The following is a 115343-nucleotide window of genomic DNA, read 5'->3' as shown; positions in this document are numbered from 1 at the left end:
CGGTCTGGACATCTATGAGACCTTTTCAGTCGCGCAGGAGGCAGCGGAATACGTTCGAACTCGGCGCAAGCCAGCCTTCCTGCATCTGAAAACTGTTCGTCTCTATGGTCATGCCGGGGCGGATGTGCCGACCACTTACATGCCGAAGTCTGAGGTCGAGGCGGATGAGGCAAACGATCCCTTGTTGCACTCTGTGCGTCTGCTGGATCAGGCAGGGGCGTTGACGTCGGAGCAAGCTCTGAAAATCTATCAGGACACCTGTGATCGCACAGACCGGATCGCCGCCGAGGCCGCCACACGCCCCCATCTGGCCAATGCGTCCGAAGTGATGGCCAGCCTGATCCCGCCCAAACGCACCTGCAAGCCCACCAACGGCCCCAGCGCCGAGGCGCGTGCCAAGGCGTTTGGCAGCGATATGCGCGCGATGGAGGACCCTCAGCCTATGAGCCGCCTGATCAACTGGGCGCTCACTGATCTGATGCTGGAACACGGTGAGATCGTGTGTATGGGCGAAGACGTGGGTCGCAAGGGCGGCGTATATGGTGTGACGCAGAAACTGCAGCAACGCTTTGGTCAGGATCGCGTGATCGACACTTTGCTGGACGAGCAGTCCATTCTGGGGCTGGCGATTGGAATGGGGCATAACGGGTTTGTCCCGATCCCTGAAGTCCAGTTCCTTGCCTATCTGCACAATGCCGAGGATCAGATCCGGGGTGAGGCCGCGACACTGCCGTTCTTCTCGAACGGGCAGTTCACCAACCCAATGGTCCTGCGGATTGCGGGGCTTGGGTATCAAAAAGGGTTCGGCGGGCATTTCCACAATGACAACTCGCTGGCTGTTCTGCGCGACATTCCCGGCGTGATCATCGCCTGCCCCTCGACCGGGGCGGACGCGGCGCAGATGCTGCGCGAATGCGTGAGGTTGGCGCGGGAAGAGCAGAGGGTGATTGTTTTCCTGGAACCCATCGCCCTGTACCCGATGCGCGATCTGCACGAGGCGCAGGATGCGGGCTGGATGACCACCTATCCCTCGACAGATCAGCGGATTGGGCTTGGCGAGGTTGGCGTGCATGGGGACGGCACCGATCTGGCCATCGTCACCTATGGCAACGGTCACTATCTATCGAAACAGGCCCTGCCCGAGTTGGAGGCCGCCGGGGTAAAGACGCGCATCATCGACATGCGCTGGCTGGCTCCCTTACCGGTCGAAGCGCTGCGCGAGGCGACCAAACCTTGCGCGAATGTCCTGATCGTTGACGAATGTCGGCGCACCGGCAGCCAGTCAGAGGCGTTGATGACTTTCTTTGTTGAAGAGACACCGACTACTCCGATCGCGCGCGTCGCGGCCGAGGATTGTTTCATCGCAACCGGCCCGGCCTATGCGGCCCCATTGCCGTCGAAAGACGGGATTGTCGCGGCTGCGTTGAAACTGACCGGAGGCCGCTTATGACCCGTACAGCCGTCGCTATCTGCCCGGGGCGGGGAACCTATAACAAGCCCGAGCTTGGTTATCTTCATCGCCATCACGCGCACCGTATGGACCTGTTCCAGAGTTTCGACGCCATTCGCGCTGAGGCTGGGCAGGAGGCTGTCACCGCCTTGGATGGAGCCGCGCGATTTACGGTGTCCAAGTACTCGAAGGGCGACGTTGCCTCACCCCTGATCTACGCGGCGTCCTTGGCAGATGCGCAAGCGCTGGCCAAGGATATCGAGGTTGTCGCGGTCACCGGCAACTCAATGGGCTGGTACATTGCTCTGGCCGCGGCTGGCGCGCTGTCCGCTGAAAACGGGTTCCGCGTTGTGAACACGATGGGCACGCTGATGCAGGACCATCTGATCGGTGGTCAATTGGTGTACCCCTTTGTCGGTGACGATTGGGCGAATGATGTGGCCCGCAAAGCCGAACTGCTGGCGGATGTTGCGCGTATCAACGCGATCGAGGGTCACGACCTGGCTCTGTCCATCGATCTGGGTGGGATGTTGGTGTTGGCTGGCAATGAAAAAGGGCTTGAGGCGTTTGAGGCGTCGCAGCCCGCCGTGCAGGATCGATTTCCGATGCGGCTGGCGAACCACGCGGCGTTTCACACGTCCTTACAGGCTCCGGTCGCCGCCGAGGGGCGGGCGCGGCTGGGCGCAGAGTTGTTTGGACAGCCGAAACACCCTCTGATCGATGGTCGCGGCAAGATCTGGTGGCCCGGGGCGACGGATACCAAGGCGCTCTGGGGCTATACTCTTGGCCACCAAGTGACCCAGCCCTATGACTTCACCCGCGCAATCCAGACCGCTGCGCATGAGTTTGCGCCTGATTTATTCATCGTGACCGGACCCGGCGCGACTTTGGGGGGCGCGGTGGCACAATCGCTGGTTTTGGCGGATTGGCATGGGATGGGCGACAAGGCAGCATTCCATGCGAAACAGGATGGAAAACCATTCCTGATCGCAATGGGGCGCGAGGATCAAAGGGCGCTTGCAACTGGCTGACGCTGCCCCGATGATCCGCGCAATTTCAAGGAGTCTTGTGTGAGCGACCACGACCAGTCCCTCTGGCTGAACACATGCCGCGAGCATGTCGAACCGAGCGCTGCGGCCGGTGACCTAACCGTCGACTTGGCGGTGATTGGCGGCGGCTATACAGGATGTTCGGCAGCTTTGTGGGCGGCGCAGTCCGGGGCTTCGGTGTGTTTGCTTGAGGCGGAAGAGATCGGGCACGGCGGTTCCGGGCGAAACGTCGGGTTGGCCAATGCGGGTCTGTGGTTGCCGCCCGCCGAAATCCGCGCACATCTGGGGGATGCCGCCGGAGATCGCCTGATTGATCTGTTGGCTGCGGCCCCGGCTGAGGTGTTCGACCTCATCGACCGGCACGCGATCGACTGCGAACCTGTGCGCAACGGCACCCTTCATTGCGCACATTCGGCTGCTGGCTTTCGCGATCTGGAGGCCCGGCACGCCCAACTGACCTCTGCCGGAGCGCCCGTTGAGCTGCTGACAGCGGAACAAGCCGGTCGACGCACCGGTAGCGAAGCCTTTCACGGTGCCCTATTTGATCCGCGCGCGGGAACGATTCAGCCTCTGGCTTACGTATGTGGTCTTGCGCGCGCGGCAGCAGAAGCGGGGGCGTTGATCCTCACGCAAAACCCGGTGCGGTCGATGCAACATGAAGATGGCGTTTGGCTGCTGACGACCGCAAAGGGCACGGTGCGGGCAAGGTCGGTGATACAAGCCACCAACGCGTATCATCGTGACTTGGCGGCCTCTGCCCCGGCCTACGTGCCGGTCTACTATTTTCAGTACGCCACCGCTCCGCTGTCGGACAACTTGCGCGCCAGCGTCTTGCCGGGGGGCGAGGGGTGTTGGGATACGGGCCTGATCATGACTTCGTTCCGAATGGACCAAGAGGGGCGGTTTATCATTGGTGCCATGGGGGACCTGGATCAGGCAGGCGGGGCGTTTCACAAAAGCTGGGTCCGACGCAAACTGGCGCAGCTTTATCCTCAGTTGGCCGATCAGAAGTTGATCGAAGGGTGGCATGGGCGCATCGCCATGACCTCGGATCATATCCCAAAAATCACACAGATTGGTCCCAATGCCCTGTCTGTTCACGGCTATTCAGGGCGCGGGATCGGACCGGGCACGGTTTTCGGTCGCCTTGCCGCCGAAAGTCTGTTGCAGAGTGATCCGAGCCTGTTGCCGGTTCCTGCAATCCGGGACTACCGGGAAAACTGGAAGGGCCTGCGCCGCGCGTATTTCGAAACCGGCGCGGCGCTGACCCATTTTGTCAAAGCGCGGTTCTGAGGTCAGACCGCGCGGGTGATGCCGCCATCGACGCGGATATTCTGCCCTGTGATATAGCCGCCGCCTTCTGACGCCAGCATGGCCACGACTGAGGCGATCTCGTCATAGCTGCGCCCGTACCGACCCAACGGGATGCGCGATCGGAATTCCTCTTTCTCGGGCAGGCTGTCGATGAAGCCGGGCAAGACGTTGTTCATGCGGATGTTGTCCGCTGCGTATTTGTCCGAGAACAGCTTGGTAAAGGCGGCCAGACCTGCTCGGAACACGCCCGAGGTGGGGAACACCGGATCGGGCTCGAACGCGGCAAAGGTCGAGATGTTGATGATCGACCCGCCGCCTTGCGCCTGCATGATCGGGGTCACCAACCGTGTCGGTCGGACGGCGTTCAAAAAGTAGACGTCCATCCCGGTGTGCCAGTCCTCATCCGTCAGTTCCAGCACCGGAGCACGTGGTCCGTGGCCCGCCGAGTTGACCAGCACATCAACGCGCCCCCAATGGCTCATCGCTGCGTCAACCAGTTTTTGCAGATCGTCCGTTGACTGGTTCGACCCGGTGACGCCCACGCCGCCCAACTCGTGCGCCAGAGCCTCGCCCTTGCCAGACGATGACAGGATGCCAACCTTGAACCCATCTGCGGCCAGTCTCCGGGCGGAATCCGCGCCCATCCCGCTGCCACCTGCCGTAATCAGCGCCACTTTGGTCATGTGAAGTCTCCATGTTTTGGTGAATCCAAGATGCGCTTTGGGCGTTCGTTTGACCAATCAGTTCTACTGGTCATATGCTGTAGAAAAACTACAGGGTGATTTGATGACGGCTCTTCCACCGCTGAACGCGTTGCGCGCGTTCGAAGCTGCGGCACGGCATCTGAATTTTCGGTTGGCGGCCGAGGAATTGAGCGTCACACAGGGGGCCGTCGCCCAGCAGGTGCGCGGGCTTGAGGCGCGGTTGGGAATGCCGCTTTTTGACCGCCTGCCGCGTGGCCTTGCGCTGACCGAGGCAGGGCGGCGGTTTCATGCCCCTTTGCGCAAGGCGTTCCGCCTGATCGAAGGTGCCGTCGAAGACCTGTCAGGCGATCGTCAAATCACCATCTCCGTAACACCCAGTTTTGCCTCGAAATGGTTGGTGCCCCGTCTGTCGGGTTTTACCAAAAGCCACCCCGAGATCGCCGTTCAGGTCGATGCGCGCGAGCGTTTGGCGGATTTCCAAAGCGACGGCGTGGATATCGCCGTGCGGCAAGGAAGGGGCCCGTTCGGGTCGGGGCTGACCGCGGTGCCGCTGTTTTCGACCGGATTTGTCCCGGTCTGCAGCCCTGAAACCGCGGCTCGCATCACCCGGCCTGCTGATTTGGCGCAGCACATACTTCTAAACGACACGCATGGGCTGTGGCCTTTGTTTCTGCAGAGGGCAGGCGTTGTGGGTAAGCCAAAGATGATGAGCTTCAGCCAAAGCAGCCTCGCCATCGACGCGGCTGTGTCGGGGCAGGGTGTAGCTTTGGCGAACGAGCCTTTGGTTTCCGCCTTGTTGGAGGCGGGGCAACTGGTGCGGCCGATCCCCGACGAATTGGTCGAGGATCTGGGGTTTTACATCGTCGCGCCCAAACAGCCGCGTCAGCCGGAGCTGGTGGCGCTGATGAAGAACTGGCTGCTGTCGCAGGCTTGAGGCCGCGCAACGTGTTACGCGGTCACTGGAAAACTTACCTAACCTTAGGAATGGAATTGCCGCCTGCAACGCGTTAGGTGACTTTTAGGCAAACGGAGGTGCGCGATGGGGATCCGCTTTTTCTCGGACAAGAACCGGCCGGTCCATATGGGCCCTTATCCGCTGGAGCGGTTGGCGCGGCAAGGCGACATGCCGGATTTGTCGGGGGTGCGGCCGATGCCCAAACTCAGCTTTCACCGACCCGAACAGCCGGAAAGCATCGTTAACGCGATGGGTGAGTTTCAGGCAATGATGGACACTATTCGCGACGGGTTTGTGAACCCGGTGCTGTCCGAGATTCCGGCCGACCCGGCAGAGCGGGCGAACCACCTTAAGGCCTTTGGCTATTTCAACGACGCGTCGATGATGGGCTGCGGGCCATTGCCCGCTGCGGCGATGCTGTCCGAGCCCCGGCGCAACCCAGATATCGAACGTCTGGCGCACGCGCTGAAGACGCGGCAGACCAAGACGCTGGCGTCCGGTATTGACCTGATCATGGCCGATCTGAAGGACAGCATGGAGGCCGCACCTAGGCCGATGACGTCACATCGCCATGCCATTGTCTTCCTGTATGAACATAACCGAGACCCGGCGCTGGATGAGCCCGGCGCGGAGTGGATCATGGATGCGCAGGATCACCGGGCCTGCCTGCTGGCCACCGAAAATGCGGTGGTGATTGCGAATTACATCCGGCTTTTAGGGTTTGATGCCCGTGCGCATACGGCCATGTCATCCGAGGTTGACCTGGGCAAGCTGGCTGTGGCGGCGGGGTTGGCCTCGGATGAGGGGGGCGATGTTGTCGTGCCGTGGCTGGGGAAGCGTTTCGGTTTGGCGGCGGTCACAACCGAGATGGAGATCGCGCATGACCAGCCTTTGCAACCCATGGCACAACAGCCGTGGTTTCGAACGCAGGGCCCTGCGTGGTGGTTGGGCAAAGGCTTTGCCAAGAATGCCCTGAACCGCGATCCTTATGCCAAGCGTCGCTATGCCGATGGGGCGCATCCGTTCGAACGGCTCAAGCGCGTCACCGACCCGACCACCTATATCGACGAAGAGAATGTGGCCCGCGTTCCCAAACGCGCGGATATGTTCGCGCGTGCGCAGTTTGGCGACATGGGCAAATCGCTGCAAGACGCTGCGAAGGGTGGGCACTACGTCCGCAAATCCGCGCCAAGCTTCGCGCAACGTCGTTTGCTTGGCGCTTTTGTTCTGTTGCAAGACGGGGCCAGCGCGGGCAATCCGCGCCAGACAGATGCTGCGCGGAACGCGGCGAATATCAAGGCCGCGTCTTACTTTCTTGGCGTCGATGCTGTGGGCCTGAGCCGGTGCCCGGAATGGGCGTGGTATTCCCACGATGCGACCGGAGAAGAGATCAATCCACCCCATGATCAGGCCATCAGCATGATCATCGACCAGGGCTATGAGACGATGGAGGGCGCAAGTGGGGACGACTGGATCAGCGTCGCTCAATCCATGCGCGCCTACCTTCGGTTTTCCCTGCTGGGCGGCGTAATCGCGCAGCAGATACGGAACCTAGGCTATAAGGCGCGGGCGCACACTGTGATGGATGGCGAGGTGCTGCAACCACCCCTTTTGTTGCTGTCAGGATTGGGCGAAGTCAGTCGCATTGGTGAGGTCATCCTGAACCCCTATCTCGGCCCACGCCTGAAATCCGGTGCGGTCACAACTGATATGCCGATTGAGCACGACAAGCCGATTGATTTTGGCCTGCAAACGTTCTGCGAAAGTTGCAACAAATGCGCGCGCGAATGCCCTTCCGGTGCGATCACTGCCGGGCCTAAGCTGATGTTCAACGGCTATGAAATCTGGAAATCCGACAGCCAGAAATGCGCGACATATCGGGTCACCACCCCGGGCGGTGCGATGTGCGGACGATGCATGAAAACCTGTCCGTGGAACCTCGAAGGGATCTTCAAGGAACGCCCTTTCCGTTGGGCGGCAATGAACATTCCGCAAGCGGCCCCTGCGCTGGCCAAACTGGATGATGCTGTGGGCAATGGTGGCCTGAACGACACCAAGAAGTGGTGGTGGGACATCGAGCTGCAGCCGGACGGTGCCTATTATCCCAGCCGGCATCCTTTGAACCGGCGCGATCTGCAAGCCGATCTGGATTTGAAATACGAAGACCAAACGCTGGCCGTTTATCCCGCCTATCTGGCCCCGCATCCGTGGCCCTATCCCTTTGCAATGGACCGCGAGGCCGGGATTGAAGCCTATGACGCGATGGTCACTGCGGACGAATACAAGGCCCGTAAGGCGGCTGGGGATATGTCCGTCATCCATCGCTACACCATCGCAGGCGACGCGCCTGTGATGCGCGTTGCTTTGACCAAGGTCGACAAAATGACTGCAGATGTGACCAAGTACGAGTTTTCTGCGCTCAATGGCGCGCCGTTGCCGGACTGGACGGCCGGGGCGCATCTGGACGTACTGGTCGCGCCCGAGTTCCTGCGGCAATACTCCATGTCTGGCGATCCCTCTGATAGTTCTGTTTATCAGATCGGTGTCCTGCGCGAGGATGAAGGGCGCGGCGGGTCAGCTTTGCTGCATCGAATCTTTAATGAGGGGCGCAAGGTCTTCATTTCGAAGCCGATCAACCATTTCGAACTGGACGAGCGCGCGACAAAGACCTTCCTGATGGGTGGCGGGATCGGCATCACGCCGATGATCGCCTTTGCACACCGGTTGCACAGTTTAGGCAAACCGTTTGCGCTGCACTATTCCGCCAGCACACGGGACAGCGCCGGGTATCTGGATGATCTGGCTGCAATGCCTTGGGCAGATTGCGTGCACTACCATTTCTCGGACGAGGGCACGCGCGCTGATCTGGATGGGATACTGGCAGGCTACCAGAATGGGTGGCATGTTTATACCTGTGGGCCGGATCGCTATATGGACGGCGTAATTCAAGCGGCAGAAAGGCAGGGATTCCCCGAAGAGGCGCGGCACCTTGAGTATTTCTCGGTTCCCGAACAGCCTGAATACGAGAACCACCCATTCACTCTGAGGCTGGCCAAAACTGGCCGGGAACTGACCGTGCCAGCAGACAAAGACGCGGCGCAGGTGCTGAACGAAGCCGGGATCCATGTGGACGTAAAGTGCGCAGATGGCATCTGCGGCGTCTGTAAATGTGCCGTTGTTTCCGGCGAGGTCGAGCATCGCGATTTCGTTCTGTCGAACGCGCAGCGCAAGGGGGCGATCATCCTGTGCCAAAGCCGCGCTGCCGAACCCGATGGGGTGATCGAACTCGACCTTTGATCCGAAGTCTGAAAACGACTTCGTGAAACATCAAAATTGGTCGTTCCGACCATGGACGCCGGGTGAAGGCTGGACTAACGTCCACTCCGAACCCCAGTGAACCCTGATCAACAGGTGCGAGGTACTTTCATGGATTATCACAGCCCCGCCAGTTTCGCCGAGGCGTCGGCCCTGGCTGCAAATGCAACGGGCATCACACGTTTTCTGGCAGGCGGCACGGATGTTCTGGTGCAGCTGCGCTCGGAACTGGTGACGCCGGATACGCTGATCGACATCAAGAAAATCGAGGGTGTCAGTGACATCACCCGTAACGGTGATGGCAGCTGGACACTGGGCGTCGCTGCCACCGGTGCCGAGATGAGCGAGCATGCCGAACTGGGTCGCGACTGGCCCGGTGTGGTTGAGGCGATGGACCTGATCGGCTCGACTCAGGTACAGGGTCGCGCGACTCTGACCGGCAACCTGTGCAATGGCTCGCCGGCGGCGGATTCGGTTCCGGCAATGATTGCCGCAGGTGTAACCGTTACCGTGACCGGACCAGAGGGTACCCGTGAGGTGGCAGTCGAAGACATCCCCACCGGCCCCGGCAAAACGTCGCTGGGCAAGGGTGAGGTGATCTCGGCCGTCAACATCCCCGCACGTGGTGAGAATGGTGGCGACGCGTATCTGCGCTTTATCCCGCGCACCGAGATGGACATTGCCGTGGTCGGCGTGGGTGTCAGCCTGCGTCTGGACGGAGACACCGTCACCGAAGCGCGCGTGTCCCTGGGCGCCGTGGCCCCAACCGTCCTGCTGGTCGAAGACTGCGCCAAGGCCATTATCGGCAGCACTTTGGATGAGGCCGCGCTGGATGCGCTGGCCGCGGCGGCATCTGCCGCTTGCAACCCGATCGACGACAAACGCGGCACGATCGCATTTCGCACCGAGGTCGCTGGCGTTCTGGCCAAGCGTGCCGCGAAAATTGCCTATACCCGTGCCAAGGGAGAAGACGTATGAGCAAGCTCCACGTATCCACCACAGTAAATGGTGACGCGGTCGAATATCTGTGCGACCCGCGCGAAACCCTGTTGGACTGTCTGCGCGACAAGCTGAACCTGACCGGCGCGAAAGAGGGCTGTGGCACCGGCGACTGTGGCGCGTGCTCGGTCTCGGTTGACGGCCGTTTGGTCTGCTCTTGCCTCATGCTGGGCGTTGAGGCGGATGGCAAAAGCATCGAAACCGTCGAAGGTATTGCGGACGGTGACGTTCTGCATCCGTTGCAGAAGAAGTTCATCGAACATGCCGCGCTTCAGTGCGGCATCTGCACTCCGGGCATTCTGGTGGCGGCCAAGTCGCTGCTGGAGAAAAACCCCAACCCGACCGAAGAGGAAACCCGGTATTGGCTGGCAGGTAACCTCTGCCGCTGCACGGGTTATGACAAGATCATTCGTGCCGTGATGGAAACGGCGGAAGAGCTGCGGGAGGCTTCGTAATGGCACTCGACGATCGTAAATCGGAATTCACTTTTGTAGGTACGCGCCCGGACCGTCCCGATGGTCTGGACAAGGTCACGGGCCGCGCCAAGTTTGGGGCAGACATGTCAGCCCCCGGCATGCTGCACGGTGCTGTGCTGCGCTCACCCCACGCACACGCGCGGATCGTTAAGATCGACACCTCGAAAGCCGAAGCGCACAAAGACGTCAAAGCCGTCGTCACCCGCGCGGATTTCTCGGATCAGGTCGAATTCAAACCGGGTCTTGAAGGCGAGTTCTGGAACGTTCTGGAAAACGTCATGGCAGGTGAAAAGGCTCTGTACGACGGTCACGCAGTCGCTGCTGTGGCGGCCACGTCTGCGTTGGCAGCCCGCGACGCGCTGAAGCTGATCGAGGTGGAATACGAAGTGCTGCCGCATGTTACCGATGTGGACAAGGCGATGGCCTCGGACGCTCCGGTCATTCGCGAAGGCGCGGCGGATTACTCCGTGCCCGAAGGTCTGCACCCGAACGTCGTCCGCTATCACGAAAGTGGTCACGGAGATGTTGAGGCCGGTTTTGCCGAGGCGGATCTGGTCATCGAAGACAGCTTTGTCACCGAAGCAACCCACCAGGGTTATATCGAACCGCACGCCTGCCTGGGCATGCTGGGCAATGATGGCAAGGGTGAACTGTGGTGCACCACGCAAGGTCACTGGATCGCGCAGAAAACCTGCGCCGCACTTTTGGGTATTGAAACCTCGCAACTGCGTGTGACAGCGTCCGAAATCGGCGGTGGGTTCGGTGGCAAGACCACTGTGTTTATTGAGCCCGTCGCACTGGCGCTGAGCCGCAAGGCCAATCGCCCGGTTAAAATCGTGATGTCCCGGTCCGAGGTGTTTCGTGCCACGGGTCCGACTGCGTCGGCTTCGATGGACATCAAAATCGGAATGAAAAAGGACGGCACCATCTCGGCCGCCCAAGGCGTGTTCCGCTTGCAGGGTGGGGCCTTCCCCGGCGCGCCGGGCGACATGACCGCAATGTGCGCCTTTGCACCCTACAACCTGACCAACGTTAAGCAGATCGGCTATGATGTTATGGCCAACCGCCCGAAACAGGCCGCGTACCGCGCGCCGGGCGCACCGATGGGTGCCTTTGCTGTTGAGTCTGTGATTGACGAGCTGTGCAAAAAGCTGGGCCTTGATCCGGTCGACGTGCGCCTTAAGAACGCCGCGCATGAGGGCACCAAGGCCAGCTATGGCCCGCGCTATGAGCGGATTGGCCTGGTCGAAACGCTGGAGGCCGCCAAGGCGCATCCGCATTACTCGGCCCCGCTGAAACCGGGGCAGGGGCGCGGTATCTCTTGCGGGTTCTGGTTCAACCACGGCGGTGAGACATCGGTATCGTTGTCTTTGTCTGAGGACGGCTCGGCGCAGTTGATGGTGGGTACACCGGATATCGGCGGTTCGCGCGCGTCAATGGCGTTGATGGCGGCCGAGGTTCTGGGTATTCCCTACGAGAACATCCGCGTAACCATCGCGGATACCGCGACGCTTGGGTACAACGACGTCAGCCACGGCTCGCGTGTGACCTATGCGTCCGGTCTGGCCACGATCAAGGCGGCCAAGCACGCGGTCGAAAAACTGTGTGAACGTGCTGCGGCCAAGTGGGGCATCCCGGTGGATGCGGTGAAATGGGAAAATGGTTGCGCAGTGCCTTCGGGGCCCAACGCAGGGGATTTCGATCCAATGCCGCTGGGCGATATCACGGCTGATATGGGGTCGACCGGCGGCCCGATCTCGGGGCATTTTGAGGCGACGCCAGAAGGCGCGGGCGTGTCCTTTGGCACTCACATCGTCGATGCTGAGGTCGATCCCGAAACCGGCAAGACCAGCATCACCCGCTACACGGTCATTCAGGACGCCGGGAAGGCGATTCACCCGACCTATGTGGAAGGCCAGTATCAGGGTGGAGCTGCGCAAGGCATCGGCTGGGCACTGAACGAGGAATACATCTATGGCGACGATGGTCGCCTGCAGAACTCGATCTTCCTCGACTACCGCATCCCGGTCGCAAGTGACCTGCCGATGATCGACACGGTGATCGTCGAGGTTCCCAACCCCGGTCACCCGTTCGGTGTGCGTGGTGTGGGCGAGACGGGCATCGTGCCACCCCTTGCTGCCATCGCCAACGCGGTGTCGCATGCAGCAGGCGTCCGGATGCGGCAGCTACCGATGTCACCGCCGCGTATTCTGGCCGCGCTCAAGGACAATGGTTGAGGTTCACCTCTGGTCCGGCCTCCGGTCTTTGACCGGGGGCCAACAGGTGGTTGAGGTCGAGGCCAAAACCACCGGTGATCTGTTGCGCGCCCTTGTGCATGCGCACCCGCAGTTACAAGGCCCGATAGATGCGGGCGTGTCGATTGCGATTGATGGCCGTGTCATCGCGACCGGCCTGACAGAACCGATCCCGGAAGGCAGCGAAGTCTACCTGATGCAGCGCCTGAGAGGCGGTTAGCTTTTAGGCGACCAAGGCGCCCGCCCGACCATGCGGTCGGCTTCGGCGGTGATGTCGTTCATGTGGTCCTCGAGGCTTTGGCGTAGGTCTTCGAACTGTTCGTCAGTCGCCTTGCGCGGGACGGTTTCCGTCCATTCCCGGCACAGGAAAACGCCTTCGTTCCGCCATGGACGCGGCATCAGCAGGCGGTCCCAGGTCCCGGCCTCGCGCCCGTGCTTGGCCGAGTAGGTGATCCCGAAAACCCGCTTGCCGGATGTTCGCGCCCAGACCAGCGGTACGGTCGACGACACGCGTTCCGGCCCGCGCGGACCATCTGCGGCGATCCCGATCGAGATCCCTTGCTTCATTTTTCCCAGCACTTCACGTGACAAGGCGACGTGACGCTTGTGGCTGGACATCGCGATCGTATCCATACCGAACAGCTTTTGAACGCGGCCCACCATGCTGCCCGCACGAGCCGACGAGGTGATTGAACAAATGCGCCCTTTGTCCAGAGGATAGAAATATGGCGACTGCGCCAAACGCTGATGCCACAGAACAACAATAACTGGTTCGCCCTGTTCGGCCAGCTGGTCCAGTTCCTCGTACCCGATGCGCTGCCAGCGCGTGTTGCGATTGACCAATCGGATGTAGCTGGCAATGCGCCGCGCCGCCCAGTTCAGCAGGCTTTCGCTGTTGGCAATCTTCTTGCGGATACTCACGGATCGGGTCCCTTATTCTGGCCAAACCGTGTCTTATAGTACTCAACGTAGTGCGCAACTTGTTTGTGGAGCGGAATAGTGGGTGGGAATATGAAAAAGCCTCTTGAGTCCGCCGCGCGGCTGGCATATCTGAGGCGCACCTTAGGGGTATAGCTCAGTTGGTAGAGCGACGGTCTCCAAAACCGTAGGTCGCGGGTTCGAACCCTGCTGCCCCTGCCATTCCTCGAAAACGGAATACGATTAAACCCTTGTCGATGTCTGTCTATTGTGAGGGTGCACAGCTATTGAATGTTCCATAAGCACTCATCCGGCCTAAAGGGTTAAGCGTGCGGGGAATCCTGACAGTTCGACCGCATACGCTGTGTCTGTTGGAGGGTTAACCCAGCAGGAACACGGCGTTTTTACTTGATTTATCAGATTTGTGTCAAAATACTGGCAAAAGTTTGACGACGTAGTTGTGTCGAGTGAAAGGTGTTTTGGGATGGCGTATGGCGAAGATTCTGAAATGACAGAAGATCAAAAGAAGTGGGCTGAATGGACGATGCAGCCTAAGAAGCGTAAGCTGAAACCGACCGACTTTTTGTCCGCCATAGTCATTGCGGCATCTGTTGTTGTGGTAACAGGTGTCCATCACTATCTGACCTTCTAACTGCTTATGAAATAAAGAAACTTGAGCGATACCCGCCTTGCATGGCGGGTTTTGCATTTGTCGAGGCAGGCAATCGCATTGTGCCCGCACACTCGTTCTGCCCGCGCCCTTCAGTTCACGGATCAATCCCGGTTTCCTACGCTCGTGGAATGGCATATGGTCCTGCCCACAACGGACAGGCGGAAGAGGGTTCATGTCGCGCTTTGATGGTTATTTCCTGCGGCAACTGCTGATTCTGTTCGGCTTTTTCACACTTGTTTTGGTGGGTGTCTTCTGGATCACCCGGTCGGTCAGCCTGTTTGATCGCGTGATCAGCGGCGGGCAATCCGCGATGGTGTTTCTGGAATTCACCGCTCTGACTTTGCCGACCCTGATCCGGACTGTGATGCCGATGGCTGTGTTCGCCGCAGCTGTGTATGCCACCAATCGGCTCAGCCGCGAAAGCGAGATGACGGTGATGTTGGCGACAGGTTCCAGCCCCTGGAGACTGGCGCGCGCCGTATTCGTGTTTGGTATTCTGACCGGCCTGATGATGGCGGCCATAAGCGTTTTCCTACGCCCCGCATCGGTCGAGCAGTTGGAACAGCGCCAGGCCGAAGTTGCCGGAGATGTGACCGCGCAGCTGCTAAACGAGGGCGAGTTCTTGCACCCCACGCAAGGCGTAACGGTTTACATCGGAGAGATTGCCCTGGACGGTACGCTGTCTGAGGTATTCGTGTCCGACCGGCGCGACGAAACGAACCCAGTCAGCTACTCCAGTAAAACGGCTTACCTGGTCAATAATGGCACCGGCATTCACCTGGTGATGGTAGACGGCATTGCGCTGCGTTTGAATCAACAGGGCAGAACCTTGTCCTCAACGCTGTTTCAAGATGCCTCGTACGACATATCCGACTTGACGAATTCGGATACGATGGCCCGCCGCAGCCTCGAAGCGATCCCGACCATAGCGCTTTTGGAAGACCGGGAAACGATCATGGAGAATGAGTTCTACACCGAAGGGGAGTTGATCGACGAGCTGCATCAGCGGTTTTCGTGGATTGCTATCTGTATCGCTGTGGCAATGGCCGGGTTTTCGACTTTGATGCTGGGCAGTTTCTCGCGGTTCGGTCTTTGGCCGCAGATTTTTGGGGCTTTCGTGATCCTTGTCCTGCTTGAGGGGGTTCGGGGCTTTGTTTCGCCCGTTGTAATTGACGACCCAAATCTATGGTTTTTGTTGTACCTGCCGGCGATCATCGGGATTGTGATTTCCTGCCTGTTTCTGCTGATTGCTGGACGGCCTTTGCTTCGTAGCCGCCGCGGGGCGAACGGGACACTATCTCAGGCCTGATCCGTACCGCGCAGATCGCTGAGGCTGGCGACCACGTCGCCGAACGCGTCGCTGTCCCGTCGCGTCACGAGGTAAAGCGGCAGCATCAGGTCCAGCGCACCGGCCACAGGTCTGAGTTGGCCCGACTCTACATGGTCCTGAATGACGTATTCGGGGAAATACCCGGTTCCACCTCGCCTTAGCACATAGCGCAACCCCATCATGCAGTTGCCCAGAAAGACCGTCTGTGCAGATGCTTTGCGCGCGGCAGATCGCACGTGGTCCTGATAGACCTCACCCAGTTCCAGATTGACGAAGACCGGATCATTTCCGGCCTCAGGCGTCTCAACCAACAGCAGGCGTTCCGGGGCGAGCTCTTGATGCAAAACCCGCGGATCGGACGGTTTCTCATGTGTCAGGGCCGCGTCCAGCACATGGGTTGCCACTGCTTCGACCATGTTCAGGTCGTGATCGTAGTTCAGAGTCAGCAGCAACTGTCCGTGGCGCTGTTCGTAGCTTACGGCCAGATCGACCAGCAGTGGATCCCAAATGCTCAACTGGGCACCCAGGCGCAATGCGACCCGGTTTTGTGTCTGCCCTGGCAGATCGCGTGAGGCAAAAGACCAGAGCGACATCATCTGTTCCGCATATGGGCGAAATTGACGACCGAACTCGGTCAGGTTGGTACCGCCCGCGCCGCGTGTGAAAAGTGCCTTACCTGTTTCCTCTTCAATCAGACGGATGCGGGCACTGACCGCAGTCTGTGTCACGTTCAATTTGCGCGCGGCGGCGTGAAACCCGCCGGTTTCCGCAACACACAAAAATGTCTCAAGAGCTTTGAACTGCATGTTGAAAACAATTTTTGATCGAAATGATAAAATCAATTCATTTTTTTGAGTGGTGGTTTTTTATCTATATTGACCTCAGCAGATCAGCGCGAGGAACGACCATGCTGGACAAAAGCCACAAACCGACCTGGACCAGTTTTGAAGAGGCGACCAAAGCCGATTGGGATGCCGTCATGGAATACGAAGAGGCGTATAACGCCGCTCTGCCAGACCGTATTCTGGACGCTATTCGGTCGCTGGACGAAGACTGGACGCCATACCCTGTAAACCGCTACCAGCACAGCCTGCAGGCGGCGACGCGGGCTTATGAGGATGGTGCGGACGAAGAGATCGTCGTTGCCGCCCTGATCCACGACACAGGTGATATTCTGTCCCCCTACAACCATGGCGAGCTGTCAGCGGCGATGATGAAGCCCTATGTCAGCGAAAAGACCTATTGGATTTTGAAGTACCATTGTGTGTTTCAGGGCTATTACTACAATCACCACCTGGGCGGTGATCGCAACGCCCGCGACAAGTACCGCGACAGCCCCTATTGGGAGGACTGCCGCTATTTCTGCCATGAATACGATCAAAAGGCGTTCGACCCGGATTACCCGACCAAACCGCTGGAGTTCTTTGAGCCGATGCTACGCCGGGTTCTCAACAAAGGCGAGGGACACATGGAGCTGAACGAAACGTCCGAAGGTTAACAAGCCGCCATCAGTCGATAAACGATCTGGGCGGCGGTAAAGTCCCAGGCGGCATTCCCGTCAGGGGCAAGTTCGACCACGTCAAAGCCGACACACTTGCGATGCTGAAGCGCATGCTCAACCAGCCGTAGCGCCTGATAATACCCAAGCCCGCCGGGAACGGGCGTCCCCGTCGCAGGCATCTGGGACGGGTCCAGGCCGTCAACGTCAAAGCTGACATAGACCAGTTCGGGGAAATCCGAGGGCAGGTCGACGGCGTGGATATTGCCGGTGACAAGTTCCTCGGCGTCCACGTGGAAAACGTGGTTTTTCAGGCGGCTTTTGGCCTCTTCGGTCGAAAAGGCGCGCACTCCGAACTGGGCCAGCCGGATGCCTTCCTCGGCCAGCAGGTGCATGACCGACGCGTGCGAATGCGTCTCGCCCTGATAGGCATTGCGCAGGTCGGCGTGTGCGTCGATTTGAACGATGCCAATGGGTTGGTTCACCGCGCGAGCGACACCCATCACGGCGCCGTAGCTCAGCGAATGCTCTCCACCCAAAGTGACTGGCACCCTGCCTGCGCGCACGGCGGCCTCGGTGCGTTGCGCGAGGCGCTCCATCACCTCGGGCAGAGGCCCGGCGCAATCCAGCGGCTGTTCGGTGAAGATGCCCTCGACGCAAGGCTCGGCGTGGCCGGTGATGCGTTCCAGTTCATTGCTGGCCTCGATGATGGCTGCGGGGCCTTTGGCCGTACCCGAACCGTATGAGACCGTGCGTTCCAGCGGTACAGGGATCACACGGAACCGGGCGTCTTCGGTACGCTCGGACGCGGTCAGTTCACTGTCTAGGAAAATGCTCATGAGAGGCGGTCCTTAAAGTCGTCATAACCGAACTGTTTGATGATTTTCAGCTCGTCCGTTTCGCTGTTCCAAAGGGCGATTGTGGGCAGAGGCACACCGTTGAACGTGTTGGTTTTGACCATCGAATAGTGTGCCTGATCGAGGAAGGCAAAGCGCTGGCCGATGTCAAGCGGTTGGTCCCATGTGTAGTCCCCGATCACGTCGCCCGCCAGACAGGACGGGCCGCCGAGACGGTAGGTGTGGCCCGCGTCGGCCTCATCCATCAGGGCGGGGCGGTAGGGGGCTTCGATTACGTCAGGCATGTGGCAGGTGGCCGATATATCGGTGATTGCGAGATTCATGCCGTTGGTGGGCAGGTCGAGGATTTCTCCGACCAGAATGCCAGCGTCCAGCGCGACGGCCTCGCCGGGTTCGAGGTAGACTTCGACGTTGTAAGTCGTTCGGATTGCCTTGATGAATTCGACCAGCCCCGCGCGGTCATAGTCATCGCGGGTGATATGGTGTCCGCCGCCGAAGTTCAGCCAGTTGAGCTGTTTCAGGAACGGCTTGAGCGTCGGTTCGACGGCGTCCCAAGTGCGCTGCAGCGGTTCGAATCCCTGTTCGCAGAGCGTATGCATGTGCAGGCCATCAACACCATTCATGGCCTCGGCAGTCAGTTGGCTGACCGGCGTGCCAAGGCGCGAGCAGGGCGCGCAGGGGTCGTATTTTGGGATCTCGCCTTCGGAATGCTCCGGGTTGATGCGCAGGCCGACCTGCACGTTGGCAACATGGGCCTTTGCCAGAAACCGATCCTTTTGCGCGGGTGAGTTGAAGATGACGTGATCAGAGAGCGACAGGATTTCGTCGATATCGGCATCCTTGTAGCCGGCGCAGAAGGTTGCGACCTCGCCGCCGTATTCTTCGCGTCCCAGTCGGGCTTCGTAAATGCCAGATGCGCAGGTGCCGCCGAGGTGCTGACGCACAAGCGGGGCCAGCGAGAACATCGAGAACGCCTTGAGCGCGCTGAGGATATGTGCACCTGAACGGGTCCTGATATCGGCGAGGATGGTCAGGTTGCGTTCGACGGCTTTTTCATCGACCACGAAGCAAGGTGTGGGGACGCGGGCGAGGTCGAATTTGCGGAAGGCGCCTGCGTCGCCAGCTTGTGTCGTCATCATGTCGGACATGTCCGGCGTCTCCTGAATTGGAGAGGCCGGGGGCTCTGCCCCCGGACCCCCGGGATATTTTTAGCCAGATGAAGCTAACGCGGATTAGAAATCGACCGGGCCGTCGAGTTCGTGGACCTGCCATGGGAGGCCGTGTTCATTGAGCATGTCCATGAAGTCATCCGGGTCGAGCTGTTCCATGTTCCAGACACCAGGTTCGGTCCAGTTGCCTTTGAGAACCTGTGCTGCGCCGATCATGGCGGGCACACCGGTGGTGTAACTGACGGCCTGGCTGCCAACCTCGCGGTAGCATTCTTCGTGGTCGCAGATGTTGTAGATATAGTAGGTTTTTTCGCCCGAGCCGTCCTTGGCCTGACCTGTCGCAATGTCGCCGATGCAGGCCTTGCCCTTGGTTTCCGCGCCCAGGTCACCGGGATCGGGCAGCAGGGTTTTCAGGAACTGGATCGGGATGATTTCCTTTCCGTCATGCATCACCGGGTCGATGCGGGTCATGCCGACATTTTCCAGTACTTTAGCATGGGTGATATAGGCGTCGCCGAAGGTCATCCAGAAGCGGGCGCGCTCGATCTCGGGGAAGTGGGTGCTGAGCGACTCGAGCTCCTCGTGATACATCAGGTACATGTTCTTGGGGCCGATGGCGGGGAAGTCGAACTCGACCTTGTGGGTCATAGCCGGGGAGTGTTTCCACTCGCCACCTTCCCAGTGGCGCACTTCGGCCAGCACTTCGCGCAGGTTAATCTCGGGGTTGAAGTTGGTGGCGAACTCCTGATCGTTGCTGCCGCCGTTGGCGTCCAGCACGTCGATCTGGCGGATCGTATCCAGCTTGTGTTTCTTCAGCCATTTCGCGAAGACGGATGTCACACCCGGATCAAAGCCCGAGCCGAGGATGGCTGTCAGGCCCGCCTCTTTGAAGCGTTCCTGATAGGCCCATTGCCAGTGGTATTCGAACTTGGCCTCATCCTCGGGTTCATAGTTCGCGGTGTCGAGGTAGTGGATGCCGGCCTCTAGGCAGGCGTCCATCAGGACCAGATCCTGATAGGGCAGGGCGAGGTTTATGAGGATTTCAGCCCCTGTTTCCTTGATCAGTTTGACCGTGTCTTCGACCTTGTAGGCGTCCAGTTCAGCGGTCGCGATGTCAACGCCCACACGGTCTTTTACGGCAGCTGCGATGGCGTCGCATTTGGCTTTGGTGCGGCTGGCCAGAGTGATTTCGGTGAAGATGTCCGAATTCATCGCCATCTTGTGCACGGCTGCGTGGGATACGCCGCCAGCGCCGACAACCAGTGTTTTTCCCATGGGGTCGTCTCCTTTTTATTCGTAATATGTATAGCCGTTGATCGAGTCGCGGTAAGCGCTCATCAGGGTTTTCCGGTCCTTGGCTTTCAGAGTACCGGTCGAGATCGCCTCGTCCACCATTTTGCGGAACGCGGCGACGCAGTCCTGCGGGTCAAACTCGACATAGGACAGGACCTGACTGATCGTGTCGCCCTCTTGTTCGTGCAACAGGTCAAAGCCGCCATCAGCACGCAGATCGATGGTGACGACGTTGGTGTCTCCGAACAGGTTATGCAGATCGCCCAGTGTTTCCTGATAGGCACCGACAAAAAAGACTCCCATGAAGTACTCGTCCTGTTCGGGCAGCGAATGCACGGGCAGGCTGGGCGAAACGCCATCCGCCAGAATGAAGCGGTCGATCTTACCGTCGCTATCGCAGGTGATATCGCTTAGCACCGCGCGGCGGTCTGGCGTTTCGTTCAGGCCTTGTAGTGGCACGATCGGGTGCAGTTGATCGATCGCCCAGACGTCGGGCAGGGATTGGAACAGCGAGAAATTGCAGTGGTAGATATCGGCCACTTTTTCAAGCTGATCGTCTACATCGGTTTCCAGATCATCGCTGGCGGCCAGCGCCTTGAGGCGGGCCATGAGCGACAGGTAGATGCGTTCAGCGCGGGCCATCTGGCGCAGGTCGACATAGCCACGGCGGAACAGGGCGCGCAGCTCGTTGCGGTAGAAGGTGGCGTCGTTCCAGCATTCCTGCAGACGATCTTTGCTAAGGTAGCCATGCACGGCGGCCAGATCGGCGACCATGTGGTGATCGTCCGGTTCGACCTCGGGGCCGTTCGGCGCGTCGTACAAAGTGCTCTCCAGCACGTTGAACACCAGCAACGACGACGTCGCCACGACCGCACGCCCGCTTTCAGTGACCAGCGTGGGGTGGTCGATCTCGGCCTCATCCATCGCGTAGGCGACGGTCTCAACCACATTGGCGCAGTATTCCTCGACCGTGTAGTTGATCGAGTTCTCGGCGGCCTTCTTCTCACCGGTGTAATCCACACCCATACCGCCGCCGAGGTCCAGGTGGGTCAGCGGCACGCCCTCGCGCGTCAGTTCAGTGTAGTAGCGACAGGCCTCGCCCACCGCCCGGCGCACGTCGTTGACGTCCTGCACCTGAGAGCCCAGATGCGAGTGCTGCAGCTTGAGGCAATGCAAAAGACCAGCCTCTTTCAGCTTGTCCACCGTCGCCACCAACTGATCGGTGTTCATGCCAAAGGCCGAGCGGTCGCCCGAGCTTTCTTCCCATTTACCGCTGATCTGGTTGGTCAGTTTGACCCGCACGCCGATCAGAGGTTCGATGCCAAGCTCGTTGTGAACCTCGATCACCGTGTCGGCCTCTTTCGGGCTTTCCAGAACGATGACGGTGTTGAACCCGATTTTACGGGACAGGATGGCCAATTGGATGAACTCGGCATCCTTAACGCCATTGCAGACGATCAGCGCTTCAGGCGCCAGTCTGTGCGCCAACGCCACGACCAATTCCGGCTTGGACCCGGCTTCGAGGCCATAGTTGTACTTCTTGCCGAACTCGACGATCCGGTCGACCACTTGTGCTTGCTGGTTCACCTTGATCGGGAAGACACCGCGATAGGGGCCTTTGTACCCCACGCGCGCAATTGCATCGCGAAAGCTCTCGTTCAGATGCGCGATCTCATGTTCCAGATATGACGACACGCGCAGCACCATCGGGGCCTTGATGCCCCGGTCGTCCAGATCGCTGAGAATGCCGGGTAGGCTGATCGCGTCGGCCTCGGGCGCCATGGGATTGCGCAGACCGATCTCGCCCCGCTCCGTCACCTCAATAAGGCCTTTGCCCCATTTCTCAACCCCGTAGATGGAATGCGGTGCGTCGGGCGTGTGTTTCAATCAAGTCTATCCTTCACGAGAGGGTGCCAGTTTCGCGCCCGCCAATACGGCAGCTATATGATTCTTCCAAGTGTAATCTATGTGACGGGAAATGGGGAATTCAGGCTGCGGCACGAATTGGAACAAGGTGGTTGTCCCATTGGCAAACCGAGCGGACTGCGATCTTGGCCCCGGTGGCCGTCAGTCGCCCAACAACGCCGGTGCCTGTTGTGAACACAAAGCCGTTTGGCCCCGTTCCAAGGCCGCAAACGTCATCCAGCGGGAACGCCCCGACAAGCTGGCCATCTGATACACGGAATTGATGCAACGCGTTGCCGCGCGGGCAAGTGATGGCGACGGTATCGCCGGCATCAGAGAATGCGATGCTCCCTGCGTAACCCTGCAGCATGATTTGATCTGCCTCGGGCGCGCTGAGAAGTTTAGGCGCATCACCCCGCCGATGCAGGCCCAGCAGGGGTGGGTGTTGGGACGTGTCGCCCTGCCACTGCATGGCGAACCCGACCAGTCCGTCGGCGCGCACCGCCAGATGACGGATCGAGTTCTTGTGCAAGGCCCGCGGCAGTGCGACCTGCTCTAACACTTCGCCTGACTGATCCAGATAGGTCAGGCGAGGTTGCATGATGGGCAGGTTCAGCTTGGCCCGGCCGGTGTCGGGATGGGTTTCGATCCCGCCATTTGCCACGACCAGCGTCCGGTCATCAGGCATCAGACGCATATCATGCGGTCCAACTCCGCCGGAGGAGAACTCGGTGATCCGCCTGTAGCTGTCGGTATCCCACACGCCAATCACGCCTTGACCAGCTTCATAGTCGTTTTCTGTGGTGAACAGCCGTGTGCCATCGGTTGAGAACACGCCATGGCCATAGAAATGGCGGCCTTGCGGAGCTTCCAGCTGCGCGGTCTGAGTACCGGTTGCACAGTCGATGATGATCGCAAACGTCCCTGGGCGGCGCGCAAAGGCCACGGCCTGTGCGCGATGAGGATGCGCTGCGGCGGCATGGCCCCGCGCGGGCAATGGCAACGAGAACAGGATGTCGCCGCTCGGGTCCAGTCCAGCCAGACGGTATGACCCGTCCGGGAACAACGCAGCGGCCAGGTAATCCGGCGCGCCCACCGCCGACCAACCGCGCATTGGCGCAAGGCTGGCTGCGGCCAACCCCGCAAGGAAGTGTCGGCGGCTGGTCATCGCTTAGTCCCCGTCCAATGAGTTGAACCCGGCGTTGATGCCCAGTGTTGGTCCAAGCTCGGCCGAGGCGATGGCGCGAATGTCGTTTATGGACTGTTGCAACGCTTCGATGCGGAAACGTCCTTGCGCTGTTGCTACGCCTTCAAAGGCCGGGTCGTCCAACGACTGCGCCCGCCCAATGGCTGCCGCAAAGGCACCATCCAGATCAGCCGCAATGTCAGGATGATCCGCAGACAAACGCGCGGCAAGGTCGCGCAGAGCTGTCAGGGACAACGCCACATGGCGCAGCGATCGCTCGGACCGCCGTGCCTCGGCCCGTTTCGGGCGCGGGCGGTCAAAGGTGCCCATTGGGCGGCCAAGTCGGGTTTCCGCCGTGAACTCAAGGCCCGTGATCAGGGCCTTGTATAGCTCTTGCATGGCTTCGTTTTCGGATCGGTACGGGCTGGTTTCGCCAGGAGATGTCAGGTTCGCAGCATAGACTTCCCAATCTGCATTGATCGCGCTTGCGTTGAGGTTGATGTCCTTGGCCATCGCCTGGATCAGTGCGCAACGGTAGTCTTCGCTGCCCAGTTGGGAAAACTGCGGGTCATAAAGCATTTGCTCCAATGCGAAGAATCCACGCCCTGCTACGGATGTTTCGGCAAAAGCCGCAGATGATTGGATTGCAGCGTCTTCGGCGGAAATAAGACTTGTAAGCGCTTTGGGCGTAAACCCTTTGGTGTCCGGCCAGAACGCCAAGGCAAATGCGCGGTCATCGACCTCGGACGGCCCAAAGCGCAGATGGCTGATAGAAATCCAGTCATCAAAGGCCGTGTGATAAGCCGCTCGAAGCGCAGCCGACATGGGGTCACAATTCGTCTGCGCTGCAGTCGCCAAGGTCTGGGTAGCCTCTGCCAAAGCGGCATAGCCGGGCAGGATATGGGCGTTAACCGTGTCGGTCAGGATGGGCAGGCGGTCTTGGGCAAATGCGCCAACGGGCAAGGTCAGGGATAGGGCAAGGACAATGGCACGCATCAATCAAAGGCTTTCCAAGAAACGGATCAGGGCATTACGGTCTGGCTTTGGCATAGCCACAACGGCGTCGCGAGCGGTTTGAGCCTCGCCCCCATGCCAGAGGATCGCTTCAAGCAGATTGCGCGCGCGTCCGTCATGCAGGAACTGGGTGTGGCCCGACACCTGCTCGGTCAAACCGATCCCCCAGAGCGGTGGCGTGCGCCACTCGCGCCCGGTGGCGCGGGCTTCGGGGCGGTTGTCGGCAAGACCTTCGCCCATGTCATGCAACAGCAGGTCGGTGTATGGCCAGATCAGCTGAAAACTGTGCTCGGGCCGGTCCTCCATACGGTGGGTTACGAAGGACGGTGTGTGGCATGATGCGCAGCCGGTGTCGTGAAACACCTGCTTTCCGCGCAAGACCTGCGGGTCATCGACATCTCGTCGGGCTGGAACGCCCAGATTCTGGCTGTAGAACGCAACAAGGTCCATCCCGATCTGGTCAATCTCGAAGACCCGGTCATCCCCATCACCGTGCGGGGCGTTGACGCATTCGACCTGCGCCGGGGTACAGTCCCCATGAGCCGCAGGGTAGAGGGGGCTTGAGATGCCAATATCTCCGGCAAACGCCGCCGCCGATTGCTCCATCACGGTCGGCATGCCTGCCTTGTGGCCGAACCGTCCCATCATCGGCGCGCCATACTCGATGGCCCATACGATATTGGGACGGCCTGAAATACCGTCACCGTCCTCATCTTCGGGGTCTGCGTTCGCAAGCAGGTCCTGCACCGGGATCGCCTCAAGCAAACCCAGCCCAATCATCTGTGGTGCGACACGCGGACTTAGCATCGCGTCGGGATGCAGTGGGCCATAGCCCAGATCGGCGGCCCGATAGGTCGGACGCCTTAGCGTGACCGTTTCGCCATCGGACAGAGTGACCGGAACATCCTCGTAGGTAATGTCCAACCGGTATTCGGCGGCATGACCGGGCAGAGCCAAGTCTTGCATCTGACCGCCGTAGTTTGGATCGGGCTGGGTCGCGATATAGTCCTCGATCTCGGCGTAATCGTCGCCACCGGGGATCGAGACCCGCAGGAACATGGAAATGGCGTTGTCGTCGGGGCCATTCGGCGTGTGGCCGCGCCCGTCCTTGATGTGGCAGCGTTGGCACGAACGCGCATTATACAGTGGGCCCAAACCGTCTGACGCCAGTGTCGAGGACGGAGAAGAGACCCAGATTTTCTTGAACAGGCCATTACCAACCCTGAAATCCAGCTCTTGTTCGAAGCTCAGATTGCCTGACGGCTGCGAAAACGCATCGGCGTCTATGCGCGCGCGAACGGTGGCGGCCCCGGCTGGCAGGTCTTCGAATGGTTGCGGCACGCTGAAATCCGTCGGCGCTGCGGTCACCCGCGCAATCCTGAACAGTTCGTCTTCGGTTCTGGGAAGGGTATTGAGGTGCAGATCCTGCAGCTCGGCCGACAGGGATTGGGTGGCCGCAAGGGCGGCCACCGGCAATAGGGCAAGTTTACTCGCCTTCGTCCATTTTCGATGCGTTGAGTTGCGCATAATTGGCTTCGCCAATCCTTTCGTACAGGTCGAGCTGCGTTTCGAGGAAATCGATATGACTTTCCTCATCGCGCAGCAATCCTTCGAACAGCGACATAGAGACGTAGTCGCCTGCCTCACGGCAATAGTCGCGCGCTTCGGCATAAAGAGCGCGGGCGTCCAACTCCGCCGCCAAGTCACATTCCAGCGTTTCCTTGGGGTTCTGGCCGATCCTCAGCGGGTCGAGTTTCTGAAGGTTGGGGTGGCCTTCCAGAAAGATGATGCGCTCGATCAGTTTATCCGCGTGCTCCATCTCTTCGATGGATTCTTCGCGGCTTTTCTTGGCCATGTGCCCAAGGCCCCAATCTTCCTGGAGGCGGTAGTGCAACCAGTACTGGCTGACAGCCGTTAATTCATGCCGCAGAGATTTGTTGAGGTATTCTATGACTTTGGGATCGCCCTTCATCTGCATTCTCCTGTGATACTCCGGTGCGCAATGCACGAAGCTGCATGGGGACTTTCAGATTATCGCTTGCGCGCATTGTGTCTAGGAAAAGGGGCATGCATCCGCCGCAATCCGCTGATTTTCCGAGCGCATGGTAGATTTTGCCGGGCGTGATCACTGTGTCCGGGTCGGCCGTGCGCATCCAATCAATGGCGGCACGGATGTCGTTTTCCGAGATGTTCGTGCAGTGGCATACGATCATGGCTGTCAGGCTTTCTCGTCCGGTCAAGGGTAAGAGGCGGCGCTTGAGCGCCGCCTCTGTGCTGGTGGTTTTAGTGGAAAACCGCGTTGGGGTTATCGAGGCTGTCCGAGCCTTCGAATTCGATCTGGTCCAGTTCCAAGGCGGTTACAATCCGTTCGATCGTTTTAGTCTGATCAACAAGGCCGTTCACACCGCCCATGATCAGAGCTTCGCCACCTTCGTTGCCGCGTTCCAGCATCTGGTCATAGGCAAACCCAGCTTCTGCAGTCGATTTGATCTGGCCCAGAGCCCGCATCGTGTTGGCCAGTTTGGCCTTCATCTCGGCATCCAGCGACGGGTCCGTTGCGATCACGAGGTCGGACAGCGACGCGCCGCCAACCGGGGTGCCGTCGGTACGAGTGTAGTGACCCAGATAGACGTTCTCGATCCCGAGGCCGTCATAGTAGTGGCTATTGTGGGTGTTGTCCGAGAAGCAATCATGCTCTTCCTCGGGGTCGTTCAGCATCAGGCCAAGGCGCATACGCTCACCCGCCTGCTCGCCATAGGACAGCGAACCCATGCCGGTCAGAATCGCGCTGACACCCGCAGATTCGTTCGCATTCAGTTCGGCGCGAGCCGCACCGCCTTGCTTCCATTGGTCTGCCATCCATTCCAGATCGCTGACCAATAGGTCGGTCGCGGCGCTCAGGTACTGGGCGCGACGGTCACAATTGCCGCCGGTGCAGTCATCACCTTGAACGAAATCAGTATAGGGACGGTTACCTGCGCCAGCACCGTGGCCGTTCAGATCCTGACCCCACAGCAGGAATTCGATGGCATGATAGCCGGTGGCAACGTTGGCCTCGATCCCATCTGCCTCGTGCAGCGTTTCGCCCAGCAACTCGGGGGTGATTGTGCTGGCGTCGATGGTTTTGCCGGACAGTTCGAATGTCGGGTTGGCGATGACGTTCAGCGCGGCAAACTCGTTCTCACCGGTCGGGCCGCCATAAGAGGCGTCAACATAGTCGATCAGACCCTCGTCCAGTGGCCAGGCGTTCACTTTGCCTTCCCAGTCGTCCACGATCGCGTTGCCGAACCGGTAAACCTCGGTTTGTTGATACGGGACGCGGGCAGCAACCCAGGCAGCGCGCGCTGCGTTCAGGGTCGCGTCCGACGGATCAGAGATCAGGGCGTTCACAGCCGCTTGCAGCGATTTGGCCGCGATCAGGCTGTCGTCATATTTGGCTTCGGCGATATTCGCGTAGGTGTTCAGAACATCAGCTTTCGAGGGGGCATCAGCTGCGACAGCGGTGGTCGCGAAGCCTAGGGCCAATACGCTGGTGACGGTAAAAAATCTGGTCATTGGGGGACGCTTTCCAGTCAGTAAAATTCCAAAACGCCGCGCTTGCGACGCATTTACGGTAAAACTGAGTGAATTAGTAAGTTAAGTCAACCTGAGTTTTATAGTCGGAATTAAATGACGCAGTTTCATTGACTCTATCCCCTAAATTAGTGAGTCCAAGCAGCTGTGGCCGCGATTGCGCGGCATTTGAATCAGACTAGAATAAAATCTGTGATTCCTTGGTCGATGGTGTTTTGTTCATGAAATGCACAGCGGTTGCTTTGATCCTGACCCCGGCGGTTGCACTGACGCAGGTGCAAAGCCCTTCGCATGAGCATGGCACAGGTCATTTGGACATCGCATTTTCGGATGAAGTCTTTTCCTTGTCACTTGCAGTTCCTGCCGCCGATATCGTTGGGTTTGAAGGGGCCGCCGACACCGACGAAGATCGCGCGCTGGTCGCGGTGGCGATTTCGGATTTATCAAAACCTTTGGGTCTGTTCGTGCCGCCTGAAGAAGCTGGTTGTTTCACGGCCTCTGCGAATGTCACCTTGACTGGCGAGGGGTTGGGGCAGGACACGGCCGACACTTCTGCCGAGCAACACAGCGAATTTTTGGCAGACTACGTTATTCAGTGTCAGGATATGGCTGCATTGGCGAATATTCGTTTCGCCTATTTCGATCGTTTTGAAAACGCTCAGAAACTGGTGGTTCAGGTGTCTCGATCAGGTAAGAATCTCGCTTATGATGTCACGCCGAGCCAGCCGGATCTTACCCTTTAAATAGGGCTTCATACGAACGCCCCAAATCACACCTTGCTAAGCATCCAGTCGCGCACCAGTTTCGCGTTATCGACCAACGGTTTGTAATCGGACCAGACCAGATAGAACCCAGAACCGGTCTCCCAGCTCCAATCCTCCAGCGCCGTTAACAGCCCGCGCTCGGCAAGTGGGGTTGTAAGGTGGCTCCAACCAAGCGCGTAACCTTCACCCGCCAGAGTTGCCTGAAGCACGAGCGCGTAATCGTTCAACCTAAGCCCGGACACGGGCGGCTTTTGTGTGACGCCAAATGCTTCGAACCAGTGGACCCAACCAGGGCGTTCGCGGGTTGGTTCCTCAAGGTGAATCAGTCGGTGTTGAAGCAGGTCTTCGACGCTGCTTGGCCGTCCGCGCGTCTCAATCTCAACGGGGCTGGCAACGGGACACAGCACTTCGTTTGCGATCAGTGCCGCGTTGCACCCTTCCCACGTTCCTTTGCCACGGCGAATGGCCAGACTGATGTTTTCTGCGACAATATCGGGTTCTCGGTCGCTGGATTGCAGCCTGAGGTCGATATCTGGGAACGTTTGGTGAAACTCCTGCAGTTTCGGCATCATCCAAAAGAAGTTGAATGCAGATGAGGCGTTCAGCGTCACATGATCGTTTTTGGTAAACTGGCGCACGGCGTTGACCGAATTGAGAATCTGATCGAATGAACGCGAAACATCCGAGTACAGCTTGGACCCGGCCGAGGTCAGAACGATTTTCCGGTGCTCGCGATGGAATAGCTGCACGCCAAGCGCGGTCTCCAGTTGCTTGATCGCCGCACTGACAGCTGGTTGTTTCACATTCATTTCATCCGCTGCACGCGTGATCGATTGCAGCCGCGCGGCGGCCTCAAAATATACCAGATGCTTTGAGGATGAGACTGTTTTCCAGAGCTGATGCATAATTTGTGTTTATCCAAAACATCACCTTTTTCAACCGTCACGAACGCATTTCAACAGGCTAGTGTTCTGGCCAAATGAATCGAGGAGTCACCCATGGCCAGACGCGCCCGCGCCTCGCGCGACCGCCAAAACGCCCCGACCGGAGCCCCGGCGTCGCCGTACATCCAGCGGCGCCTGAGCTATTTCAACCCGTTGAACGAAGAGGATCTGGAGCGCCTCGAAGCGCAGGTTGACTGGATCATCCAGGACGTTGGCATCGCATTCCGCGACGACCCCGAAGCGCTTGAGCTTTGGCGGCGTGAAGGCGCGCGGATCGAAGGCGACATCGTTCGCGCCGACGCAACCTGGGTTCGTGATCTGTGCGCGAAGGCCCCGAAAAAGTTCACCCAACTGGCCCGCAACCCAGAGCGATCGGTTGTGATCGGTGACGGCAACCAAGTGTTTGCACCGGTCTACGGTCCACCCTTTGTGCGCGACCTTGAAGGCGGGCGGCGCTATGGCGACATGGATGCGTTCCAGAAACTGGTCAAACTGACCTATCTGCATCCCAATCTGCATCACGGCGGTTTCGTCACGTGCGAACCCTGCGACGTCCCGGTCAGCAAGCGGCATCTGGACATGATGTTCGCGCACATCACGCTCAGCGACAAACCCCATCTCGGCGCGATCACTGAAATGAGCCGGGCCCAGGACAGTGTCGATATGGCCGAAATCATCTTTGGCGCGGATGTCATGGACCAGAACTGCGTCATCATGGGCAACGTCAACACCAATTCACCCCTTCTGGTGGATCGCGTGGTGACCGAGGCAGCGCGGGTCTATTCCACCCGAGGGCAAGGCATGATCGTGGTGCCCTTCATCCTGTCCGGGGCCATGGGTCCGGTCAGCACGGCCGCCAGCGTCGCGCAAGCCATGGCCGAGGCGATGATGGTGTGCGCCTACGTCCAACTGCTGCGCCCCGGCGCGCCTTTTGTGCTGGGCAACTTCCTGTCGTCTATGTCGCTGAAATCCGGCGCGCCCACATTCGGTATGCCCGAGCCTGTGATGTCGAACTATGCGATCGGACAACTGGCGCGTCGCGCGGGCCTGCCGTTGCGCTGCGGCGGATCGCTGACCGCCTCGAAAATCGAAGACGCACAAGCTGCATACGAATCCGCGGACTCGATGCATTCGACCATGCTGGCGGGGGCCAACTTTGTGCTGCATTCTGCGGGCTGGCTCGAAGGTGGCCTGTGCACGGGGTTCGAAAAGCTGATCGTGGATGCGGACCGGCTGGGGTCTTACCAAAAGGTTCTAAGCCAGGGATTGGACACCAGCGAAGATGCCTTTGCCCGCGATGCCTATGGTGAGGTCGAGGCAGGCGGTCACTTCCTCGGCTGCGGCCACACAATGCGAAATTACCAGACTGCGTTCTACGAGCCGAAACTCAGCGACAGCGAGAATGTCGAAAGCTGGGAGGAAGGCGGGTCCAAGGACATGCGCCGCCGCGCCTACGAGCGCTGGAACACGATGCTGAACGAATATCAACCCCCTGCAATGGATGAGGCCAAGAAAGAAGAACTGTCAGCCTATGTCGCGCGGCGAAAAGAAGAAATCCCGGACGCCTGGTACTGACAAGGTGATCCCTTCATCTGGCCAAAAATATCCTCGGGGGTGAATTGGGCCGCAGGCTCAAGAGGGGGCAGACAGCCCCCTTTCCCCAAACCTCACACACATGACACAGGACATTCCCATGCCTGAAATTCAAAAAGACGAAAGCACCGGCGGCAAACAGCTTCCCTCACATGCCAAAGTCGTCGTGATCGGCGGCGGAGTCGTTGGCTGCTCTATCCTGTTCCACTTGGCCAAGTTCGGCTGGAAAGACGTGGTCTTGCTGGAACGGGATGAGCTGACCTCCGGCTCCTCCTGGCACGCGGCGGGTCAAATCCATACGATCAGCTCGGATCCCAACATCTCGCGCCTGCAAAGCTATACGATTGATCTGTATAAAGAGATCGAAGAAACCTCGGGTCATTCCGTCGGCCTGCACATCACTGGTGGCTTCTATCTGGCTTCGACCAAGGACTGGTACGACTACCTCAAACGCGAACGGTCCAAGGCCCGCTACATGGGCTTGCATCAGGAATTCATCAGCCCGAAAGAGGTGGCCGAGCGTCACCCGCTGATCGACCCCAAACACTATCACGCAGCGCTCTGGGATGATCAGGACGGCGATTTGGACCCTTCGGGTGCGACCTACGCCTTTGCCAAATCGGCCAAGGTACACGGGGCGCAATATTTCACCCATTGCGGTGTGACCGGGATGAGCCAGCGACCTGACGGCAGCTGGGACCTGACGACGCCCAAAGGGCAGATCAATGCCGAGTATGTGGTGAATTGTGGTGGCCTCTGGGCGCGCGAGGTGGGGCATATGTCGGGTGTTCACCTGCCGGTGCAACCGATGGAGCATCACTACCTGATCACAGAAAAGATCGACGCGGTTGCCAATCACGGCACGCGTCTGCCCGCCGGGATCGATTATGAGGCAAACATCTATTTCCGTCAGGAACGTCAGGGCATGCTTCTGGGCACCTACGAACCCAAGGGCACGCCTTGGAAGGTCGACGGCACGCCGTGGGATTTTGGACATGAGCTGCTGCAACCTGATCTGGACCGCGTCGCCGATCGGTTAGAAATGTCGTTCGAGCGCATTCCGGCGATCGGCGAGGCCGGGATCAAGGACATCATCAACGGGCCATTTACCTTCGGGCCGGACGGCAACCCGATGATCGGCCCAGTTCCGGGCATAAAGAACTATTGGGTCGCCGTGGGTGTCATGGCTGGCTTCTGCCAGGGTGGTGGCGTGGGCCTGACCATGGCCGAATGGATGATCGACGGCGAACCCTCGATTGATGTCTGGGCCATGGATGTTGCGCGCTTTGGAGAGTTTGCGACCCCGGATTGGGGTACGATCAAATCGACTGAGAACTACGAACGCCGGTTTGTGATGACCTTCCCGAACGAGACATTGCCCAAGGGGCGCATGCAGAAAACGACCGCGCTTTACGACCGTCTTGTCGCCAAGGGCGCTGTGATGGGGCAGGGGTTCGGCCTTGAAAACGCGCTGTGGTTTGCGGACGGGCCGGAAGACGCGCATGAAACTCCGACGTTCGAACGCAACCGCAGCCACGATTACGTGGCGCGCGAGGTCAAAGCCGTGCAAGAGGCCGTCGGCGGCATTGAAATCGCAAACTTTGCCAAGCATGAATTCAAAGGCGCAGGCGCGCGTGACTACCTGAACAAAACGCTGGCTGGCTATGTCCCAAAACCCGGTCGTTTGACACTGACCCCGATGCTGACCGAAAAGGGTCGCCTGTATGGTGACCTCACAGTTGCGTGCCTGGCGGATGATCACTTCATGCTGTTCGGCTCGGGCGCGATGCAGGACGCGCATCGCCGCTGGTTCGAAAAGGACCTGTCTGAGGATGTGAGCTATGCCAACGTCTCGGATGGTTGGCACGGGATCGCGCTGTCCGGTCCGAAATCGCGCGAGTTGCTGGCCCGTATCACCCGCGAGGATGTCAGCGCAGACGCGCTGAAGTTCCGTGACCTGCGCCAGACATTTGTTGGTGGGGTACCCGTCATCCTGAACCGCATCTCGTTCTCGGGCGAGTTGGGTTTTGAGATCTACTGCCGCCCGCAATACCTGCTGCGTCTGGCCGAAACGATCGAAGCGGCCGGTGCAGATCTGGGTTATCGCTGGTACGGTGCCCGTGCGTTGATGTCGTTGCGCCTTGAGAAAGGCTGGGGCGTCTGGACCACTGATTTCCGCCCTGATTTCAACGCGGTCGAATCCGGGATGGATGCCTTCATCAATTGGAAAAAGGACTTTGTCGGCAAGGACGCGACGCTGGCCATCAAAGCAGAGGGTGTCGCCCGCAAGCTGGTGACAATGACAATCGACGTGGACGGCATAGACGTCTCGAACGATGAGGCGATCCTGAAGGATGGCGAGGCCGTCGGCTATGTGTCCTCTGGTGGCTACGCGCACCGTGTTGGTAAGTCGATGGCGATGGGATACGTGTCCACAGACAGCGCAACTCCAGGCACTGAGCTTCAGGTCGAGATTTTGGGTGATCTGTATGATGCCGAAGTGTTGGGCGCACCGATCTACGACGCCAACGGGGCAAACATGCGAGCGTGAAACTCGCAAGCAACGGCTGCCAGCAGCCAAGGATCAATCCATTTCTCGCCCACCTGAGACAGGTGGGCGAGTTGCGTTCAGCGTCGCTCAACCGGCCGTCAAAGCCTGCCCGTCTTCATCGAAGAAGTGCAGCTTGTCGGTGGGAAAATGCAGACCAATCTGAGTGCCTGGCGTCAGATCAGTATCTCCGTTCAGACGGACTGTGACCTTGTCGTCGCCGCCACAATCCACAATCAGGAAAGTGTCTGCACCCAGATACTCGATCACCTCAATGACGCCATCAGTCTGACCGTCGCCTGCGGCACCGACCTGAATGTGCTCGGGGCGGATGCCAAGCTTGGTGGCGGCCCCGGACCGAGAAAACGGGCCGCTGCGACCGTGCTCCAGACGGAAACTGTCACCCTCGGTGGTGCAGGGCAGAATGTTCATCTTCGGGCTGCCGATGAACTGGGCCACGAACAGGTTAGCAGGCCGTTCGTACAGTTCGCGCGGCGTACCGACCTGAGCGATCTTGCCGTACTCCAAAACCACGATCCGGTCGGCCAATGTCATCGCCTCGACCTGGTCGTGCGTCACGTAAATCATCGTACGCTTGAGGCTTTGGTGCAGCTTGGCAATCTCATACCGCATCTCGACCCGCAGGGCGGCGTCGAGGTTGGAAAGCGGCTCGTCAAACAGGAACGCGGTGGGGTCACGGACGATGGATCGGCCGATGGCTACCCGTTGCCGTTGACCACCAGACAGGTCTTTGGGTCTGCGTTCCAGGAACGGTCCCAGCTTGAGAACTTCGGCCGCCCGGTTGACCTGTTCGGCGATGTCCGCCTTGGGAACACCGGCCACCTTCAAAGAAAACCCCATATTCTCGGCAACGGTCAGGTGCGGATACAGCGCATAGGACTGGAACACCATGGTCAGGCCGCGCTTGGAGGGTGGGTGATCGGTGACATCGCTGTCATTGATCAGCAGCGACCCCCGTGAGATATCCTCGAGCCCGCCGATCATGCGCAACAGGGTGGATTTACCGCATCCCGATGGGCCGACGAAGACGATGAACTCACCTTCTTCGATCTTGAGGTCCACGCCCTTGATGACCTGGGCCGAGCCGAACCATTTTTCGACTGATTTAAGTTCGATGCTACCCATCAGGCCCTCCCTGCCCAGTGAAGCCAGACAGCGGCTGTCCAGGTGAATGCCTTACCCCCTGCAGGGCTGCCGGTCTTGGGGTCGAAATACTCTGCAAAGCCGAAGCCCGAGATCAGGTCGGCAGTCTTTTTCCGCAGCTCTTCCGCTTGTTGCGCATGCCCCAAATCGGCCAGTCCGAACCCGATCATCATGTTCATGAAGGCCCAGGTCGGACCCCGCCAATAACGGCGCGCGTCGAATTTCGGCATTTCCGGATCATAGCTTGGAACGGGGTAGGGTACGGTTGCCAGCGTGGTTTTCAACCGTTCCAGCATCTTGTCCGACTCGATACCCGCATACCAGCACAGGTAGGACGCGTTCGATACGCTGTCGGCCATCTCGCCGGTGTGTGCGTCGCGCGCGTCAAAACTGCGCAGCCCTTCGTTCCAAAGCGAGCGAGCGCCGGTTTCCAGTTTTTCGATGTCAGCGCTTAGGCCTTCAGCTTCCAAGCCCAGCTGTTCGCTGATCGCCAGCAAGTCTCGCGCGGCGCGCAGCGACGTGAATGTCATCGTTGGGTCGGCGACGCGAAACGGGTTCAAGGACAGCAAGGCTTGCTGATCCCACCCGGCCTCGCGTCCGATCTGGACCAGCTTGATGTATCGGTCGTAGTCGAACTTTGTGGGTCTGTCGTCGCTATTCACATGGCTGGTGTCGCGGCGTTTGTACTCGCCCACATCCGAGGCATCCATGCGCGCCATGGGATTGTCCCAGTCAGGCGCGTTATCACGGCCCGCTTCCCAGGGGTGGGTCGTGCAAACGGCCCCGAATTCATCCAAACGCCATTTCATGATCCAGCGGTGCCAAGCCAGCAGCTTGGGGAACAGCGCCCTCATCCGCGAGTCTCCGAACGCGGTGTCCTGTTCCCAGATTTTGCGGGTCATCGTGGCCGCGATGGGGGGCTGGATAATTCCCGATGAGGGGATCGGACCGTTGCAGCCCCAGACATCGGGGCCGGGGAAATACCCCTCGTCTTGCTGATGGAACAGGATATGCGGCACCATACCGTCATCCCATTGTCCGGTGAACAAAGTCTCGATCTCAGTCCAGGCGCGGTCGAGGTCGAACTGGGCGAAACCAAGCGCGGCAATCGCGCTGTCCCAGTTCCACTGGTATGGGTACAGCCCTTCGGTCGGGATGGTGTAGCCGCCGCGATCATTTGCAATCAGGATATTGCGCGCCTCGCGGCCTGGGTTCGTAAGTTGGTTCATCTGAGTCATCCTTTGACAGACCCCGCTGTGAGGCCTTTGGTCATGAAACGTTCAAGCCCCAGGAACAACGCCATGATCGGAACGGTGGCGATCACCGCACCGGCCATCAGGTGCTGACGGGGAATTTCTGAGGAGTTCAGCATCGTGACCCCTCGGGTAAGAGTGAATTTCGACGGGTCGTCCAGCAGCATGAAGGCCAGCAGGAATTCGTTCCAGGCGATCATGAAGACATAAAGCGAGACCGAGGCCAGCGCGGGCAGGCTAAGCGGCAGGGTGATCTTCCAGATCACCGCCAGACGGGACAACCCGTCCATCAGCCCGGCCTCTTCCACTTCGGTGGGCAGGCCCCGGAAGTAGCCCTGCAGCATGTACAACGCGACGGGGATCGTGGTGACCGGATAGATCATCACGATACCGAGGATCGAGTTGCGCAGGCCCGTTACCGAGAACGCGATGTAGATCGGCAGCGCCAGAACGATCATCGGCACCATGTAAATCAGCAGGATCGAGCGCGAGAACGCCTTTTGCCCCTGAAACCGGAACCGAGCCACTGCGTAGGCACCGGGGACGCTGAACAGCAGCGTGATGAACACCGTCAGGACCGAGACATAGAAGGACGTCCACAGATAGGTGCCGAAATTGAAGTCGCGGAACAGCTCGGTGTAGCTGCGGAACAGGGCCGTGCCCTGGCTCAGGTCGACCGAGAAATCCAACGGGTTCTGCAGTAGCGCCTGCTGGGATTTCAGGCTGGTCATGACCATCACGTAGAAGGGGATGACTACGATCGCCGTGAAAAAGATGTAGCCGAAACCGGTGCAGAACCGGATCACCGCGTCCTCGTATTCGTGGCGGGTAAGCTCGCCGAACGGGGTTTCTTTCAGGATAGCCGCCATCGACAGATGCATCACCACGGCAATCGCGATGACCGTGACCAGCACAGCCTGCAAAGACGTGTCAGAGCCGATCAACACGGGACCAAATCCGGTCAGGCCGGACAGGCCCAACAGGGCCGAGATGCCCAGCCGCGCCGGTGCACGTTGCTCTGGGAACCGGACGTAGACGAGACCTGCCAATGCGCCCCAGATCAGGCTCAGCAGGACCTGCGGCCGGAATGCGTCACCGGTTGAAAATGACATGGTGATGGCCGCGGTGGTTGCGATCACCACCATCCACAAAGCGCCCAGAACCGGGCCGGTTATATATCCTTTGCGCATCACAGACCCTCCTCGCGGCTGATGAAGCGGAAGAAGACGAAGCTGAAGGCGATCAGGCACATCAGGATGACGACGGCGACGGCCGCACCTGCACCGATGTTCGAGATTGCAAAGGCCTGTTCATAGACATTCACGGTCAGCGTGCGCGTGCCCGCGTTGCCGCCGGTCAGCAGGAAGATGTCGTCGAACTTGTTGAACGTCCAGATAAAGCGCAGCAGGAACAGCACCGACAGGATGCCCAGCAATTGCGGTATGCTCAGCAGCCAGAACTTCTGGAACGGCGAGGCCCCGTCCATATCCGCCGCCTCGTACATGCTGCTATCGATGGATTGCATTCGCGCCAGAATGAACAGGAAAGACAGAGGGAAATACCGCCAGATTTCAAACACGGTGACCATGATCAGCGCCAGAGGGCGCTCGCCGAAGAAGTTGATCGGCTCACTGCTCAGGCCCATCTGTACAAGCAATGCGTTGGCGGAGCCCGAGAAGGGATCGAACAGCGTTACCCAAGTAAACGCTACGGCGATCACGGGGGCCACGTAAGGAAACAGGTAGAGGCCGCGAATAATTCCCTGCCCCCTGAAACTTTTGTTCAGAAGCAGCGCGGCGAACAAGCCCATGACCAGCGCGCCGATCGTGCCGAAGACTGTGTAAAACAGCGTGACCCAGAGAACGCCCCAGAACTCATCCCCGTCAAACACGCGGGCATAGTTTTCAAGGCTGAACTCAAAGTTGGTCAGAACGCTGGACCCGCTGCCGGTCACACGCGGTTCGGACCCTTCCACTGCATCTTCGAATGCGTCTGGGTCGCCGTCGACAGTTACGGGAACCCGTATGCGCTCGCGTTGACCGCCTTCCAAAGTCCCGAAGTCGCAGAACAGCTCTTGCCCGTCCAGCACACAGGGCTCGATGATCTCACCGGCGGTGACGCCGTCCGGCAGGACATCGGTCAGTGTCACGCCGTCAACGGCGATTTCCTGGCTGGAGTTGCGCAGGCGGTATTCGATCCGCAGATCGTCGCCAGATCCTCGCAAGCTCTCACGTACAACCGGGGCCGGCGGGCGCAGGTCGGACAGGGTGAAGGGTTTGAAGCTGATCCAGAAGATCGCCAACAGGGGCAAGATCACAACCAGCGACACGCTTATGATGGTCGGAGCCAGCAGCGTCCAGGCCAGACGCGCTTCGCGTTTGGCTAACGCCCCAGTTCCGGTCGGTGGGGAGGCCGAAGTCATGGGATACCTCGAGGGGTTGGGTGCAGCGGCGCGACCGCCGCTGCAGATGCCAGTAAGAGGTGGCGTTACTCGACTTTGGCGAGCTCGTCGTTCATCGCCGCAACGGCTGCGGCTGCGTCAATCTCATCGTCGATATACTGACGGACGACACGGTTGATCGCCTGGCTGTTGATCATTTTCGATGCCAGCGCGAGCTGACCTTCGGCCACGCCCCAACGCTGCGCCACATCCAGGCCGCCGACGATCTCGTCGATCATCGCCTGTTCGTAAAGCTCACCCAAGGGGGCTTTGCGATCCACGCCTACAGGCAGTTCAGCCCAAGCTTCGGAAAAAGCTACTGGGTTGTCTGCGTTGCCGCGACGCACAGGGAACTTGCCCTCGGGTGCGATCGCCAGCGTCTGTGTATACCCGTCATCCATGGCGAATTTCACGAATTCCATCGCCGCATCGGTGTCCGCGTCGTTGGTGATGCCAAAGTAACGGACGTCGCCCCAAGCCGCACCATCAGGGTTCGACGGGCCGGACAGTTTGGTGACGATGCCGGTTTTGCTGGCCAGATCGCGCGAGGTCGGGTCGTCATTGATGGTTGGCGGGGCGCTGTCGCGCAGACCGGCCAGTTCGTCCAGAATGAAGGGCGACCAGATGATCATCGCGGCTTTGCCGTCGAAGTACAGCTCGCGCGATTGCTTCCAGAACAGCTCACCCGGAGGAGATGCCTTGGAGATCGCTTTGTAGAAATCCAAAACCTCGGTGGTCTTGGCTTCGTCCAACGGCTGGAACCCGTCTGGGCCAACGGGAGAGACGCCATTTGCAAGGAAGACATGTTCCAGCACCTGGCTCATGAAGTTTTCGTCAACCTTGGTGGCCGAGACAAAGCCATACATCTCCGGCGGGTTGTGCAGCGCTTCAAGCGCGGCCTGAATGCTGGCAAAGCTGTCAGGTGCTTCCAGTCCGGCTTCGTCGAACAGGTCCTTGCGATAAACTACCATCTGGGTCCAGCCATCGACTGGAACCGAGGCCGTTTCACCATTGAATGCCGCCATACCCAACGCGCCAGGCGCGAATGTATCGGCCCCCAGTTCTTCGATCACCTCAGTTGCGGCTTCGGTGTCCAGGATACCGGCTTCGGCCCAGGGCAAGGCATATTGCAGCGGGTGGTAAACCACATCCGGCAGGTCACCAGCAGCAAAAGCTGCGGTGGCACGGGTGCCCAGATCTGTTTCTGTAACCGGGATCACCTCGACCGTGGTGCCGGTTTCGGCTTTGAACTGGTCGGCCATCTCTTGCTGCTTTGCCAGACGCTCGGGCTGTTCCTCGGTCGTCCAGAACCGGATTGTGTCCGCTTGCGCAGACACAGCGGCCAAGACAAGCGCCAGCGATGTGCCCAGCATCAAACGCGATGCTTTAGGTGTGAGTTTCATAGTCGGTTTCCTCCCCGGTTATGATCGTTGGATTGGTTGATTTTTCGCGTCAGTGCCTCGGGTGTCAGCCGCGGCGGCCCGTCGGATTCGCGCGCGATCAGCACGGCATCGCTTAGTTCGCGCAGGGTTGCGGGTTCTTCGCCTCGGGTCTGACGGATCAGCAGTGTGGCCAGGCGCTCTCCTGCGCGTCGCGAATCCACGCTGAATGTTGTTAGGCCTGGATTGACATATTGGCATTCGGGAATGCCGTCGTATCCCACGATAGACACATCGTGCCCGATCTCCAAACCCAGCTCGGCGCAGACGGGATAGCATCCTAAGGCCGCCAGGTCCGTGGCACAGACAATTGCCGTTGGTGGGTTGGGCAATTGCATCAAGGCCTGGGCTTCGGCCGCGCCTTCCTCGCGTGTTCGCGCGCCGTCGCGCACCAGATCCGGGTCCATCGTCAGACCTGCAGCCTGCAGCCCCTGCAAGTACCCATCGCGGCGCAGGCGGCTATAGTTGAACTTGGGATCGCTGCCGATATACGCGATGCGGTGGTGCCCAAAATGGGCAAGGCGCGTAACGGCATTGTGGGTCGCCGCCTCGCCCGAGATATCAAACCACGAGATATCGTCCTGTGGATCCGTTTCGCCGTATCCAGTGCGGCCATAAAGGATGAAGGGAACTTTCAATTCTCGCAGATAGTGGATGCGTGCATCGTCGACCTCAGTCCGGGGCAGGATGAACCCGTCTGCCTTGCGCTCTTCGACCAATCGCCCAAGTACGTCCAGCATGTCCTTTTCGGATTTTGCGGTCGAGATTGTCATTGTCCAGTCAGAGGCGCTTGCGGCCTCGCAGGCACCCGCCAGGAAGTCCTGAAGGAACGGGTTGTTCCGGTCCGGTTCCCAGCTGTTGATGACCATCGCAATCGCGCGGACCCGGCCGGTTCGGATGGCCTGCGCATGGCTGAGAGGGCGATACCCCATCTTTCGCGCGGTCGCTTCGACCCGTTTTCTGGTGGTGTCCGAAATGTCCGAATACCCGTTTAGCGCGCGCGAAACAGTGCTTTTAGAAAGCCCAAGAATATCCGCAAGCTGATCCAACTTAACGCGCCCCGAAACCGGGGGTTGCCGAAGCGGCGATTGTCGCTTTTGCGGTCTTGGATTCGTCATCATGTAATATTTGTTTGTTCCGAAACCGGTTTCGGCAATGAAAAATTTTAGAAATTTGCGGCACCTGTCAGCCGTCTTGCTCAAATTGTCAGCAAAATTTGGATATTGTTAACGCAAATGCGTAAAGGCCCATGCCCTGACCACAAGCTTCTTTGGTCCCAATGACCTGCAGGCGTTGTTTCAGTCCGCCCTTACGGGAGGATGCGACGACGCAACTGATTTACGCTACGCACTGGCAAACGCAAGTAACCGGCGGTTGAACTCCTCGGCGCGTTCAATGTTGACCAGATGGCCGGTGGCGGGAAAACGGTGCCATCTGACATTGGGAAGTGTTTCTTGCAAAAAGGCGTTCGTTTCCGCGACCAAGTAGTAATCGTCGTCTCCGGTCACCAGCATAACTGGTTTTTCAAACGCCTTAAGCCGCGCTGTGTCATCAAACAGCGAGCGCCGGTTCCAGTGTAAGGTCGACAGGACATGCGTTGCACCTTCGGCTGATTGCCCACGCAGATTGCTGGCATAAACTGCCCATCCCTCAGGGTCGTTCTTTATGAAAGACTGATAAGCCGGGTCATCTTCAAGAACTTCAACCGCGCCATCTCCGCCGCGCTCCTCGCGCAACCGGATTTCGTGCCCGACCCAGTTGCTGCGATAGCTCGCTTGTTCGGCCTGATCGCGCGGGCCCGAGCTGTTGCCCACCAAGGTCAGGCTTGCGACCCGGTCCGGATAGTTCAATGAAAAATCCAAGCTGGTGAAGCTGCCCATTGAAGCGCCTACAAAGTGCGCGGTCTCAAGACCAAGATGGTCTATCAATACCAGAAGATCGTCCGTGGACTGGCGCTGCCCGTATTGATCGCGATCCGAAGGAACTGCCGAGGGCAGAAAACCGCGTGCGCAGTAGGAAATACAGCGAAAGGATTGCGACAGAACCGGAATTTGGCGATGCCAGCTGCGGTAATCGCCGCCGAATTCGTGCACGAAAACAATCGGCTCACCTGTCCCTGTTTCCTCGTAAAACAGCGTGATGCCGTCGGCGGTCTGGAATTCGGCCATTTGATGTCCTGTCGGGGTCGCAAGAGGTTGTCGTTAGCGGGTCAAGGCTGCGATGGCCTGAGCGTCATAGCCAAGTTCGGCCAGAACCTCTCGGGTATGTTGGCCAAGCTCTGGTGCGGCGCTTTCCCGGTGGGTGCGGTCGGCGATTGGGTTGCGGGCAAATCGCATGTCGCGACCGTTTGCATTTACCGTCGAAAACGCGGCGTATTCATCGGAAATGGGGTTTTCCGCGATGGTCTGGATGTTTTCCACCATCGAGCAGGGAATGGCATTGTCGATCAGTATCTGAATCCAGTGGGCTGCCGTGTGTTGTTTCAAATGCGCGCCCAGCACTTCGTCCAGTGCGTCACGATTGGCCAGCCGCGCCTCGTCACCCTGAAACCGTGGGTCATCCAATAGCTCTTTATACCCGATGGCCTCGCAGAACCGCGGCCAGTCTTTGTCGCTGCCCAGACCGATGACAATATCCCGGTCTGCCGTTGGGTAGGGCTCGAAGGGTGTCATGGACGGGTGGCGCGAGCCGATTGGCCCCGGCACGATCCCTGCATTCAGGTAGCGGGCAAAGGCGTTTTCCAGACACACCCACTGACAGGCCAGCATGGACACGTCCAGATGGCTGGTCTCGGCCACCCCTTTGGCGTCGCGTTCGTACAGGCGCTGAAGAATGCCGATTGTGGTGAACAAAGCGGCCGAGATGTCGCCGACCGAAAACCCGACGCGCGTCGGCTGACCGTCCAACTCACCATTGATGCTCATCATACCGCTCATGGCCTGCACTACGATGTCATAGGCGGGACGGTGCGAAAGGCTGCCCGTCTGGCCAAACCCGCTGATTGAGGCAGAGACGAGGCGCGGGTTGATCCGTTTCAGATCGGTATCGCTGCATCCAAGCCGGTCGCGCACACCCGGGCGCATGTTCTCGACGAATACGTCTGCCGTTGCCAGCAGTTTATGCAGTGCCTCTTTTCCTTGATCGGTTTTAAGGTCCAGCCTGACCGAGCGCTTGTTTCTGTTCAGAGAGGCAAAATAGAGGCTGATGTCGTCTTCAAACGGCGGCGTGGTGCGGGCGAGATCTCCAGCCGGGTTTTCCACTTTGATGACGTCGGCACCCATACTAGCCAACAGCCAGGTGCAGAAGGGGCCGGACAAGACAGACGTCATGTCGACGACGCGGATACCTTTCATCGTTCATTCCTTCCCAGCATGGCTTTCAGCGCTTTCAGATGCACCCCGCTGGCTTCCAGCGCGGTTGCGCACAAGTCAAGACACGCTGCCTCAAGCGCGTCGTTTTCAACTAAGTAGTCTGCCAGACCCCATGCGAAGGCATCCTGTGCACTGATCGTGTTGCCTCCCAACAGGATTGCAGCGGCGCGTCCCGGACCGACAAGCCCTTGCAGCCGGTCCACGTCATACTGGCCGGGCATCACGTTGTTCTTGAGCACCGGATAAGAAAACCGGGATTGGGGGACGCAAAACCGGATATCGCATCCCAAGGCCAACGTCAGTCCGCCCCCCATACACGGTCCATTGATCGCGGCCAGAGTCATCACCGGAATCGCGTGCAGCGCCTGCGCCATTTCCTGCCAGAGGTCCGGGCCGTCCGTTTCTGCATAAAGCGTGTTCAGGTCCGCGCCCGCACAAAACACGCGCTCGCCCGCGCCGGTTATTATTACGGCGCGCAGTTGGTCACTATGGGCAGCGTCCTGAAAAATACCGCTCAGAGCGACCAGCATCTCAGGCGTCAGCGAGTTTGCCTTTTGGGGTCGGTTGATGGTGACCGTAAGGCAGGTACCTTCTGTTTTGGTCAGGATCAGATCATCATCACTCATGACCGATACTCCGCCGCCGTCCGGTCAAGCATCCGGATCAACGCAGGCCACTGGACGCCGCCATGCGGTCCGTTTGCCGGGGATCCCCAATCGTGCAAGGCGCTCATCGTATCTTCGGTTATTCGGATCGGGTTGTCGGTGGCGGCAAGGATGTCGACCTGAATTTTACACGCCATCTCAAGGTAATAATGGTAGATGAACGCTTCGGCCGCCGTGCGTCCGACCACAAGCAAGCCGTGGTTTTGGAGCAGCATCGCGAAGTTGTCGCCCAAGTCGCGGGCCAGAAGCCCGCCTTCATCCTCGACTGCGGTAGAATCCTGATACGGATGGCTCGACAGAGTGCCCAACACAAACCCCGCATGCTGGGACAGCGGCAACAATCCATTGGGCATCGCGGAAACAGCGACACCTGCACGGGTATGGCTGTGGATGACGTAGTTCACGTCAGGCCGCGCGGAAAGGATGCCGGAATGGATGATATGCCCAGCCAGGTTGACGATCTTGCCGCTGCCCGGCCTGTCATCCACCGCGCGTCCTTCTAAAGACATACGCGTCAGGTTCGAGGCCGTGATTTCGTCAAACATTAAGTCGTGCGAGTTCAACAGATAATGGTCAGGATCATCTGGCAGACGCGCTGATATATGGGTCGAGGTGAGATCAGTCCAGCCGTAGTGATGGGCAAGACGATAAAGCGCGGCCAGGTCCTGACGGATCACGTCACTCATCCTGCCTCTCCCAACGCATCACGATAGAGATTGTGGAAATGGCGCAGACCTACCTCGCTCATCGCGCCGCATCCGTCACCGATAACATACGGTCCGGGCTCGAATGCGCGGCTTTGCATCCCTTTCTGGATCTTCGATACGACGACCTCATCCTCGGCCCCCGTGGTTTCCTTGTGTTTGTGCATCAGGGCGATCACATCCTGGTCCGCGATATCACCGCTCGAGAACCAGCGATAACGATAGATCGTCTTGTTCCAGGCAACAGGCAGGAACTGTCGGATGGTGAAATATCCTCCGGGATAGCAGCACATCGAGACATTGGGAAAGATCCAGTAGGCACCGTAGTCATCCGCGCGCGGGCTGGACGTCAGGTCGTAATCATATTGCCTTTCGTTCTTCGTTTGCGCCTTTCCATCATGCCAGATGGTCTTGCCGTGCGGAACGGTGGTGTACCCGTCCATCTCAAGAACGCCATGCGTCAGCGAGCTCGCGTGTACTGTGGGGCAGTGGTAGCATTCATTGTAATTCTCGACCGAGAGCTTCCAGTTGCTGTCATGTGCAATCTCGGTCTCGCAAACAAACTTCAGTTGGGTCGGGTCGGGGTGAAAGCTCAGCAGGTTTTGCCGGTAGTCTTCCAGATCGGGGGCCATAGCGCTGGCGTTCTCATCCATATTGACAAAGACAAAGCCACAGAATTCCTCGACCTTGATCTTGCGCAAGTTGATCTGATCGCAGGTCAGCCCGTCGCTTTTGACCGAGCCCGGCGCGCGCCGCAACCGCCCGTTAATCTCGTAAGTCCATGCATGATAGGGGCAAACCAGTACTCTTCTGCCTTTGCCGGTTCCCTCGACCAGCGGGTGACCGCGGTGGCGGCAGATGTTGTAAAACGCATTGATGCCGCCATCCGGCTCGCGAATGACAAAGATATCCTCGTCAACGATTGTGAACGTTTTGAAGTCGCCCGGGTCGGCAATTTCGGACACGTGGCACACGCATTGCCAAGTGCGAAAGAAGATCTTTTCCTTGTCGACCTCGAACCAATCCGGCTGGGTGTAGTACTGGGCCTGCAAAGGTGTATCACGTGGCATCGGTTCCCCCACAAGGTCGCGTTTTGGTTGCTGCCAAGCGTTAGTCTGCCTTGCTCTGATGGTTATGCATAGGTTAAGAATTTTCGAGCCTAGGGTAATTTGAAGTTAGCCTATTGATGACCGACCACATGCATCCACCACCGCTTGGGGCGGTCCGTGTTTTTGCTGTTGCAGCCCGTTTGGGAAACTTCAAGCGTGCCGCGGCTGAGCTGGGCGTGACGCCGACGGCCGTCAGTTCACAGGTGAAGTCGCTAGAAGCCCATCTGGGATGTGCGCTGTTCGATCGAAATGCCCAATCGGTGACGTTGAATGAAGCCGGACACCAATTCGCGGAAGCCTGCGAAACAATCTTCGCGCGGCTGGACAAGGCGGTGCAGGACGTGCGCCAGACCGCCAATCGAACGTCGATCACGGTTGGGGTTGGCGCGCTCATCGGCTCGCAATGGTTATCGAGGCGGCTGTTCAGCTTTTGGCAAAGGTTTCCAGAGACCGGGTTGCACCTGCAATACAGCCCCGGCGGAGTGGAATTTTCGGACGGTTCGACCGATATGATGCTGGCTTGGGGCGACGGTCGTTGGCCCGGTTTGGTATCCGAAGGGCTGCTTCGGTTCCGAACCTCTCCGGTCATTGCTCGGACTATGTTGGCGGGCAAGTCGTCTCTGGCCGATCCCGCAGACCTGTTAAACCTACCGCTGCTGCATTGGAAAGATCAGTTCGACTGGCTGGAATGGTTCGAGGCACATGGCGTCGATACCGGTGGCCATCTTCCTGGAGTCGTCATTGACGATTCCAGTGTTTTGCTCCGAGCAGTGATGTCGGGGCAGGGCGCTTCACTTGGGCTGTTGCCGTTGATTGAGGGTGAATTGCAGTCAGGGCAATTGATACAGCCATTTTCAGACGACTTCACCCCGTCAAGGTCGTACCATCTTGTCTATCCGAAAGGTGCCTTGGATCATCCGCAGCTGAAGGCTTTCAGGGATTGGATCGTAGAAGAGGCTGGCCTGCCACGTTGAATCGCCGCCCATTTACCTGAGGTACGAACTGGTCGGCATGTTTCCAAAGATCGCTGAGGCATGCACTTATGCAGACGAATGCCGGCGCAGGGATTTTTGTCTGTAAGGCTGGGATTTTGGTAGCGGAGGAGGGACTTGAACCCCCGACACGCGGATTATGATTCCGCTGCTCTAACCAACTGAGCTACTCCGCCATGAGTGAGAGGCGATTTAAGCGAGGGGCCCGAGAGGGTCAAGGGGGAAAACACCCGCAAAGCAGGATTATTTTCATCCTTCGCTCAGACCGTCTTGGTCGCGGAATTGGGGGTGGTTCCTGCGTGCTCGGCCATTCTGCGGATAAAGGCGGCGCATGCGTCCGGTGCGGTGATGGGGATCATATGTCCCAAGCCCTCGATTTTTTCGTTGCTCAGCCCGAACCTGGTCATCGGGTCACCATTTGCAGATGGGGACAGGATCGCGTCTTGCGCGCCATACAGGATACCTCCGGGCACAGAGAGGTCGCCATAGCGTGAAACCTGCGCTGCGATGCTGGCATCCACTCCGACAACGTCCTGTGATGCTGTGATGAAGGCTGAAGGACGCAGGCCCAAGGCTCCGCCTGCGCGGTCCAGAAAATCTTTGGGCGGTTGTTCCGGGTCAAATACAGCGCTCAGCGCGTGTGGGGCGGTTTTGGCTGAAATTGGCACCGCAATCGTGTTGCCAATAAAGCCACGCAGCCATTCGGTGCGGATTTCAAGCGGTTTGAACACCTGCGGAGTCTCAGGCAGTTTTTGGGTCAAAGGTGCCAGCAGTGCGAGCGCCTTTGTCTTTTCCGGGTCATCCAGCGCCATGGCCAAGGATACCGCCCCGCCAAGAGAATGGCCGACCAGAACGGCATTGGTGATGCCTTTGGTATCCAGAAACTCCTGAATCATGCGTGCCTGTTCGGGCAGTTGACCCAAATCGGCGGTATCTCGTGTGGAATAGCCGCAACCGGGCCGGTCCACCGCAATAACGTGGTAGTCGTCAGCCAATAGATCCATGATAGCATAGGTGAAATGCTGCAACTGTCCCGCAAGCCCGTGGATCATGACAATGGACTGCTTGGACGGATCACCCTTTTCAACATAGTGGATACGACCGCCCTGGACGGGCACGATCTGGCCAAGTTGCGGGACGCGCTCTAGCCCTTGTTTGGTCAGTCTTCGGGTCCACAGGTTCATACCGACAAAGAACCCGGCGACCAGCAGGACGATAACGAGGAATGTGGTCATTTCATCTAGCTCCGCCTGAGGGTGGGACCGGAAGATAGTGTTCCAACCCTGATTGCGCCATACGCTTTTCATACTCGGAAACGGTGCCGGGCCAAAGCGTCGTGTTTCGTCCTTGCGCGTCCTGGTACCACGATGTGCACCCGCCTACCTGCCATACGCTGTTCAGGTGTCGGTCCTTCATTTCTTTCTCAAAGGCTGCTTGTTTCTTCGGCTTTGGCGTTATGGCTTGCACCCCGTCTCGCTGCATCTGATCCAGAACCCGGCCGATATGGCGCACTTGCGCCTCGATCATCAGAACGACCGAGTTGTGGCCAAGCCCGGTATGCGGCCCAAGCAAGATGAAGAAGTTCGGAAAACCCGCAATGGCAGTGCCCAGATGCGCCTGCATCCCTTCCGACCATGCCTGCCTCAAGGTCAGGTCGTTCGCACCGGTGATATCCAGATGTTCAATCATGTCGGTGACGTGAAAGCCGGTACCCCAAACCAAGACGTCTGCCTGCGTAAGGGCGCCATCGGTCGAGACGATCTCATCGCCCTCAATCGACGTGACACTCTGCGGGACCAGAGTCACATTGTCCCGCGCCAACGCTGGGTACCAGTCGTTCGAGCTGAGGATGCGTTTGCAGCCGATCTGGTAGTCTGGGGTAAGGTGTTCGCGCAGTTCCGGGTCGGCGATCGCGTTTTCCAGCGATCGCCGCCACATCTTCATGGCAAACCGAACCATCCTTGGCTCGCCTCGGAAAACGCGATGGCGAAACTCGAACGTCATGTAGATCAGTTTGCGGCGTATCCGGGGCAGCAGCGGTAGACGACGATAGAGGCGGCGCATCCAGGGCGCGATGGGGCCATCTGGGCGGGGTAGGACATAAGGGGCACTGCGTTGAAAAATGGTGACATGGGCGGCGGTTTTGGCGATCTCTGGCACAAATTGGACCGCGGACGCGCCAGTCCCGACGACGGCGACCCGTTTGCCTGATAAAGGAACGGAATGGTCCCATTCGGCGGAGTGGAAGCGCGGCCCCGGAAAGGTGTCAGCACCCGGAATGTCCGGAATGCTGGGCACGTGCAGGGCTCCAATGGCCGAGATCAGAAATCGCGCAGACCAGCGTTGACCATCCTCTGTGTCGACTTGCCAGCGGTCACCATCCCAGTGGGCGGATTTCAGTTTCTGGCCAAAATGGCAAAGGTCATAGAGGCCTTCGTCTTGACAGATCTTTTGAAGATAGGACTGAATCTCCGCGCCTCCGGCATAGGCGCGGCTCCAATCCGGGTTCAGATGCGTGGCCATGGAATAGAGGTGCGAAGGGATATCGCAGGCGACGCCGGGATAGGTGTTTTCGCGCCATGTCCCACCGATATCATCTGCTTTTTCGAGGATCGCGATGTCGCTGATGCCGCGTTTGCGCGCCTCGATTGCCATTGTCAGCCCGGAAAAGCCCGCGCCGACGATCAGCATATCCGTATGATGCTCCATGCGCCCGCCCCTCCCAAAACGACCGTTGGTATGGGCCAGACTATAGGTGCGGAGGGTGGTGTGAACAGCCTCTCGTAAGGTCAGGTGCTGTTCACGGTTCTATCAGCCGCGCAGGATTTCCCCCTTGGGATCAAAGGGTGGTTCGTGCAGGATGGTCGCTTTGTGTGGCCGCCCAAGGACCATCACCTCGACCGTATCGCCGGGTTTGGCTCCGGCCACATAGCCAAGCGCCAGCGACATGCCGACCGAATAGCCATAAGCGCCTGAGGTCACGCGACCAATCCCGTGGCCATCCTTGAAGATCGGCTCGCCACCAGTCGCATCAGCGTTTGAAGCAGCGGTGTCGCTTTCGTCCAAATGCAAAAGGACAAGCTGTTCGCGGGCCGGGTTGGTCAGGACTGCTTCGGCGGCTTCTTTGTTCAGGAAATCTTTGCCGAACTTGCACAAGCGATCCAATCCAACCTCATGCGGCCAGTATTCGGGGCTGTATTCGCGGCTCCACGAACCGTAACCTTTTTCGACGCGCAGGGACATCAACGCCCGGCTGCCCACCGGACCGGCGCCGAATTCGCGACCCGCTTGGATCAAAGCGTCATAGAGGCGGGCCTGATCCTCGGTCGCGCAGTGTACCTCCCAGCCCAGATCACCTGTGAACGAGACCCGAAGGGCCAGCGCCTTGATCCCGGCAAGTTCGATTTTGGCCGAGCGCATAAACGGGAAGTCCTCGGTGGCAAGCGAAATATTGGTCAGGCGCTGCAGAATGTCCCTCGATTTAGGGCCAGCGATGTTGAACCCGCACATAGCTTCGGTACGGCTTTCAAACGTCGTACCTTCGGGCAGGGGAACCTGTTTGAAGAACCGCTTGTGATAACGCTCGGCCATACCCGAGCCGATGATCCAGAATTCGTCCTCGGCCACACGGGTCCCAGTAAAGTCCCCGGCGATGCCTCCGCGTTTCGAGATCAGAGGTGTCAGGCAGGATCGCCCAACCGTCTTGGGCATGGTGTTGGCGAATACGGCGTTCAGCCATTCTTCGGCCTGCGGACCCTTGCAGACGTATTTCGCGAAGTTTGAGATGTCGATGATACCCGCACGTTCGCGCAGCATGCGGCATTCCTCACCAACCGGTCCCCACCAATTCTGGCGCGTGAAACCGTTGGTGTCGGTGGCATCCGGCGCATCCGCGAACCACAACGGGTGCTCCCATCCTGCGTTCAGGCCGAATACGGCACCCATCGCGGCCTGCGTCTGGTAAATCGGGCGCGTGCGCGCGGGGCGTCCTGCGCTGCGTTCTTCGTTGGGGAAGTGGATGGCGAACCGGTGGGCATACTGATCCTGCACACGGGCCATGGTGAATTCCTTGGTCGCCCAACTGTCGAAGCGGGCCATGTCCCACGCGAACATGTCGTATTGCGTCTCACCTTCGATGATCCACTGCGCCGCCATCAGGCCCATGCCGCCGGATTGCGAGAAACCGGGGATGATACCGTTGCAGCAGAAATACCCGTCGACCTCGGGCACTGGGCCCATCAGAACGTTGCTGTCCGGTGACCAGATCATCGGCCCGTTGATCACGCGCTTAATCCCGGCCTCACCCACGGCGGGCAGGCGTTCGATAGCGTTCATCATATTCTCTTCGATCCGTTCCAGATCGTCGGGAAACAGATCATGGGCGAAGTCCAGAGGCGTTCCTTCTTCGGCCCAGAACTTCATACCCTTCTCATAGGCCCCAACCAGCAGGCCCTGACCTTCCTGGCGCAGGTAATACTCGCCATCACGGTCACTGACCGAGGGCAGGCGGGTGCCGTGTGCTGCGACATCGGCCATGGTTTCGGTCACGAAATACTGGTGCTCGGTCGGTTGCAGGGGCAGTTCAATCCCCGCCAGCTTGGCCACTTCACGCCCCCAAAGGCCTGCGGCGTTCACGACCCAAGGGGTGTGGATGTCACCCTTTGGCGTTCGAACGATCCATGTGCCGTCCTCTTGCTGGTCGGTCGCGGTGACCGGGGTAAACCGATAGATCTCGGCCCCGCGTTGCCGCGCGCCCACCGCATAGGCATTGGTCACGCCCGAAGGGTCCACATTGCCACCGTCGGGTTCGTACATCACGCAGCGGATGCCATCATAGTTGACCAGTGGGTTCAGACGCTGCGCCTCTTCGATGCTGACCTCATAGAAGTTCATGCCATAGAGCTTGGCCTTGGCGGCCTGCAGCTTCAGCTGATGCTCACGCTCTTCCGTCTGGGCCAGATACAGTGATCCGGGTTGGAACACGCCACAGCTTTGGCCCGTTTCGGCCTCAAGCTCTTTGTACAGGTTCATCGTATAGTGCTGGATGCGGCTGATATTAGTGCTGTCATGCAGCCCATGGATGTTCGCCGCTGCGTGCCAGGTCGAGCCTGACGTCAGCTCATCCCGCTCCAGCAGCACCACATCCGACCATCCCAGTTTGGTCAAATGATAGAGGATCGAGCACCCGATCACTCCGCCGCCAATCACCACCGCCTGTGCCTTCGTTTTCATGAGCCTGCCGTATCAAAGTTGGTCCCGCGGCCATGTGCCCTTATCGTGGCGTCACCGACAACGGACATAAATTTCATGTTGGGTTGAGCAGTTTTAACCCGAGGCTAAACTCAGAATTCCAGCTTGTGCGCCCGCCCATGGGCGACCAACCGCTGGTTCAGCGTGTCCGCCTCTAGTGCGCCGGATTCCAGTGCGAAAACAAAGGCATGCGTTAGATAGAAGCAGGCCGCGTCGATATCCTGCGCGGCCTCACGTTCGTCCGCGGCCATGGTGTAAAAACGGATCAGGTCGGCACGGTCGTTTCGATCATGCGCGTCCAATAGAAGGCGATCCAGTTCCTGTTTGTCCATGGGAGTCCCCTTGCATCGAGCATCCGGCCCGTCATTGCATGACAGGCCGGTCCAAAAGGGTTACTCCGCGCGGCCGTTTTCGATCTGCGTCGCGACCCAATGGTGGAAGTTGTGCGTCGGTCCGTCCATCGCGGGCGAGAATCGTCCGCCGTCAAACAACATCCCGTGCCGACCCTTCTGCATGCCTTCGACCACAAAGACGTCTTCTTCGAACACCGTTTTCCACAGCTGAGCGTTTGACGCGCGCAGCCCGTCGTGCTGCGGCGTGTCTTCCACGCTCTTTGCGTAGTAGAGCTCAATGTGTTCCACGGTGTTTTCCTGATCGACAGGTTCCAGCACAATTGCAAAGGCATGGTCCCGCTGAACACCCAGCAGAACGTTCGGGTAAACCGCGATGTATTCCGCGCCTTCGTTCCACTTGTCGCTGAGCCCGTCAAAATCCTCGAATGTCGCGCCGTCCTGGTCCGTCAGCTGGCGATAGACCAGCGTACCCTGACCAGAGTAATGGCCTCGCGCTTCGATGTTGTAGTGATCTTCCAGTCGGGAATAGCTGTTCAGGCCGGGATGCACCCAAGGCAGGTGGTAGCTTTCGCAATAGTTTTCGACGGCCAGTTTCCAGTTGGTTTTGACCTCAAGCTTGAACGAAGATGTCTCGCCGCCATGGAAAACAGGCTTTTCAAACTCTTTCCAGCGCTCCAGCAAGGCACCGTGAACCTCTTCGAATTCGGGTGCGTTGCCGTCGACATTCACAAAGATCACGTCGCGCCAGACATACGAACGCACGCGTATAAGGCCCAGGTCTTCCCGTTTGACGTCCTCATGCTTGTTCTGACCGGGGCCACCCACATGCGGGGTTGCGCGTAGTTCGCCTTTCAGGCTGTAGCACCAGCTGTGATAGGGGCAACGGATCGCGCCGCCGATCTTGCGCGGCGTGTCTACCAGAATCATTCCGCGGTGACGGCAGGTGTTTTGGAAAACCCCGACTTCACCGTCCTTGTCGCGAACGATCAGCAGAGGCATGCCCAGAAAGTCGACAGGTTTGGCATCACCTTCTTCGGGAACGTCCTTGCCAAACCCGATCCCGGACCAGTTGGCATAAAGCACAGACCGCTTTTCTTCGTCGAAAACCGCCGGGTCGATATAGTGTTCATTCGGCAGGCCGTTTGCAACGTTTACATCGGCCAGAACGGAAGACAGCGCGCTATGCTTGTTCATCGGGCTCTCCTGAGGTTTTGCTGGATGCGTCTTGTTCCTTTTGGCGGATCGTATCTGATCGCCTCAATATCAGAAAAGCTCATCAGTGGGTGACCTCACCTAAACCGAACCTTCTTGAACCTCCTGTATGATCCAGTCTTTCAGGGCGCGGGCGCTGTCGGACAGTTCGTCATCGGGGCGACCTACCAGATAGAACTGGTTAGGGGCAGCCAGTTGGTGAGAGCCGATCGGTACCAGTTTGCCCGATTGCAGCATCGGTTGAATCAGTCGCTGCCACCCCAACGCCAGACCCGCGCCTTTGCGGGCAAGCTGCAAGGCAACCGAATAGCTGTTGACGCGGGATTCAACCGGAACCGTACCATTGAACCCAAGCTGCTGGAACCAGTCGGGCCAGGTCGTCCAGCTGCGGTCCTCGGAATCCAGATGGATCAGCCGCTCACGCGTCAGATCGTCAAGATCGGCATCCGCCAGTCGGTCGGCCAGCTCTGGGCTGCCGACCGGGACAAGATGGTCGCGAAACAGTGGTGTGTGCGACAGATTGGGATCGCTATCTCTACCGTAGCGAATGAAAAAGTCGACGTCCGGACGATCCCGGAAAGGGCGGTCCTGCGACAGCTGATCGACGTTGACCTCGGGCATTTCGCGCCAGAACCGAATGACGGCCGGTGAGAGCCAGAGTGCCGCCACGGCTGTGGTCGATCCCACGGTCACCTTTCCCGCCGTGGACCGGTCGCGGATCAGGCTGAGTGTCTTGGAAATACGCCCAAAGGACGTAGACAGTGCCTCGTACAGCGCTTTGCCGTCCTCGGTCAGGTCAACGCCACGATGCTTGCGTTGAAACAGAGGCGTATCAAGATCGCCTTCAAGCGCTTTGATCTGGTGGCTGACTGCGCCCGGTGTAACGGACAACTCTACGGCAGCGTTCTTAAAGCTCAGATGGCGGGCCGCGGCCTCAAAAGCGGATAGGGTCGTCAGAGGCGGCAGGTTATAGTGACGTCTGGACATTTCGGCAGATGGATCGTTTTCGGCTTTGGTTTAGTTTTGTTAAACTTAGTTTTATTTTTTTTGAAGGTGAAAGCCAGAGCTGGCCGCGAGATTTGATGTTTTTTTGCTTTATGTTTGCCATCGATGTCGTATTTTGCGTCAATTCGTCGGTTCTGGCCGAATTTAGTCTTGCCCGCCACTATAGTCGTTTTTAGCAACAAATATTGCGTTTGACAGGATATCTGGGTGAAAACGCCCGACGCCGCAAGGTGGTTCTGCCAAAACCGACGCACCAACTGGCCGCCGGGACAGGCCGAAAGGGAAAGTTATGGAGGTGCGGAACGTATCCCCGGTTGGTTTGAGTTTGTATCGCCTGAGAATTTCTTGCGTTGAATTCACTGCAACTCAGAATGGGCCGGACCATCGCACTTTGCGACAGCAAGGGCGCAACTTAAGGCAATAGGAATACAGACTTTAGGGCCATTGACGATGGATTGGTCGTCTTCACCCGGATTGAACGGGTGGGCTTCAGGGTCACCGAGATAACTACAATAAGAACGCGACACCACGGAGGAGAAATATGTCGATACCCGAACCTTTTACGGACGTTGAAATAGAAACGGCCGATGGCGGTTTCTATGAAAACTACAGCGTCCCAATCGCTTTGATCAGCAAGGGCATCATGGTGGGCCTCGTGCTCTGGGCGCTGGTCTTTCCGGCAAACGCTACCAGCACGCTGGGCACGCTAAATGGCAAGCTGCTTGAAGTCTTCAACAGCTTCTACGTTATAATTGTCGGTTTGTTTTTCTTCTTCCTCGCTATTGTCGCCATCATCCCTGCCACAGGTAGGCGGATCATGGGGACGCCGGGTGAAAAGCCCGAGTTTTCCAACTTCTCTTGGTTCTCGATGATGTTTGGCGCTGGTCTGGGTGTTGGTCTGATGGTCTTTGCTACGGCTGAACCGCTGGGCCTTTGGGGGTCGAACCCTGTGGTTGTTTCCGGCGCGGTTGAAGGCAACACGCCTGAGGCTCTGCAATCGGGTTATCGCTTCACCTTCCTTCACTACGGCTTCCACGCATGGGCAATCTATGTCGTGACCGGCCTTTCGCTGGCTTACTACGCCTACACGCGCGGCATGCCGCTGACGATCCGTTCCGCACTGACTCCGCTGTTCGGTCGCCTGATGAACGGATTCCTCGGCCATGTTGTTGACGTGCTCGGCGTTGTCGCAACGATCCTGGGCGTTTCGGTAACCATCGGTTACGGTGTCAGCCAGTTCATCGACGGTGTTTACGCGATCACAGGGATGGGCTGGGTTATGGACCTGGGCGGCGAAGTTCCAACCCCCAGCAAGGTGGGTCTGATTGCCGGTCTGGTCGTCATCATGAGCTTGTCGATCATCTCGGCTGTGTCTGGTGTTGGCCGGGGCGTTAAGTACCTGTCGAACTTGAACCTTGTGTTGTCGATCATCCTGCTGGGGACATTTGTTGTCTTTGGCTCGTTCGTCTTTGCCATGACAACCTATGGTACGGCGATGGTCGACTATATCCTGCACTTCCTGTCGCTGAGCTTTAGTGCCTATGGCCCGCTCTCAGCCGAAGCATTCGCTGCGGCTCTTCCGGCTGAAGCACAAGCCCATGCCGAAGCCCTGATGGGTGGCGCAACCAACGCTTGGGGCAGCTTTGACGGCTTCAAGAGTGGTTTGGAAGGCGCGGCTGCAGAACTGGACGAGGCCACTCTGGCTGCGGCATACGCTGCGGGTGAGCAGGGGCGTCAATTCGGATGGCAGGCAGGTTGGACCACGTTCTACTGGGCCTGGTGGATCGCCTTCTCGCCGTTCGTGGGTCTGTTCCTGGCGCGCATCTCGAAGGGCCGCACCGTGCGTGAGTTCATTCTGGGTTGTGTGTTCGCGCCAGCGCTGGTGTGCTTTGCTTGGATGACCATCCTGGGCGGCACGGCGATTGATCTGGAACTCGCAGGCGCGGCTGAAGGTGCGATCATTGGCGCGTCGAACACCAACAAGCTGTTCGTCACGCTGTCTTACATGATCGACGGTGGGCTGCTGTCCATGCTGAACATCATGTGCGTGATCCTGATCATGACCTTCCTGGTCACGTCGGCGGACTCGGGCATTCTGGTGATGAACACGATCATGTCGGGTGGCAGCCAGGAAACCGGTATCAAACACCGCATTATCTGGGGTGTGATCCTGACCGCGGTGATCGGCACGCTGATTCTGGCCGCCGGGGACAGTAATCCGTTGGATGCGTTGCGAAATGCGATGATCATCGGCGCGCTGCCCTTTACCATGGTGATGGGTCTGATGTGCGTGTCGCTGGCCAAGGCGCTGTACCGCGACAACCAGCGCGACAAGCTGGCAGCGGATACACAGGCTGCTGAATAAACTCAGGGTTCCAAAAAACCCACGCGCCGTCCCGTTTGGGGCGGCGTTTTTCGTTCCGGGCCGGTGTCGCTTCTTGCAAGCAGACATCGCAATCAGTGAGGTGCGACGGCGCCGAATCCTACAGTCTGAGTACAAGATTGGAGGATTGCCCCGTGAACATTCGCACCACGACACGCGCAGGTGGACGCTCTGCCCGCAGAGCTATGCGCACCGCCCCGAACTTTGAAATGCTGCCCGGCCTGACGCGCGGTATCCCTCTGTGCGAGGTGATGGACGGCGCGCAGGTTGAACGCATCGACAATGCCTCGATGGATATTCTCGAGAATGTCGGTGTTCAGTTTCGCGACCCGATCGCGCTGGAAGATTGGAAGAAGGTCGGCGCCAAGGTCGAAGGTGAGTTGGTTTACCTCGACCGCGGACTGGTGCGCGAGCTGATCGCCACCATTCCCAGCGATTTTACCTATCACGCGCGGGATCCGAAAAAGAACGTGCGGCTGGGTGGAAAGCACTCGATCTTTGTGCCTATGACGGGTGCGCCGTTCCTGCGCGATCTTGACGACGTCCGCCGCAACCCAACGCTGGAAGATCTGGCGATGTTCCACAAGCTCAGCCACATGATGCCCGCGCTGCACAGCTCGGCGCATCACATTGTTGAGCCCTACGACCACCCGATCAGCCAGCGACACCTGCGGATTACCTATTCGTCGATGAAGCATTCGGACAAGACGTTCATGGGGATGACCACTTCGCCGAAGAACGCCGAAGACGTCATGGAAATGTGCGCGATCCTGTTTGGCGAGGAATTCCTAGAGGAGCACCCGGTCACCACCGGCAACTGCAACGGCAACTCGCCGTTGGTGTGGGACGAAACCATGCTGGGCGCAATGCGCGCGTTCTGCCGCCGCAAGCAACCGGTATTGTGCTCTCCCTTCGTGCTGGGCGGCGCGAATACGCCCGCATCCGTTCCGGCAACCGTTGCCCAGCTGAATGCCGAGGCGTTGAGCGCGCTGGCCTACACGCAGGTGATCCGCAAGGGTGCGCCTGCGATCTACGGTCACTACCTGTCGACCGTTTCCATGAAGTCCGGCGCGCCGATGGCGGGAACGCCCGAGATCAGCCTGATGAACTTCATGATCGGTCAGATGGCGCGGCACTACGATGTGCCGTGGCGCACATCGAACACTTTGGGCGGGGCCAAGACATTTGACGCACAGGCCGGATACGAATCCGCGACGACGTTGCAGGCGGTTGTTCATGCTGGTGCCAACTACATCTGGCATAGCGCGGGCTGGAACGAAGCCGGGATGCACTGTTCTGTCGCCAAGTTCATCGTCGATGCTGAACAGTGCGCTATGGCTTATCGCATGGCCGAAGGCCCCAAGTGGCAAGATTTCGACCAAGCGATTGCGGCAGTGCCCGATGTCGGACCCGGAGGGCATTATCTGGGCCACCCCCATACGCAGGACAACTTCCAAAACGCCTTTTTCATGCCCGAACTGTTCGACAACAACTCGATCGAGCAATGGCAGGCTGAGGGCAGTGTCGAAATCACCGAACGCGCGCTCAACCGCGCCCGCACGTTGTTGGCCGAGTATCAAGAACCCAAGCTGGATGAGGCCAAAAACGAAGCTTTGTTGGACTACATCGCCCGGCGCGAACGCGAAATACCGGCGGCCGATGAGCTGAACCAAAGCTACTAAGGTCATTTTCCCCGAAACTCACCCGCCCGGACCATTGGGCGGGTTTTTTCCTTTCAAGAACGCCACGGAATTCAAACATTGAAAATCGCCGAAATTCACGTCTATAGCCACGATCTGCCGGTCAAGAACGGCCCCTACACGATGGCCAACGCCGAAGTCTGGGCGCTGGATACAACGCTGGTCAAATTGGTTGCTGACAATGGCCTGATCGGTTGGGGCGAGACCTGCCCGGTCGGCCCCACTTATGCCGAGGCGCACGCGGCCGGAGCCCGCGCCGCTTTGGCATTGATGGCTGAGGATTTGGTCGGTGCCGAAGTCTCTGTGCTTGGTTTGCATCGTCGGATGGATAGCCTGCTGAACGGGCACAACTATGCCAAAGCGGCCATCGACATCGCCGCGCATGATCTGCTTGGCAAGAATTTTGGGATCAGCGTTTCTAAACTAATGGGCGGTGCTGCGGTGGACAAAGTGCCGTCTTATTATGCAACCGGGGTGGGTGCCCCGGACGACATCGCGCGTCTGGCGGCGGACAAGCTGGCCGAAGGTTATCAGCGTCTGCAGATCAAGGTCGGGGGTCGGCCGGTCGAGTTGGACATCGAAACCATTCGCAAAGTCTGGGAGGTGATCCGGGGATCCGGTATGCGCCTGGCTGTCGATGGAAACCGTGGTTGGACAACCCGCGATGCCTTGCGCGTCAGTCGCGAATGCCCGGAAATTCCCTTTGTGATGGAACAACCCTGTAACACCATCGAAGACATGCAGAAAATCCGCCCGCAGGTGAGCCACCCGATTTACATGGACGAAAACAGTACCAGTCTGAACACGGTTGTAACGGCAGCGGGCACCGGTCTTGTGGACGGGTTCGGTATGAAAGTGACCCGGATCGGAGGTCTGCAGCCCATGCGCGCGTTCAGGGATGTTTGTGAGGCGCGCAATCTGCCCCATACATGCGATGACAGCTGGGGCGGGGATATCATCGCAGCCGCTTGCACGCACATTGGTGCGACCGTCAGGCCTGATCTGCTGGAAGGTGTGTGGCTGGCAGCGCCCTATATCGACGGCCACTATGACCCCGAAAATGGAATCCGCATTGAGGCCGGTCATATCAACGTGCCAACGGGCCCGGGTCTGGGCGTTGTGCCGGACGAAACCCGCTTTGGCGGGCCTGTAGCATCGTTCTGAGGGGAGCAGTTTATGGAATTCGAAGGAAAATCCGCTTTGGTCACTGGGGCCGCGGGCGGGATCGGGGCCTCTCTGGTGCAGCGCCTGCGCGCCGCCGGGGCGCGCGTTGCTGTTGCCGACCGTACGGTTGAAGGGATTGACGCCGAGGCGCATTTGCCCGGCGATCTGCTGGACCCGAGTTACGCCGATACTCTGCCACAAAAGGCTGCGGATGCGCTGGGCGGGCTGGACATCGTGGTCAACAATGCCGGCGTTATCACGCGCGGTGCGGTCACCGAGACCTTGGATCAGGATTGGTCTTTGTCGCTTGGCGTTAACGTCGAAGCTCCGTTTCGGGTCTGTCGCGCCGCGATCCCGATCATGGCCGCGAATGGCGGCGGTGCGATCGTGAACACTGCCTCCTGCTGGGGGCTGCGTCCCGGTCCGAACCATGCGGTCTATTGCATGACCAAGGCAGCCATCGCCTCGCTGACCCAGTGCATGGGGATGGATCACGCCCATCAGGGCATCCGGATCAACGCGGTCTGTCCGAATGAGGTTAACACACCGATGTTGCGCTCGGGCTTTGCCAAACGCGGGTTCGACCCGGACAGCGCTGTGGCCGAACTGGGGCAGACCGTCCCGCTGGGCCGCATCGCCGAGCCCGAGGACATCGCCGACGTGATCCTGTTTCTGGCCTCGGACGCCGCGCGCTATATGTGCGGTGCGTTGGTCGAAGTGAACGGAGGCAAACCGGTATCATGACCCGATTTGAAGGCAAGACCGCCCTCGTCACCGGAGGGCGCAGCGGCATTGGTCGGTCCATTGCCGAACGGTTGCGGCACGACGGGGCGCGGGTGTTCACCGCACAGCGTGGGGATGACCCTGAGTTTGAAGGGATCGAGGCGGATTTCAGAGATCCTGACAGCCCGGCAGACGTGGTTGCGCAAGTCATCGACCGGGCAGGGCGTCTGGATGTCCTGATCAACAATGCGGGGATGATGCAGGAAGCGCTGGTTGAAGAGATGTCGCTTGAGGATTGGCATCGCAATCTGTCGGTCAACCTGACGGCCCCGTTTCTGCTGATCAAGGCGGCGTTGCCTCACCTTCGGAGGACACGAGGCAGCATCGTCAATATCGGTTCTATCGAAGGTTTGGGCAGTAATCCCGGCCACGCCGCCTATTGTGCAAGCAAGGCGGGCCTGCATGGCCTGACGCGCGCCGTGGCCGTGGATCACGGGGCCGAGGGCGTTCGATGCAACGCCGTGGCACCCGGCTGGATCGACACCGAACTGAACATGGATTTCATTGAAACGCAGCCAGACCCCGACGCTTTTCGCCGGGACATCGGCCGCATTCATCCCTTGGCCCGGACTGGTCGTCCCGAAGAGGTCGCGGCCATGGTCGCTTTCCTAGCATCGGACGAGGCCAGCTTTGTCACTGGTCAGGTCTATACGGTGGATGGGGGGCGAATGAGTAAGCTCAGCCTGCCCTGACGGGCAGGTTCACTCTTTCCCAGATCGCCACTCTTTCCAGATCAGATAGCTGTTTGCACCCAATGACGCGAAGGGTTCCGGTGGAAGGCGCGGGGGCATGGGCTGGGCCAGGAAATGATCCGCGATGTCGGATCCGCCCTGCGTGACCAGCTCGGCAACTCCCATGCCCTGCAACGTGCCACGAGCGATTCCCAGGCCGTTCTGGCAACAGGCCGAGAAGACACCGGTATCAAGCTCGCCAAACGCCGCCGATCCGTTTCGGCTGAGGCAGAGCATCCCGGCCCAGCGGTGCTCCATCTTGACGTCCGGCAAATGCGGAAAGCGTTCACGGAACTTACGGTCATGCACCCAGCCAGCGTTGCGCAGGCGCATGGAGCTGGTCTCAATCGTCGGGTGGAAGGTCGAACATGTGCGGACAAGAATCCGGTCGCCGTAACTGCCCGAGATGCGCCGGACCGAGGTCCCCATTGGGTCGGCGGGCGTGACAGACCAGCGGGGCTGACCGCCCAGCGTTTTGATCTGTTCTTTCGTCAAACGCTCCGTGATCGACGCGTACAGGCAGATGTGCATCAATCGCCGTTCGTAAAACCCAAAGCTTTCCAGATGGCCGTTATTGGCCAGAATAATCCGACCCGTTGAAATCTGCGCCTCGGGTGTTTTGACCAGCCATCCCGCCCCTTGTTTTTCGAACCCGGTTACAGGTGAGTTTTCGAACAGATTGACCTGCGTCGAAAGATTTAAGGACAAGGCCCGAATATAACCAGCGGGCTGGATCATCACCGTACCGGGCGCATAAAGACCGGATGTGTAATGTGGGCTGCCCGTGATCTCTTGCATCTGTTGGCGGTCATACAGCGTGCAGGGTTCGCCGAGCCGCTCCAGATGAGCGGCGAATTCCTGGTTGTGCCGATCTCCGGCCCGCGTGGCGGCTGCGTTGAATTTGCCGCAAGGATCGAATATTTCCTGCGGCAGATCGCAGTCCTGCCCGACTTGCGTCGCAAAACTGATGGCACGCCGGTTCAACGCGATTGTTGCCCGATCTGCCTCTAGCCCATCGCCTGCATAATTGTCCGATGCCAGATCATGCGGCAGGTCGATCATGAAGCCCGAATTGCGCCCGGCAGAGCCATCGGCAAAACGCCCGGCCTCTAACAGAACGACCTTCAGCGTTGGATCAATCTGGTGCAGCCGCCGCGCGGCAGTCAGGCCCGCAAACCCTCCGCCGACAATAGTGATGTCCGCCGACAGGTTCCGGTCCAACTGCGGCAACGGAGTCTGTGGCGGCAGAATGGCGTTCCATCCTGCCGGTCCTGTTTGCCTTGGCAGCCGTTTTGCGGTGTAGGCCGTCAATCGACCGCCTCATCCGCATCATCGGCCAGATCGATCCAGATGGTCTTGAGTTGGGTATACTGGTCGTGGGCGTGGACCGAGTTGTCCCGACCCCCAAAACCCGACTGTTTGTAGCCGCCGAAGGGGGTGGTGATGTCGCCCTCGCCAAAGCTGTTGACCGTCACGGTGCCCGCCCGGATCGCCCGCGCGCCGCGGATGGCGCGTTTGGCGTTGGCGGTGAAGATCGAAGCGCACAAGCCGTACTCGGTGTCGTTGGCGATCTTGATGGCTTCGTCAAAGCCCGAAACTTCGATCACTGACAGGACTGGCCCGAAGATCTCTTCCCGGGCCAAGGTCGAGTCGTTTCCGGGAACTTCGACCACAGTCGCCTCGACAAAGCCTTTGTCAGCTTTGCCGCCGATCACCACGTTCTCGGCCTGATCCAGATAACCGCAGACCTTGTTGTAGTGGCCTTCGCTCACCAACGCGCCCATGCGGGTTTCCGGGTCCAACGGGTCGCCGATGTTCCACTGTTTGGCGTGATGGGCGATGCGCTCCAGCAATTCCGCCTTCACATCCTTGTGCACGATCAGACGGGACGAAGCTGAGCAGTTCTCGCCCATGTTCCAGAACGCGCCGTTGACGATATGCGCGGCGACGCGGTCGAGGTTCTCGGCATCATCCATCACGATGGCGGGGTTCTTGCCGCCCATCTCAAGCACGACCTCTTTGGCGTTGCTTTCGGCGGAGTAGGTCAGGAACCGCTTGCCCGTTACGGTCGAGCCGGTGAAGGAAACCATGTCGATATCCATGTGCCGCCCGATGGGCTCGCCCACCTCGGCCCCGCCGCCGGGGACGATGTTCAGCACGCCGCGAGGCAGACCGGCCTCCATTGCCAGCTCAGCCAGACGCAGAGCGGTCAGTGTGGTTTCTGCAGCCGGTTTCACGACGACCGAACAGCCCGCGGCCAAAGCAGGTCCGATCTTCCATGCCAGCATCAGCAGAGGGAAGTTCCACGGCAGCACCAGCCCGACAACACCGATCGGCTCGCGCACCACCATTGCGATATGGTCGTCGCTGGCGGGCGAGACCTGATCATAGATCTTGTCGATCGCCTCGGCATGCCATTTCAGACAGTGGATTGTCTCGGGCACGTCCACGGTTTCACAGTCGAAGATGGTTTTGCCGCTGTCGATGCTTTCCATCACCGCCAGTTCGCGGGCGTTGCGTGTCATCAGCTTGCACAGCCGGATCAGCACGTCCTTGCGGTCAGACGGGTGCAATTTCGACCAGCGGCCATCGTCAAACGCCTCGCGCGCCTTTTCGACGGCAAAGTCCACATCCGCAGCGCCACAGGCCGCGATGTCAGCCAGTTTTTCGCCAGTTGCGGGGTTCACCGTCTCGAAGGTTTCGCCAGAGATCGCCGGGCGGTATGCGCCATCAATGAAGGCACTTGTGGGCAGGGTCAGGCCCGCGGCGATGGATTTGTATTCGTCTTGTGTCAGCAATTCCATTGCTCAGCCCTCCGCCATGATGTCAGCGATTGTCTTTTTCAGCACGCGCGTCACCTGTTCCAACGCGCGCTTGTCGTCCTTGTTCAGACCTTTCAGCGGCGGCCGCATCGCACCCGCTTCGATCCCGTTCATGGTGACGCCGTGTTTAATGGTCTGGATGAACTTGCCACCCTGTTCCAGAACCCGCATCAACGGCATCATCGCGGACATGATCCGGCGGCCCTTAGCGAAATTCCCTTCGATCACGCAGGCCTGATACAGCGCCACGTGTTCCGCAGGCAGGAAGTTCGACCCACCGCACACCCAGAATGGCGCGCCCCAGGCAAAGAACTCCAGCGCCTGATCATCCATGCCGCAGCCCAGCTGGATATGCGGGTAATCGCGGGCCAGCAGATGCACCCGGTTGATATCACCAGAGCTTTCCTTGATGCCGCAGAAGTTCCGGCTGCGACCGACGCGGTCAAGGAATTCCTCACCCATCATAGTGCCGGTGCGGTGCGGATAGTTATACAGCATCACCGGCAGGTCGGCGGCCTTGTCAATGGCCAGCGCGTTCAGGGCGTTTTCCCGGTCGGTTGGCACCGAATACGGCGGGCTGGCAAGCAGGATCGCGTCGGCGCCAATCTCACGTGCGCCTGAGGCCAGCGCAATCGAATCCGGCGTCAGCATCGCTCCGGTTCCGACAACCAAGGGCAATCGACCTTTCAGTTGTTTATGCGTGAACTTCGCCAGTTCCAGCCGTTCCTCGACGGTTTGGGCATAGTTCTCGCCAGTCGATCCACCCGAGATAAGCCCGTGCACACCGTTGTCGATCAAGAATTCGATCACTTCGGACAGGGCGTCCCAGTTCACGCTGCCATCGTCGTGATAGGGCGTGACCACAGGGGTATAGATCCCCTCAAACTTGAAAATCGGGTTCATTCCGTCCTCATGCAGGTTTCGAAAGGGGCGGGATGCCCATCGGGACATCCAGCGCGTCAGGCATCACGAACAGCTCGATCTGATCGCGTGACAGGTTCCAGTGATCCTCGGCCAGCTGCGCAGCCGCCGCCTCATCGCCCGCCTCGATGGCGGCGATGATGGCGTCGTGCTGGTTGCTTGCTTCGGACAGGTTTTCAGTCATCTTCGCCGTCTGGGGGCGGTAGAACGTCATCCCGATCCGGGCATGGTCAATCAGCAGCCGGTTGAACGATGGCAGCAGGTAAACATTGCCCGACATCTCTCCGGTCACATCGTGAAAGCGGTTGTTGGCAAGGGCACGATCTTCGGCGGACCCGGATCGCAATGCAGCCTTGAAGGCCTGTTGCGCTTCTTTGAGGGCATCAATCTGCGGTCGGGTCGCGTTCTGGGCCGCTAACCGCAGGATCGCGCCGTAAATCATCGGCGCGGCCAGAAAGAAGTCGCGCAGCGTGGTGTATGACATTTCCGACACCCGGGCGCTGCGGTTGGTGCGCAGGTCCAAATACCCCTCACCGGCCAATTGCCTGAAAACCTCTCGCAGCGGGGTGCGGGACAGGCCGAAAGCGTCCGAAAGATGTGCTTCGTCCAGATCCGTTCCGGGCTGCAGGCGCAGGGTCAGGATCGAGACCTTCAGGTGCTCTGTCAGTTCAGCTTTCCGAGATTTTGCGTCGTCTTTCATCCGTTCCTCCAACGGCTGCGCGAATCGTGATCGTCATTTCGTGCACTCTCTGTATTCTATAAAAATACAACTTGTATACAGAAAAAAATCGTGCAGCATAGGCCGTCGACCACGCCAAGCTGAATCGGACGCCCATGCGCCAGCCCCGCCACATCACTTTCATCCTGATCGAGGAATTCTCGCACCTCGCTTTTTCCTGTGCGGTGGAACCGTTGCGCATCGCAAACCTCGTGAGCGGCGAGGATCTTTATGAGTGGTCGTTTTTGTCCGAACATGGCGAACGGGCTGTGTGTTCGAATGGATCGGTGACTTTGGTGCACGGCGGCTTGGACGCGGTGCCGAAATCCGATCAGCTGTTCGTTCTATCGGGCATCCATATGCGCAAACATGTCTCGCGCCCTTTGTTGGCGATGTTGCGACGTGAACGGGCACGAGGAACAGCCATTGGGGCACTTTGCTCGGGGGCATGGTTGCTGGCCGAGGCCGGATTTCTGGACGAAATGCAGGCTGCCATTCACTGGGAATATCACGATGCCTTTATGGAGGCGTTTCCCGAGGTGAATCTGGTGCGCAGCGTTTTTGTGGCGGATGAAAAGCACATCACTGCTTCGGGTGGGACAGCTACAGCCGACCTGATGCTGCATTTGATCGAAAAGGACCATGGCGAGGAGTTGTCCGTCGCAGTAGCAGATCAGATGGTCTACAACGCGGTGCGCAACGCCACTGCCAAACAACGGGTTTCGCTGCAATCGCGTAACGGTATGCGTAATGTGCATCTCGCCAAGGCGATCCATATTATGCAGGATTGCATCGAAGCGCCCGTGTCCCCGTCGCAGATTGCCGAAGAGCTTGGAATCTCGACGCGGCAGTTAGAGCGTTTGTTTGGCAAGTACCTCAACACGTCGCCCAAAAAGTATTTTATGGAATTGCGGCTTGAGCGCGCGCAGAAACTGTTACTTCAAACCGAAGCCTCGGTGACCGAAGTCGCCATGGCCTGTGGGTTCGAGAATCCGGGGCACTTTTCGCGCGTTTACCGGTCGAGTTTCGGCGTGACGCCGCACGCGCAAAAAAACAAAATTGACTGAGAAATTAAGACGGGGGGAGCGTCTCTGCCGTAAGGCGAGCCTGGCCGGGCAGGCGCTCACCCCCTGGTCCTGCTTCGTACCCCCTCGTTAAAACTGTACTGGTAAACTGGATAGCAGGATTGAGTATTCATAGATGCCGAAGTTGGCATAAGTTTTGCAAGATCGTGTCAGATATGTGTGCGATTTGGCTAAAACCTTAATGTTCGCCGTATTTCTCCTGTTGACCGAAAGGCCTAAAACAGGCCAATTTAACAGGTGAATTTGTCTGGACATAGTTTTGATTTGGCCACAAAAATTTTTGGATTGGGAGAATCTGGCGAAAAATCCCATTCAAGCCAAGGCATCAGACCTCATATCTTCATCATCTGATTTCGATGGAGGACCGCATGCATCTGGAACACGGTAAATCCGAAAGCCGCCCCGCCAACGGTGCCGTTGCGATCGCAAACCGCGAACGCCAGATTTGTGATGCTTCCAACGCTGCAAAGTCCGCTTTCGCCGTACTGACCTCAGCTGCAGGGTTTTCGCCAGAGATGGCAGAGACGCAGCATCGCGTATATCAGATATTCCGCTGGTACTTTTTGTCGGCATATTGCTCGCGCATGCTGACTGATGCGGCCCATCGTTTGGAACACCACACCTTGCAGGTTTCAATGGATGTGCACAGTGCTGTTCGCATGTCCTTGTCCGAAGCCGAGTTGGAAGCCGCAATGGTCTTGGTGCAGGATGACGCAACGACGATGGCAGCGGCACGGGCCAACAAAATCGGCTGCCGCGGGCATTCCGCGGGTTGGACCGCGGCAACCTTGCAGCAACGAGGGCGCGAGGTTCCCGCCGAGATCAAAAAAGCGCTTTCCGGTGCGCTGTCGGCATCCGTTCGTTTGAACTGACCCACTGCGCCAACAAATGACGAAGGTCAGGCGCTTGGCGAACGCACCATCGGTATATCATAGCGACGTTCAGACAGCCATTTGGGCAGTCGGATCAGCCACTCGAAACGCGTGCCCGTTAAAATCCGACAAAACGCGATTCCAAACACCACCGCCACGATGACGCAGATAGGGATGACTAACAGAGGCTCGGTCACGCCGACAATCTTCGTAAGGATAATCCGCGTCCCTGCAACCGGCAGGAAATGCGTCAGATAGATGTACAGGCTGTAGCTGCCGACCACGACCAGCCAGTGGGCGCGGCCCGCGTTCGATACAAGAACAATGGCTCCGATGATTGCCGCAGCAGACAGTGCGGACAGCGAGAAGAACACTATGGGTATCTTCTGCAGGTCCCAACTGGCGGCCAGAACAGCCAGCACGCCAAAGCCCGCGGCGCATAAGGCCACCACCAGGGGCCGGGCAGTTGAGGCGCGGCTTCTGATCCATTCCGACGCATAAACCCCGATGACAAAGTAGACGAATAGTTTTGCCAGTTTGTCGGCAATCACCACGCCTTCCGGCCAGACACCCAAAAGGAACTGAGCCTGTATGATGGCTGCGACACCTACAATATAGACGGGTGGAACACTGCGCAGCAGCCTGAGTATGACGAAGGACAGCATGAGCGCATAAAGGAACCAGATCGTGGGCAGCGGGTCCCAGAGAATCAGAAAAATCTCCCACCAATAGGTGACCGAATTTGTGATCGGGTTGAGGGAGAAGCGAAACAAAAAGATGATCAGCGACCACAAGACGTAGAAGTACAGAAAATACACAACTTTACCGCGGATGAACGCGTCGGCGGGGCCGTCCAATGCCTTTTTCGCGAACAATCCCGCAACAAGAAAGAACAAAGGCATCCGCACCGGGTCCAGTGCGCGGGTCAGGTCAGCAACCCAGACCGGCAAATTCGGGTCGAACCGAAATCCCGCGACCGCATGGTGGAGCACGACAAGAATTATCGTCAGGCCTTTGACCGCATCAACCCAGTCCAGCCGTCCGGCGGCCGTGCGCCCATTTGGGGCGCCTGCCGTTTCCCAATCACCTTTAGACAATGGTTACTCCTAAACTCGATTAACTGGTTACTCGGTCGTGGTGCCCGAAAAAAATTCAACAATGGACCCCTAATTTGTCCCATGCAGCCGGGGTTTGAGTCAATGATGGCCTTTCCTTTGGGAAACTGCCGAAACCTCGAACAGGCGCGCTCGATTACGCGGATATGCTCATTGATCCTTGTCAATAATGCCAACGGAGAAGGGTGCTAAAGTGGCCTTTGATGGAAGGGGAAGTTCATGGAAGACTTGATTGAAATTGGAAAAACCTTCGTCCAGGCCTTGCGCGATCGCAGGGGTCTCGCGAGCGTTGATGAACTCTATGCCCAAGACGCACAGTCGATCGAGGCCGTCGTGCCCCCGGTTCGACAATTCCGCATTACAAAGGGCCGGGAAGCGATCAAGGGAAAACGAGAGGACTGGCTGGCAACGCATGACATCCAGGAGCTCGACATAGATGGCCCCTACGTCCATCCGCCCAATCGCTTTGGGGTCCGGTTCAAGGCAGAAGTGACACATAAGGAAACTGGCGAACGGATGACCCTGCGCGAGATCGCCGTGTATTCGGTCGCGGAAGGCAAGATCGTACTGGAAGAGTTTTTCATGATGCCGAGATAAGGGCGCTGACCGACAGAAAACGCTCTGCGCCGTTTGAAGCGGCGCGGTACGATACGGCTGCATGGCTATGCCGATAGCACGTATTTTATCACTATTTTGGATTGATGGTGCTGCTGGAGAGAATTGAACTCTCGACCTCTCCCTTACCAAGGGAGTGCTCTACCTCTGAGCTACAGCAGCGCTGTGGGCGGGTGATTAGACTCAAACGAAACGGGGCGCAAGGGTGTCTGGACGGTTTTTTTCGCCTCCTGTAGAGAAAGATCATGACGGATAAAAATTCACCCAAAAAACACGGTAAATCCGGGGAAGCGCGCGAAGAGCGGCTGAAGGCCGCCTTGAAGGCGAATATGGCGCGTCGCAAGGCGCAGGCCAAGGCGCGCGCTGCATCCGGTGACAAGACCGGCAAGGACGAGGGATAAGAGCGGATGGATTCGATTCTGGTGACGGGCAACGGCCCGTTGAACGGGCAGATACCGATTGCGGGGGCCAAGAACGCATGTCTGACCTTGATGCCCGCGACGTTGCTAAGCGAAGAACCGCTGACGCTGACCAATGCGCCACGGCTGAGTGACATCATCACGATGACCGCCTTGCTGCGATCGCTCGGGGCCGAAGTGTCGTCTCTGCAAGATGGTCAAGTGCTGGCCATGTCCAGCCATGACCTGACCAGCCACACAGCAGATTATGAAATCGTGCGCAAAATGCGTGCCTCGAACCTGGTTCTGGGGCCTTTGCTGGCCCGGTTCGGAGAGGCGGTTGTATCGCTGCCTGGTGGTTGCGCGATCGGCGCGCGGCCCATGGACCTGCATGTCGAAGGGCTTGAGGCGTTGGGCGCCGAGATTGAACTGAAGGATGGCTACCTGCACGCCAAAGCGCCCGGTGGGTTGAAGGGCGCGGTGCATGAGATGCGCTTTGCCTCCGTCGGGGCGACCGAAAACATCGTCATGGCGGCGACGCTCGCCAAGGGCACGACGGTTTTGAAAAACGCCGCGCGCGAGCCTGAGATCGTCGATCTGGTCGGATGCCTTCGCAAGATGGGCGCACAGATCTCAGGCGAGGGAAACTCGACCATCGAGATTCAGGGCGTCGACCGGTTGCATGGTGCGACCCATCAGGTTGTGACCGACCGGATCGAACTTGGTACCTATATGCTGGCTCCGGCCATGTGCGGCGGTGAGGTTGAGCTGCTGGGCGGTCGGATGTCTCTGGTTGAATCCTTCGCCGCCAAACTGGACGCGGCGGGGGTGAGTGTCACGGAAACCAAAAAGGGACTTAAGGTCAGCCGCAAAAATGGCCGCGTCAGCGCAGTGGATGTGGTGACCGAGCCGTTCCCCGGTTTTCCAACCGATTTGCAAGCGCAGATGATGGCGTTGATGTGCACGGCTGAGGGCACCTCGGTTTTGGAAGAGCGTATTTTCGAGAATCGCTTTATGCACGCGCCCGAACTGGTGCGCATGGGCGCGAATATCGAGGTGCATGGCGGCACAGCTACGGTGACAGGTGTGGATCAGCTGAAAGGGGCCCCGGTGATGGCGACCGATTTGCGGGCTTCGGTCTCGCTGATCCTTGCGGGTTTGGCGGCTGAAGGCGAAACAACGGTCAGTCGGGTCTATCATCTGGACCGCGGATATGAGCATGTGGTGCGCAAGCTGGAAGGCGTGGGCGCAAAGATTGAACGGATCAAAGGCCAATGACAGACGCAAGTTTCGAAGACGGGCGCGAGGCCCCGCTGAACCTGGGGGCCGAAGATGCCGATGATCTTCAGGTCATTTCGACCCTGACGCAGGATGCGGTGTTTCCGATCACTGAGATGACGTGGCGCCCGTCCGAGCGCCGTTTTGGTCTGCTGCTCAACCGGTTCCGGTGGGAGGACAAAGATGCCGCCACCCGCCGCGACCGCCCGTTCGAGCGGGTGCAATCGGTTCTGGTGTTCGACTCGGTACTGTCCGTGGCCAGTCAGGGAGTAGACCGCAGCGACAAGGACATGGTGATGTCCTTGCTGTCCGTGGATTTCGAACCCGGCGAGGACGGTGCGGGCGCGATCATGCTGACTTTGGCAGGCGACGGTGCGATCCGTCTGTCGGTCGAGGCACTGGATGTCACCCTCAAAGATGTGACCCGGCCTTATCAGGCCCCATCGGGTCACGCCCCTCATCATCCGGAATAAGCGCGGCATAGCTCAGGCGTTCTCGGGGCCGTCAGCGGGGATTAGACTCCGCCGCGCGACCGTGTTTGATGTATTCGACCTCAGCCGCATTCTGGTCCGGTCAATTACGCAGCTATGTGTTGCAGATCATGCAGATGATCCCGAAATCATTGCGCAATGGACCGCCAACAAGAATCCGGCGACCATCCGTGACTGGATCGATGCCGGGGCACAGATTTGGCTGGCAGAGCAGGCCGGGCAGCCTGCCGCAGTCGGAGCGCTGGGGCAGGACGGAGACATCACGCTGCTATACATTGATCCTGACCACACAGGTGGCGGCGTAGGGCGGGCGCTGTTGGAAAAACTCGAGCGCGAATTGATCCGTGCGGGACATGCCGAAGGCCGCCTGGAAGCGACCAAAACAGCTTATCCGTTTTACGCACGGCATGGCTGGCAGGCGACCGGAGGGTGTAGCCAGCGCACAGATCTGTCCTGTTTGCACATGCGCAAATCGCTGCACCCCCAGCACTGAGGGTTGAGGCCAGCCCATCCGGGCGATATGTCCCGGTCAAACGCCCCGGAGTGCCCAGAACATGCCCGTTTTCCTAGATACGACGTCACCCGAGTTCGAAACCGCTTTTGCCACACTGCTGTCCGCCAAGCGCGAAGACAGCCCGGATGTCGACGCGGTGGTGGCCCAGATCATTGACGACGTGCGAACGCGGGGCGACGCGGCGGTGATCGAGTTGACCGCCAAATTCGACCGGTTAGAGCTGACGCCTGAAACACTGGCCTTTAGTGCGGATGAGATCGCGGCGGCGGTCACACAGGTCTCGGCCGAGGATCGTGCAGCGTTAGAATTGGCCGCTGATCGGATCCGCGCGTATCACGAAAGGCAGATGCCCGAGGATCAACAATGGACCGATGCCGCTGGCGCGACGCTGGGCTGGCGCTGGTCGGCGGTTTCTGCGGCTGGTCTTTATGTGCCGGGCGGGTTGGCATCTTATCCGTCATCCGTTTTGATGAATGCGATTCCGGCCAAGGTGGCGGGGGTCGAGCGTCTGGCCATTGCAGTGCCGACGCCGGACGGGCAAGTGAATCCTTTGGTTCTGCTGGCGGCGCAGCTTTCGGGCGTAGACGAAATCTATCGCATCGGCGGTGCACAGGCGATTGCCGCCTTGGCATATGGCACCGAGAATATTGCACCCGTGGACAAGATCACCGGCCCCGGCAATGCTTTTGTTGCCGCAGCCAAACGGCGTGTGTTCGGCAAGGTTGGCATCGACATGATCGCCGGTCCGTCCGAAATTCTGGTGATCGCTGACAAGGACAACGATCCCGACTGGATCGCACTGGACCTGCTCAGCCAAGCAGAGCACGATGAAAGTGCGCAGTCAATTCTGATCACAGACGATGCGGGCTTTGGTCGGGCTGTTGCCGAAGCTGTCGACAAGCGGCTTGAAACCTTGCAGCGCCGTGCCATTGCAGGGGCAAGTTGGCGGGACTTCGGCGCCATTATCACCGTCCACGATCTGGACGAAGCGGCGGCGTTGTCAAACCGCATCGCTCCGGAACATCTGGAGCTTTGCGTGGCCGACCCGGTGGCGCTGAGCGCGAAGACGATCCATGCAGGTGCTATCTTTTTGGGTCAATACACGCCCGAGGCCATTGGCGACTATGTCGGTGGGCCAAACCACGTACTTCCAACGGCGCGTTCGGCGCGGTTTTCGTCCGGCCTGAGCGTGATGGACTTCCTCAAGCGCACGACGCTCAGCCAGATGACCCCCGAGGCCTTGCGCGCGATTGGCCCAGCGGCCGAACAGCTGGCACAATCAGAAAGCCTTGAGGCGCATGGACTGTCGGTAACAGCGCGGCTGAAACGCCTGAATGGCTAAGGGCTTTATGGCCCGCAGGTCACACCCGAAGTGAACCTGAAACACCGTTAGGCGATTGTGCTTGAACCAGACAGCCTTTGCACGTCGCTTTGGCTGTAAGGTTTGGTGCGAAGGAACTGAATTTGGAACGTGTGGCAACTCTGTGGATCGGCAAGCGGTTTAGTTTTCTCGAGCATCTGTGCCTAAAGTCCTTCGCAGATGTCGACCAGAAACCGATCGTCTACCACTATGGTGAGCTCGAGGATATTCCTGATTATGTCGAGGCCCGCGATGCCCGAGAGATCTTCGATACGTCCGAGATTTACCGCGACCCGGTCACGCGTTCCGTTGCCGTACATGCGGACCTTTTTCGTCTGAAGCTGTTGCGAGATACCGACTACATCTGGGTGGATGCTGACGCCTACGCGCTTAAGCCGTTTGAGACGCAAGATGGCTACTTGTTCCCTTTTGGGAACAACAAGAAAAAGCGCATGATGAACGGAGTACTGGCTTTCCCGTCGGATAGCCCAGCGTTGCAGCGCATGTGCCAGTTTGCCTTCGAAAGCGATCTTGTACCGCCTTGGTGGTCGGACGACCAAAAGCAGACCTACTTGAACCTGTTCGGCAGATCGACCTATTGGAGCTTGCCGTTGTTTAGCCTTGGTCCCCCGATGCTCTATCACTTCGTGTCCAAAAGCGAAGAGGGCGCGAAGGCCGTCGCGCGAACCGAACTCTATGCGATCCCGCCCAGATTTCGCGCCTTGTGGAATGATCCTGACATATCCAAGCTCGATTTTCTAGAATGGCAGGACAAGATGTCCGTGCACTTCTACGGATCTTGGTTTCGGCGCATGTTTTCCGGGGTGACAACCTTCAATCAGGGCTCGCTGATTGACCAACTGCTCAAGAACCACAAAATCGACCCTGCGGAGTTTCCGATTTGATCGGTTCCTGCGTTGTCCATTTTTTTATGTTGCGCTAAAGCTGTCCCGACCTGAATGGACCAAACGCAAAAATGACCCGCATTTCGCATATCGAATTAGACGACCGAAACCTGCCTCCGCCGACCCCCGAGATCGAGCAGGAGCGTAAGGTTGCGATCTATGATCTGCTGGAAGAAAACAGCTTTGCACTGCCCGTGCGCGATGACCGTGTGGTGCCCGATGGTCCGTACCGGGTGCAGCTGTCGATTCGCGACAAGCGGCTGGTTTTTGACATCGCCACTGAGGCCGAGGAAAAAGCGGCCGAGTTCCATCTGTCGCTGGGGCCGTTCCGGCAAGTTGTCAAAGACTATTTTCAAATCTGCGAAAGCTACTTTAACGCGGTAAAGACATTGCCGCCCAGCCAGATCGAAACCATCGATATGGCCCGCCGCGGCATTCACAACGAAGGCAGCCGCGTTTTGCAGGAGCGACTTGAGGGTAAGGCCGAGATTGATACCGATACCGCGCGCCGCTTGTTCACGCTAATCTGCGTTTTACATTTTGGAGGCTGACGCGTGAAGCCTTTGCCGCAGTCGGTCCTGTTCTGTTGCGACCATAACTCGGTTCGGTCTCCTATGGCCGAAGGCCTCATGAAAAAATTCTATGGCACTGGGACTTATGTGCAGTCGGCCGGTGTTCATAACGATCTCGAAATCGACGGATTCTGCATCGCGGTGTGCCAGGAGGTCGGAGTCGAGCTGTCCCGCCATCGGTCCCGCTCGTTCGACGAAATGCAGGAATGGGGCGACGACCTCAGCTCGTTTGATCTGATCGTAGCCTTATCACCTGCCAGTCAGCGCCGGGCGCTGGAACTGACCAGGATTTTCCATCTGGATGTCGATTATTGGCCAATAATGGACCCTACTGGGATGGGCGAGACGCGAACGGATAAGCTAACCCACTACCGACAGACCCGCGATCAGATCATTCAGCATCTGAAAGACAGCTGGGGCGAACCAACGGAGGGGACATGAGCCAGACCATCAAAACCTATTTCGATGCCTTCAATGCCGGTGATGTCGACGGCATGCTGGCCTGCCTGTCCGATGACGTGGCCCATCATGTAAACGAAGGTCAGATCCGCACCGGCAAAGACAAGTTCGCCGCGTTTTGCGCGCATATGAACCGCTGCTACAAGGAACACCTGACCGATATCGTTGTGTTCGAAGCCGAAGGCGGTGCGCGCGCAGCGGCTGAGTTCATTGTGAACGGAACCTACCTGCAAACCGATGAGGGGCTGCCCGCGGCACAGGGCCAGACCTATCGCCTGCCTGCCGGGTCGTTCTTTGACCTCAAGGACGGCAAGATCACTCGCGTCACCACGTTCTATAACCTCGCAGACTGGACCAAGCAGGTCTCAAATGGCTAAGGTCACCGCCGTCCGCCCCCTTGTCGGAGCGGCTCTGGCAGAGGCTTTGGATGATGTGGCACGCCTGCGGATCGAGGTGTTTCGGGCTTGGCCGTATCTTTACGATGGTGACCTCGAATACGAACGCAAATACCTGCAGTCTTACCGCAACAGCGACAAGGCCATTGTGGTCGGAGCCTTTGACGGCGACCGGCTGATCGGGGCTTCGACCGGTGCGCCACTTGTCGATCACGCGGACGATTTTGCAGCCGCGTTCGAAGGGTCCGGTTTGGATCTGTCCGAAATATTCTACTGCGCCGAATCCGTCCTGGTGTCCGATTATCGCGGCCAGGGCGTTGGTCACAGTTTCTTTGATCTGCGCGAGGCTCATGCCCGCGCATTGGGATTCAGGAAAAGCGCTTTTTGCGGGGTGCAACGCCCAGCCGATCACCCAATGCGGCCCGAAAACTATCGTCCTTTGGACGCCTTCTGGCGGGCGCGGGGTTATGAACCGCTGCCCGGCGTAGTCGCCGAATTTTCGTGGAAGGATATTGGACAGCAAGGCGAGACGCGAAAGCCTTTGCAATTCTGGATACGCGATCTTTAACGCTGCACTGCTGAGAAACTCTCTGAAATATGGTATCTTGGGTTTTTTAGTGGGGGAGTTGAAGATGAAGCGATACGTTATCGAACGCGACCTGCCCGGTGTTGGCGGTATGTCCGGTGAAGAGCTATGCGGTGCTTCTGCCAAATCAAATGAAGCTCTGGAACAGATCCCCGGTGTCCAGTGGGAGCACTCCTACGTCGCCGGGGACAAAACGTTCTGCATCTATCTTGCCGAGAATGAGGATGCGATCCAGAAACACGCCGAGCTCAGCGGTTTTCCGGCAAATGTCATCACCGAAGTCACAACGATTATCGACCCGACGACTGCCGGTTGATTGGCGCTGTACAGCGCGCGGTATCCCCGCCTATGGTCTGGTGATTTTGGCTGAATGAGGATGCCGCCTGTGAAAGTCGCCACCGCCGCCTACAACCTCGAATGGCTCGACAGCTGGACGCAGTATGAGGACAAGCTGAACCGCTGGGTTTCGGACGCAGCGGGGCAGGGTGCCGAGTTGCTGGTTTTTCCGGAATACGGCGCGATGGAGCTGTCGACGCTGGACGGAACTGAGGTTGCGGGTGATTTGGAGCGCTCGATCCGTGCGGTGTCGGATCGGATGGGGGACGTTCAGGCCTTGCATGCGCGTTTGGCACAGGTCCACAAGACGCATATTCTGGGCGCATCCGCCCCGGTTGTGGACGGGGCCGGTCGACCGGTTAATCGCGCAGTCCTGTATGCTCCGAATGGTCGTCAGGACCATCAGGACAAACAGATCATGACCCGGTTTGAACGTGAAGACTGGGATATTGCCCCCGGCGGCCCGTTGAAACTGTTCGATACCGCACTTGGCAAAATCGGCGTGTTGATCTGTTACGACAGTGAGTTTCCCCTGCTGGGCCGGGCGCTGCAGGACGCGGATTTGATCCTTGTTCCGTCCTGCACCGAGGCTCTGTCGGGCTATTGGAGGGTCCGCATCGGTGCAATGTCTAGAGCACTGGAAAATCAATGCGTTACCATAATGTCATCGCTGGTGGGCAACAACGATTGGTCCGAAGCCGTAGACATGAACACAGGAACAGGCGGCGTTTTTGGCCCGCCTGACAAGGGATTCCCGGCGACCGGAGTGCTGGCTGAAGGCACATTGAACCAACCGGGCTGGACGTACGCCGAGGTTGATCGGGCAGCCATCGCCAACGTGCGCGCAGATGGGCATGTCCTTAACCGATCTCACTGGGACGAGCAGTTACCCCGAGTCGATTCGGTCACAATATCGGTCCTTTAGGTGATTCCGGCCTTGAAATAAGGCCGAAATAGGCTCATTTAAGCGCACATCCTCGCAGATTCTGCGAGTGCAACTTAAATGTGGAGACAACATGGCCAAGGAAGATACGCTCGAATTTCCCGGTGTCGTGAAGGAACTCCTGCCTAATGCGACGTTTCGGGTCGAGCTGGAAAACGGCCATGAGATCATCGCACATACGGCAGGCAAGATGCGCAAAAACCGCATCCGTGTTCTGGCCGGCGACAAGGTTCAGGTCGAAATGACCCCCTATGATCTGACCAAGGGTCGGATCAACTACCGCTTCAAGTAACGCCTGCCGCAATGGCGTTTATCTTAGGATCGGGCAGCCCAAGGCGGCTGGACCTGTTGGCCCAGCTTGGTGTGCAGCCCGATGCAATCCGCGCCCCAGACATCGACGAAACGCCTTTGAAGGGCGAATTGCCTGTGCCCTATTGCAGCCGTATCACGCGCGCAAAAGTGCAGGCGGTTCAAGCCGATAGCGATGACGTGACCTTGTGCGCGGATACCACCGTGGCGCTGGGTCGTCGTATTCTGGGCAAACCCGAAGACGCGGGACAAGCAGCGGAATTCCTGCACGCCCTGTCTGGTCGGCGGCACCGCGTCATCACCTCTGTCGCTGTGCGGCGCGGAGAACGGGTGCTGCAGCGCGACGTGGTTTCTCAGGTCAAGGTCAAGCGCCTATCGGATGTTGAAATCAACGCCTATCTGGCGACCGAAGACTGGCAGGGCAAAGCGGGGGCCTATGCTATCCAGGGTCCTGCTGGCGCCTTCATCCCGTGGATTTCAGGATCATTCACCGGAATTGTGGGCTTGCCGCTGTCCGAAACCGCCGCCCTTTTGCAAGGCATCGGCTATCCCCTGTATCGTGAGGCATCATGAAGGGTCGCACCATCGTTCTGGATCACATCGAAAACCGCGAAGCCGCGGCGCTTATGGTTGACGGTCAGTTGGATGACTTCCTGATCGCCGCTGATGCGCCGACACCCGGAACGATATATCGCGCCCGAGCCGACCGCCCGGTCAAAGGGCAGGGTGGCATGTTCTTGACCACGCCCGATGGACCGGCCTTTCTGCGGCAGGTCAAAGGGCTGGCCCCGGGCGCGCTGATGCTGGTGCAGGTGTCCGGCTATGCTGAGCCCGGAAAGGCGCTGCCGGTAACGGATCGCATTCTGTTCAAAAGCCGTTATGCAATTATCACGCCCGATGCGCCGGGTTTGAATATTTCCCGCTCGATCCGGGATGAGGACGAACGTGACCGCTTGCTTGAGATCGCGCATGAAAGCATGGAGGGCAGCGACTATGGTCTTATCCTCCGCTCATGTTGCGAAGGTGAAGAGGCAGGTGAAATTGCCGATGACATCGGGACAATGCTGGCCCACGCAGATCAGGTCCTCAACGACCCCGGAACCGAGCCAGAGATGCTGCTGGAGGGCGATGGACCGCACGTGCTTGCCTGGCGCGACTGGACTGATCCGGCCGAGGTCGTGACGCAATCGGGCAGTTTCGAAGACCATGGCGTGCTTGACGCATTGGACGTTGTGCGCGGCATATCGGAACCGCTTACGGGCGGCGCGCATCTGTACATTCAGCCGACCCGCGCTTTGGTCGCCGTGGACGTTAATACCGGTTCGGATACGTCGCTTGCGGCAGGGACCAAGGCGAACTTCGCCTGCGCCAAGGCTTTGGCCCGTGCCCTGCGCGTCCGTGGCTTGGGTGGTCAGATCACCGTGGATTTGGCGCCGATGCCCAAAAAAGACCGTCGCGGATTCGAATCCGCTCTGCGCGCCGCGTTCAAGGCGGATTCCATCGAGACCACATTGGCGGGCTGGACGCCGCTGGGTCACTACGAACTGCAACGAAAACGCGGCCGGATCCCATTGGCCGAGGTGTTGAAATGAGCTGCCCGATCTGTGGAGAAAAGACAGTAACCAAGTTCCGCCCTTTCTGTTCGAAACGCTGCGCGGATATCGATCTGGCCAAGTGGCTGAACGGGTCCTACGCTGTCCCATCGCAGCGGGAAGAGGACCTGGACGCAGAAGTTTCCGACGTTGAAACAGAGCAATCGCGTCCACATTGAAAAAATGTAAAAAAGCCTCTGGACACTGCCTGTAGCAAGTCATAGAACGCCTCCACCCAACGGCAAACACCGTTCCCGTGCCCGGGTAGCTCAGGGGTAGAGCAGTGGATTGAAAATCCTCGTGTCGGTGGTTCGATTCCGCCCCCGGGCACCACACCATCATACCAAGCCGAAAAATTTACTGTTATTTTTCAGGGCATAATATGCTACACTGTGTCTTAAGGGCACAATGGGTAGTGGCGTTTCAGACAGCCATTTTGTTGCTCAATTGTTGCTCCATTCAGTGACGCAATAGCGAGGAGCAACACATGCCTCTCACAGAAGCCGAACTAGCTGGAATCGAACCAAGGACAAAACGATTTCGAATCTCCGATGGTGGCGGCCTATTTATAGAGATATCCCCAACGGGTTCGAAAACTTGGAAGCTAGCCTACAGATTCAACGGAAAACAGCGTTCTTCTGTTTTGGGTGTCTACCCCGAATTGGGGTTGGAGCGAGCACGTAGGTTTAGAGAAGAAGCAAAAGTTGCCCTAAGAAAGCAAATCGACCCGTTTCCGAAGAAACGTACCTACCGCAAAAAATATGAGCCAAAGGCTACCCCAGACACTTGGGTTGCGGTAGCTCGCGAATATCGCGATCGCCGGATAAGGCAGGGGATGGCGGACCTTACGCGCAAGAAAATGGAAATTCTCTTGGAAAAGACGTTGCCATCAATTGGCAGTCTGCCGGTTGCAGAGCTTAAGCCGACCGATCTATTGCCGATCCTAAGAGAGCAAGAAGCTCTTGGCTACTTCGAAAATGCCTCCCGGTTAAGAACGCTAATGGGGCAAATTTTTAGGTTCGCAGTAGCAACGGGGCGGGCGGAAAGAGACGTTACTCAAGACTTGAAGGATGCTTTGTTGCCACCCAAGCCGAAACACCACGCTGCAATCACTGACCCGAAAGAGGTTGGAGGTTTAATGCGTTCCATAAAAGGGTATCACGGCGACCCGGCAATAAAGGCAGCACTCCAGCTTATCGCGCTAACGTTTACACGGCCTGGAGAGCTCAGAATGGCGCGTTGGGATGAGTTCGAAGGAGATACTTGGACAATTCCCGAGGCTAGAATGAAATCTAAACGAAAACACGTGGTACCTTTGTCACGTCAAGCGCGGGAAGTATTAGAGGGGCTGCGTCCAATCACAGAGCCGTATGGCTGGCTTTTCCCGCAAAAACACCAGAGGCAAAGGGCGATTTCTGCCGGGGCACTAAACTCGGCCTTACGTCGAATGGGCTACAATTCTGATGAGCACGTTCCGCATGGATTTCGTACAATGGCTTCAACCAATTTAAACGAAAACGGTTGGAATCCAGATTGGGTAGAAGCTCAACTAGCGCACGTTCCAAGAAATAAAGTGCGAGCAGCTTACAACGCAGCACAGTACTTGGATGGACGGCGGGAAATGATGCAGTGGTGGGCCAACTGGCTGGATGAAGCGAGTGACTCTCCTTGGAATTAAACCTTTACGGCAACCGAAAGAGTGCTGTCGCTGGTGGAGCTATCCTTGCTCACTCCGGAGGACGTTCTGAGGTTGACACGCGCGTCGTTAACAGCTTCAAGGTATGTTAATGGTTTCAGAGCACTAAGTTGTTTCAGGCGATAAGAAACCCTAACGGAAGGGCGCAAAGTTGGGCCAGCTAAAAGTCGCACCGCATCAAGCCAAAGCGTTTTCAAGGATTGCAAGCATTTCCACGGAAGAGTTTGTGATGATCGCGGAAAAGTTGATTTCGGGTTCAAAGCCCTCGATTAAGGCTACCAGCCTGCTCGACACTGTCATTGAGCTTTCGGACAATGAAGAGTTTGCAGTTGCTTTATGTACTCAGTTGATCTCGCTGGATAACTTTAGACGCGAAAAGAAAGTTGATGCCGAAGAAGTTATAGACAGCTTATACGGAGGTCTTGAGGCAACCAAATTAGACGCTGATGTTAAAGAACGTTTGGGCGAAATACGCGAAACTTTGCTGAGTCTACTGAAGTCCGAATGGATAAGGCTACCTGCAAAGGCACTCAAGCTGAGCACCGACTTCGAGAAACTACTGGTGTCAGGTAACGTTGTGACTGATGTACGCCCAATTTTTGACGAAGACAGGGCTACAATAGTTGGATCAATTGTCTCTCAAACTCTAAAGATTCAATATGTTGATCGCGCAAATATGCAAAAAGATGTAACGCTTCATCTTGCTCTAGACTTAGACGACGTTTCCAACCTAATTTCGGAGTTGGAAAAGGCAAAGCAGAAGGCTGAGTGTGCAAAAGAGCATTTCGGGGACAAGGATAAGAGCGATATTTTTGTTACAGGGGAAGAAATAGATGTCTATCGCTAGACTCGCCACGGAGTGGGAATTTGATACTTCTACGTCGAGGAACGGAGAAGATGTAACCCCAACTTTTGAGCTCGAGCTTTTTCAAAGGAAGCCTCGTCAGTATAGAACACGAGCCATTCTTAAGATCGTCTCTGAAACCAACCCAAACGAGATAAATCGAATTGTCATCCGTCGAACGGAGAAGTCGGTTCTTCAGAGGTCGTCGAACTTACCAAAGGTACCAACATGGGTGAGCCTCTCTGCCAATTTTGCGTTTGCCCTGTCAGTGTTGGTGACGCTTGTAGCCGTCGCATATTTTGTCCACGGAATTGTTTCCGGGGCCCCTAGTTTCTTGTTTCCCAGTTTCACCGCTTTCTTTGTGTTTTCAGTTATAGCGTTGATTACGTTGCGAATGAAAAACGCCCTTCACTCCTTCCACTGCGATAGTTAAAGACATTGAAGCCATCAAGTTCCCGCGGCCCTGACTTCTGGCTCGCAACTTCCATTTTTGGTGTTTGTACCTTTTGCCTGCTACTGGTCTGGGTCGGATTGACCTTTCTGCCGGAGGAAACTCTGGCAGCAATTGATACCTTGTCGATGAAGGTAATCCTCCTCCAGATCAGCTTTGCGGTTGTGTCGGTTTGTGGGGTGCTGATCTACTGGGCTTATCGCGATATTAGCCCTCGACGAATGATAAATGCTGCGTGGAGAGTTTTTATCGCCTACGGAACCATTACACTTGCTTCGTCAATCGTCTCGTCAGCATTTGGGTTGGCAAAAACTGGCTCAATAGACTACTCTACGCCAGAAGGGGTTTCACTCGAAGCAACAGCCAACTTCGTAAGTTCGGCGGAAACTCATTGGACGCTAGTAATTTTGGTCATTGGGATGTTGGTACTGATACCATATAAGGTAGTCTTGGTCATACTTGAGAATAAGTTGGACCATTCTTTCTAGTCCCTTCTTGTTCCTCGATTTGGTCTGTCACTTTGTTGCTCATTTGTTGCTCAACTCGCAACCTCATCTTTAAGTGCCTGAAAAAAATGGGAATTAGCGAGAGCCCCCGGGAACCGCATTGATCCTCCGGGAGTCGCTGAGGGACTCTCACAGCAGGCGTAGACCATTCCGTAGACCATATGGTGCCTGTTGACAGCGACACAGCCCGTCGCATACCCCTTGTTTTGCTGGAGAGACCGGCTGAAGAAGTGCCTGTAACGGGAATAGAACACCGCCCCCGGGCACCACTTTTCAAGAACAGTAAGCCATCCCCATGGGTCTTTTCGTAGGTGTCATATCTGGATGTGTACGCTCATAAATTCGGCGCGACCATTTTTTAGTCTGCTGTCCGTGCTCCGGGTGGGATGAAGGTGTGCAATAGGGCGGGTGCAAGACTCGGCTGTACATTGGTTAAAACTCCAGCTAAAGGGCGGACCTTACCCATGGATGATGCGCCGGGTGCTAGGCTGCATCTCTCGTCTTACGCAAAGAAAACCACCGTGAAAAAAACCATCGCAGATGCGCTTGCCCGCAAGGGCTATGACACTTTGACACAAGTTCAGCAGGCTGTGACGCAGCCTGATTTGGAAGGGCGCGATATGCTGGTGTCGGCTCAGACCGGATCAGGCAAAACCATCGGTTTCGGGCTGGCGATTGCTCCGCAGATCCTGAGTGAAGCTGACACATTCGGGGCCTCCGGTGCGCCCTTGGCTCTGGTTGTTGCGCCCACGCGGGAGCTGGCATTGCAGGTAAAGCGGGAGCTGAGCTGGCTCTATGCGGAGGCCGGTGCTTATCTGGCGTCCTGCGTTGGTGGCATGGACATGCGGGATGAGCGCCGTGCACTGGCGCGCGGGGCGCATATTGTTGTCGCAACTCCGGGGCGGCTGCGGGATCATATCATGCGCGGATCCATCGATCTGACTGCGATCCGAGCCGTGGTTCTGGACGAGGCCGACGAAATGCTGGACCTCGGTTTTCGCGAAGATCTGGAGTTCATTCTGGAGGAAACCCCATCAGATCGCCAAACACTGTTGTTCTCTGCCACCGTCCCACGCGCGATCGCCAATCTGGCGACGAAGTATCAGCGCGACGCAGCGCGGGTCAGTACGGTCAGCGAACAGACGCAGCATGCCGACATCGAATACCGCGCGATGATGGTTGCCCCGCGGGATGGTGAAAATGCGATCATCAACGTGCTGCGATACTACGAGGCACCCAATGCCATCGTCTTTTGCAATACACGTGCAATGGTGTCGCGTTTGACCACGCGGTTGTCCAACCGGGGGTTCTCGGTTGTTGCGCTCTCGGGCGAGCTGACGCAGGGCGAGCGAACCAATGCACTGCAGTCCATGCGGGACGGGCGGGCTCGGGTCTGCGTGGCCACAGATGTTGCGGCTCGCGGGATTGACCTGCCGAACCTGGATCTGGTGGTGCATGCCGAATTGCCGAAGACCCATGAAACACTCTTGCATCGTTCGGGGCGCACGGGACGAGCCGGGCGAAAAGGAGTCAGCGCGTTGGTGGTCGAACCGTCCTCGCGCAAAAAGGCCGAACGGATCCTGAAGTTTGCCAAGCTCACTGCGGATTGGGGGGTGGCCCCATCGGCGGATGAGGTGAACGCGCGCGATCAGGATCGAATGTTTGCCTCAGATGACTGGCAGGCCGAGATCACGGAAAGCGAACGCTCGGCTGTTCAGCATCTTGTCGACGCATTTTCACCGGAGCAAATCGCGGCGGCCTATCTGCGTCAGTACAAACTGCGCCACTCGGCGCCGGAAGAGTTGGCCTCGGTGACGTCAGAGCGTCCGAAACCTCGCGCCGCCTTTGGGCCAAGCGTGTGGTTTTCCCTGTCGGAAGGGCGCAACCAAAACGCATCGCCCAGACATTTGCTGCCCATGATTTGCAAAGCAGGCGGTTTGACCAAGGATGATATCGGGGCGATCCGAATTGCCGATGACTTATCCTATGTCGAAATCCGCGAGGAGAGTGTTCCCGGTTTTCTGACCGCATTGGGATCCGAGATGACGATCGAAGGTTCGAAAGAGGTCGTGCAATTGGAAGGTGCGCCGGACGTCCCGGCCTTTGAGCGGCCCAAGCCGGGACGGGGCTTCAAGGGAAAGCCGCGGCCAAAGACCGGCAGGCCCGATTGGAAAGAGACCCCGCCGCGCCGCAAGGACAATTCAAAACCCGACGGTCGTAAGCCTCGCGCGTCTACGGATGGGAAGTCCAATCCGGCAAGGTCCGAGCGCGCCGAAGCCGGCGAACCCAAGTTCCAGCCCAAAGGCGTCAAATCGAAACCACGCAGCCCGCGCGAGGGCACACCCAAAGACGGCAAGCCAAAGTGTGGCGGAAAGGTCGCAAAAGGCCCGCCGCCTCCAAAGGGTAAACCAAGCAGCAAGAAGAACCGGGCCCGTGCAGCAGCTGCCAAAGCTGCCAAGGGTGGGGATGCCGTTCCGAAACGGCGGAAAAACTGAGTTCAGACCGCATTTCGCGGTTGATGCATTTTTGATCACAGTGCATCGCGGAGCGGCCGGTCTGGCAGCTCCGCGTCTGCTTTTTGAGGCTCAGTTTTTCTGCTTCAGCGCCTGGATCAAGAGATAAACCGGCCATTGATCTGGGAAATCCATCGATCACTCTGCATGATTGTATATTTCGAAAAACAAAAACTCATCTATGATAATTCCGAATGAGACGGTTTGTAGGACGTAACTCTTGAGGGTGGGGCGTCCGCGTGCTTGAATTTTTACATCAGCAGGGTGCACTGCGCTGCTGAACAAAAAAACGGGGGAAGTAACGGCTTTCCGACACTGTTTGTAAGGTGCGCAACGGCCTGTAGGCACGGAATAACGGCACCGCAAACAACCAACATGGAGACACCAAATGAACAAACTAGCCACGTTACTGGGAGGCGCATCCGCTGTTGTCGCGGGTCCAGCTCTTGCCGCAGACATTGTGATCGGCGTGCCGAACTGGGCCTCGGTGAATGCAACCGCGCATATCCTTGAAGTCGTGATCGAAGAAAATCTGGGCCTGGATGTCGAGCTTCAAAACGGCACAAACCCAATCGTGTTCGAGGCGATGGATTCCGGTGCGATGCACGTTCACCCCGAAGTGTGGATGCCGAACCAGCAAAACTTGCACGACACATACGTCAAGGACAACGGCACTGTTGTGATGAACGAAAACCCGGTTCAGGCTGAACAGGGTATGTGCGTCCCGACCTATATTGCCGAACAGAACGACATCACATCCATTGATGATCTGAGCGACCCTGACAAGATGGCCATTTTCGACACGGACGGGAATGGCACTCCAGAGGTCTGGATTGGCGCACCCGGCTGGGCCTCGACCGTGGTCGAAAAGATTAGGGCCAAGTCTTATGGCTATGACCAGATTTTTGATCTGACCGAGTACGAAGAAACCATCGCCTATGCCAACTTGGCGAATGCGACCAAGGCGGGGGAACCTTGGATTGGGTTCTGCTATAGCCCTCATTATATCTTTGTGACGCAGGACCTTACCGTTCTGGAAGAACCGGCGCATGACCCGGCAACCTGGACCATCGTACAGCCTACCGACGACCCGGATTGGCTGAGCAAGTCCGAGGCGTCCAGCGCATGGAACGGCGCGACTTTGCACCTGCACTATGCCAAGGAGCTGGAAGACAGCTATCCTGAGGTCGCAGCCCTTTTCAGCAACTTCCAGATGCAGGGTGACGACCTGAGCGCGATGGGTAAAGCGCTTGCCGTAGACAATGTCGAAGCGGCCGATTTTGCCCAACAGTGGGTCGCCGACAACGAAGACACCGTTATCGGCTGGCTGACCAACTAAAGCACACATACTAAGGGCCGTCGCGAAAGTTCGCGGCGGCCTTTTGCGTATTTGCCGGGGATAGTCTCCGTAGATGAGGGGCAAATGGACGAACCTGTCGTAAAATTAGAAAATGTCTGGAAAATCTTCGGCGCAAGAGCCGAAGAAGCCATGGCAACGGTTCGGAGCGAGGGGATTGGAAAACCTGAAGTTCTGGAGAGATTCAACTGCGTCGTTGGGGTGCAAGGCGCGACATTCGAAGTGCCAAGAGGCGAGATTTTTTGCATCATGGGCCTGTCCGGGTCCGGTAAGTCGACCCTGGTGCGCCACGTCAATCGCCTGATTGAGCCGACCGCCGGTAAGATCGAGATTATGGGGCAGGATGTCTCCAAAATCTCAGAATCCGAGTTACGCCGCATTCGGGCGATGCAGATCGGGATGGTGTTTCAGCACATGGCACTGATGCCGCACCGCTCGGTGCGGGATAACGTGGCTTATCCTTTGGAAATCCGCAAAGTCTCGAAATCGAAACGCTGGGCGGTATCTGATCACGCGTTGGGTCTGGTGGACCTGACGGGCTATGAGGATCGCCTGCCCAAAGAACTATCAGGTGGTATGCAGCAGAGGGTTGGGATTGCCCGCGCGCTGGCCTCGGACCCCGAGATTTTGTTGATGGACGAGCCGTTCTCGGCCCTTGACCCGCTGATCCGCCTGCAGTTGCAGGACCAGTTCAAGGCGCTGGTGGCGCAGTTGAAAAAGACCACACTGTTCATCACGCACGATCTGGACGAGGCCATTCGCATTGGTCACCGCATCGCCATCATGAAGGATGGCGTGATCGTGCAGATCGGCACGCCCGAGGACATCGTCATGAATCCGGCGGATGACTATGTGCGCGAGTTCGTTCAAGGCATCTCAAAGCTGAAACTGGTCAAGGCGCATTCGATCATGGAGCCGCTGGACAGCTATTCTGGCCCGACCGAGGGCGCGCCGCGCGCGGATGAAGGGGCCGATCTGGACCAGTTGATTGACCTTGCCGTCAATACGGACCTGCCAGTCATCATCACCGATGCAGGCAGCGACGTGGGCGTGGTGACAAAACCGCGACTGCTGCGCGGAATCCAAGGGGGCAAAAATGACTGATGCAACCACAGAACTGAAGGTCACTGCCGCCTCGGACATCGAAGTCGATCGCGAGACACTGGACCGCTCGATCCACGAATTTGCGGGGCCGAACGGTGAATATTACGTCAACGCGTTCCACAAAATTCATGATGCGACCAGCGGCATACCCAATACGTTCAACGTCTGGGCCGCCGTTCTGGGACCGTTCTGGTCTGCCTCACGTGCGATTTGGGGGATGTTCTGGACGTTCCTGATCCTGGAAATCATCGCCTGGGTTCAGATCGGACGCGGTGCCTGGGGCAACCCCGGCGCTGATCTGGCAGAACGAGCCGAACGCCAACAGGCCCGCGCGAATGAACTGTTGGAGCGCGCAGCCGCTGCCACCGAAAAGGCGGATATCGACCGCTTCAACAAGCTTGCGGCAAATATCCAAAAAGCTGCGGATGCCAGCTTGGAAAGAGCTGCTGCAGCCCAGTCCGAGTCGCTTGGGATCATGATAACGGGCCTGCTGATGCTGCTGGTTTTCAAGGTGGTGCAGGGGTTTTACGCGGACCGTGTGTATGAAAAGCAGTACTCGAACTGGCGGATCAACCCTGACAAAACCGAAAGCGGTCGTTCGACCCGCAACACGGTTCTGGGCGCTGTTCTTGTCGCGGCGATTGGGCCGCTGATCGTCTACAAGTTCACCGTCAATGCGTCGCTTCCGCTGTTGGATGCATTCCCCGAACAGCAAGTCTCGGCGATGATCCTGGGTGAAGGCAACGGGACGTTGTTTTCGACTGTAGCAAGCTGGATGGAGGCGCAGATCGACGCGGCTGCGGCTGCGGGCGGCGACGTCTTTGACGGCATCGTGGCCGGTGTTCGATCAGTTCTGGATGCGCTGACGGTTGCCCTGATTGGCTCACCCTGGCCGGTTGTGATGCTGGTGATTTGCGTGACCGCGTGGCGGGCCGCTGGACCTCGGGTGGCGATCTTTACCGCCGCTTCGTTGGCCTATATCGCGCTGCTGGGCTATTGGGACGTCGCGATGGAGACGGTGGCTCTGGTTGGTGCGGCCGTTTTGTTGTGCGTGGTCTTCGGCATCCCCCTGGGTATTTGGTTTGGTAAATCCAAACGCGCCTATCGCGCGGCTGAGCCGGTTCTGGACCTGATGCAGACGCTGCCTGCATTCGTGTACCTGATCCCGATCATTGCCTTCTTTGGCACCGGTAACCCGCCGGGTATTCTGGCCACGATCATCTTTGGTATGCCACCGGTGATCCGCCTGACAGCCTTGGGGATGCGCGGTGTACCTGAAAGCATCAAAGAGGCTGCGGTGGCCTTTGGCGCCTCGAAATGGCAGTTGCTGAAGGATGTGGAAATCCCGCTTGCCTTACCGTCCATCATGACGGGCGTAAATCAGACCATCCTGATGTGTCTGTCGATGGTGGTCATCATCTCGCTGATTGGCGGCGGCGGTTTGGGCAAGGAAATCCTTGAGGCGCTGCAATATGCGGCCAAGGGGCCGGGCCTGCTGGGCGGGTTTGCCATCCTGTTCCTGGCCATGGTCATGGACCGGATCGTCCAGGGTGCCTTCCGGCGAGAAGACGAGAAAATCTAAACGCAAGCGCCTCCGGTTCCGATCGGGGGCGTTTTTCTTTGACCGGAGGTGCAGATGGCCGACCGCTATGAACAGTCCATGATGGACAACCTGTATTGGTGGGGAATTCCGACGATGTTCCGCTGTCCCAATGTCGGGCCCGAAGGACAGGATATCGCCTTGGTCGGCGTGCCGCATTCCACCGGCAATGGCACGACCGAGCGGGATCAGCACCTGGGGCCACGCGCCTTGCGGCATGTTTCGGCCGTACAGCGGCGCGTGCATTCGGTGTTCGAGATTGACCCTTGGGCCAGCGCGCGGATCGCGGATGTGGGAGATGTTCCATTTCCGAAGGCCAATGACAACGAAGACTGCATTGAGCGGATCACGGCCTTTTACAAAGACATCGACGCAGCCGGTGCGCGACCCGTGTCAATCGGTGGCGATCACTCGATCACCGGCGGCATCGTTCAGGCGCTGGGTCGTGGAAAATTGGCAGGCGGCGAGCCGATCAGCTTTCTGCATCTGGATGCCCATACAGACGTGTTCACAAAGGTCGATCACTTTCTGGGTGCCCAAAAGTCGGCGGCGCATTGGGGCGCGTATCTGGCAGATCAGGGGCAGGTGGACCCTACGCGATCCATGCAGATCGGCCTACGTGGACATCCGCGCAGTTTGGATTGGCTGCAACCGTCCTACGACTATGGCTACAACATTGTCACGATGCGCGAGTTTCGCCAACGCGGGCTTGAGGATGTCGTGGCCCAGACCAAAGCGGTTCTGGGCGACCGACCGGTCTACATCACCTTTGATCTGGATTGCCTCGACCCGACCGTCGCGCCTGCGGTGTCCAATCTGGAACCCGGCGAGAAAGGGTTCGATATAGACGAGGCGGTTGGTATTTTACGCGCCGCGCGCGGGTTGAACATTGTGGGTGGCGACGTGGTTTGCATGATGCCGACTAAGGACAGCCCGAACAACATCACCGCGCTAACGGCAGCAGCGGTGATGTTCGAGATGATTTCGATGATCGCCGAAAACGTCGGCTAGCGCCGCGCATCAACAGCCTGTGCCAGAACGCATAGCAATTCGAACATCAGCGAAATACCCAGCCAAGCTGTGCCTCCGTTCGGGTCGAACGGGGGCGATACCTCAACCAGATCGGCACCGATCAGATTGACCCCGGACATTTGCCGGATCACTTGTTGGGCCTGAAAACTGTTCGGCCCGCCGATCTCGGGCGTGCCAGTGCCGGGCGCATAGGTCGGGTCAACGAAGTCGATGTCATAGGTGCAGTAGGTCGGTTCTGTGCCGACGATGCCACGTACCTCGGTCATCACGTCGTCGATGCCCCGGTCGAACAGCTCTTCGATGCGGATGATGCGGATGCCTTGCGCCTCACCCCATTCGATGTCTTCGGTGTTGTAGGCAGTCCCGCGGATACCGACCTGCACAAAGCGCTTGGGATCGACCAGACCTTCTTCGACAGCGCGCCGGAACGGAGTCCCGTGGGTGAACTTGTGACCGCCGAAATAGCCGTCGAACAGGTCCGTGTGGCTGTCGAACTGGATCAGGCCCACCGGGCCATTGGCGGCCAGCGCGCGAAGGACGGGCAGCGTGGTCAGGTGGTCCCCGCCAGCTGTCAGAGGAGTAATGCCTTTGGCGTGCAAAGCCGCATAGAAGTCGGTGACCCGGTTCAGTGTGTCTTCGATATCGACTGGATTGGGCGCGACATCGCCCAGATCGGCGCAATTGACCAGCGAGAACGGTGCAACACCGGTCACCGGGTTCATCGCCCGGATCATCGTGGAAAAGTCGCGCAACTGTCGCGGTCCATGCCGTGCGCCGGGACGATTGGTGGTGCCGCCGTCCCATGGAATGCCGACCAAACCAACCTCAACATCTGAAATGCGGTCGTGTTCCAGATCCAGACTGGGCAGGCGCATAAACGAGGGGATGCCGGCAAAACGCGCAAGCTCCATCGCCGATACCGGCTGAAAAAATGAATCGGCCATGACCCCATCCTTTGCTGTTGTTCGCAGTGACCCTAACGGCTCAGATCAGAATACGGAAACGTTTGCGTATTTCGGCATCTTGCTCGGCAGTCAGGTATTGCGGGTGGTGGCTGCTCAGGACCTCGTTGGCATGGTCGCGGGCGGATGACCATGCGTCCTTGGCCCCATCCTCTTGCCATGTGCGCGGCTCTTGTCGGTCGGCGAGTTCGGGGTAGAAGTAATCCCGCTCCATCGCCGCATATGTGTGTTCGCTGCCCAAAAAATGCCCGTCCCCAAGAACCGAATGACAGATGGCGTCAAAGCCCAGGTTTTCTTCGGTCACCTCTATCCCGCGCAGCGCCCGGTAGGTGTGCGAATGCATTTCGTTATCCAGCACAAAGCCTTCAAAACTTGCGCCCAGCAGCGATGCGGTCATGCCCGAGCTTTCATAGATCAGGTTCCCCCCGGCCAAAGCAGCGGCCAGAGACGTCATCCCTTTTTCCACGCCGTACTGCGCGTCGATTGCTTTGGCATCCGTCATCGAGGCTGCGACGCCCGAAGGCAGGTCCAACCAGTTGGTGATCTGCGCCGAAGCCGCGTTCAGGACGGCGGTTTCTCCGCTGCCGCCGGCAAAGGACCCGGTGCGTAGATCCACGATAAAAGGCCAGTTGGAAAACACCATGGGAAAGCCCGGCTCGATCGTGTTGACCATCACAAGGCTGGCCAGCGTCTCGGCCAGAGATTGCGCCAGAAACCCGGCCAGCGTCGCGGGGGCGGTGGCACCGGCCTGCGCTGCCGTAATGCAGGACATCGGGATGTTATGCGCGATGCATTCATAGACCACGTCGACCGCATCTTCGCCGTAACGCAGGGGCGAAATCACCGGGCTGATATGGGCTTTCAAAAAGGGACGTTTGGCAAACTCGCCCGGACCGCCGGCCACGATATCCAGCATCTCGACAATGGGCTGGACATGTTCAGCCAGAGTGAAAGACGTCGCCACAGGTTTGGTTGTGTTGCGGACCAGCGCGTAAACCGTGTTGACGTCAAGATCGTACACATCTGGCACGTCTGTCGCCACGCAGCACCGGGTGAACCAGCTGACATTGGCCAGCGTGTCTTGCAATCGGGTAAAATCATGCAAATCGGTCAGCGTTGATGGGCGGTACAGCCCGCTTTCGATGTCCAGCGTTTGCACGGCAGCCCCGCCGGTTCCGAAATAAACACGGTCGCCGCCCACCGTGATTGAGCGGCTCTCGTCCCGACCGTGGAACACAAATGCCTTGGCGGCGGTATTGATCGTGCGCTGTACCATTTCGCGCGGAAACAGCAGTCGATCCTGTGGACCATCCTGTGCCCCTGCCGCCCGAAGATCGGCAGCCAGTCGGTCGGGGACGTTGCCCATTCCAAGGTGTTCCAACAACTGCAAGGCGGTGTCGAAAATACGCTCGATCTCAGCTTGGGTCAGAGGTTTGAACCTCCCACCTGTCTGACCGGGCGGGCAGGGATCAACGACAGGTTTTGCAGCACGTTGGGCATGCCGCGCCTTTCTACCACTGCGTTTAGATCCTTCGGATGCCATCCCGTCCAACCCCATTTTGCGATTTTTCGCAGCGTAAGCGGCAGACCAAGCCGTCAGCAAAGGAGAATTACTGTTTTCAGAATCCGAAATCGCAGTTTCGATTTTTCAGGACGCGTATCTGGGCGGTTGTCGCCTGAACCCGTTCTTCCGCAAGGTTTGGCCAGACCTAACGGAGCAGAGCCAATGAAGTCGCGCACCCGAGTTGTTGTGATCGGTGGGGGGATCGCCGGATGTTCAACGTTGTATCATCTGACGCAGGAAGGTTGGACGGATGTGGTTTTGGTCGAGCGGAACGAGCTGACCTCAGGTACCACGTGGCATTCCGCGGCACAGGTGACCAACTTTGGTATGAACCAAACGATGGTGGGCCTTAAGTCGCACTCGATCCGATTGTACAAGGAACTGGCGGACGACCCGGACTATCCGATCAACTACCACCACGGGGACGGTGGTATACGTCTGGCGAATACCGAAGGTCAGATGCAGGGTTATCGCCATTTCGCCTCAATGGCGCGTGGCATGGATGTGCATTTCGAAGTGATTGACGCCGACGAATGTGCGCGGCGGCATCCGCTGATTTCAACCGAAAACCTAATCGGCGGGCTTTGGGACCCGATGGATGGCGACATTGATCCGGCGCAGCTGTGTCAGGCTTTGGCCCGTCGTGCCCGCAAGGCCGGGGCCGAGGTGTATCGGAACACGCCAGTCACTGGGCTGGTGCAGCACAGCGATGACACTTGGACCGTGCAGACTGAGCATGGCGATATTGATTGTGACATCGTCGTCAATGCCTGCGGTTACCGGGTCAACGAGGTCGGGGCCATGATGGGCGTACACCACCCGGTGTCGTCGATGGAGCATCAGTATTTCCTGACCGAAGAGATACAGGCAATCCGTGATGCCGGGCACCGGATGCCTCTGCTGCGCTGTCCGATCAGCGACTATTACTGTCGGCAGGAAAAGAATGGCCTGCTCGTCGGTTTCTACGAGCAGGATTGTAAGACCTGGGGCATGGACGGGATTGATCCGAACTTTGTGAATGCCCTGTGCCCGGACGATCTGGACCGGGTAACAGATGTGTTGGAAGGCGCCTTTGCGCGGATGCCTGCTCTGATGGAGGTCGGCATTCATACCGTGGTCAACGGACCGATCACATATACGATCGACGGAGCGCCGCTGGTCGGGCCAATACCGGGCAAGCGCAACGCGTTCTGCATCATCGGCCTGCGCGCGGGGTTGGGTGAAGGCGGCGGGCACGGCTGGTTGCTGGCCCAGCAGATCGTGCATGGCGAAGCGTGTTACGATACTTGGTGCCTCGACCCTCGACGTTTTTCCGGGCATGCGAATGTTGAGTTGACGGCGCTCAAGGCCATCGAAGACTACCAGAACGAATTCCGGTTCCACTTTCCGCACGAACATCGTCCCGCTGGGCGTCCGGCCAAGACGACACCTCTGACACCCATAATGGCCGCTGAAGGGGCTGAATTCACCGTGGTCAACGGATGGGAAAGGGTGGATTACATCAAGCCCGCGCAAGATTTCGAACCAACGCATAGTTTCGATTTTGACGAAACATTCGACGTGATCGCCGCCGAGGTTCGAAGCGTTCAATCCGGTGTTGGGCTGGCCGAAGTGAACGGGTTCAACCGGATTGAAATAACCGGCGCAGATCGGCATGCCTTTCTGGACCGGATGTTTTGCGGTGCCGTAACCCGTCGCGACGGGCGCGTCGGGCTGGGCTATCTGTTGAACCAACACGGCATGGTCAAGGCCGAAGCCACGGTTGCCAATCTGCCAGCCAGTGACCGCGGGCCGGCGCGCGTTTGGTACGGTTCTGCCGCGGCCAGCGAGTTTCACGACATGGATTGGCTGCGCCAGCATGTTCAGGACGGGGAAGACGTGCACCTGAACAGCCTGACGAATGATCAGACTATTCTGGTCCTCGCAGGCCCCAAGGCGCGGGACGTGCTGTCGGCCTGCGCGCGTGGGGATTGGTCTGCGACGGCCTTCCCCTGGCTCAGCTTGCGGGAGTGTTTTGTGGGGATTGCCCCGGCCACTGTCATGAACCTGAGCTTTTCAGGAGAGTTGGCTTATGAAATCCATGTGCCCAATGCGTCGCTCTACGCGGCCTACGTCGCGTTGCGGCAGGCGGGTGAGGCGTTTGGGCTGACACTGTTCGGCGCACGCGCGGTCGACTCGATGCGGATGGAAAAAAGCTTTCTGCATTGGAAAGCGGACCTGATAACAGAATTCGATCCTTTTGAGACCGGATTGGACCGGTTCGTACGATTGGAGAAAGGGGATTTCATTGGGCGCGACGCGCTGCTCAAGCGAAAATCAGAAGGCCTGCGTAAGAAGTTGGTGGCGCTGCAGATCGATGCGACCCGTGCCCCGGCGCATCCCGGTGCATCGCTGATGCAAGGCGACCGGGTTGTGGGCACCATTACTTCGGGCGAATGGGGGCATCGCACGGACTTGAATCTGGCACACGGGTTTGTCGACCCGGCTTTTGCCGAGAACGGTTGTGAGATGGAGTTGGACAGCTGTGGAGAACGTGTCAAAGCGACCGTCATTCCGTCGTCCCCTTACGATCCGGGTTTTGATCGGATGAAAGGTTAAGGGCAATTTCACCATTGCCGTGACGAAGTATCTCTGCTTCGTTGTTTCGAATAAATCGAAACAACGGTCGTTGCAAATGTCCAAATCTCTGAGCCTCAGATGGCTGGAAGTGTTCCAGTTGATCGCCAAATCCGGGTCGATTCAACAGGTCGCCTCTGAAACCGGGTTGTCTATCAGTACGGTCTCGAACCACCTGCGCAGCCTGGAAAAAGCGCTGGGCATCGAACTGGTCGACCACGGGCGCAGACCCATGGGTCTGACCCCCGCCGGCGAGGTCTTTTCGCGCTACGTCCGCGATGGTCTGATGGTTCTGAAGCGTGGAGAGGCCGAAATCCGCACAGGCAATTGGCAGCATGCCACCGATCTGCGGCTGGCCCTGATCAACGATTTTGACAACCAGATCGCGCCCGATCTGGTCCGCTTCATGGCGCAGGCTTTGCCACGCTGCAATTTCCGTCATTTCACGCGCCCCAGCCACGAAATCATTGCCAAGTTGGAGGAACACAAACTGGATGTGGGGGTCGCCACGCGACCGACCGAGCGCACAGAAGGGTTGATCGAGTATCCCTTGATGCGCGATCCGTTCATAGTCGTTTTGCCTAACAGCTATAACGGCACGACCGAGGACCTGTTCGATGAGGATGCTGATCTGCCATTGCTGCGGTATTCACGCGACTACATGATCGGAAAGCAGATCGAGACTCAGCTGACCCGCAGCAAGTTCAGCCTGCCGAACAGGTTCGAGCTGGAGTGCAACCAATCTATCATCGGTTTGGTCGCGCAGGGCAGTGGCTGGGCCATCACGACGGCCGCCTGTTTCCATCGAACTCAGCGTTTCCATAATAGTGTCAAAGCCATGCCGTTTCCGGGTAGGAACTTTGTGCGCACTGTATCGCTGTTCACGACCGAGGTTTATCCCGAGGCGACGTCGGAGCTGCTTCAGAAAGTTCTGGTCAAGCTGATCCGACAGCATTTTACCCGACCGATGTGCGCCAAACACCCGTGGCTCAAAGATGACTTCCGCACGATGGAGGGTGAGGTGGCCTAGGCCAAAGCAGGCTTTCCCAATGATCGGCGATTGACGATACGCGTCGCCAGTTGCTCACCTTCGGCTGCGGTTTGGTTCTCGACCATCTCAATCAGTTGCAGGGCTGCTTTGCGCCCCATTTCGCGATGAGGAACATGGACAGTTGTCAGTGCGGGCGAGACAATCCGGGCCAGTTCGATGTCGTCAAATCCGGTGATTGATACATCGCCGGGCACGTCCAACGCCATCTCTTGCGCCTGTCGCAAGGCACCAACCGCAAGAACGTCGTTGCCGCACAGGATTGCGGTCGGCGGCGCTTCGCCCTGCATCAGGTCGCGGAATGCGCTGGCACCGTTTTCAATCTCATAAGGGGTTTCGATAATGGCCGGAGTTTCAGCGCCCAGGTTGTCGACCGCTTTGCGAATGCCCTCAACCCTCATGCGGGCACGGTCATTGCCTTCGACGATACCTGAGATCACGCCGATCCTTCTATGCCCCAACTCGATGACGTGTCGCGCAAGCTCGAACATGGCCGCGCGGTTGTCAAATCCGACCGATGGCACAGGGGACTCGGGCGCATAGGACCAAGCGCTCAGAACCGGAATCTTCCGTTGATTCAGATAGTCATAGATCTTGGGATCGCGATCATGACCGATCAGCAATAGCCCATCTGCCCCACGCGCGATCAGGGTGCGGATCTGTTCCTCTTCGATCTCGGGCTTATAGGCGGAACTTGAGACAAGCAAAGTGTATCCGCGCTGGTGCAGCTCTTCCTGAAAGGCTTGAAGCCCACGAGCAAAAATAGCGTTCTCCATCGTAGGAATGATCGCGCCAATCGTGAACGAACGCTTGGCCGCCATGACCCGCGCGGCAAAGTTCGGCGTGTAGCCCAACGCATCAACGGCCGTCTGAACGCGCTGGCGCGTTGCTTCGACCACGCGGTCAGGATTGTTGAGGCAACGAGAGACCGTTGCCGTCGAAACACCCGCCAACTTGGCGACGTCATCCAGTGTCGGCGCTGACCGAAGTTTCGCCATTTCCAAACCTGCAATTTGCTTTTGCCTATAAGTCTAAACGCATCCGCCGCCCGATGAAAGCTATTATGTAAGCGCTTGCATTTTGTATGTAAGCGCTTACAAGTGATGTGGGGCCGAATCCAAAAGGAGTCCAAGAAATGTTCCTGGCTGCGTCCATAATCGTGTTTGCCATCTACTTTGCGAACGTGGCGTTAGGGGCATTTGCCAACAGCGCTTTTCTTGGAGACGTGGGAGAAATGTTGGTCCTGTTCGCGGCGTCGATCCTGTTCGTTGTCGCAATTTTGAAAAAAGAGGCTGACCGCGACGCAGAAAGCGACAGCTGAATTTTCGCTTGGGAGGGCACTAAATGAACAACGACAGAAACGAACTGGCCTCAGAAGAACGCCGCAATTTTCTGAAACTCAGCGCCAGTGGTGCGTTTACCGCCGCACTGGTCGCCGGGGCAGGAGGGGTGTTGTGGTCGTCCGAGGCCGCCGCGCAGACCGCCAAGGAAGAGCGTGAGCGCGAGCAAGCCGCAGATCACGTGATGACCGTAGCCACGGCCTATGTTCTTGGCGCATCGCGCAGCTATCCGATAATGCAGCTGGACCTGAAGGAAAACATTCAGAACGCAACCAACGGCAAGGTATACGTCAAGCTGGCCCCTGGTGGGCAGTTGGGTGCAGGTGGCGCTTTGGTGCAAAAGGTACAGGGCGGAACCATCCAGGCTGCGCAGCATTCGCTGTCCAACTTCGCGCCGTTCGCGTCCACCGTTGACCTGATCAACATGCCGTACCTGTGTGGATCGAACCAGAAATTCACCAACCTGGTGCATTCAGACACATGGAAAAACGAAGTGCACCCCAAAGTCGAAGCCGCCGGGTTCAAGGCGTTGTTCTATGTGGTGATCGACCCGCGTGTCGTCGCAGTGCGTCAGGGTGGCAATGCCATTATCACGCCCGGCGACATGAGTGGCGTCAAGTTCCGCGTGCCTGGGTCGAAAATGCTGCAGCAGTATTATCGCATGGTCGGCGCAAACCCGACCCCAGTTGCCTGGGGCGAGACCCCCTCGGCGATTAAGCAGGGGGTTGCGGATGCGCTTGATCCGTCGGTCGGCGCGTTGTTTGTTTTTGGCTTCAAGGACATCCTCAGCCACGTAACCTTCACGCAGGCTGTGCCCGACAGTCAGGTCTTTTCCTGTAACCTCGAATGGTTCAACTCGATGCCGGCAGACGTACAGGAAGGCATCATGTGGGGGTCGGAAATGACCAGCCACCAGAACCTGGCAAAGGTTCCGTCGGCCCGCGCCTATGCCATGTCCGAACTGAACAAAGCAGGGGTGGAATTCCATTCGCTCAGCGCGGATCAGTTGGCCGAGTGGGAAAGCACAGGTGGCTACCAGAACGCCGATTGGGATCCGTTCAAGACAGAGCTGGCCGGGTCGATGGACGCCTTCGAAAAACTGGTCGAGGCGGCCGGGACGCAGGGCAAGTACTACGTCCACGACGCCTAATGCCATCTTTTGCGGACGCCATGTGGGCGTCCGCGCTCATACCATTTCAGTCAGGCCGTTAAGGGCCCGAAACAGAAGGCTTGTGCCTGACTGTTCTTTCGCCGAGGGACGTGATGACCTTACTTCAAAACATAGACCGCAACGCCGAGCGCTGGTTGTTGCTGGTGTTCTACGTGATGCTGGTCATCACCATGGCCATCGAGGTTCTGCGGCGCGAGATATTTGCCTATTCCTCGATCTGGGGCGAAGAGATCGTCCGGTATTCTTTCATCTACCTAGCCTGGATTGGGGCCGCGGCGGCGGTTAAGGAACGCGCTCATATCCGTATTGATGTGATCATGCACTACCTCGGGCCGCGCCCTAAGGCGTTGTTGTATATCTTCGGCGATGTGGTGATGTTCGTGGTCGCGGTTATCGCGCTTTATTGGTCGTATGAGGCGGTTCACGTCTCGGCCAAGTTCGGATCCGTCACTGACGGTCTTCGGGTGTCCAAAGTCTGGTTCCTGATGGCGGTTCCGACTGGCTTTGCGCTGATGATCTGGCGCCTCATCCAATCCCTGATGCGCGACCTGAAATGCCTGAGGGACGGCACGCCCGTCTTTGAAGGCGACAAACTGTTTGACTGAGGGGACCGCGGATGCTTTGGAATTCTCTCAATCAAACCGTTGAACTGGGCTGGGACTTCTACGTTCCCGTTATCCTGTTTGTCGCTTTGATCGCACTGGCCGTGCCTGTCTGGGCTGCCATCGGCACCGCTGCGATCGTTATGTTGGTCATGTCCGGCGATCTGCCGCTGAGCCTTGTGGGCGAAAGCCTGTTCACCGGCATTGACGCCTTTGCCCTGACAGCCGTTCCGCTGTTCATCCTGACGGGCGACGTGCTGGTCCGCACTGGGCTGTCGCGCAAGTTTTTGGACGTGGCCGAGGCGCTGACCTGTTTTGCCAAGGGCGGGTTCGGGTCGGCCACTGTGCTGGTCTGCGGCATGTTCGCCGCAATCTCGGGCTCGGACGCGGCTGGCGCTGCTGCCGTGGGGCGGATGACGATCAACCGGTTGGTCGAAAGCGGATATCCGCGCCCCTATGCCTGCGCGTTGGTCGCGGCGGGGGCCTGTACCGGCATCCTGATCCCGCCGTCGATTGCGTATATCATTATCGGCCTCGTGTTGGGTATCTCGGCCTCAACCTTGTTTCTGGCGGCCCTGATCCCGGGTCTGGCCATTCTGGTGTCGATCCTGATCACCAACATCATCATGAACCGCCTATACTCCTATGAAGGCGGTGGCATGATGACCATGGGCGAGTGGCTCGCCAATCTGGGCAAGGCTTTGAAGTCCGGCTGGTACGCCTTCATCGTACCCGGCATCATATTCTACGGTATCTTCTCGGGCCGCCTGACCCCGACCGAGGCTGGTGCAACCGCCGTCGTTGTAACGATCATTATGGGCTTCATCTTGCGAACTCTGACACTGGCCGATTTCCCGTCGATGCTGGTCAGTTCCGCTAAGGTGAACGGCGTGATCCTTCCGATCATCGCGTTTTCGGCCCCCTTGGCCGAAGCTCTGGCGATCATGGGTGTGCCGCAGGGCTTCGTCGCGTCGGTCACCGCAATGACAGACGATCCTTATCTGCTGATCCTGCTGATGATCGGTATTCTGATTGCCGCGGGCTGCGTCATGGAAACGACGCCAAACATCGTTATCCTTGCGCCGATCCTGAAGCCGTTGGCGGACAATATCGGCATGAACGAGATTCAGTTCTGTATCATGATGATTACCGCGCTGGGCGTCGGGTTCATCACCCCGCCACTGGGCCTGAACCTGTTCGTTGTATCTGGCATTACAGGCGAGTCTATTCTGAAGATTGCCGCCCGGGCCGTGCCTTTTGTACTTACAATGCTGATTGTGGTGCTTCTAATCGCTTACGTTCCGGCGGTATCGACCACACTGCTACCTGAAATCTACCAATAGGACCTTCTGAAAATGCCTCGTGACTACCTGAAAAAGGCGACCCTGACGGCGCAATCCCACGCCACGGAAGTGCATGACACCGTCAAGACAATCCTGGCCGACATCGAGGCAGGTGGCGACGAAAAGGCGCTGGAGTATGCGGCCAAGTTCGACAAGTTCGACGGCAATGTCCTGATGACTCAGGACGAAATCGACGCCGCCATCGCCGCGGTGCCCGAAAGGCTAAAGGCGGATATCCGTTTCGCCCATGACAACGTGCGCCGCTTTGCGGAAACGCAGAAGGCCACGGTATCCGATGTCCAGATGGAGATCGTTCCGGGCTTCCTTGCCGGTCAGAAGGCGATCCCGGTAGACGCAGCTGGATGTTACGTGCCCGGAGGCCGCTACAGCCACATCGCCAGCGCCATCATGACGGTGACCACCGCCAAGGTCGCTGGATGTCGTCACATCACTGCGTGTTCTCCGCCTCGTCCAGGCGAGGGTGTTGCGCCTGCAATCGTCTACGCTGCACATATCTGTGGGGCCGACAGTATTCTGGCGATGGGTGGCGTACAGGGCGTGGCCGCGATGACCTATGGCCTGTTTGGACTGCCACGCGCGAACATCCTTGTAGGCCCGGGCAACCAGTTCGTGGCCGAGGCCAAGCGTATTCTCTATGGGAAGGTCGGCATTGACATGATCGCGGGTCCGACCGACAGCCTGATACTGGCCGACAGTTCCGCCGACGCGATGGTTGTGGCGACCGATTTGGTCAGCCAGGCGGAACATGGATATAACTCGCCGGTTTGGCTGGTCACCGATGATCGCGATCTGGCGCAGAAGGTTATGGAGCATGTTCCGACACTGATCGACGATCTACCCGAGCTGAACCGCGAAAACGCCGCGGCGGCGTGGCGGGACTATGCCGAAGTCATCGTCTGTTCGGATCGCGAGGAAATGGCGGCCTGCTCTGACGAATATGCGCCCGAACACCTGACAGTGCAGGCTGAGGATCTGGATTGGTGGTTGGACCGCCTCACATGCTACGGGTCGCTGTTTTTGGGTGAAGAAACCACTGTGTCTTATGGCGACAAGGCGACGGGCACGAACCACGTGCTGCCGACCTCAGGCGCGGCCAGCTATACGGGTGGCCTCAGCGTCCACAAATATATGAAGATCGTGACCTGGCAGCGCGCAACGCGCGAGGGGTCAAAGTCCATCGCCGAAGCCACCGCACGTATCTCGCGTCTTGAAGGGATGGAGGGGCATGCCCGCGCGGCAGATATTCGATTGGCCAAGTATTTCCCTGACGAACAGTTCGATCTGACCGCCGATGGATGACCCACGGGCGCTCTTTGATCTGACGGGGCGGGTGGCCTGCGTCACCGGAGCAAGCGCAGGGCTTGGTCGCCGGGTGGCGCTTGTGTTGGCTGCTGCAGGGGCGCAAGTGGTCGGCGTGGCGCGGCGGGCTGAGGCATTGGCTGAACTGAAAGCCGAAGCCGGCGACAACGTGGAGACAGTTGTCGCCGATGTGGCGGATCGGTCGGGCCTTGCAAAGCTGGTCGATCAGATCGCCCAACCGTTTGGCGCGCCGGATATCGTCGTGCATGCGGCTGGTATCAACACACGCGAAGCAGCTGATGACGTGACACCTGACGGCTGGGACCAGACCCTGGCGTTGAACCTGAGCGCACCATTCTTCCTGAGCCAGGCCATGGTACCCGCGATGAAATCCAAAGGCTGGGGCCGGATCGTGAATTTCGCCTCGTTGCAGACAACCCGCGCTTTCCCCGGTGGTATCGCTTACGGGGCCAGCAAAGCCGGGGTGGGCCAGTTGACCAGGGCCATGGCTGAAGCGTGGTCATCAGATGGCATTACGGCCAACGCGATCGGGCCGGGTTTCTTCCCGACCGAGCTGACCCAGGCCGTGTTCGAAGACCCGGACCGTGCCGCCCGTAACGCCGCGCAAACCTGTATGCAGCGAAATGGGCGGATGCAGGACATCGACGGCCCGATCCTGTTCCTGTGCTCATCAGCCGCTGACTATGTCACGGGTCAGGTGCTGATGGTTGACGGAGGGTTCACCGCGAAATGAAAGCAGTTGTGTATCAAGGTGTTGAAACGCTGGTCTACGAGGATGTCCCCGACGCCACGCCTGCTTTCGGTGAACATCTGATCCGGATCGAGGCTGTTGGGGTTTGCGGTTCGGACATGCACGCTTTTCTGGGTCACGATGCACGCCGTCCTGCGCCTCTTATTCTGGGGCATGAGGCCGCTGGTACGATTGTGGGTGGTCCACGCGATGGGACACGCGTGACGATCAACCCCCTTGTGACCTGTGGCGTTTGCCCGGCCTGCAAAGCCGGACGGGAGAACCTGTGCCCCGATCGCCAGATCATCTCGATGCCGCCGCGCGATGGGGCTTTTGCGCAGTTTGTCGCAATGCCAGAAACCAACCTCGTCGAGGTGCCGGACCACGTGAGTTTTGAACAAGCCGCACTGGCCGAACCGCTGGCCGTCAGCTGGCACGCCGTCCGTTTGGGCCTTGAGGCGCTGCACCCTGCGATGGACCGGCAAGCGCTGGTGATCGGTGGCGGTGCGATCGGCGTCGCTGCGGCGTTGGCGCTGAAGGCTGCGGATGTTCAGGACGTTGTTATCGTTGAACCGAACGCTGCAAGGCGGACTTACCTGCAAAGATTTGACGCCTTCCACGCAGTGGAGGCCACTACCGACAGTTTCGCGCTGGTGATCGACGCGGTGGGATATTCCGCAACCCGTGCCGCCGCCTCGCAATTGGTCGCGCCGGGCGGGGTGATTGCCCATGTTGGTCTTGGTGAAGACACCGGTGGTTTGGATGTGCGCCGTATGACCTTGCAGGAAATCACATTTATCGGCACCTATACGTATACGGCCGAGGATTTTCGCAACACCGCGCAGGCTATTTTCGATGGGCGTTTGGGCCCGCTGGACTGGATCGAACAGCGCGCTTTGTCCGACGCACCCGATGCGTTTCGGGACTTGCGGACTGGCGCGGTTGCCGCGCCCAAGATCATCCTCGCACCCTGGGATTAGACCGGGCAGAAACGGAGGTAACCATGTATAAGAAAATTCTCGTTCCAATGGCGTTGGATCATGGGATTTCGCCACACACTTTGGAAGTCGCGCAGGCCTTGTCTGCTGAAGGTGCCGAGATCGTAGCCCTGCATGTCTACGAGATGCCGCAAGGGAGCGTGAGCGCCTATCTCGACAAGGATTTGGTTGCCGAAGGGTTCCGCGACGCGCGCAATCTGTTGCGTGACAAAGTTTCGGGGCTTGAGGGTATTCAACCCGAAATCGTCAAAGGGCACACGGCCCGGACCATCATCGACTATGCAACGGACAACAAGTTTGACTGCATCGTCATCGGCTCGCACAAGCCTGGCATCAGCGACTATTTTCTTGGATCGACCGCCTCGCGTGTCGTCCGTCACGCGCCTTGCGCTGTGCATGTGCATCGCAGGCTTTAACCCGTCAATCGCGCCGCGTGCGCCCCATACAGGACTGACATATCGGATATGAATATAGACAAGAAGATCACTGACGATCTGGTGGCCAACGATATCTCGTTCGTCACCACCGTTCCGTGCAAGCAACTGGCCGGGGTCATCGCGGAAATCGATGAGCGCGATGGCATCTACCACATCCCCTCCAACAAGGAAGACGAAGGGATGGGCCTGTGTGCAGGCGCGTGGATGGGTGGCAAGCGCCCCGCCATCATCATGCAGAACACGGCCATCGGCGTGACCATCAATACGCTGGCAACGCTGATCCAGTATTACCGGATGCCTTTGCCGATGCTGATTTCGTACCGAGGTGAACTGCGCGAGCCCATCGCTTGTCAGGTCGAAATGGCAGTGCACACCAAAGCCCTTTTGGCACAGCTGAATATCCCGACCTACCACTTCCACAATCAGGAAGATGTCGCGGAACTGGACGCGATCCTGAAATACACTTTCATGTGCAACAAGCCGGTCGCTATTCTGACCGATGCCAATTTCTGGGGAGGCTACGGCGACCAATGATCCGTTCTGAAATCCTGAAAGAAATCGCGCCGATCCTGCGGGACCAGCTTGTGGTGTGCAACATCGGCATTCCCAGCCAGGAATTGCACGCAATCGATGACCAGCCGACCAATTTCTACATGCTGGGCACGATGGGTCTGGCCTCGTCCATCGGTTTGGGACTGGCCCTGTCGCAGCCTAAACCGGTGATCGTAATTGATGGCGACGGGTCGATTCTGACCAACCTTGGCACGCTTCCGACGATCGCCAACAATGTTGCTGACAACTACATCCTGCTCATTGTCGACAACGGCTCTTATGGGTCGACCGGGGATCAACCGACCTATGCGGGGCAGAAAACCTCGCTGGCGAAAATGGCCGAGGCGGCTGGTTGTGACCGGGTCATCGAGTGCCAGGCCGAAGACACAGGGCGCGTTCTGCAAGAGGCATTGGACGCCAAACAGATGACAATCATCGTCAGTAAATGTGAAAGCGGAAACGCCAAAATGCCGCCGATCACGATGGACCCGGTGGTGATCCGCGACCGGTTCATGAAGGCGGTGCAAGCAGGCTAGCGCAGCCCTCAGCACTCAAACGCCGCCCATTCCGGGGCGGCGTTTTCATTTGCGCAGGTCGTGCACTTAAGATTCAGCGGACCAGCAGTCTTTGCAGAGACCGAAGGGTCCGAGCATCAGAAGCGATAGGTCGCCCCAATCACAGGGCCGGATTGCGAGAACTTGAAATCGTTTCCGTTGATCTCATGATCGAATGAGATGTAGCGGTATCCGAGCCGAAGCAGCCATCTTTCGTTGATTGCATAGTCAGCGGTCAGCAACACCTGCCAGGTTTCACTGTCATTGGTGAAACCGCCATAGTCGAAAAAGCCGGTGCCCGACCACCTGTCGTTAAACGCCGTGCGCGCTCTGAGCCCGATCACCGGATCAGTCCAGTTTGAGTTTACATTGACAGATCGACCTGGTGCGGTGCCGGGCAGGACAGTGAACCCCGTTTCTGTTTTGAACCAACGGAAACCGCCAGCCACGTCGATCAGGGTCGTATCGCTTGTATACACCCGGTAGCCAAGATAGCCGCTGAAGAACTGAGTGGTGAGTGCAGTTTCAACCCCTGAGCTTACACCCCCCGGAGTGTCATTGCTGAACGTCAAATCCGTATAGTTATAGTCCGCCAGAAGCGACCAGCGCCCGTTCGTAGCGGAAAATGTACCCATAAAAGCCAGGTCCAGATTTTCCAGAGCGTCCGAAAAACTGAGAGTGCCCTCCACCTTGCCGCGGGCCGTTTGCTGAGAGACTTCGGTCTCGGGCGTAAAAAGGTAGATTGTCGCTGCATAGGACCAATCGGATAGCTGTGCCCACGAGGCTGTCGTCATTGGTATGCAGGACGCCACGGCAAATGCGGCAGTTGTTAATATCCTCTTTAAGACCATTCTTGCCCCTCCTTTTATTTCAATTTCGCAGTCTTGCTGGATTGTTCGTTTACTCGGCAGCTTCACCAGCTTGTTTAGCGCCCGGCCCGACGCGGTTGATGTCTGTTTCCGGAAAGAACTCGGACCAGACATGCCAGAAAATTCCTGCACGCAGAGTTTCAACGCGCTGCAACTTGCCGCGATCTGACATCCCCCAGAAATCGCAGTGGGTCACGGGCTGACCGCTGTCGTTGTACCAAACGCCAAGGCTTTCATATTTCGGATCAAGGCTGACAACGACGTCCCGCCCGCCCACGTTGGCATTCACGATCCAGTTGTTATCGACCACGAAATCATCGGTCCAACAGGCGGCGTCCTGGCCGATCGTGATCCCCCAGACATAGGTCTTGTTCGGAAGCCGGTCGTCCGAGCGGTCCATGTTGTCCATGACCGGCGCGTCCTCCTGATGCTGACGCGCAATGCCCCAGCCAAAGGTTATTTCGGTCACCATATCAAGCAGGCGTAGCAGAGGGTTGGACGAGGGAACGTTCAAAAACACTTCACCGTCCGGGTAAGCCTTTTGAAAGCCACGAAAGGTCATCCGAAACGTAGGCCAGGGTTGCATTTTTGCCTCGGGCCGCACAGGACAGGCCGGGCCGTCGGAATGGGCGTCGCGATCCGCTTCGCGAAACCCGTAGATCTGTTGGATTGGCTCGCCGGTTTCGTTGTCCCGCAGGATCAGGTTGTTGCCATGCTGGGCCAGAACCTCAAGGTCCAGACGGTTGCCTTCGATGCGCGGGGCGTAACCTTGTCCCAGGTTCGCCATTGCGCAAAAGGTCATGACGATGTCCTCGCCGCCCAGCCCATCGGCGTTCCCGGCAAGATGTGGGCGCATGATTTGCGCGTCAGGGTGGGCGCGGGCATGGCCATTGTTTTCAATCACAATAACAGGTGCGGTCGGGCCGATGTATTTCCGTGCTTCGGAGATTGGAAAAAAAGCCGCATCATTCAGCTGGTTTCGCAACCCCAAGTGAACCCAAACATACGGAAACCCGTAGAGCACCAGCACCAACAGCGCCCCGACAAGCCACAGCCAAAACGGACCGCCACCCAACAGGAAATGCGCGAGCGTTGCGACCAGAAATCCGCCCAATCCGACAGCGATCAGGCGGTATTCGTGCCGAATAAACCGAACCATGTTCTCGCGCTTGACCTTCAGCAGCATTTGCGAGACGTCGCCCAGATCGCGAAAATAGACGAACCCAATACCCAGCGATACAAGTAGTCCCAGAGCGAAAATGATGTTTCCTGCCATTTGGATACCCTGATCGTTCAAATTCGAAAGCCGCACGGGCGCGCTGCCCGATTGAAGAGACGTTATTGCTGTGACGAGGCGCGTTTGGTCATGAAAGCTTCGACAGCCTGCTGTGTCTCCGGGCGCAGGTTTTCGATCCCTTCATAAGGCACGCCGTAAGCGGGTGCGGTGTCGGGGAACTTTTCCTTCCGCGCCATATGGCGCCCCAGGATTCTGGAGAACTCCTGTCCGCCCCACGCGCCAACTTCGGTCGAGACTGAATACTGTTCGCGCGTGTCCCGATATAGATCGAAAAACTTCGCCAGAATTGCGCTTTCGCCCGGTCCCGGCAGCTTTAACTTAAGCTGATCTTTAACGATCGCCTCGGGCTTGTTGACTGAATAGATGATGACGTGGTCGCGGCGCGCTTTGGTCTCATCGGCAAACAGCAATGCGGCGGACTGATCCACACCATCTACCAACCGGTCCCTTGGAATAAACGACTCTGCCCCGGCGAAACGTGAGAGCGTCGTGTAGAGGTCCGAGACATGGATGATGCTGTTCAGCAGCCCGTCAGCCTCAATCATGCCAGGCCAGCGGATGAACGCGTCCACGCGGACGCCGCCCTCGGTCGTGTCGCCCTTGCCGCCCGCGTAGATCAACGGAGTGAAACCGGACTGCGGCGCGTATTTGGTGAAATGGCCGTTGTCGCCCATGACGACTACGACAGTGTTCTCGGTCAGGCCAAGCTCGTCCAGCTGCGCAAACAGATCGCCCAACCATTCATCCAGCAGCTGCATCTTGTCCACGTAGAGACCACCATTCACGCTTTCTGGCCCAGACCGACCAGCGCGTGTGTTGTCCAAGGGGATCATTGGCCAATACTGAAGAAAGAAAGGGGCGTCGCCTGCAGCCAGTCGGTCCAGTTCTTCTAGTGTTTTGTCCTGAAAGGCCTGATTCATCTCGTCGTATTTGGCGGCGTTCCAGCGTTCACCGGGCTCCATTCTGATCTCGCGGATCGGGCCGCCGGTTTCGCCTTCGATCACTGTCATCATCGCGGCAGCGTCGGGTCGGAACCATCCGTCCAGCGTGTATTTGTCGTCATAGTCTTTGATCGCGACCGAAACCTGTTCCTTGATCGCATCGTCATTGAAAATGGTCAGCTGGCCCTGCTGGTGGACCGCGTGCTGGGCATAGTCGAACCCCTGATTCATCGCCCAGCTTTCGGCGATGTCCCCCATGTGCCATTTGCCGACATGGCTGGTGGCGTATCCGACCTGTTTCAGGACCTCGGCCAGTGTCACCTCATCGCTCGGCAGGCCGAAACCCGCGATGTCCACGGTGGTGTCGCCCATGCCCATGCGAACAGGCAGCCGCCCAGTCATCTGCGCCACTCGGGTAGGGGTGCATGACGGTTCGGTGTACATGCGGACCATGCGCATGGCCTGATCGGAAAAGTCGTTGATGTTGGGCGTCTCATAACCGCGCACTGCGTTTAGTTCGGGAATACCCATGTCGCCAAAGCCCATATCGTCGATCAGGATGCTGACGATATTCGGCGGTTTTCCTGCGTTTCCGTCCCGAAAGGCAGCCAGTGCATCGTCAACAGCAGCGTCATCCTGCGCCCATTGTTCGGCGTGTTGCGCTTGCAGAATATAAAACTCTGAATCGTGCTGAATTGGGTTTTCCTGAGCGACTGCTGTCGATGCGGCAAGGCCAAATGGCAAAATGGCCAAACAAAGAAACTTCATTCCAATCTCCCCAAAGCGCCCCTGCTTCCGTACTGCTGGGCATCTCTCATATCGAGATATTACTATGTTTTTCCGAGAATTTCTATGCGCGCTTCAGCTTGGGACGATTGGATGTGAACTTTGCCAGTGGCCACGTATTTAAGCGTTATTGACCTAATGTGTATCCAAGTGTATACATATGAGTGCAAAACAGATTGAGTGGCAGCAATGACCGTCCAAGACTCTTCACTACAACCCGGCCCGCAAGGCGATTCTGCGTACCAACGGCTGCTGGACGAAATTCGTGACGGCAGCCTTCTGCCCGGTGACCGCCTGCGCGAGATTGAGTTGTCAGAGCGGTTGGGCGTCAGTCGCACGCCGGTGCGCGAGGCGATCCGTCAGTTGGAGGCCGACGGGCTGGTCACCCATGTTCCCCGGCAGGGCGCAACGGTGCGAAGCCTCGATTACGCCGAGGTGATGGAACTTTACGAGATGCGCGCCGTGCTTGAAGGTACCGCGGCCCGTCTGGCAGCTCGTGCAGCGTCGGATATCGAACTGGACGAGCTGGAGGTGCTGAATGATCGGCTGGCCGAAGCGGGTACAAGCCAGGACGCGGCGGGGCTCAATCGAATTTTCCATGCCACGCTGTTGGATGCGGCCAAGAACCGGTTTTTGGCAAAATCCATGCTGTCCCTGCAAAAGGCGCTTCTGATCCTTGGCCCATCACAGTTGCTGGATGGCGATCGGTCCGAAGCTGCCGTGGCCGAACATCGGCGGATCATGGCTGCGCTCAAGGCACGGGATGGTGCTGCGGCTGAGACAGAAATGAGGGTGCATATTCAGGCCGCACAACGGATGCGTATCCGAGCGTTGCAGGACCGCGATCGGACAGCCGACGAAAATCAATAGGTAGACAAGAAATGGCCACCCAAAAGGAAGCTTTTGATATCGCGGTGATTGGGGGCGGGAACGCTGCTCTCTGCGCCGCGATGACCGCCGCCGAGGCTGGCGCACGCGTTCTGATTCTTGAGACGGCTCCGAAATCGTATCGCGGAGGGAACTCTCGCCACACGCGCAACTTTCGCTGCATGCATTCCGGCCCGATGGGACCGCTGGTCGAAGAGTACAGCGAAGACGAATACCTGTCGGATTTGCTGAAGGTCACCGACGGCAAAACCGACGAGCATTTGGCGCGGCTGGCGATCCGTACGTCAGAGGAATGTCTGCCATGGATGGAAGAACACGGTGTGCGGTTCCAACCCTCTTTGTCCGGGACCTTGTCTCTCGCGCGGACAAATGCCTTTTTCATGGGGGGCGGGAAGTCTTTGGTGAACGCCTACTACCGGACCGCGGTAGCTTTGGGCGTGGATGTTCTTTACGAAGCTGCCGTGACGCATCTGGAGTTGAATGGTGATCAGATCGAGTGGGTCGACTACACCCATGAGGGCCAGTCTCATCGCATCACGCCCAAGGCGGTCATCGTTGCCTCGGGCGGGTTTCAGGCCGACACGGATTGGCTCACCCGTGCATGGGGCGAGCCAGCAAAGAACTTCCTGATCCGGGGCACGCCCTACAACCGGGGCGTGGTGCTGGCGGACCTTCTGGATCAAGGCGTCGAGAGCGTCGGCGATCCAACCCAATGCCACGCCGTCGCCATTGACGGGCGCGCGCCGAAGTTCGACGGAGGCATCGTCACCCGACTGGATTGCGTGCCGTTCTCAATCGTCGTGAACAAGAATGCCGAGCGATTCTATGACGAAGGCGAAGACGTCTGGCCCAAACGCTATGCGATTTGGGGCCGTCTGGTGGCGGCCCAACCAGATCAGGTGGGTTATGTGATCATCGATGCAAAGTCGCTGAACTTGTTCATGCCCTCGGTCTTTCCACCGCTAAAGGCGGACACCTTGGAAGACCTGGCTGGAATGATGGACCTGCCTGCCGACAAGCTTAAGGCCACCGTTGCTGAATTCAACGAAGCATGCGGCGATACCAGCGGATTTCATCCGACCGAGTTGGACGGGGTCACGACCTCGGGTTTGACACCGCCTAAAACCAACTGGGCACGTCCGATCACCGAGCCGCCTTTCTATGGCTACTCTCTGCGCACTGGTGTGACCTTCACCTATCTGGGGCTGAAGGTCGACGACACAGCGCAGTGCTCGACCCCTGACGGCAAAATCAAAAACCTTTGGGCGGCCGGCGAGACCATGGCCGGGTCGATTCTAGGGCAGGGGTATCTTGCCGGGTTCGGTATGACCATCGGAACCGTTTTTGGACGCATCGCAGGACGTGAGGCCGCCGCTTATGCAAACTGATCTTATTCAAGAAGCCCGCCGTCAGGCCGAGATTTGCAACGCCTGCCGGTATTGCGAGGGCTACTGTTCAGTCTTTCCTGCGCTGCATGCCGAACGGGCATTCTCGGATGGAGACATCACGCAACTTGCGAACCTCTGCCACAATTGCCGGGGCTGCTACTACGCTTGTCAGTACACTGCCCCGCATGAGTTCGATCTGAACTTGCCCAAGGCGCTGGCCGAAGTGCGGCGGGACAGTTGGGAAAGCTTTGCCTGGCCGCAGCCTCTGGCGCGCCGGTTTCACACGCACGGTGGGGCCATTGCCTTGGCACTGGTGATCGGATTTGCATTGTTGTTCTGGGCCATCCGCGCCATTGGTTCCAGCGGAGGCGAAGGGTTCTACGCCGTTTTGTCACACAACGCGATGGTCGCAATCTTCGCGCCCGCGTTCCTGCTGCCGTTGTTGAGCATAGCCATCAGCCTCAGGCGCTATTGGGCCGAAGTCGGTGGAGAACCGATCCAAATGTCTGATCTGACAGCTGCTTTCAAACGTGCTGGCAAGATGCAGGACCTGGCTGCAGGCCATGGTGAAGGCTGCAACTTTGAGGACGAAGACCGGTTCAGCCAAGGCCGCCGCCACATACACCACGCCATCATGTATGGCTTCCTGCTGTGTTTTGCGTCGACCTCGGTCGCGACGATCATGCACTATGTCTTCGGAATGCACGCGCCTTACGGCTTCTGGTCGTTGCCGAAACTGTTCGGGATTTCCGGGGGGCTGCTGCTGACGGTGGGGTGCGGTGCGATGGCACTGCTCAAGCTAAAGTCAGAGCGAGGCCTCGGCGATCCGTCGGCCTGGGGTGGGGATATCGGCTTCATCCTGTTGCTCGGGTTTGTGGGGCTCAGCGGGCTGGTTCTCTATGCCCTCGGTTCAACGCCTCTGATGCCCGCGCTGCTTGCCATCCACCTTGGATCGGTTCTGACATTCTTCCTGCTGACGCCCTACACCAAAATGGCTCATGGTTTTTATCGTATGGCTGCGCTTGTTCGGGATGCACAGAGGAAACGCAGAGCTTACCTTCGAACGCAGGGTGCAGGATGTGACAGATCAGGCACTGCTGGTGCCTGATGCTCAGGAAGCCACCCCAAAGCGCAGAACTCTAAGTGGCTGAAAACACGCCGCAGTCTGCGAAGAGCTATTCAGCTTGTTTATTCGGAGAATTCGTGGCTGGGGTGGTAGGATTTTTTGTCAACATATTGAAAATTACAAATTAAAGAAATGGGGTCAATGGGCAGTGTTCGGAAATTAGTTTGTGTCCAGTATTGTGCTTCACTTTTCTACTTTTGACTATTTGGACGTTAGAGAGCTCGCCGGTCATATAACTTTCGCTGCGTCTGCAATCAGTAGGAACTGTCGAGGCGAAGCAGAAATTTGGTTTGTGCCATGGCGGCCAAATTAGTTGGACTATCAGAAGGACATGCATGGTCGAGATTTCGTGAAAACCGTTAGACTGCAAGCAGGCGGGTCCTATGCAGCGTCGACTCGCCGCGATCATGGCTGCCGATTTCGTTGGGTATTCGTCGTTGATGGGCAGCGACGAGGCAGGGGTATTGTCCGCTCTAAAAAGTCTGCGTTCAGGGATTTTTGATCCCACAATCGCAAGACATCACGGGCGCCTCGTCGAGTTGATAAGGGATGGTGCTCTAGTCGAATTCGCCTCGGTGATCGATGCCGTAACTTGTGGCGTCGAGATTCAGCGGACAATGGCTGAGGCTCCACTATCCAGCGATGACATCCTGTCGCTGTACGCCCAATCCCTCAATCCCCAGTTCCATTTTGTCGCCTGGCTTCAGATAGGTCTGGGGTTCTTGCCCCATACCCACGCCAGGGGGTGTTCCTGTCGAAATCACGTCCCCGGGTTGCAGCGACATAAACTGCGATAGATGCGAAATGACGGTTGCCACAACAAAATGCATCGTTTTGGTTGAACCATCCTGATACCGGTGCCCGTTCACCTCAAGATACATCGGCAGGTTTTGCGGGTCTGGCACCTCGTCTCTTGTCACCAGCCAGGGGCCGATTGGGCCAAACGTATCGGCGGACTTTCCCTTGACCCATTGACCCGAGCGATGAAGCTGAAAATCACGTTCTGATAAATCGTTCACAACGCAATACCCAGCGACGTGGTCCATGGCTTCGGCTTCAGAGACGTATTTGGCCTCTTTTCCGATGATAACCCCGAGCTCCACCTCCCAGTCGGTTTTGACCGATCCGCGCGGGATTTCGACCTTGTCATTGGGGCCGGCAATGGAGGAAGTGGCCTTGAAGAAAATCACCGGCTCAGCAGGAAGTTCCATGCCGGCTTCCGCCGCGTGGTCGGCGTAGTTCAGGCCAATACAGATGAATTTACCGACATGGCCGACACAGGGGCCGATGCGTGGATCTCCATCTACTATCGGCAGGCTGTCCAGATCTATCGCACGCAGTTTTTCAAGACTGGCGTCGCCGAGAGTTCCGCCTGAGATGTCATCGACCACTCCCGAAAGGTCACGAACCGATCCATCCGAGGCCAATATACCGGGTTTTTCAGCGCCTTTGGGGCCATAACGTAGCAGTTTCATTGTTAGTTCCTTCCTGTTCAGATCGTCCAGCCGCCATCAATGGCAAAGGGCTGACCCGATGTGTATTTGCTGGCATCACTGGCCAAATACAAAGCCAGTGCTGCAATTTCTTCTGCTGTGCCAATTCGGCCCATCGGCTGACGCGCAATGAAATCGGTCATTGCCTGTTCATAGTCCCCGGTGGCGCGCAGCCTGTCATGCAGGCTGGGGCTGTCGACGGTGCCGGGGCAAATCGCGTTGCAACGGATGCCTTGAGTCACGAAATCGGCGGCCACGGATTTGGTCAGGCCAATGACCGCTGCTTTCGATGCGCAGTAGGCAAATCGGTTAGGTACGCCCTTCATTGATGATGCGACCGACGACATGTTGATGATTGACCCACCGCCTGCTTCCAGCATTCCCGGAAGAGTCAGGCGGATCAGCCTG

106 protein-coding genes and 4 tRNA genes (2 of these 110 only partly in view) are annotated in these 115343 nt (G+C 58.2%); 64 read left to right on the top strand and 46 right to left on the bottom strand.

Annotated features, from left to right (window positions below; all coding sequences use genetic code 11):
* The 3 genes in view from J7416_RS16080 to J7416_RS16070 are tightly spaced (at most 39 nt apart) and all read left to right on the top strand, a layout consistent with a single transcriptional unit that may run on beyond the window.
* Positions 1 to 1450 carry the 3' portion of a thiamine pyrophosphate-dependent enzyme gene (locus tag J7416_RS16080; protein WP_209226203.1) on the top strand. 743 nt of this gene lie to the left of the window's left edge, so 1450 of the gene's 2193 nt are visible here — the last part of the coding sequence; the start codon falls outside the window, past its left edge; it ends in the stop codon at positions 1448 to 1450.
* On the top strand, positions 1447 to 2481 hold the full coding sequence (locus J7416_RS16075) for an ACP S-malonyltransferase (RefSeq protein ID WP_209226201.1): 1035 nt from the start codon (positions 1447 to 1449) through the stop codon (positions 2479 to 2481). Before J7416_RS16080 ends, J7416_RS16075 begins: the two co-directional genes overlap by 4 nt.
* 39 nt (positions 2482 to 2520) lie before the next feature.
* Entirely contained in the window at positions 2521 to 3792 is a 1272-nt protein-coding gene (locus J7416_RS16070; RefSeq protein WP_209226200.1) for an FAD-binding oxidoreductase, read from the top strand.
* Between the two features lie 2 nt (positions 3793 to 3794).
* Here the strand turns inward: J7416_RS16070 and J7416_RS16065 are convergent, their stop codons facing one another.
* A complete protein-coding gene (locus tag J7416_RS16065) occupies positions 3795 to 4496 on the bottom strand; it encodes an SDR family oxidoreductase (RefSeq protein WP_209226198.1) in 702 nt (233 codons plus the stop codon).
* Positions 4497 to 4599: 103 nt separating this feature from the next.
* Between J7416_RS16065 and gcvA the strand changes: the two genes are divergently transcribed.
* From gcvA to J7416_RS16035, 6 genes are all read left to right on the top strand, one after another.
* Positions 4600 to 5451, top strand: a complete 852-nt coding sequence (gcvA, locus tag J7416_RS16060; protein ID WP_209226196.1) for a transcriptional regulator GcvA — start codon at positions 4600 to 4602, stop codon at positions 5449 to 5451.
* Positions 5452 to 5556: 105 nt separating this feature from the next.
* Positions 5557 to 8769: a reductive dehalogenase gene (locus J7416_RS16055; protein WP_209226194.1), complete on the top strand. Its 3213-nt coding sequence runs from the start codon at positions 5557 to 5559 to the stop codon at positions 8767 to 8769.
* Positions 8770 to 8898: 129 nt separating this feature from the next.
* On the top strand, positions 8899 to 9765 hold the full coding sequence (locus J7416_RS16050; RefSeq protein ID WP_209226193.1) for a xanthine dehydrogenase family protein subunit M: 867 nt from the start codon (positions 8899 to 8901) through the stop codon (positions 9763 to 9765).
* Positions 9762 to 10241, top strand: a complete 480-nt coding sequence (locus tag J7416_RS16045) for a (2Fe-2S)-binding protein (RefSeq protein ID WP_170427320.1) — start codon at positions 9762 to 9764, stop codon at positions 10239 to 10241. The genes J7416_RS16050 and J7416_RS16045 overlap by 4 nt, the downstream gene beginning before the upstream one ends.
* Positions 10241 to 12499, top strand: a complete 2259-nt coding sequence (locus tag J7416_RS16040; protein WP_209226192.1) for a xanthine dehydrogenase family protein molybdopterin-binding subunit — start codon at positions 10241 to 10243, stop codon at positions 12497 to 12499. The genes J7416_RS16045 and J7416_RS16040 overlap by 1 nt, the downstream gene beginning before the upstream one ends.
* Positions 12492 to 12737, top strand: a complete 246-nt coding sequence (locus J7416_RS16035) for a MoaD/ThiS family protein (protein ID WP_209226191.1) — start codon at positions 12492 to 12494, stop codon at positions 12735 to 12737. Before J7416_RS16040 ends, J7416_RS16035 begins: the two co-directional genes overlap by 8 nt.
* On the opposite strand, the gene J7416_RS16030 is transcribed toward J7416_RS16035, so the two are convergent.
* Positions 12734 to 13438, bottom strand: coding sequence for a DUF374 domain-containing protein (locus J7416_RS16030; RefSeq protein ID WP_209226189.1), 705 nt, complete (start codon positions 13436 to 13438; stop codon positions 12734 to 12736). The genes J7416_RS16035 and J7416_RS16030 overlap by 4 nt on opposite strands.
* Positions 13439 to 13581: 143 nt before the next feature.
* Between J7416_RS16030 and J7416_RS16025 the strand changes: the two genes are divergently transcribed.
* From J7416_RS16025 to lptF, 3 genes are all read left to right on the top strand, one after another.
* Positions 13582 to 13657 (top strand) — tRNA-Trp (locus J7416_RS16025).
* A 286-nt stretch (positions 13658 to 13943) separates the two neighbouring features.
* Positions 13944 to 14087, top strand: a complete 144-nt coding sequence (locus J7416_RS16020; RefSeq protein WP_209226188.1) for a hypothetical protein — start codon at positions 13944 to 13946, stop codon at positions 14085 to 14087.
* A gap of 193 nt (positions 14088 to 14280) precedes the next feature.
* The gene (gene lptF, locus J7416_RS16015) at positions 14281 to 15417 is read left to right on the top strand and encodes an LPS export ABC transporter permease LptF (protein WP_209226187.1); all 1137 of its coding nucleotides are present in this window, start codon (positions 14281 to 14283) and stop codon (positions 15415 to 15417) included.
* Here lptF and J7416_RS16010 read toward each other — a convergent pair.
* Positions 15408 to 16244 (bottom strand): LysR family transcriptional regulator, encoded by an 837-nt coding sequence (locus tag J7416_RS16010; RefSeq protein ID WP_209226185.1) that lies wholly within the window; start codon positions 16242 to 16244, stop codon positions 15408 to 15410. The genes lptF and J7416_RS16010 overlap by 10 nt on opposite strands.
* Before the next feature lie 101 nt (positions 16245 to 16345).
* Here J7416_RS16010 and J7416_RS16005 point away from each other — a divergent pair, with 101 nt between their 5' ends.
* Positions 16346 to 16936 (top strand): phosphohydrolase, encoded by a 591-nt coding sequence (locus tag J7416_RS16005; protein ID WP_209226184.1) that lies wholly within the window; start codon positions 16346 to 16348, stop codon positions 16934 to 16936.
* On the opposite strand, the gene speB is transcribed toward J7416_RS16005, so the two are convergent.
* The 10 genes from speB to J7416_RS15955 form a co-directional block, all read right to left on the bottom strand.
* The gene (gene speB / locus J7416_RS16000) at positions 16933 to 17775 is read right to left on the bottom strand and encodes an agmatinase (RefSeq protein ID WP_209226183.1); all 843 of its coding nucleotides are present in this window, start codon (positions 17773 to 17775) and stop codon (positions 16933 to 16935) included. The two genes, J7416_RS16005 and speB, sit on opposite strands and share 4 nt — an antisense overlap.
* Positions 17772 to 18941: a carboxynorspermidine decarboxylase gene (gene nspC / locus J7416_RS15995; protein ID WP_209226181.1), complete on the bottom strand. Its 1170-nt coding sequence runs from the start codon at positions 18939 to 18941 to the stop codon at positions 17772 to 17774. The genes speB and nspC overlap by 4 nt, the downstream gene beginning before the upstream one ends.
* A gap of 84 nt (positions 18942 to 19025) precedes the next feature.
* Entirely contained in the window at positions 19026 to 20237 is a 1212-nt protein-coding gene (locus J7416_RS15990; RefSeq protein ID WP_209226180.1) for a saccharopine dehydrogenase family protein, read from the bottom strand.
* A 15-nt stretch (positions 20238 to 20252) separates the two neighbouring features.
* Positions 20253 to 22142, bottom strand: coding sequence for a biosynthetic arginine decarboxylase (gene speA, locus J7416_RS15985; protein WP_209226179.1), 1890 nt, complete (start codon positions 22140 to 22142; stop codon positions 20253 to 20255).
* Positions 22143 to 22242: 100 nt separating this feature from the next.
* On the bottom strand, positions 22243 to 23328 hold the full coding sequence (locus J7416_RS15980) for a DUF1513 domain-containing protein (RefSeq protein ID WP_209226177.1): 1086 nt from the start codon (positions 23326 to 23328) through the stop codon (positions 22243 to 22245).
* A 3-nt stretch (positions 23329 to 23331) separates the two neighbouring features.
* On the bottom strand, positions 23332 to 24342 hold the full coding sequence (locus J7416_RS15975; RefSeq protein WP_209226176.1) for an imelysin family protein: 1011 nt from the start codon (positions 24340 to 24342) through the stop codon (positions 23332 to 23334).
* A 3-nt stretch (positions 24343 to 24345) separates the two neighbouring features.
* Entirely contained in the window at positions 24346 to 25887 is a 1542-nt protein-coding gene (locus J7416_RS15970; RefSeq protein WP_209226174.1) for a di-heme oxidoredictase family protein, read from the bottom strand.
* Positions 25847 to 26332: a bacterioferritin gene (gene bfr, locus J7416_RS15965; protein WP_170468789.1), complete on the bottom strand. Its 486-nt coding sequence runs from the start codon at positions 26330 to 26332 to the stop codon at positions 25847 to 25849. Before bfr ends, J7416_RS15970 begins: the two co-directional genes overlap by 41 nt.
* A complete protein-coding gene (locus J7416_RS15960) occupies positions 26280 to 26573 on the bottom strand; it encodes a (2Fe-2S)-binding protein (RefSeq protein ID WP_209226267.1) in 294 nt (97 codons plus the stop codon). Before J7416_RS15960 ends, bfr begins: the two co-directional genes overlap by 53 nt.
* Positions 26574 to 26643: 70 nt before the next feature.
* Positions 26644 to 27915, bottom strand: a complete 1272-nt coding sequence (locus tag J7416_RS15955; protein WP_209226173.1) for an imelysin family protein — start codon at positions 27913 to 27915, stop codon at positions 26644 to 26646.
* 260 nt (positions 27916 to 28175) lie between these two features.
* On the opposite strand from J7416_RS15955, the gene J7416_RS15950 reads away from it, so the two are divergent.
* On the top strand, positions 28176 to 28676 hold the full coding sequence (locus J7416_RS15950) for a DUF2796 domain-containing protein (protein ID WP_209226172.1): 501 nt from the start codon (positions 28176 to 28178) through the stop codon (positions 28674 to 28676).
* A gap of 26 nt (positions 28677 to 28702) precedes the next feature.
* Here J7416_RS15950 and J7416_RS15945 read toward each other — a convergent pair whose 3' ends face one another.
* Positions 28703 to 29602 (bottom strand): LysR substrate-binding domain-containing protein, encoded by a 900-nt coding sequence (locus tag J7416_RS15945; protein ID WP_209226171.1) that lies wholly within the window; start codon positions 29600 to 29602, stop codon positions 28703 to 28705.
* A gap of 93 nt (positions 29603 to 29695) precedes the next feature.
* On the opposite strand from J7416_RS15945, the gene J7416_RS15940 reads away from it, so the two are divergent.
* On the top strand, positions 29696 to 31216 hold the full coding sequence (locus J7416_RS15940) for a trimethylamine methyltransferase family protein (protein WP_209226169.1): 1521 nt from the start codon (positions 29696 to 29698) through the stop codon (positions 31214 to 31216).
* Positions 31217 to 31334: 118 nt separating this feature from the next.
* Entirely contained in the window at positions 31335 to 33785 is a 2451-nt protein-coding gene (locus J7416_RS15935; RefSeq protein WP_209226168.1) for an FAD-dependent oxidoreductase, read from the top strand.
* Positions 33786 to 33872: 87 nt separating this feature from the next.
* Here the strand turns inward: J7416_RS15935 and J7416_RS15930 are convergent, their stop codons facing one another.
* The 11 genes from J7416_RS15930 to J7416_RS15880 form a co-directional block, all read right to left on the bottom strand.
* Complete coding sequence (locus J7416_RS15930; protein ID WP_209226166.1) at positions 33873 to 34928, bottom strand: ABC transporter ATP-binding protein; 1056 nt, start codon at positions 34926 to 34928, stop codon at positions 33873 to 33875.
* The gene (locus J7416_RS15925) at positions 34928 to 36175 is read right to left on the bottom strand and encodes a hypothetical protein (protein ID WP_348540280.1); all 1248 of its coding nucleotides are present in this window, start codon (positions 36173 to 36175) and stop codon (positions 34928 to 34930) included. Before J7416_RS15925 ends, J7416_RS15930 begins: the two co-directional genes overlap by 1 nt.
* A 5-nt stretch (positions 36176 to 36180) precedes the next feature.
* Positions 36181 to 37389, bottom strand: coding sequence for a carbohydrate ABC transporter permease (locus J7416_RS15920; RefSeq protein WP_209226164.1), 1209 nt, complete (start codon positions 37387 to 37389; stop codon positions 36181 to 36183).
* Entirely contained in the window at positions 37389 to 38621 is a 1233-nt protein-coding gene (locus tag J7416_RS15915) for a sugar ABC transporter permease (protein WP_209226163.1), read from the bottom strand. The genes J7416_RS15920 and J7416_RS15915 overlap by 1 nt, the downstream gene beginning before the upstream one ends.
* 65 nt (positions 38622 to 38686) lie before the next feature.
* Positions 38687 to 40042 carry an extracellular solute-binding protein gene (locus J7416_RS15910; protein WP_209226161.1) on the bottom strand — a complete coding sequence of 452 codons (1356 nt, stop codon included), beginning with the start codon at positions 40040 to 40042 and terminating at the stop codon, positions 38687 to 38689.
* Positions 40039 to 41127, bottom strand: a complete 1089-nt coding sequence (locus J7416_RS15905) for a substrate-binding domain-containing protein (RefSeq protein WP_247744315.1) — start codon at positions 41125 to 41127, stop codon at positions 40039 to 40041. The genes J7416_RS15910 and J7416_RS15905 overlap by 4 nt, the downstream gene beginning before the upstream one ends.
* Before the next feature lie 294 nt (positions 41128 to 41421).
* Entirely contained in the window at positions 41422 to 42246 is an 825-nt protein-coding gene (locus tag J7416_RS15900) for an alpha/beta hydrolase (protein ID WP_209226160.1), read from the bottom strand.
* Between the two features lie 33 nt (positions 42247 to 42279).
* The gene (locus J7416_RS15895) at positions 42280 to 43431 is read right to left on the bottom strand and encodes a CoA transferase (RefSeq protein WP_209226159.1); all 1152 of its coding nucleotides are present in this window, start codon (positions 43429 to 43431) and stop codon (positions 42280 to 42282) included.
* Positions 43428 to 44075: an enoyl-CoA hydratase/isomerase family protein gene (locus J7416_RS15890; RefSeq protein WP_209226157.1), complete on the bottom strand. Its 648-nt coding sequence runs from the start codon at positions 44073 to 44075 to the stop codon at positions 43428 to 43430. Before J7416_RS15890 ends, J7416_RS15895 begins: the two co-directional genes overlap by 4 nt.
* Positions 44072 to 44800: a class II aldolase/adducin family protein gene (locus tag J7416_RS15885; protein WP_209226156.1), complete on the bottom strand. Its 729-nt coding sequence runs from the start codon at positions 44798 to 44800 to the stop codon at positions 44072 to 44074. Before J7416_RS15885 ends, J7416_RS15890 begins: the two co-directional genes overlap by 4 nt.
* Positions 44797 to 45888 carry an aromatic ring-hydroxylating dioxygenase subunit alpha gene (locus tag J7416_RS15880; protein WP_209226155.1) on the bottom strand — a complete coding sequence of 364 codons (1092 nt, stop codon included), beginning with the start codon at positions 45886 to 45888 and terminating at the stop codon, positions 44797 to 44799. Before J7416_RS15880 ends, J7416_RS15885 begins: the two co-directional genes overlap by 4 nt.
* 116 nt (positions 45889 to 46004) lie before the next feature.
* Here J7416_RS15880 and J7416_RS15875 point away from each other — a divergent pair, with 116 nt between their 5' ends.
* Positions 46005 to 46901, top strand: a complete 897-nt coding sequence (locus tag J7416_RS15875; RefSeq protein ID WP_209226154.1) for a LysR substrate-binding domain-containing protein — start codon at positions 46005 to 46007, stop codon at positions 46899 to 46901.
* A 117-nt stretch (positions 46902 to 47018) separates the two neighbouring features.
* On the opposite strand, the gene J7416_RS15870 is transcribed toward J7416_RS15875, so the two are convergent.
* The 7 genes from J7416_RS15870 to J7416_RS15840 form a co-directional block, all read right to left on the bottom strand.
* Positions 47019 to 47095 (bottom strand) — tRNA-Met (locus J7416_RS15870).
* Between the two features lie 84 nt (positions 47096 to 47179).
* On the bottom strand, positions 47180 to 48154 hold the full coding sequence (locus tag J7416_RS15865) for an alpha/beta fold hydrolase (protein ID WP_209226152.1): 975 nt from the start codon (positions 48152 to 48154) through the stop codon (positions 47180 to 47182).
* A gap of 1 nt (position 48155) precedes the next feature.
* Positions 48156 to 49628 (bottom strand): NAD(P)/FAD-dependent oxidoreductase, encoded by a 1473-nt coding sequence (locus J7416_RS15860; protein WP_209226151.1) that lies wholly within the window; start codon positions 49626 to 49628, stop codon positions 48156 to 48158.
* Positions 49629 to 49730: 102 nt separating this feature from the next.
* Positions 49731 to 52151, bottom strand: coding sequence for an FAD-dependent oxidoreductase (locus J7416_RS15855; RefSeq protein WP_209226149.1), 2421 nt, complete (start codon positions 52149 to 52151; stop codon positions 49731 to 49733).
* 110 nt (positions 52152 to 52261) lie between these two features.
* On the bottom strand, positions 52262 to 52501 hold the full coding sequence (locus tag J7416_RS15850; protein WP_209226148.1) for a hypothetical protein: 240 nt from the start codon (positions 52499 to 52501) through the stop codon (positions 52262 to 52264).
* A 60-nt stretch (positions 52502 to 52561) separates the two neighbouring features.
* Positions 52562 to 53716: an aromatic ring-hydroxylating dioxygenase subunit alpha gene (locus tag J7416_RS15845; RefSeq protein WP_209226147.1), complete on the bottom strand. Its 1155-nt coding sequence runs from the start codon at positions 53714 to 53716 to the stop codon at positions 52562 to 52564.
* Positions 53717 to 53815: 99 nt separating this feature from the next.
* A complete protein-coding gene (locus tag J7416_RS15840) occupies positions 53816 to 54721 on the bottom strand; it encodes a LysR substrate-binding domain-containing protein (RefSeq protein WP_209226145.1) in 906 nt (301 codons plus the stop codon).
* Positions 54722 to 55280: 559 nt separating this feature from the next.
* Between J7416_RS15840 and J7416_RS15835 the strand changes: the two genes are divergently transcribed.
* The 5 genes from J7416_RS15835 to J7416_RS15815 all read left to right on the top strand — a co-directional run bounded on the left by J7416_RS15835 (position 55281) and on the right by J7416_RS15815 (position 61461).
* Complete coding sequence (locus tag J7416_RS15835; RefSeq protein ID WP_209226144.1) at positions 55281 to 57104, top strand: BCCT family transporter; 1824 nt, start codon at positions 55281 to 55283, stop codon at positions 57102 to 57104.
* A 152-nt stretch (positions 57105 to 57256) separates the two neighbouring features.
* Entirely contained in the window at positions 57257 to 58804 is a 1548-nt protein-coding gene (locus J7416_RS15830) for a trimethylamine methyltransferase family protein (protein WP_209226143.1), read from the top strand.
* Between the two features lie 78 nt (positions 58805 to 58882).
* Positions 58883 to 59986 (top strand): mandelate racemase/muconate lactonizing enzyme family protein, encoded by a 1104-nt coding sequence (locus J7416_RS15825; RefSeq protein ID WP_209226141.1) that lies wholly within the window; start codon positions 58883 to 58885, stop codon positions 59984 to 59986.
* Positions 59987 to 59998: 12 nt separating this feature from the next.
* Complete coding sequence (locus J7416_RS15820; RefSeq protein ID WP_209226140.1) at positions 59999 to 60730, top strand: SDR family oxidoreductase; 732 nt, start codon at positions 59999 to 60001, stop codon at positions 60728 to 60730.
* Complete coding sequence (locus J7416_RS15815) at positions 60727 to 61461, top strand: SDR family oxidoreductase (protein WP_209226138.1); 735 nt, start codon at positions 60727 to 60729, stop codon at positions 61459 to 61461. Before J7416_RS15820 ends, J7416_RS15815 begins: the two co-directional genes overlap by 4 nt.
* A gap of 9 nt (positions 61462 to 61470) precedes the next feature.
* On the opposite strand, the gene J7416_RS15810 is transcribed toward J7416_RS15815, so the two are convergent.
* From J7416_RS15810 to J7416_RS15795, 4 genes are read right to left on the bottom strand one after another with little or no spacing between them, the layout of a single operon-like run.
* Positions 61471 to 62811: an FAD-binding oxidoreductase gene (locus tag J7416_RS15810; protein WP_209226137.1), complete on the bottom strand. Its 1341-nt coding sequence runs from the start codon at positions 62809 to 62811 to the stop codon at positions 61471 to 61473.
* Positions 62808 to 64304 carry an aldehyde dehydrogenase gene (locus J7416_RS15805; protein ID WP_209226135.1) on the bottom strand — a complete coding sequence of 499 codons (1497 nt, stop codon included), beginning with the start codon at positions 64302 to 64304 and terminating at the stop codon, positions 62808 to 62810. Before J7416_RS15805 ends, J7416_RS15810 begins: the two co-directional genes overlap by 4 nt.
* Positions 64305 to 64307: 3 nt before the next feature.
* A complete protein-coding gene (locus J7416_RS15800) occupies positions 64308 to 65225 on the bottom strand; it encodes a dihydrodipicolinate synthase family protein (protein WP_209226134.1) in 918 nt (305 codons plus the stop codon).
* Between the two features lie 7 nt (positions 65226 to 65232).
* A complete protein-coding gene (locus J7416_RS15795) occupies positions 65233 to 65943 on the bottom strand; it encodes a GntR family transcriptional regulator (RefSeq protein ID WP_209226133.1) in 711 nt (236 codons plus the stop codon).
* Between the two features lie 134 nt (positions 65944 to 66077).
* Between J7416_RS15795 and J7416_RS15790 the strand changes: the two genes are divergently transcribed.
* A complete protein-coding gene (locus J7416_RS15790) occupies positions 66078 to 67028 on the top strand; it encodes a GlxA family transcriptional regulator (protein WP_209226131.1) in 951 nt (316 codons plus the stop codon).
* A 386-nt stretch (positions 67029 to 67414) separates the two neighbouring features.
* Positions 67415 to 67918 carry a hypothetical protein gene (locus J7416_RS15785; RefSeq protein WP_209226130.1) on the top strand — a complete coding sequence of 168 codons (504 nt, stop codon included), beginning with the start codon at positions 67415 to 67417 and terminating at the stop codon, positions 67916 to 67918.
* A 26-nt stretch (positions 67919 to 67944) separates the two neighbouring features.
* Here the strand turns inward: J7416_RS15785 and J7416_RS15780 are convergent, their stop codons facing one another.
* Positions 67945 to 69015: an acyltransferase family protein gene (locus J7416_RS15780; RefSeq protein WP_209226129.1), complete on the bottom strand. Its 1071-nt coding sequence runs from the start codon at positions 69013 to 69015 to the stop codon at positions 67945 to 67947.
* Between the two features lie 237 nt (positions 69016 to 69252).
* Here J7416_RS15780 and J7416_RS15775 point away from each other — a divergent pair, with 237 nt between their 5' ends.
* Entirely contained in the window at positions 69253 to 69630 is a 378-nt protein-coding gene (locus J7416_RS15775) for a nuclear transport factor 2 family protein (protein WP_209226128.1), read from the top strand.
* Positions 69631 to 69735: 105 nt separating this feature from the next.
* Here J7416_RS15775 and J7416_RS15770 read toward each other — a convergent pair.
* Positions 69736 to 69810: transfer RNA gene (locus J7416_RS15770), tRNA-Thr, on the bottom strand.
* An 83-nt stretch (positions 69811 to 69893) separates the two neighbouring features.
* Here J7416_RS15770 and J7416_RS15765 point away from each other — a divergent pair.
* From J7416_RS15765 to J7416_RS15650, 24 genes are all read left to right on the top strand, one after another.
* Positions 69894 to 70049: a hypothetical protein gene (locus J7416_RS15765; RefSeq protein WP_209226126.1), complete on the top strand. Its 156-nt coding sequence runs from the start codon at positions 69894 to 69896 to the stop codon at positions 70047 to 70049.
* A gap of 6 nt (positions 70050 to 70055) precedes the next feature.
* Complete coding sequence (gene murA, locus J7416_RS15760) at positions 70056 to 71324, top strand: UDP-N-acetylglucosamine 1-carboxyvinyltransferase (protein WP_209226125.1); 1269 nt, start codon at positions 70056 to 70058, stop codon at positions 71322 to 71324.
* Positions 71321 to 71797: a DUF2948 family protein gene (locus tag J7416_RS15755; protein ID WP_209226124.1), complete on the top strand. Its 477-nt coding sequence runs from the start codon at positions 71321 to 71323 to the stop codon at positions 71795 to 71797. The genes murA and J7416_RS15755 overlap by 4 nt, the downstream gene beginning before the upstream one ends.
* A 61-nt stretch (positions 71798 to 71858) precedes the next feature.
* On the top strand, positions 71859 to 72308 hold the full coding sequence (locus tag J7416_RS15750) for a GNAT family N-acetyltransferase (protein ID WP_348540279.1): 450 nt from the start codon (positions 71859 to 71861) through the stop codon (positions 72306 to 72308).
* A gap of 61 nt (positions 72309 to 72369) precedes the next feature.
* The gene (gene hisD / locus J7416_RS15745; RefSeq protein WP_209226123.1) at positions 72370 to 73671 is read left to right on the top strand and encodes a histidinol dehydrogenase; all 1302 of its coding nucleotides are present in this window, start codon (positions 72370 to 72372) and stop codon (positions 73669 to 73671) included.
* A 122-nt stretch (positions 73672 to 73793) separates the two neighbouring features.
* Positions 73794 to 74594 carry a hypothetical protein gene (locus J7416_RS15740; RefSeq protein ID WP_209226121.1) on the top strand — a complete coding sequence of 267 codons (801 nt, stop codon included), beginning with the start codon at positions 73794 to 73796 and terminating at the stop codon, positions 74592 to 74594.
* Between the two features lie 71 nt (positions 74595 to 74665).
* Positions 74666 to 75145, top strand: a complete 480-nt coding sequence (locus tag J7416_RS15735; RefSeq protein WP_209226120.1) for a UPF0262 family protein — start codon at positions 74666 to 74668, stop codon at positions 75143 to 75145.
* Between the two features lie 3 nt (positions 75146 to 75148).
* Positions 75149 to 75607, top strand: a complete 459-nt coding sequence (locus J7416_RS15730; protein ID WP_209226119.1) for a low molecular weight phosphatase family protein — start codon at positions 75149 to 75151, stop codon at positions 75605 to 75607.
* On the top strand, positions 75604 to 76002 hold the full coding sequence (locus J7416_RS15725; protein ID WP_209226118.1) for a ketosteroid isomerase-related protein: 399 nt from the start codon (positions 75604 to 75606) through the stop codon (positions 76000 to 76002). Before J7416_RS15730 ends, J7416_RS15725 begins: the two co-directional genes overlap by 4 nt.
* A complete protein-coding gene (locus J7416_RS15720; protein ID WP_209226117.1) occupies positions 75995 to 76588 on the top strand; it encodes a GNAT family N-acetyltransferase in 594 nt (197 codons plus the stop codon). The genes J7416_RS15725 and J7416_RS15720 overlap by 8 nt, the downstream gene beginning before the upstream one ends.
* A gap of 64 nt (positions 76589 to 76652) precedes the next feature.
* Positions 76653 to 76922 (top strand): DUF4242 domain-containing protein, encoded by a 270-nt coding sequence (locus J7416_RS15715; protein ID WP_209226115.1) that lies wholly within the window; start codon positions 76653 to 76655, stop codon positions 76920 to 76922.
* 69 nt (positions 76923 to 76991) lie between these two features.
* A complete protein-coding gene (locus tag J7416_RS15710) occupies positions 76992 to 77867 on the top strand; it encodes a carbon-nitrogen hydrolase family protein (protein ID WP_209226114.1) in 876 nt (291 codons plus the stop codon).
* A 91-nt stretch (positions 77868 to 77958) separates the two neighbouring features.
* Positions 77959 to 78177, top strand: a complete 219-nt coding sequence (gene infA, locus J7416_RS15705) for a translation initiation factor IF-1 (RefSeq protein ID WP_005978431.1) — start codon at positions 77959 to 77961, stop codon at positions 78175 to 78177.
* A gap of 11 nt (positions 78178 to 78188) precedes the next feature.
* On the top strand, positions 78189 to 78767 hold the full coding sequence (locus J7416_RS15700; RefSeq protein WP_209226113.1) for a Maf family protein: 579 nt from the start codon (positions 78189 to 78191) through the stop codon (positions 78765 to 78767).
* Complete coding sequence (locus tag J7416_RS15695) at positions 78764 to 79786, top strand: ribonuclease E/G (protein ID WP_209226112.1); 1023 nt, start codon at positions 78764 to 78766, stop codon at positions 79784 to 79786. Before J7416_RS15700 ends, J7416_RS15695 begins: the two co-directional genes overlap by 4 nt.
* Complete coding sequence (gene yacG, locus J7416_RS15690) at positions 79783 to 79965, top strand: DNA gyrase inhibitor YacG (protein ID WP_209226110.1); 183 nt, start codon at positions 79783 to 79785, stop codon at positions 79963 to 79965. Before J7416_RS15695 ends, yacG begins: the two co-directional genes overlap by 4 nt.
* Positions 79966 to 80044: 79 nt before the next feature.
* Positions 80045 to 80119: transfer RNA gene (locus J7416_RS15685), tRNA-Phe, on the top strand.
* A 154-nt stretch (positions 80120 to 80273) separates the two neighbouring features.
* Entirely contained in the window at positions 80274 to 81464 is a 1191-nt protein-coding gene (locus tag J7416_RS15680) for a tyrosine-type recombinase/integrase (protein WP_209226109.1), read from the top strand.
* 169 nt (positions 81465 to 81633) lie between these two features.
* Entirely contained in the window at positions 81634 to 82329 is a 696-nt protein-coding gene (locus J7416_RS15675; RefSeq protein WP_209226108.1) for a hypothetical protein, read from the top strand.
* 1475 nt (positions 82330 to 83804) lie between these two features.
* A complete protein-coding gene (locus J7416_RS15670) occupies positions 83805 to 85778 on the top strand; it encodes a DEAD/DEAH box helicase (protein WP_209226106.1) in 1974 nt (657 codons plus the stop codon).
* 406 nt (positions 85779 to 86184) lie between these two features.
* Positions 86185 to 87135, top strand: a complete 951-nt coding sequence (locus tag J7416_RS15665; RefSeq protein ID WP_209226105.1) for a glycine betaine ABC transporter substrate-binding protein — start codon at positions 86185 to 86187, stop codon at positions 87133 to 87135.
* Positions 87136 to 87219: 84 nt separating this feature from the next.
* Entirely contained in the window at positions 87220 to 88257 is a 1038-nt protein-coding gene (locus tag J7416_RS15660) for a glycine betaine/L-proline ABC transporter ATP-binding protein (RefSeq protein ID WP_209226103.1), read from the top strand.
* Complete coding sequence (locus J7416_RS15655; RefSeq protein WP_209226102.1) at positions 88250 to 89839, top strand: ABC transporter permease subunit; 1590 nt, start codon at positions 88250 to 88252, stop codon at positions 89837 to 89839. The genes J7416_RS15660 and J7416_RS15655 overlap by 8 nt, the downstream gene beginning before the upstream one ends.
* A 54-nt stretch (positions 89840 to 89893) precedes the next feature.
* The gene (locus J7416_RS15650; protein WP_209226101.1) at positions 89894 to 90868 is read left to right on the top strand and encodes an arginase family protein; all 975 of its coding nucleotides are present in this window, start codon (positions 89894 to 89896) and stop codon (positions 90866 to 90868) included.
* Here the strand turns inward: J7416_RS15650 and J7416_RS15645 are convergent.
* Together J7416_RS15645 and J7416_RS15640 are read right to left on the bottom strand one after the other, a co-directional pair.
* Positions 90865 to 91833, bottom strand: a complete 969-nt coding sequence (locus J7416_RS15645) for an agmatinase (RefSeq protein ID WP_209226099.1) — start codon at positions 91831 to 91833, stop codon at positions 90865 to 90867. The two genes, J7416_RS15650 and J7416_RS15645, sit on opposite strands and share 4 nt — an antisense overlap.
* A gap of 40 nt (positions 91834 to 91873) precedes the next feature.
* Complete coding sequence (locus J7416_RS15640) at positions 91874 to 93394, bottom strand: trimethylamine methyltransferase family protein (RefSeq protein ID WP_209226098.1); 1521 nt, start codon at positions 93392 to 93394, stop codon at positions 91874 to 91876.
* Positions 93395 to 93577: 183 nt separating this feature from the next.
* On the opposite strand from J7416_RS15640, the gene J7416_RS15635 reads away from it, so the two are divergent.
* Positions 93578 to 96013, top strand: a complete 2436-nt coding sequence (locus J7416_RS15635) for an FAD-dependent oxidoreductase (RefSeq protein WP_209226097.1) — start codon at positions 93578 to 93580, stop codon at positions 96011 to 96013.
* A gap of 76 nt (positions 96014 to 96089) precedes the next feature.
* The gene (locus tag J7416_RS15630) at positions 96090 to 97061 is read left to right on the top strand and encodes a LysR family transcriptional regulator (RefSeq protein ID WP_209226095.1); all 972 of its coding nucleotides are present in this window, start codon (positions 96090 to 96092) and stop codon (positions 97059 to 97061) included.
* On the opposite strand, the gene J7416_RS15625 is transcribed toward J7416_RS15630, so the two are convergent.
* The gene (locus tag J7416_RS15625) at positions 97058 to 98077 is read right to left on the bottom strand and encodes a LacI family DNA-binding transcriptional regulator (RefSeq protein WP_209226094.1); all 1020 of its coding nucleotides are present in this window, start codon (positions 98075 to 98077) and stop codon (positions 97058 to 97060) included. The two genes, J7416_RS15630 and J7416_RS15625, sit on opposite strands and share 4 nt — an antisense overlap.
* A 137-nt stretch (positions 98078 to 98214) precedes the next feature.
* On the opposite strand from J7416_RS15625, the gene J7416_RS15620 reads away from it, so the two are divergent.
* The 10 genes from J7416_RS15620 to comE all read left to right on the top strand — a co-directional run bounded on the left by J7416_RS15620 (position 98215) and on the right by comE (position 106129).
* Entirely contained in the window at positions 98215 to 98400 is a 186-nt protein-coding gene (locus J7416_RS15620) for a hypothetical protein (protein WP_209226093.1), read from the top strand.
* A 23-nt stretch (positions 98401 to 98423) separates the two neighbouring features.
* Positions 98424 to 99569, top strand: a complete 1146-nt coding sequence (locus J7416_RS15615; RefSeq protein WP_209226091.1) for a TRAP transporter substrate-binding protein — start codon at positions 98424 to 98426, stop codon at positions 99567 to 99569.
* A 113-nt stretch (positions 99570 to 99682) separates the two neighbouring features.
* A complete protein-coding gene (locus J7416_RS15610; protein WP_209226090.1) occupies positions 99683 to 100195 on the top strand; it encodes a TRAP transporter small permease in 513 nt (170 codons plus the stop codon).
* An 11-nt stretch (positions 100196 to 100206) separates the two neighbouring features.
* On the top strand, positions 100207 to 101535 hold the full coding sequence (locus J7416_RS15605; RefSeq protein WP_209226088.1) for a TRAP transporter large permease: 1329 nt from the start codon (positions 100207 to 100209) through the stop codon (positions 101533 to 101535).
* Between the two features lie 12 nt (positions 101536 to 101547).
* On the top strand, positions 101548 to 102855 hold the full coding sequence (gene hisD, locus J7416_RS15600) for a histidinol dehydrogenase (RefSeq protein ID WP_209226087.1): 1308 nt from the start codon (positions 101548 to 101550) through the stop codon (positions 102853 to 102855).
* Entirely contained in the window at positions 102848 to 103609 is a 762-nt protein-coding gene (locus tag J7416_RS15595; protein ID WP_209226086.1) for an SDR family oxidoreductase, read from the top strand. The genes hisD (J7416_RS15600) and J7416_RS15595 overlap by 8 nt, the downstream gene beginning before the upstream one ends.
* On the top strand, positions 103606 to 104586 hold the full coding sequence (locus tag J7416_RS15590; protein WP_209226084.1) for an alcohol dehydrogenase catalytic domain-containing protein: 981 nt from the start codon (positions 103606 to 103608) through the stop codon (positions 104584 to 104586). Before J7416_RS15595 ends, J7416_RS15590 begins: the two co-directional genes overlap by 4 nt.
* 23 nt (positions 104587 to 104609) lie before the next feature.
* The gene (locus J7416_RS15585) at positions 104610 to 105020 is read left to right on the top strand and encodes a universal stress protein (protein ID WP_209226083.1); all 411 of its coding nucleotides are present in this window, start codon (positions 104610 to 104612) and stop codon (positions 105018 to 105020) included.
* 48 nt (positions 105021 to 105068) lie between these two features.
* A complete protein-coding gene (gene comD, locus J7416_RS15580; protein WP_170427194.1) occupies positions 105069 to 105575 on the top strand; it encodes a sulfopyruvate decarboxylase subunit alpha in 507 nt (168 codons plus the stop codon).
* The gene (gene comE, locus J7416_RS15575) at positions 105572 to 106129 is read left to right on the top strand and encodes a sulfopyruvate decarboxylase subunit beta (protein WP_209226082.1); all 558 of its coding nucleotides are present in this window, start codon (positions 105572 to 105574) and stop codon (positions 106127 to 106129) included. Before comD ends, comE begins: the two co-directional genes overlap by 4 nt.
* 116 nt (positions 106130 to 106245) lie before the next feature.
* On the opposite strand, the gene J7416_RS15570 is transcribed toward comE, so the two are convergent.
* The 3 genes from J7416_RS15570 to J7416_RS15560 all read right to left on the bottom strand — a co-directional run bounded on the left by J7416_RS15570 (position 106246) and on the right by J7416_RS15560 (position 110022).
* The gene (locus J7416_RS15570) at positions 106246 to 106941 is read right to left on the bottom strand and encodes an outer membrane beta-barrel protein (RefSeq protein WP_209226080.1); all 696 of its coding nucleotides are present in this window, start codon (positions 106939 to 106941) and stop codon (positions 106246 to 106248) included.
* Positions 106942 to 107047: 106 nt separating this feature from the next.
* A complete protein-coding gene (locus tag J7416_RS15565) occupies positions 107048 to 108292 on the bottom strand; it encodes a DUF3179 domain-containing (seleno)protein (protein WP_209226079.1) in 1245 nt (414 codons plus the stop codon).
* A gap of 62 nt (positions 108293 to 108354) precedes the next feature.
* Positions 108355 to 110022, bottom strand: a complete 1668-nt coding sequence (locus J7416_RS15560) for a sulfatase-like hydrolase/transferase (RefSeq protein ID WP_209226077.1) — start codon at positions 110020 to 110022, stop codon at positions 108355 to 108357.
* 207 nt (positions 110023 to 110229) lie between these two features.
* Here J7416_RS15560 and J7416_RS15555 point away from each other — a divergent pair, with 207 nt between their 5' ends.
* Genes J7416_RS15555 through tcuB form a run of 3 tightly spaced genes read left to right on the top strand, consistent with a single transcriptional unit; the run spans position 110230 to position 113424 of the window.
* Entirely contained in the window at positions 110230 to 110910 is a 681-nt protein-coding gene (locus tag J7416_RS15555) for a GntR family transcriptional regulator (protein ID WP_209226076.1), read from the top strand.
* 11 nt (positions 110911 to 110921) lie between these two features.
* Entirely contained in the window at positions 110922 to 112316 is a 1395-nt protein-coding gene (tcuA, locus tag J7416_RS15550; RefSeq protein WP_209226075.1) for an FAD-dependent tricarballylate dehydrogenase TcuA, read from the top strand.
* Entirely contained in the window at positions 112306 to 113424 is a 1119-nt protein-coding gene (tcuB, locus tag J7416_RS15545) for a tricarballylate utilization 4Fe-4S protein TcuB (RefSeq protein WP_209226074.1), read from the top strand. The genes tcuA and tcuB overlap by 11 nt, the downstream gene beginning before the upstream one ends.
* Positions 113425 to 114074: 650 nt before the next feature.
* Here the strand turns inward: tcuB and J7416_RS15540 are convergent.
* Complete coding sequence (locus J7416_RS15540; protein ID WP_209226072.1) at positions 114075 to 114917, bottom strand: fumarylacetoacetate hydrolase family protein; 843 nt, start codon at positions 114915 to 114917, stop codon at positions 114075 to 114077.
* Positions 114918 to 114934: 17 nt separating this feature from the next.
* Positions 114935 to 115343: the 3' portion of an SDR family oxidoreductase gene (locus J7416_RS15535; RefSeq protein WP_209226070.1), read on the bottom strand. Its footprint extends 347 nt past the window's final position; only the last 409 of its 756 coding nucleotides appear in the window; its start codon lies beyond the right edge, outside the window; it ends in the stop codon at positions 114935 to 114937.

Source organism: Ruegeria sp. R14_0 (assembly GCF_017743975.1).
Taxonomy (GTDB): Bacteria; Pseudomonadota; Alphaproteobacteria; order Rhodobacterales; family Rhodobacteraceae; genus Ruegeria.
Note: the sequence above shows the minus strand (reverse complement) of the source record. Positions and strands in the feature narration are given on the sequence as shown.

Excerpts from the sequence above, each read along its gene's own strand:
- J7416_RS15695 (WP_209226112.1), top strand. The coding sequence starts at position 78,764 with ATGAAGGGTCGCACCATCGTTCTGGATCACATCGAAAACCGCGAAGCC.
- J7416_RS15890 (WP_209226157.1), bottom strand. The coding sequence starts at position 44,075 with ATGAGTGATGATGATCTGATCCTGACCAAAACAGAAGGTACCTGCCTT.
- J7416_RS15555 (WP_209226076.1), top strand. The coding sequence starts at position 110,230 with ATGACCGTCCAAGACTCTTCACTACAACCCGGCCCGCAAGGCGATTCT.
- J7416_RS16010 (WP_209226185.1), bottom strand. The coding sequence starts at position 16,244 with ATGCAGTTCAAAGCTCTTGAGACATTTTTGTGTGTTGCGGAAACCGGC.
- J7416_RS15880 (WP_209226155.1), bottom strand. The coding sequence starts at position 45,888 with ATGCCACGTGATACACCTTTGCAGGCCCAGTACTACACCCAGCCGGAT.
- hisD (WP_209226087.1), top strand. The coding sequence starts at position 101,548 with ATGCCTCGTGACTACCTGAAAAAGGCGACCCTGACGGCGCAATCCCAC.
- tcuB (WP_209226074.1), top strand. The coding sequence starts at position 112,306 with ATGCAAACTGATCTTATTCAAGAAGCCCGCCGTCAGGCCGAGATTTGC.
- J7416_RS15610 (WP_209226090.1), top strand. The coding sequence starts at position 99,683 with ATGACCTTACTTCAAAACATAGACCGCAACGCCGAGCGCTGGTTGTTG.
- J7416_RS15860 (WP_209226151.1), bottom strand. The coding sequence starts at position 49,628 with ATGGAGCATCATACGGATATGCTGATCGTCGGCGCGGGCTTTTCCGGG.
- J7416_RS15720 (WP_209226117.1), top strand. The coding sequence starts at position 75,995 with ATGGCTAAGGTCACCGCCGTCCGCCCCCTTGTCGGAGCGGCTCTGGCA.
- J7416_RS15775 (WP_209226128.1), top strand. The coding sequence starts at position 69,253 with ATGGAAGACTTGATTGAAATTGGAAAAACCTTCGTCCAGGCCTTGCGC.
- J7416_RS16050 (WP_209226193.1), top strand. The coding sequence starts at position 8,899 with ATGGATTATCACAGCCCCGCCAGTTTCGCCGAGGCGTCGGCCCTGGCT.
- J7416_RS15845 (WP_209226147.1), bottom strand. The coding sequence starts at position 53,716 with ATGAACAAGCATAGCGCGCTGTCTTCCGTTCTGGCCGATGTAAACGTT.
- J7416_RS15735 (WP_209226120.1), top strand. The coding sequence starts at position 74,666 with ATGACCCGCATTTCGCATATCGAATTAGACGACCGAAACCTGCCTCCG.
- J7416_RS15715 (WP_209226115.1), top strand. The coding sequence starts at position 76,653 with ATGAAGCGATACGTTATCGAACGCGACCTGCCCGGTGTTGGCGGTATG.
- J7416_RS15630 (WP_209226095.1), top strand. The coding sequence starts at position 96,090 with ATGTCCAAATCTCTGAGCCTCAGATGGCTGGAAGTGTTCCAGTTGATC.
- J7416_RS15620 (WP_209226093.1), top strand. The coding sequence starts at position 98,215 with ATGTTCCTGGCTGCGTCCATAATCGTGTTTGCCATCTACTTTGCGAAC.
- J7416_RS16065 (WP_209226198.1), bottom strand. The coding sequence starts at position 4,496 with ATGACCAAAGTGGCGCTGATTACGGCAGGTGGCAGCGGGATGGGCGCG.
- J7416_RS16055 (WP_209226194.1), top strand. The coding sequence starts at position 5,557 with ATGGGGATCCGCTTTTTCTCGGACAAGAACCGGCCGGTCCATATGGGC.
- J7416_RS15565 (WP_209226079.1), bottom strand. The coding sequence starts at position 108,292 with ATGGCAGGAAACATCATTTTCGCTCTGGGACTACTTGTATCGCTGGGT.
- J7416_RS15840 (WP_209226145.1), bottom strand. The coding sequence starts at position 54,721 with ATGTCCAGACGTCACTATAACCTGCCGCCTCTGACGACCCTATCCGCT.
- J7416_RS15865 (WP_209226152.1), bottom strand. The coding sequence starts at position 48,154 with ATGACCACATTCCTCGTTATCGTCCTGCTGGTCGCCGGGTTCTTTGTC.
- J7416_RS15590 (WP_209226084.1), top strand. The coding sequence starts at position 103,606 with ATGAAAGCAGTTGTGTATCAAGGTGTTGAAACGCTGGTCTACGAGGAT.
- J7416_RS15585 (WP_209226083.1), top strand. The coding sequence starts at position 104,610 with ATGTATAAGAAAATTCTCGTTCCAATGGCGTTGGATCATGGGATTTCG.
- J7416_RS15660 (WP_209226103.1), top strand. The coding sequence starts at position 87,220 with ATGGACGAACCTGTCGTAAAATTAGAAAATGTCTGGAAAATCTTCGGC.
- J7416_RS16035 (WP_209226191.1), top strand. The coding sequence starts at position 12,492 with ATGGTTGAGGTTCACCTCTGGTCCGGCCTCCGGTCTTTGACCGGGGGC.
- J7416_RS15815 (WP_209226138.1), top strand. The coding sequence starts at position 60,727 with ATGACCCGATTTGAAGGCAAGACCGCCCTCGTCACCGGAGGGCGCAGC.
- J7416_RS15650 (WP_209226101.1), top strand. The coding sequence starts at position 89,894 with ATGGCCGACCGCTATGAACAGTCCATGATGGACAACCTGTATTGGTGG.
- J7416_RS16005 (WP_209226184.1), top strand. The coding sequence starts at position 16,346 with ATGCTGGACAAAAGCCACAAACCGACCTGGACCAGTTTTGAAGAGGCG.
- J7416_RS15800 (WP_209226134.1), bottom strand. The coding sequence starts at position 65,225 with ATGAACCCGATTTTCAAGTTTGAGGGGATCTATACCCCTGTGGTCACG.
- J7416_RS15925 (WP_348540280.1), bottom strand. The coding sequence starts at position 36,175 with ATGAACCAACTTACGAACCCAGGCCGCGAGGCGCGCAATATCCTGATT.
- J7416_RS15980 (WP_209226177.1), bottom strand. The coding sequence starts at position 23,328 with ATGACCAGCCGCCGACACTTCCTTGCGGGGTTGGCCGCAGCCAGCCTT.
- J7416_RS15970 (WP_209226174.1), bottom strand. The coding sequence starts at position 25,887 with ATGCGCAACTCAACGCATCGAAAATGGACGAAGGCGAGTAAACTTGCC.
- J7416_RS15940 (WP_209226169.1), top strand. The coding sequence starts at position 29,696 with ATGGCCAGACGCGCCCGCGCCTCGCGCGACCGCCAAAACGCCCCGACC.
- J7416_RS15765 (WP_209226126.1), top strand. The coding sequence starts at position 69,894 with ATGACGGATAAAAATTCACCCAAAAAACACGGTAAATCCGGGGAAGCG.
- J7416_RS15945 (WP_209226171.1), bottom strand. The coding sequence starts at position 29,602 with ATGCATCAGCTCTGGAAAACAGTCTCATCCTCAAAGCATCTGGTATAT.
- J7416_RS15725 (WP_209226118.1), top strand. The coding sequence starts at position 75,604 with ATGAGCCAGACCATCAAAACCTATTTCGATGCCTTCAATGCCGGTGAT.
- J7416_RS15960 (WP_209226267.1), bottom strand. The coding sequence starts at position 26,573 with ATGATCGTATGCCACTGCACGAACATCTCGGAAAACGACATCCGTGCC.
- J7416_RS15640 (WP_209226098.1), bottom strand. The coding sequence starts at position 93,394 with ATGGCATCCGAAGGATCTAAACGCAGTGGTAGAAAGGCGCGGCATGCC.
- infA (WP_005978431.1), top strand. The coding sequence starts at position 77,959 with ATGGCCAAGGAAGATACGCTCGAATTTCCCGGTGTCGTGAAGGAACTC.
- comD (WP_170427194.1), top strand. The coding sequence starts at position 105,069 with ATGAATATAGACAAGAAGATCACTGACGATCTGGTGGCCAACGATATC.
- J7416_RS16045 (WP_170427320.1), top strand. The coding sequence starts at position 9,762 with ATGAGCAAGCTCCACGTATCCACCACAGTAAATGGTGACGCGGTCGAA.
- J7416_RS15605 (WP_209226088.1), top strand. The coding sequence starts at position 100,207 with ATGCTTTGGAATTCTCTCAATCAAACCGTTGAACTGGGCTGGGACTTC.
- J7416_RS15855 (WP_209226149.1), bottom strand. The coding sequence starts at position 52,151 with ATGAAAACGAAGGCACAGGCGGTGGTGATTGGCGGCGGAGTGATCGGG.
- lptF (WP_209226187.1), top strand. The coding sequence starts at position 14,281 with ATGTCGCGCTTTGATGGTTATTTCCTGCGGCAACTGCTGATTCTGTTC.
- J7416_RS16075 (WP_209226201.1), top strand. The coding sequence starts at position 1,447 with ATGACCCGTACAGCCGTCGCTATCTGCCCGGGGCGGGGAACCTATAAC.
- J7416_RS15820 (WP_209226140.1), top strand. The coding sequence starts at position 59,999 with ATGGAATTCGAAGGAAAATCCGCTTTGGTCACTGGGGCCGCGGGCGGG.
- J7416_RS15835 (WP_209226144.1), top strand. The coding sequence starts at position 55,281 with ATGTCGATACCCGAACCTTTTACGGACGTTGAAATAGAAACGGCCGAT.
- J7416_RS15755 (WP_209226124.1), top strand. The coding sequence starts at position 71,321 with ATGACAGACGCAAGTTTCGAAGACGGGCGCGAGGCCCCGCTGAACCTG.
- J7416_RS15805 (WP_209226135.1), bottom strand. The coding sequence starts at position 64,304 with ATGGAATTGCTGACACAAGACGAATACAAATCCATCGCCGCGGGCCTG.
- J7416_RS15700 (WP_209226113.1), top strand. The coding sequence starts at position 78,189 with ATGGCGTTTATCTTAGGATCGGGCAGCCCAAGGCGGCTGGACCTGTTG.
- J7416_RS15930 (WP_209226166.1), bottom strand. The coding sequence starts at position 34,928 with ATGGGTAGCATCGAACTTAAATCAGTCGAAAAATGGTTCGGCTCGGCC.
- J7416_RS15645 (WP_209226099.1), bottom strand. The coding sequence starts at position 91,833 with ATGGCCGATTCATTTTTTCAGCCGGTATCGGCGATGGAGCTTGCGCGT.
- J7416_RS15540 (WP_209226072.1), bottom strand. The coding sequence starts at position 114,917 with ATGAAACTGCTACGTTATGGCCCCAAAGGCGCTGAAAAACCCGGTATA.
- J7416_RS15795 (WP_209226133.1), bottom strand. The coding sequence starts at position 65,943 with ATGAAAGACGACGCAAAATCTCGGAAAGCTGAACTGACAGAGCACCTG.
- J7416_RS15595 (WP_209226086.1), top strand. The coding sequence starts at position 102,848 with ATGGATGACCCACGGGCGCTCTTTGATCTGACGGGGCGGGTGGCCTGC.
- J7416_RS15625 (WP_209226094.1), bottom strand. The coding sequence starts at position 98,077 with ATGGCGAAACTTCGGTCAGCGCCGACACTGGATGACGTCGCCAAGTTG.
- J7416_RS15615 (WP_209226091.1), top strand. The coding sequence starts at position 98,424 with ATGAACAACGACAGAAACGAACTGGCCTCAGAAGAACGCCGCAATTTT.
- bfr (WP_170468789.1), bottom strand. The coding sequence starts at position 26,332 with ATGAAGGGCGATCCCAAAGTCATAGAATACCTCAACAAATCTCTGCGG.
- J7416_RS15655 (WP_209226102.1), top strand. The coding sequence starts at position 88,250 with ATGACTGATGCAACCACAGAACTGAAGGTCACTGCCGCCTCGGACATC.
- J7416_RS15635 (WP_209226097.1), top strand. The coding sequence starts at position 93,578 with ATGAAGTCGCGCACCCGAGTTGTTGTGATCGGTGGGGGGATCGCCGGA.
- J7416_RS15975 (WP_209226176.1), bottom strand. The coding sequence starts at position 24,342 with ATGCGTGCCATTGTCCTTGCCCTATCCCTGACCTTGCCCGTTGGCGCA.
- gcvA (WP_209226196.1), top strand. The coding sequence starts at position 4,600 with ATGACGGCTCTTCCACCGCTGAACGCGTTGCGCGCGTTCGAAGCTGCG.
- J7416_RS15570 (WP_209226080.1), bottom strand. The coding sequence starts at position 106,941 with ATGACGACAGCCTCGTGGGCACAGCTATCCGATTGGTCCTATGCAGCG.
- murA (WP_209226125.1), top strand. The coding sequence starts at position 70,056 with ATGGATTCGATTCTGGTGACGGGCAACGGCCCGTTGAACGGGCAGATA.
- J7416_RS16020 (WP_209226188.1), top strand. The coding sequence starts at position 13,944 with ATGACAGAAGATCAAAAGAAGTGGGCTGAATGGACGATGCAGCCTAAG.
- nspC (WP_209226181.1), bottom strand. The coding sequence starts at position 18,941 with ATGTCCGACATGATGACGACACAAGCTGGCGACGCAGGCGCCTTCCGC.
- comE (WP_209226082.1), top strand. The coding sequence starts at position 105,572 with ATGATCCGTTCTGAAATCCTGAAAGAAATCGCGCCGATCCTGCGGGAC.
- J7416_RS15935 (WP_209226168.1), top strand. The coding sequence starts at position 31,335 with ATGCCTGAAATTCAAAAAGACGAAAGCACCGGCGGCAAACAGCTTCCC.
- hisD (WP_209226123.1), top strand. The coding sequence starts at position 72,370 with ATGCCCGTTTTCCTAGATACGACGTCACCCGAGTTCGAAACCGCTTTT.
- J7416_RS15895 (WP_209226159.1), bottom strand. The coding sequence starts at position 43,431 with ATGAAAGGTATCCGCGTCGTCGACATGACGTCTGTCTTGTCCGGCCCC.
- J7416_RS15990 (WP_209226180.1), bottom strand. The coding sequence starts at position 20,237 with ATGGGAAAAACACTGGTTGTCGGCGCTGGCGGCGTATCCCACGCAGCC.
- speB (WP_209226183.1), bottom strand. The coding sequence starts at position 17,775 with ATGAGCATTTTCCTAGACAGTGAACTGACCGCGTCCGAGCGTACCGAA.
- J7416_RS15885 (WP_209226156.1), bottom strand. The coding sequence starts at position 44,800 with ATGAGTGACGTGATCCGTCAGGACCTGGCCGCGCTTTATCGTCTTGCC.
- J7416_RS15665 (WP_209226105.1), top strand. The coding sequence starts at position 86,185 with ATGAACAAACTAGCCACGTTACTGGGAGGCGCATCCGCTGTTGTCGCG.
- J7416_RS15910 (WP_209226161.1), bottom strand. The coding sequence starts at position 40,042 with ATGAAACTCACACCTAAAGCATCGCGTTTGATGCTGGGCACATCGCTG.
- J7416_RS15790 (WP_209226131.1), top strand. The coding sequence starts at position 66,078 with ATGCGCCAGCCCCGCCACATCACTTTCATCCTGATCGAGGAATTCTCG.
- J7416_RS15915 (WP_209226163.1), bottom strand. The coding sequence starts at position 38,621 with ATGACTTCGGCCTCCCCACCGACCGGAACTGGGGCGTTAGCCAAACGC.
- yacG (WP_209226110.1), top strand. The coding sequence starts at position 79,783 with ATGAGCTGCCCGATCTGTGGAGAAAAGACAGTAACCAAGTTCCGCCCT.
- J7416_RS15900 (WP_209226160.1), bottom strand. The coding sequence starts at position 42,246 with ATGGCCGAATTCCAGACCGCCGACGGCATCACGCTGTTTTACGAGGAA.
- J7416_RS15785 (WP_209226130.1), top strand. The coding sequence starts at position 67,415 with ATGCATCTGGAACACGGTAAATCCGAAAGCCGCCCCGCCAACGGTGCC.
- J7416_RS15850 (WP_209226148.1), bottom strand. The coding sequence starts at position 52,501 with ATGGACAAACAGGAACTGGATCGCCTTCTATTGGACGCGCATGATCGA.
- J7416_RS15875 (WP_209226154.1), top strand. The coding sequence starts at position 46,005 with ATGACCGACCACATGCATCCACCACCGCTTGGGGCGGTCCGTGTTTTT.
- tcuA (WP_209226075.1), top strand. The coding sequence starts at position 110,922 with ATGGCCACCCAAAAGGAAGCTTTTGATATCGCGGTGATTGGGGGCGGG.
- J7416_RS15560 (WP_209226077.1), bottom strand. The coding sequence starts at position 110,022 with ATGAAGTTTCTTTGTTTGGCCATTTTGCCATTTGGCCTTGCCGCATCG.
- J7416_RS15920 (WP_209226164.1), bottom strand. The coding sequence starts at position 37,389 with ATGCGCAAAGGATATATAACCGGCCCGGTTCTGGGCGCTTTGTGGATG.
- J7416_RS16040 (WP_209226192.1), top strand. The coding sequence starts at position 10,241 with ATGGCACTCGACGATCGTAAATCGGAATTCACTTTTGTAGGTACGCGC.
- J7416_RS15680 (WP_209226109.1), top strand. The coding sequence starts at position 80,274 with ATGCCTCTCACAGAAGCCGAACTAGCTGGAATCGAACCAAGGACAAAA.
- J7416_RS15955 (WP_209226173.1), bottom strand. The coding sequence starts at position 27,915 with ATGACCAGATTTTTTACCGTCACCAGCGTATTGGCCCTAGGCTTCGCG.